Origin of the sequence: Pseudomonas sp. TMW 2.1634, assembly GCF_001703595.1 — a bacterium.
Classification (GTDB): Bacteria; Pseudomonadota; Gammaproteobacteria; order Pseudomonadales; family Pseudomonadaceae; genus Aquipseudomonas; species Aquipseudomonas fragi.
This window is the reverse complement of the sequence record NZ_CP016849.1, coordinates 4,787,602-4,902,944: the sequence shown is the minus strand read 5'-3', so window position 1 is coordinate 4,902,944 and position 115,343 is coordinate 4,787,602. Positions and strand designations below refer to the sequence as shown.

Here is a 115,343-nt window from a genome sequence, read left to right as displayed (position 1 = left end):
TAAAGGTCCGAAACTCAGTCCAAGGGCGGCACAGGCAGCCCGCGCTTGGCATAGAAGGCGTCGACAAAGGTGGCCAATGTACCCTGTTGAATAGCCTCGCGCAAACCAGCCATGAGCACCTGATAGTGGCGCAAATTATGGATGGTATTGAGCATGCTACCCAGCATTTCGCCGCACTTGTCCAGGTGATGCAGATAAGCGCGGGAGAAGTTCTGGCAGGTGTAGCAATCGCAGGTCGGATCCAGCGGCGAATCATCATGGCGATGGAACGCGTTGCGGATCTTGATCACACCCGTGTCGATAAACAGATGCCCATTGCGGGCATTGCGGGTTGGCATCACGCAATCGAACATGTCCACACCGCGGCGCACACCCTCAACGAGATCTTCCGGCTTGCCAACCCCCATAAGGTAACGAGGTTTGTCAGCAGGCATCATCGCCGGCAGGTAATCCAGCACCTTGATCATTTCGTGCTTGGGCTCGCCCACCGACAAACCGCCGATGGCCAGGCCATCAAAGCCGATCTTGTTCAGGCCTTCGAGGGAGCGCTCGCGCAGGTTCTGGTGCATACCGCCCTGAACGATACCGAACAGTGCCGCCGTGTTGTCGCCGTGGGCATTCTTGGAGCGTTGCGCCCAGCGCAACGACAGCTCCATGGACACACGGGCGGTGTCTTCATCGGCAGGATAAGGGGTGCATTCGTCGAAAATCATCACCACATCAGAGCCCAGGTCGCGCTGGACCTGCATCGACTCTTCCGGGCCCATGAACACCTTGGCGCCATCGACCGGCGAGGCGAAGGTCACGCCCTCTTCTTTAATCTTGCGCATGGCGCCCAGGCTGAACACCTGGAAACCGCCGGAGTCGGTGAGGATCGGGCCTTGCCACTTCATGAAGTCGTGCAGGTCGCCGTGCTTCTTGATCACTTCGGTGCCCGGGCGCAGCCACAGGTGGAAGGTGTTGCCCAGGATCATCTGCGCGCCGATGGCTTCGATATCACGCGGCAGCATGCCCTTGACCGTACCGTAGGTACCGACCGGCATGAACGCAGGGGTTTCAACCACACCACGGGGGAAGGTCAGGCGACCGCGACGAGCCTTGCCATCAGTGGCCAGCAGCTCGAAGGACATACGACAGTTGCTCATGCTTGATCCTCTGGGGCCGGGGCAGGAGCCGTCGGCGCAGGATTGCGGGTGATGAACATTGCATCACCGTAACTAAAGAAGCGGTACCCATGCTCAACCGCAGCCTTGTAGGCCGCCATGGTTTCGGGATAACCGGCGAACGCCGAAACCAGCATCAGCAGCGTGGATTCCGGCAGATGGAAATTGGTCACCAGCGCGTCGACCACATGAAACGGTCGACCGGGGAAGATAAAGATATCGGTATCGCCACTGAACGGCTTGAGCACGCCATCGCGCGCCGCGCTCTCCAGCGAACGCACGCTGGTGGTGCCCACGGCGATCACCCGCCCGCCTCGGGCACGGCACGCGGCCACGGCATCGACCACATCCTGGCCCACTTCCAGCCATTCGGTGTGCATGTGGTGATCTTCAAGACGCTCGACCCGCACTGGCTGGAACGTACCCGCGCCCACATGCAGGGTCACGAATGCGGTCTCGACGCCCTTGGCGGCAATGGCCTGCATCAGCGGCTCATCGAAGTGCAGCCCGGCGGTCGGTGCCGCCACGGCGCCCAGGCGCTGGGCGTAGACCGTCTGATAGCGCTCGCGGTCCGAACCTTCGTCCGGGCGATCAATATAAGGAGGCAGCGGCATATGCCCGACACGGTCGAGCAGCGGCAACACCTCTTCGGCAAAGCCCAGCTCGAATAACGCATCGTGACGTGCCAGCATCTGGGCTTCGCCACCGCCATCAATCAGGATCTTCGAACCCGGTTTTGGCGACTTGCTGGAGCGCACATGGGCCAGCACACGGTGACTGTCGAGCACCCGCTCAACCAGAATTTCCAGCTTGCCGCCCGAGGCCTTCTGGCCAAACAGACGGGCTGGAATCACCCGGGTATTGTTAAACACCATCAAGTCGCCTGGACGCAAATGTTCAAGCAAATCAGTAAATTGACGATGTGCCAGTACGCCGCTCTCCCCGTCCAGGGTCAGCAGGCGACTGTTGCGGCGCTCCGCCAAAGGATGGCGTGCGATGAGTGAATCAGGGAGCTCGAAAGTAAAGTCAGCAACGCGCATGATAGGTTTCGTCTAGCAGGGCCGGGGAGTTTAACGGACTTGGCAAAAATAGACCAATAAGTTGTTGACCGACCTAAACCTCATCTCTATACTTCGCCGCCATTGAGCCCTGATGGCGGAATTGGTAGACGCGGCGGATTCAAAATCCGTTTTCGAAAGAAGTGGGAGTTCGATTCTCCCTCGGGGCACCAGCACAATGAAGAAAGGCCTTGATTATCAAGGCCTTTTTTTTCGCCTGGCGTAATCTTGGCGTAATGACACGGCAGCGCCCTGCAGCATTGGGCCATGCAGATACACCTGCTGCTGGCGACGAATGCGCGCTCACAGCACGAAGGCGCGGCACACTGGCCGCCACCCCCTATAGGACTCAGATCCTAAAATCTGTGGGGTGCCGAAAAATTAGTAATATTGGTAATACGCCTCCGAAAAAACCGCCACAGCCCTTCCAAATCAAGGCTTTCAGCAATTCCGGAAAAGGCGATATTGAAGCGATACATTGGCGATATTGTTACCTTTCTAAATAGCTATATTTACATTCTTTAAAACCCAATGAATCCGGGGGTTTGGGGAAAATATTACGTTTTATATCGCTTGATATTACTTCGCCATGTAATACCGGAAAGCCACGGAAATCGTGGCCTGCAGAGCAGTTCGATGGGTCGTATAGCCAATATCGCTGTTTTCAGAATTACCCCCCTCGCTCTGAGAACAAATCTCATCAAAACCCTGTTTTTAACGCCTCCAAAAATGGCACGCGAATGCAGCAGCGCATGTGCAGCCCCGTGAAAACTGGTTTCACCCCAGATATCGGCTGTAGGCCACGGCTGGCCTGATGCACGCCGCGTAGCGTCCTGCCCGGATTGATTGCTTTACACCGGTACTTTCTGATCGATCACGATTTTGAAAATGCACCGAAACACCCGTTTTCGCATTTTTCGCCCAATGAACCCGGGGGTGTCAGCCTTTGGCCGTTTTCACCTGGTCGGCGCGTCGCTGTGCAACCGCGCTGCATTTCCTTGCAAAACCTTTCACAAAATGAAAAGGCCGATCACCTGCAGAGGCCCAAGGGCGGGGCGGGCTGCAGCCGTGTTCGCACTACCCGGCGAATTGCACAAAAAAATCACGCAAAGCCCGTCGGCGGGAGGGGGATAAGTGCTTTTTCAGATGATTTTTTCTTATCGCCGCGACTTTCAGCGGGCGCATTTCGTCTGGAGAGCTGGCACAGCACGATCCAATACATTACTGTTCATCCATACAGTTATCTTAGAGCAGATGATTATGGATATGCACAAAATCGAACGGACAGCTGCAATCGCCACCTGGAAGGTCTTGCTACACGACAGCGAAGCTTTGCTCGAGAACCCTGGCGCTCAGCACAAAACTCTGCGGAGGACTGCTCAATCACTGCACAGGTCCCTTATTATTGACCATGACGACCTTTGCGACATGTTGGAGCTTGCTGATGGGGCACTGGCATATGCCGTAGAAAGGCACCTTGATCCGGTTCATCTGGAGATGGGCAGCATTCACGACTGAGAACTAAAGGACTAAGGTGATGAATCTGCGCACGCTGGAAATGCCCCCATGCACACGCACAGCGGTTCTTAAGCTGCTAATAGCTATCGAAACCACAGAATCAGATCAGGCATTAAACATGGCGGGACAGCGAGCGGAAGGGTTCGTATTCGGTCTGGAGACCGCTGGGGCATTCAAGCCCGCTGCAATCGAGGCGCTGTATGTGGGCTTTGAGACTGCGTGTCGCACCCATCAGGGAAAGCTAGACACGCTACACGTAGACATTTGAACCAAGATAGGGAGCATGAGGCATTCGGAGGTTTTACTAGCCCTTGATAAATTTCTTAACCATTTGAAGCTTTTTAATTTCTTTATCTACACTGGTTACATTGGTAGTAATAAACTGCAAAAAGCTATCCCAGTCCCTATGTTTAAATGGGTTCTGGAGGAGAAATAAAATGATATGAGTCACGAACGAGAGAAGACTCTGATTCTTCAAACCGATATGGAACGGTTTTTTTCCACCATGCACATTTGAATGCCGAGCCAGTCTTAATGACTCCAAAATATTTTTTTGAAGCTCACGATCTTCAAAGAAGAAGCAGGCTCTTTTAAGCAGCAAATCCGTATCATCAGTTCCCGTCGCTCTTTCCATGGTAGCCCAAAGCATCATAAAACGTTGGGCTGGGTCATAGCTATCCGTTGCAGAAATAAAAAGTTTTAGTATTTCGGTTATTCGGACACTGAAAGGACACAAGCGTAATTGTTTCAGAAGAATGTCTACCGTGTGTTCGGCCAACTCTGGATTCAATATGTTAAGCAACGCAGGCTGTCTATATTGAGGTTCATACCATAGCCCGTCGTTAACTACCTCTCCCGAGGGCTTGTGAAGAGTATGCAATGGGCCAAGCTGGAGAATGCTTGCGGTTGGGTGTCTTTGTTCCTCATATTGAGAGAAAAGATTTCTGCTTCTGCTTGTATTTAGTTGAAAAAGTGCACGATACACATTAAGTACATCCATCCCCATGTTATAGGCCGTTTTCTTGTCGGGTGCATTTATCTTCACAGTAACAAAAGTAAAGTCAACTTCTGATCCAAATTTCAATCGCTGATGCTGTTCTATTATTTTCTTTCGTTGGGCATTATACTTAACCGGCACCACTGGACTAAAAGATATGGTAGAGCCATTGATATTTCTGCGTTTAAGCGTCTGTAGGGCAGGCAAATTAACAGATGTGACAAGGACATATTCTTCACGCACCCTCAACAGCCTCGCACACTTCCCTCCTAGGGTAACGGTGATATCTTGCACACGCCTTATACCGTCCCGCTTAAAAAGTTCCAATACAGAATTGACAAGCGCGTCAAAAACCACCTCATCCTCAATTTGATACGTGTGTTTCAAATTGACGTAGAGAGCATCAAATAATATAGCTGCACCCCCGTCGTAAGACACAGCTCCATTCTCAAGGACATTTAAATGAGTCCTCAAAACATCTACGATTTGCGTTGCTACGGTGTCATTCCTGAACTTCAAACCCGATCCCTCGATTACGATTATTTGAGCGTGACGGCCCCCAGTTTCGATGCAAGCAACCCGGCCTGAGCGGAATCAGCCACAAAATTTGAGGCGGTAGTAGGCACAGGCGTAGGTCCGTGGGTATGGGCGGCTATTTCGCTGGCGATCTGCTGGACTAGATCGAGAGTGTCGCACAGCACTTGGAAAATGTTCACGCCTTCCGAACCGACATGGTTTTTTGGCGCAACCAACTGCTGACTGGCCCCGGCGACGCTTTTACGCAGGCCGGCAATCTTTTCTTGCATGTCTCCACCCACGGCAGCGTTGTGAGTTTTGCTGACGACCAGGTTGTAATCGCGCCCGGTCGCTTGGTGCATGTCGTCGACGGCGGCGAGTGTGGCGGTACCGGCTGAATTCAGCTTGAGCGCGCCCAGGGCGTTGATCCGCTTGATGCCCCCTACGTCCTCGGTGGAATGGTTCTCTACGTCCTGGACGTGGCTCTGGTATTTCTCGCTGTTGCCCAGAGCTTCCACCTCGCGTTCCAGGGAATGGTCGCGAATCTTGCCGTCTGTGAGGCGCAGCCAGTTGCCGTCCGCGTCGACGCGCTGCTGCACGGCGTCACTGTGCTGCCACACCTGGTCACCCTTCGGCACCTTGGGCAGGCTCAGGCCGTGCGGCAGGATCGTTTGGATATAGGGTTTGCTGGGCGAGCCATACGCAAAGCACACCACCACCTGGGTGCCTTCCTGTGGAAACGCAAACATGCCCATCTCTTCGCCACCTGAGGGCAACGGCAGCGGCACACCAGTGAGCCGTGGCACGGCGGGATCTGCTTCACCGTCCTGGCCAAGTACTTCGATGTCGACCGCATAGCGCGGGCGGAAGTCGTCGCACATGGATGCGCCGGCGGGAGCGTCAGCCACCCCAACTACGCGGGCGAATCGCGGCAAGTGATAACCGCCGGTAAGTTCAGGATAAAGGCGTTCTACGCTGCGCTTGATTGCGTCGTCCATCGGATGGCCATCTGTGTGCCGGCAAGCGTGACACTGGTGATCCGCTCGCCCTGGTTGATTGATGCGCCTGGTCGCAACCCGGGAAGGGCTGCAACCATCGCGCTTTGGTTGCCCTGATAGCCGTCAAACAGGCTGACCGGCAGTTGCAGAGCTGAGCGAGCGCCAAAGAAGCTGTCCGCCCAAGAACCCACGAACACTTCCCCGTCACCCTGCTGCTGCCAGATAAAGTCGGGGATCCCGAACACGGTGCCCATGCTGTCCATCGCCTGATATCCCGCCGCCAGGCTGTAGAAAAAAGGGGCTTTTACCTTGGTGTACGGCTGGTCCGGAACACGGAAGCGCAGCCCAGTTTTGCTGCTGATATCGGTCAGCACAGCGCGCAGATCCACATGGCGCAAGTTCATTGGCATGGACTTGGCCAACACGGCAGCGACCTCTCTGCAGAACACAATCTGCTCGACGCCATTAGCCGCGGTGCATCGCTCGACGTAGCCAATGAAGTGCCGCTGCAGCGCGGATTCGTTGTAGCCGATGTCCAGAGTGACCAAGCCGCTCACCTGGGCCCCGGCTTGAATGGTGAACGTCGCACGCCCTGGGCTTTTGAGGTCCAGGCGCACGTCGTCATTCACCAGGGCAACCACCACGCCGCCAATCGTCAGCACCTTGTGAAGTTTCATGCTCATGGCGTCGGCCCCAGGTAGGTGTCAACTTTCTTGAGCAAACTCTCAAAGCCGGTCAGCTCCTGCGGCGCTGTGCCCGATCCATTACCGGCGCCGGCGACCCCGTCACCAGGTGCGGATTGCGACGTGACCGGGTTTCCGGCGCGACGGCTTTCGACCTTCTCCGGGTTCGACAGCTTCTCGGACAGGGTGAACTGGACGATCCATTGATTCAGGGTGTCGTCTTCGCGGGCGCTCACACCGTCGGTGAATTCAACCTGGCGAATGCCGAAGGCCTCGGCGGTATCGTTGACGATCCGGTAGGTTGTGCGCTGCCCGCCGCCCTGGGTGCTCTCAGCCAGACGCATCAGCGTGCGCAGGTTGGTCATGTCCTTGTAGGGCACATTTAGCGCTACGGTCAGCGTCTTGGGCTTGAAGCCCTTATGCGATTTCTCGGTACCGCTGGTTTGTCCCGACATGTCGTCGCTATCGATCTTCAGGTTTGCGGTCACTTTCATGCGCTTGCCAATGATCTGTTCACCGTTGAGCATCAGTGTCATAGGCCCACCAGTTCACGAACAAAGCTCAGGCCCTGCAGGGATCCCACCAGCATCACACCGGACGACAGCACCCATTCATGGCCTGGTGCGTCGTCGCCCTCGAGCAGCTGGGCGCGCAGCTCGCTGGCATCACCTGGGCCCAGCAACCGCGACTGCATGCTGGTGTCGGGTGTGCCGCCGGCCAGCAGCTCTTTCAGCTCGTTCAATTTCGAATCCTGCCCCACGGCCTGTTCGGCTTTGCGCTGGACCAGCTCGGCCAGGTCATCGAGCGGCGAACTATCGGCGGCGTAGCTCTCCAAACGGGCCAACTGGCCGTTGATCGAGGCCCTGGCCTCTTTGAGCACGGTGCAACGCTCAAGCGGGAGAGCCGCCCAAGGCGGAAGCGCTCCTACAGTCGGTAGTTCCCATTTCGACGTGTCCAGCTCGAACAGATGCTGGGCACGTCGCTCGGCCTTCTGCAGCTCGGCAATAGGCATCAGGGCGTTAAATTTCGACAGCACACCGGCCATCTGGTCGAAGCGCGTGCCCAGGAACAGAATCACCAGGGCATATTGCTCACCGGTCGGGTGCGCCGGATCCGCGCTGTCCTCGAGCTTGTCAGCCAGTCGTTGCACCAGGTTCGGCGCTGACAGAAATCGCTGGTAACCGGTCCCCTGCCCTACGCCGCTCTGAAATGGTGTCACCACAAAGCATTTGGGGATCTCGCCAAACTGGCCGTCCAGGGCGGCACGACCGCTGGCCACCACGCCTTTGACCGCTTCGCCAATCAGACTCAGGTCAGTAGTGACCTGCTCTGCCAGAGTGGCCAGACGACCGTAGGCGCTGTCGAGCTGGGCCGTAGCCATATCCTTGGCCGCGTCCATTTGGTCCATCCAGGCGGTGGCCTCGGTTGGCCACTGCATGGTCACCGGGGTCCAGTTCATTCAGTCGCCTGCTCGGTACCCATGACTTCGCCAAACGCTATCTGGTACGCCTCATTGAACTGCACTTCGATGTCGATAGCGGTGATATCAATCATCGTCACGGCGGCGTTGATCGCTGTCACGACAAGGCTCTCACCCGCATAGCAGCCCCGGACGTGTGCCGCCATAGCCTTGGCGATAGGCTCCATGTCTGTGAGGGTGAAGACCCTCCATTCGTTCGCAGCTTTCCAGTTAGTATCGGGGATCAGGCCGTCCTTCAACGCTCCATAGTTGTTGTAGAACTCGGACCTGCTTACCCGGTCAGTGAGAATTTTTAGACCGTCATCCATTGTCAGACCTGCCGTTTCCACCTGGTAACGGATAGCAGCCAAGGTTTGGAGCATTTCAGGCTTATTGAGCCCCACCACAATGGCGTCGGCCTCTTCTTCATCAGCTGCGATGAACAGTGCCCGATACGGCATTGAAAGATGCGTGACCAGAGCCCCGTCAGCGGAGAAACTTTCTAATTGGTACATGGCAGACCTCAGGCAATTTTCCAGAAAGCGTTCAAATAACCGGCGGATGCGCCGCCGAAGGCATAGGCAATACCGTCAATCACGTCAAATACGAAGCCATAGCGGCTCACCGCACCTGAGGGCAGCGTCTCCCATGTATCGAGTGCAGGGTCATATTTGAAGAGTTGATTGGTATAAACGCTGCTTGAGTAGCCACCGTGGGCATAAACGAGGCCGTCAATCGTCAACAGCGAGCGACCGTAAAACAGACTCAGCTCCGATGTCGTCGCCTTGGTGGTCCAGGTGTTGGTTTCAGAGTCGTAACAATAGAAAGCCTGGCCGGCCCATACATAGGCTTTCTTACCAACTACTGTCGCTGATCCGTTATAGAGGCTCGTCGGCGCGGCTTGCAGCGCTTTCCAGGTGTTGGTAGCAGGTGTGTACTTGTAAGCATCTTTCGTAAAACCGCCGCCAAAAACGTACATCTCCCCGCCGATATTGACCGCTAGTTGACCAGAGAGAACACCTTTAGGGATCGGTGCCAGCGCTTTAACAACCTCACCCACTGGGTTATACGACCACAGGGCATCAGTTTCACCACTGCCGCCAGAGGATGAAGATCCGCCGAGAAAATAAATCAGCCCGCCAATTGCCACGGCTGAGTGCCCCTGCAGCGCTCGACTGAGCGTCATCTGCTTCCATGTCGCCGAAACGGGTGAAAACTCCCAAGTGTCAGCACGCATTGAGCCGCTGATGCTGTCATAGCGTCCACCCTGAACGTAGAGCTTGCCGTTGATCACAGCTCCTGCAGCGGCCAGGCGAGTGGCAGGACCGGTTGGCAGTTGAGTGAACGTACCCTTTAAAGAGCGACCTGTTGTGAAGGCGATCGGCACGGACCATTCTGTTTCTCCAAGCGTCTGGCCACGATATTTGACCCGTGCATACAGCTTGGTGGCTTCCGGCAATCGGCTGGTGGGTTGAAAACCGAGCAGGTTGGCACTGACCCAACCACTGTCCTGGACAATCCCTGTGCCGTCCGCTGCAGTCGAAATCATGAATCGGCTTGCAACGTGGGTGTCATTTCCACCGTAAACGCTGAATGCGTCACTCTTAAAAGCCGCGCCGGTACTTACGGCAACCTGACCGTCTGTTGGAGCCACGATCGCGGGTTTGCGTATGTAAGAGCTGACAGTGTTGAACGCTACGACCTGCGGGTTAGCGGAGGTAAGTGTCGCACCGTTATGGAAAGCTCTCGCGTAGTAGCGTTTACCAGCCTGCATCAGCACGTCGTAGCTGCTCAGCTGGATGCTCTCCAGCTCGCTGGTACTGGTCTTGTCGAAAACAAGTGCAGTGAATGCTTCATCGGTCGCTACTTGATAGCGCGTTGAAACGTGGCGGTCGTACCCGACTGGATACACTTGAAATGGTGTGGTCTTGATCGTCAGATCCAGGATGACATCCGTTGCCCCGGCGATCGGGCTGGTGATCTTCGGTGAGACGATCGACGCCGAGCCAATCGCTACGCTGAACACTGATTCGGCCCCGTCTCTGATGACCTTCAAAGTGGTCAGCCCGCTTGCAGCGCCTGAGGCAATGGCGAGTGTGACCGTATCCGCAGCAATCGTTGCGGTGCCTACGGTGGCAGCGACGGTATAGGCACTAAAGCGATTGAAGTCAGTGATTTTGAAGGTGTTGGAGCTGCCAGGGTAGACCAGGACAGGCCCGTCAAGGCTCACCGATACGGGCGCTGCTACGTCGTCCAGATCTGCTTTGTTATCCAGTTCGACCTGAAGCTGCTCGATCCGTGAATTGATAGCAGTGAAATCCGCAGTGAAATCGAACTGCCAGCTGCTGGCCGGCACATTGATCCCGGTCAGACTCTGCGCACCGTCGTACTCCAGGATAATGTTGCGAGTCAGGTTGTTGCCTGCCTGCAGCGGCGGAATCTCCTTACGTTTCTGCTGACGCGGGACGTAGGCCGCGATCACCAGGACGTCTTCGGCAGACACCAGGCCGATCCAGTTAAAGTCAAAGTCACCGATATCGCTGCCCAGCATCAGGCTGTACACGACCTTATTGGTGGCCAGGTAACCTTCACGCGTCACCGGCACGCTGTGAACGATGTTTGCCGCAACCGGCACACCCGCTGCACGGTCCACCGGCAAAGTGGTATCCAAGCCAGGCACGTTCGCCAGGATGAACTTGGACACCAGCAGCGCTTCGCGCTTGCTCTGTTTCTGCGAAATGAGGCTTTCGCCGGCCAGGGTAATACTTGCACCCATTGGGGATTCCTTAGCGGGTAACCAGGGTGAGCTGGTCGTGGTTGAATTCGGTGGTGTTCAGCGAAACGCTGACGGTGTGGGTGTCGTCGAAGCGAGCCGAGACCGACAGCGAGTCGTTGCCGAACTCCTGGGTGGTCAGGCGCAGTTGCACGGTGTTGAAGTCGTCGAAGCGAGCGGTCAGGGACATCTGGTCGTTGCTGACGTCATAGACGCCAATCACCAACGTTACCCGCGAGGTGCCCACCAGCTCGTAACGGCGGCAGGTCCGGCCATACTGGTAAACGATCATGTCCAGCAGCACGGGGTTTTCGGACAGTTGCTCGTCGGTCAGCAGCAGCTGGACGATGTCCCAGTCACGGTCCGGCTGACGCTCCAGGATCTGCACGGTACCGATGCCAAGGCGCTGAAAAATTCGCTGAAAACCCACGACTGATCCCGCGTCGACCGCGTTGACGAAGGCGTATTTCACGCGCAAGCGGTACAGCGCTTCGGACTCACCACGAAAGCGCGTGATATCGCGCTGCCAGGCGAGCAGATCCAGAATGGTCAGATGGCAGGTCTCGGCATCCATCTGCAGCAGCGGCCAGCGCAGCCAGCCTTCGACCGACTCCCACCACGCTTGGGCGGTGGCCTTGAGCTTGGTGGCCTCTTCGCCGTCCAGCCAGAACGGCAGTTCGAGTTTGATCATGCGAACACCACCGCAAGCGAACGCAGACGGGGAATGGCCAGCGCCGAAATAATGTCGTCGTTGCCGAACTTCATCGACTCGATGCTGGGGAACTGTTCGTGTAGCTCTTCAACCAAACGGCTGAACGAAAAACGCGACTGTGGCCAGGTCAACGTCGGGGCGTAATCGCTGCCGGTGCTTTCGCGGAATGCTGCCCGGATAAACAAAGCGATATCGGCTTTCAGCGTGGCGCGCTGCGCCTCGGTCAGATTGGCGACCGGCCAGACCTGCAGGCTGACGTCGTGCTGGGTCTCGGGCATCACCAGGACCAACATGGAATCCCCGTGGCCGTGGTTCCCCTCGTCCATGATCTTGGCGTTGATCTGCTGCAGATAGGTATCCGCCGGCGCATCCGCTTCGAACAACACGTAAGCGTTAGCGCTGCCCGGGCCGCGTGGCGCCCCGTGTTCGAAATACACGCCATTGGCCGATACACCAGGGAACGCGGCGATCAGGGCGCGGTACACCGCATCGGTGTGCCACTGGTTGACCGCGCTGAACTGATTGCGCGCACGCAGGCGCAGATCGTCGTCCAACTCTGCATCGGAACCCGGGGTGGCCAGCCAGCCGTCAAGGTTCACCACCTGGACAACGCCCGGTACCGGGACCGGCAACACGGCGTAGTAACCCGGAGCAAGATTGAAACCGCTGCCGGCATCGATGGCGATCACGGGGATCGATACCTGTGACGCGCCTTCGATAAAGCTGCCCACCGCCGTGGTGACCAGCTCGTACACGTTGCCGTTGATCGAGGCCGATTGCACACGGGTGCCGATCGGGATCTCGAACGAACCCACGGTCGTGGCCCTGCTGAACAACAGCGAGCCGATCGCCTTGGTCGGGGCTTTGCGCTCGACGTTCACCGCCCAGGCCAGCATGTCCAACCAGGTGCTGGTGGCCGTCTTCAAAAAGAAGTTCGGCAGCACCGTGCCGGTGACGAAGGTCAGGATCCACAGCACCGGCTTGGTGACCAGGGCAGTGATCACCCGCCAGAACGGCGAATACGCACTGGTGTTCGCCAGCTTGCTGCCTTGGGCAACCACTTCGGCTTCCCACGCCGCTTTCAACGCCGCTTCTGTAGTCGGAATGCCAGCGTCAGCAAGGGCCTGCTTAAAGTCCACAGTCACAGGGTCACCTCCAGATTGCCGAACTGCAGCGTGGTGGCCGTGACCAGGTACTGCCCGGCAGCCAGCTCGGTGATCTTCGCGGTGCCCGGTACCAGGCGCACGTCGTTTTCCACCAGCAACTCCAGCTGCTGGATGCAGTCACGCTGTTTCAGGCGGTTGCGCTCAGCCACCAGCGTCACCAGCAGACCGCTTTCGCGGATCATGTGGCCGATGTCCTGGGCAATGCAGGCACGATCCTCGACCGGCAGGGGCTGACGCGACAGATCCAAGGCCAAGTCGTTTTCAGTGATCAGCAGATCGATGTACTCGCTCATCCGCTCACCGCCATGCTCATCATGTTTTCTATTTCGAGCGGGGTCATTGGCTTGGCCGTGTTGATGTTGATGTTTTCCACGTGCGTGCCCTTGTTCTGGGTCTGACTGTTGGTGGTGTTCTGGATGCTGCGCAGCAACCCACCCTGGGGCACCGCTGCTGGACGTGTCGGGGAAATGCTCGCGGTGGTGGCGGTCATCTTCTTGCGGGCCTGATCGGCCTGCTCATTCGCCGCTGGGGCCATGACCAGCGACGGCGCTACGGTCATCGATGAGCGCGCCGCGAGCGGGAGTCTCGCGGTTTGTAGTGCTCGATCCACGGCAGGCGTGCTCGGAACAGCGACTTGAACTTTTGGTGCGGCCAGCGTGGCCGGAATCTGCGCCTGTACACCTGGTGCAGCCAGCGTCGCCGGGATCTGCGTTTGCAGACCTGGGATTTCTGGCGCTTTGGGCATTTCGCCAAACGCTGCATCGATCTGCACGCCGGGGATCTTGTTCAGCATCTCGATCAGGCCGCTGATGGCGTCCCGGAAAATCGACACAATGCCGTCCCACGCCGAGCTGGCCAGGCCAGTCCAGCCGCCGATGGTGCCGAACCAATCCGACAGTGCCTGCAGCTGTCCAGCGATCCACTGGAACGCCGCCGTGTTCATTAGCGCACCGGTCCATTCGTCCCAGTAGATGATCGCAGCAGCAACCACCACGCCCAGGGCAATGATGCCGGCGACGATCAGCAGCACCGGGTTGGCCAACATGGCGGCGTTAACCAGCCAGATCGCGCCCTGCCAGAGCAACATGCCGACCTTCACCAACCCCATCCACGTGTACAGGGCAACCAGGCCGACCACGAATGCGGCGACCATCACGGTGTGGAACAGGAACATCGCGATGCTGCGAAAACCCGTCCAGGTCAGGACTTTCCAGATGGTGACCATGGACAGCCAGACCATTTTGCTCATACCCACAACCAGGGTCATGGCAGCCATGGCCGCAATCAGACCGAACACCACCAATACGGTGATACCGATAACCCGGGTCAGATTCGGAAATAGCTGGGTCCAGCGCATTAGGGTGGTGGCGATACCCACCAGTTTGTCCATCAGCGGGGCCAGCATCGGAATGAGCGCCTGACCAAAGGCGATACGCAGTGCCTGGACCGCCGCGCCGAACTGCTGCCACGGATCCACCATGGCCTTGGCCATCTTCTCGGCGTTCTCCAGCCCGCGCACTTTGCCCAACTGGTCCAGACCGTTTTTAAAACGGTCGGTGTCCTTGGCCAGGGCGGTGATCACCCGCGCCCCTTCCCCGCCAAACGCCTCGGTCAGTTTTGTGCCGGCAGCCGCGCTGTTCAGATCACCGAACTTGCCCTCCAGCTTGCTCAGGATGTCCGCCATCGGCATCAGCTGGCCGTTTTGGTCAGTGAATTTCATCTTGAGCTTTTCGGATGCCGCGCCGATGTTCTCGAAAAACGACTTGTAGAGCCCGCCGGCATCACCGCCTTCCATGGTGCTGCTCAACGTGCCGATCACCGCGAACTGCTCCGCGATATCGACACCCGCCGTATTGGCGATCTGGCCCACTTCCTTGAAGGCATCCTTGAGCTGAGCGCCGTCCGTGCGGAATAACTGCGCCGCCAAAGCCGTCTGGCCGCCCAGCTTCTCGACCCACTGGGCCTTGCCCATTTTGTCAGCGGAGGTTTTGAACAGGTTGTACATGGTGCCCACGTAGGCACCCATGGTCTCGGCGTCGGATTTGGTGGCCTTGGCCAACAGGTTGCTGGTGTTGGTAAAGGTGGCCAGCTGGTCACCGGTCAGCCCCTTGATCGCGCCTGAAATGCTGTACGCAGAGGCCACAAAGTCCCGGGCGTTCGCCGCGTAGTTCACGGAAAACTCCAGGGATTTTTTGTTTAGGGCCGACAGGGCATCTTCGGCCACGCCCAACGAGCGGACTTCGCCCAGGGCGCGATTCATTTCCAGCGCCGGTTCTAGTGATTCGGTGATGGCCACACCCGCACCCACCATGCCAGCCAGGCCCGCACCCATCTTCATGATGTTCTGCTGGCCCTGGGTGGCGAGGTCGGTAAAGCTGGTTTTCACCTTGCCCAGGGGCGCGCTGACCTTGTCAGTCAGACTGAGGATGAATGCCAAGCGGGCGCTGCGGTCAGCCATGGGTTAGAACCTTAAAGTGCTTGAGCGATGCCGTTGGCGACTGCTATTTCCATGCGCCGCCAGTGTTCGTCCTCCAGCCACTTGGCCACCCCCATGTTTTCAATGGTGGGTTCGGTACCAGGTAGCCAGCGGTGGGTCAGGGCCAACAATTGGCCCAGCCCGTCTTCGGTCAGGCGCTCTGCGTGGTCGAGGACTTTTTTACGATCACGTCGATGTCAGGCGAGTACTCCTCGAGCAGCGCGCCGGCCAGCTCCATCACCGTCACCGGGTTAACCAGGAATGGCTTCAGAGCGGCCTTTTCTTCCTGCTTGACGGTGGTCATCAGCAAGTTGTTGGCCGGGGCCACTTTGTTGGTGTTGGTGGTGCTGTTGAAGTACTTGGTCACGTCCTGAGGCGTCAGGTGGAAGGTGAATTCCAGATCAGCAAATTCCAGGGTGATGTCGCGGTTCACGTCGGTCATGGTTCGTTTCCGTTGGGATTGGGTGTCAAAAAATTGGGGTTAGGGTTTCGCCGGCGGTCGCTGAACCACCGTGCGGATGTAGTCCTGCAGGCCGAGCACCATCTGCCGGGTTAGGGCGAGCTGGTTTCGGAGGGTGAAATAATCCGATCGAGCGTCTGCTGCGAGTTCGGCGGGTCCAGCATCAGCCATGCTGCCGGTGCTGGTGGCGCCAGGTACTGCGGTGGCGGTGGAGCAGCGGGCTTTAACGAGCAGCCGCTGACGGCCATCGTCAACAGCACGCTGCAGAGACTTGTTGTGATCGAGCGCATCGTTCAGTTCCAGGGTGTTTTTGAGGTCGTTGGCCTCGCGGGCAGCGAGCATTTCGCGGGAGATCCGCGCCGCCTCGAGCAGGCCATCGCGCTCGGTCGTGACGGAGCCCAGCTCACGCACGGCGGCATCACGCTTGCCCAGGGCGTTGTCACGTTGGTCGGCCACGTCGTCGAAGAGGACGTAGGCCATTAGGCTGATCAGCAGCAGGAACAGGGCAAGACGCGGCAGTGAGATGGTCATTTCAGGCACAGCTCCATTTCAGCGATCCGGCGGTTATGCAGCCCCTGAACGAACTGCTTGCGACCGTTGGGCAAAGTCACGTAGGCCCAGACCGGCGACCCGTCCGGCGCATAGGCCAGTGCCCTGCAGCCTTCAGCGATGCGACCTGCGTTGATCAGGCCCACGGCTCGACTGGCGCACGTGCTCGGCGTCCCAACGTTGTGGCCATGGCTGCTCAGCGCATCGAAGGTGTTCTGCCCGATCGCCTGATTCGTCAGGCAATCCGCCAGGGCAAGCTGTCCTTTTGAAACCACCAGGCTTTCCACCTCGGCGCAGCGAGCGTCGGACCAGTAGTCACCCACCACAACCGGCACCGGGCTGGTGTAACGGGTGATTCCCATGCATACCGTCGGCAGGCCTCGGGCCAATTGATCCGCGTAGACAACGTTCTGGCCGGTGCCTTCCCACTTGCCCAGAAACGCGGTGAAAGTGCTGCTGACCAGCAGCAGCGCGCCAACTGCGATCTTGTTACGCAGGCTCATCCCTTCACCTTCCAATCGCGCAACATCTGGCGGTACTTGGGGACCAGGAGCAGGATCTGCAGCACCATGTAGAAGGCAGTTAGCATGTAGGCGACCGCCGACCAGTCGACAGCGCCGGTCACGCCGGTGGCGGCTACGCCGATTGCGGGTGATGCCTTTGCCAACGCAATGGCGGTGTCCTGCGCGGCCTGGCTCGTGCTCATCGCTGACCCCCTCGTTCAAAAATGGACTGGCACGGGACGCAACGGGTCATGCCGCCGAGCGCTTGCCGCGCCGCCGGAATCGCGTTTCCACAGTCCTCGCAATGGGTACGGCTTGGCCCGGACGGGCGCGCACTGGCGAGCTGAGCCGCGATAGCCTGGTCACGCTGGCGTTGCTCCAGCGCCTGAGCGCGATCGAACGGGCAAACCATCAGGTAAGGCCCTCGATTTCAGCTGCGGCCAGGTACGGCACGCCGTTGATTTTGATGAAGTCCGGGCTTGTGACGTCGAACGGCACCTTGTGCTTGTTCTTCTCGCCGCCTTTCTGGTCGACGCTGAGCAGGCTGGAGATCCGGACCTTGCAGCCGAACGCTTCAACGCGCAGCTCTTCTTCGCCGGCCTTAGCGAAAAACACGATGTCGAACGGCTCCAGCTCGCGAAAACTGCCGGCTGTCTTGGCCTGTTCGATCAGCAGGTTGAAGTTGGTAGTGTCCAGCTCCAGTTCGCCTGCAGCCGCCACATCGCCGTCGACGTGGCCGTTAGGCACGCCCTTGGTCTGCGCCACGGTGGAGTTGTCGGTGATGTCCAGGGTGCCGGTCTCGACGTGAACGAGCAGATCGCCCAGGTTCACGTCGAAGTTCTTGCCGCCAATCTTTGCAGCCATGCGGGTTTACTCCGTTTCAGTGGTCGAAAGGTCCAGCGCGATGTTCGCGGTCAGGTCTTTCGGGCAGTTGAGGGGCTTGAGCTTGATGTAGGCCTCTACGGCCGTTTTGCTCTTCCAGGTCAGGACGATGTCGCCGTCCTTGGGCTGCTCGATCTCGCCCGGGAACACCTGGCCAGCGAACTTTGTGGACTTGGCCATGGCACGCAGCGGGGCCATCAGCGCACTGATGTTCACTGCCATGCTGTTGGCCGAGTTGTTCAAGCGGCGATCAGCAACACGGCGAATCAGCAAAGGCCGTACAGCGCGGGCGGCCTTGTCGGTGATACGCAGGTATTCAATGACCTTGAAGTCGCTGTCGGGGCTGTCGAGCATGTTGCCGTCGCCGAAGAACACGCCCGGGTAACCGACATAGGTCTGGGTGACGGTGAAGCGCGCAGCGTCCAGCGTTGAACGGGTGGCCGACTGCAATGGCACGCCTTCGGAGTCGACTGGGGTAGCGCCAAGGCCAAGCACCGCACCGGTGGCCACACGCATTGGGCTGTCCGCAACACTCACAGAGGCGTCGGCCAAGCGACCGGCCAACACGCCCTGGTCATTGCCATGCATGAGCTGCACACACATGACTCGAGGCGCGGCGAGATCGAGCACCAGAGCTTTCTGAGCCAGCGCGTATTGCGCCCAGGTCTGAGTCGCGGCATCGATGCCAACCGAGGCAGCGATGAAGAACGCCCGGCAGGCATAGGTATTCAGGACCAGCACCGCCGCGTCGTTCATTGCGGAGAGTTCAGCAGCAGCTGTCACCGGCGTGGTGACCACGACTGCTTCAAACTCATAACCGGTTTGCAGGGCCTTGGTCAGAGCCAGTTGCCAGGTGCTGTCGGAGGCCAGTGGCGCAGCAAGACAGGCCCAGCTGTCGCCTCCATTGGCGCGAGCAGCCAGGATCTGGGTTTTCAACTCGCTGGCAGCGGTGCCCAGCTCGACGTCCAGGTCACTGTCAGTGTTGAGCGGGAGCAGACCGCCGGCGTTCTTGGCAGCTGGGCCAATGAACAAGAAGTAACGCTCGACCCCGCTCACGACGCCTTGGCCGAGATTGAGGTTACGAACTTTAACTGAACCGAGTGCCATAAAAGCAGTGCCTCGTTAACGGGGTGAATTAAGGATTTGTTGCAGCACCAGGTTCACCAGCGAGCTGGTTTCTGACTCGGTGCCGGGGCCGAGGAACTGGCGTTTTGGCAGGGTGATGTCCCAGCTTTGCGCACCAGATGACTCGGTTTGTTCGTCGTCCAGGATGCGGATCAGCAGACCCGCCTTGGCGTAGTTCACGTGCTCTTTGATCCACGCCACAGATGGGCGGGTAAGTGTTTTTTTGCCCTTCTGGCGGGTCTTGAACCCGAGGCGGCGCAGGCGCTTGGCCTGCTTTTCGGTAGCGGCCAGGCCTTCGGGAATCTTGTTCCACTGGCGCATCTGGGCTGCGGTGCGGCGCTCGGACACACCGTTATGCTGCTGCGATGCAACCCAGCGGGTCAGCGCGTTGCGCCAGCCCAGCTCGGCTTCGTTGGCACTGATACGGGTGACGTCGAGCAGCTTGCCCAACCCCGCTTCCATCTTCTTCTTGCCCTTGCTCGAGCCTTTGCGAGCAGCGAACGGCGTGCCGTCCAGGTTCTTTTGGTCGCGGATCCGCTGGCGGCTCATGCTGCGCACGCGCTTGGTCACGTTGTTGAGCAGACGCCGACGCAGTTGTGGGGGCAGCTCCAGCAGGGCCAGTTGCTCTTCAGCACCCAGAAGGCCGCGCACGTCGAGATCGAAGGTGCTACGCGCCATCGCCGGTCACCTCGCCTGATTCCGCGATCCACAGTTCGAACGGGATAAATGACCAGGTCTTTTTGAACGCGGTGATTTCTCCGGCAGGATCCTCGGCCAGGTACTGGGGTTCGGTGAACTGCAGCTTGATGTCCACGTCAGCCAGGTCGTCATCGAGCATGGTGATGTCGAACACAGCACCAGGCAGTCCGTCGCGGTCCTGATCGTTGTTCTCCAACCAACTGCCCACCAGGGCCATAAGTCGCCCTGGGTGATCAGCGAAACGCTCCAACACGATCGTGGCGCTGTAGTTCATATCGCCCATGTGCATGCCTTCGACGTCGTCTTTCCAGATCAACTCCAGCTGCACCTGGTCCGTCCAACTGTCGAGCTGTTCGGTGGCCACCAGTTGGCGTTCGATGAGGTAGGCCGTCAAAGCCTGCAGCTTGATCACAGCAGCGCTACCGAGATGCGGCCACGCCCCTGCAGCAGGCGCACAGCGTCCTGACTGAAGGCAAGGAAGGTTTCCGATCGTTCAGGCAGTTCCTTTGCGGTGTTCTCGGCGCTTTCGCGGCGGGTCACCGTTGCGAACTGGGTCAGCAGACTGGCCTTAGCACGTGCATAGACCGCACGTTTGTAGAGTATGGCCTTGTGGGCATAGGCCCACTCAGCGGGGGTAGATACACCTGCAGCGGCCTCTAAGTTCGATACATCAGCGGCCAACAGCTTGGTTTTGACGGCCGCCAAGTCGGTATTGACCTCGATCATGGCCATGGTCAAATCAGCGGCCAGCATCTCTCCCAGGTATTCCGCCGGCAGGCGGTACCCCTTCTGGAACTCCGCCACGGAGAAGTTCGGCCAAAAGCCGTCGTTCTCGATGATCTGTTCCACAAAGGTGGTGGGTTTACCTGAAAAGCTCATTGCTGGGCGCTCGAATAGGGGCGAGGAAACTGTTTCAGTGGGTCAAGGCCACAAGTGGCTGGCTCACATCCACAGTTTCTCGCCGGGGGGGGGTAGTCGGTTATTCGGTTGGTGGTTCTTCTGCAGCGGCCAGCTCTGCCTTTTTCAAGGCTTTGCGAGCAGCGTCGAGCCGAGTCCCTACGCCGATTTCGGGGTAAAGCTCGATGGCCCGTTCAAAGTGGGAAATGGCTTGCGCCCATTCCTCGAGATCGATGGAGATGATCCCCAGCAACTTGTGATAGCGAGCCGGGATGCGCTCAAACAGCTGCCATTCGCCGTCGACCAGGTGCAGTAGGTCCGAGACGTAGGGTTCCGGGGTGCGACCGGCTTTGTATTCAGCCTCGGCCCAGTCGATTACCTCGTCAGCGACGAAGGTCTGCACGTTTCGCTTGAAGCGCTCAGGCAGTTCCTGCTCCTGCACCATGGCCACCTGGGCGAGTTGCAGGCCTTGGGTGAACTGCTGGGTGTCGAACAGCCAGACCAGGACTTGCATCATTACCGGGTTCGGAAAAATCAATTTCGAATCAAGGTAACGCTGCACGTAGTCCAGGTATTTGGGCAGCAGCTCTTCACGCTTGAGCTGCTGACGCAGTTCGCGGCTATCGATCCCGCTGATTCGCTCCAGATCCTTGGCGATGGAAACTTCCATCAGCTTCAAATGCTTGAGACCGTTAGCGGTGCTGTCGAGCGCGGTGGATGGGCTGTATACCGGAGCCGGTGCCCCGGCCGTTGGGCCGAGCAGTTGTACGCGCCGCTTGTGTGCCAGGGCATGACTCATCAGGCTTTCAGCTCCACGTTTTCGGCAGCTGCGAACTTGCCCAGTTGCTCGATCACGTAACCTTCGTTACGACCGTTGTAGTCCTCGACGCGCGAACGCTTCGGGTTCTCCAACAGGTGACGACGCCAGCTGCTGTCCTGGAAGTAGATGGACAGGTTGTCCCAGCTGGTGACGACCACGGCATTGGCGGGGAAGAACGGGATGATGAAGGACGGCAGACCGCCATAGGTCGCGATGACCTGGGCACCTTCGATGCGTTCTTTTTCGGTCGGGGTGCCAGCCTGATTGGCGTACAGCTTGCCCTTGTCGTAGGCCATCAGATCGCTGCCGATGATTGCGATCAGGTCACCGGCATCGCGGAACACGGGATCGATCATCTGCTTGACGTCATGCACCAGGGCGTCGAGGTTGACGTAATCGCCACCTACGCCAAGGGTAATTTTGCCGGACTCTGCGACCACTTCCTGCAGCACTTGGGCAGACATCTGTTCGCGGGCGATCTGCAACCAGCCTTTGTTGACGTCCTGCAGCAGCGGGTGCGTGGCCAAGTCGGTCTGAGGCGCAGCGGATACGCCATTCCAGCCCACCATGATGCGATCGAGCGCAATCTGACGCTGTACGGCAGCGGCATAGCGTTCGGCAAAATCGGGGAACTTGGCCCAGCTGTCGATCGTTGCGAAGCGCAACGCCACGTCAGATTCGGTGTGGAACAGCTCATAATCCAAGCCGTCCAGATCCAACAGATCCTTGGCTTCGCGATCGGTGGTTTTGGTGTTGGTACGGCTGGATACCGGGCCATTGGTGCCGATCATGACCTTCTGGCCTTTGATCTCAGTCACCGGAACGATGTTGATCCGACCGAGGAAGTCGGAACGCTCGGTGATCTTGTCGTTCAGCTCTTGAGCAATGCTCGGCTCAACAGCGAATTGCTGGGTGGTGTCCGGCACGCTGTAAGCCATGCCGATCGCCGCGACCAGCAGGCTGTACTGCAGGCGTGCATGGGTGGTTAGAGAACTCATCAGAGCACCCGCTTTTTGGTGGGGTCGACCACGCCGTTGACTGGCGGGATGACGCGGCCTTGTGGAGTGTTCAACAGAGCGCTGAACTGTTGCTCGATGCGGGCCAAGCCAGCGGCGAGTGCTGCGTTGCCTTCAACACCTTTGCGGCGGAACTCACGGTCCTGCTCGACGGTGGTGACGATGTCATCGACGGCGGTTTGCACGTCAGCGATCGGCTCAGGCTTTGGTTCTGGCGCGTCCACAGCGACCGGTTCGATCACTGCTTGAATGCCGGCACAAATCACCAGCAATTGCGCCAGCAGGGCCTTTAGCGCCGTGGCTGTAGCTTCATCCATTGGGGTTTTGCTCTCGGTTGGGGGTGTCGGGGTGGGTTCGTCCGGGATCTCTTCAAGACCGAAGCGTTTGAACAGGCCGGTGAACATGCTGAAAAGCTTGGAAAGGTCGCCCATAGGTTCTTCCTGGCGGAGCGAGCCAAGTTGCACAGAGCTGGCGTAATAGGCTTTGTAGCTAGACTTCTTGGAGAAATACAGCTCCTGGGTGCCAACGCTGGCTGGCTCGTCTGTAACGCCCATGCCAGTCAAATAAGCCTTACCGTTGCCACGAAAGTTGGGCGTAATCTCAATGCTGGAAAACAGCTTTTGGCCCTGATCATTGAGGAACAGCAGACGGTCGTTTGGCTTGAGCTGCGCTTCCAAAGCGATTTCGCCGGGCTCAAGATCATCGGCTTCCTCAACCAAGCGCACGGCGTAAACCGTGCCGTAGGAGCCAGGCTCACGTTCGTGGTCACACCAGATAACAGCGGTGTAGAAAGACGGCTTGTAGGTCTCAGCGATATCGCGCAGTGCCTGGGGAAGGATCTCGCGGCCATCGGCGGTCGCGCCGCTGGTGGCGACACGTTTCCAGAACGAAACAAGGGAACGGGGCATATGCGTTAACTGCGCTCAATCGGTGAGTTGAGCCGCCAAGATATGGAGCAATCCCCCCTCCAACAATTGATTCACTTTTGCGTTGGTCCTATTTTCGCGATATAGGACGAACACGGATTTTAACCCCGCGTTTCCTGCGTTTTCGCCGCATAGACTGCGGCCATGCCATACGCCCCCGAACTTAAAGAAGCCGCAAAACGCCTCTATTTACGCCGCTGTAAGCCGCGTGAAATTCAGGCGCAGTTATCCCTGCCCAACATTCGGATCATTTACTACTGGATCCGTCAGGGTGAATGGGACGACATGTTGTCGGACGAAGAACCGCTGACGGCTGTCAGTCGGCGGATCACCCTCATCCTGGATAAACAGACCACCCTGACCAAAGGTGATCTGGACGAACTGGACCGCCTGACCACTGTCCGCGAGCGCTTAGCCAAGCAGTGCGCCAAACCCGCGCCAATGCCTGCCAATGATCCGAGCGAGGACGGTGGCCAGCGTCGGGATGACAAGCGCGGCGAGCGCCGGGATAAAGGCAACCGGGACGACAAGGGCGGGAAGAAGAAACAGAAAGCGCCAAAGAACGACGTCAGTGAATTGACCGAAGTCGACTTCCTGGACAAGTTCATCAGCAAAATGTACGGCTACCAGAAAGAACTGTACGCCGCGAAGATCAATCCGCTGACAGCGCGGATCCGCAACATCCTGAAAAGCCGCCAGGTGGGTCTGACCTACTACTTCGCCGGCGAAGCGTTCATGGATGCGGTATTGACCGGTGATAACCAAATCTTTCTGTCAGCCAGCCGCGCCCAGTCCGAGATCTTCCGCAGCTACATCATCTCGTTTGCCCAGGAGTGGTTCGGCCTGGAGCTGAGCGGCAACCCAATCGTGCTCAGCAAAGACGGCAAGCCGTGGGCCGAGCTGCGCTTCCTCAGCACCAACAGCAGCACCGCCCAGGGGCACCATGGCCACGTTTATGTGGACGAGTACTTCTGGATCCGCGATTTCGAGAAGCTCAACACCGTGGCCAGCGCCATGGCGACCCACAAAAAATGGCGCAAAACCTACTTTTCCACGCCCAGCGCCGTATCGCACCAGGCGTATCCGCATTGGACCGGCGAGAAGTTCCGCAACAGCAAGAAGAAAACCGCCAAAGAGCCGTGGCCAAGCGACAAACAGGTCGCCGCCGGCGCGCTTTGTCCAGATGGCCAATGGCGCAAGGTCATCACCATCCTGGACGCGATCGCCGGTGGCTGCGATCTGTTCGACCTCGAGCAGCTGCGCCTGGAGTACGACGACGACCGGTTTGAACAGCTGTTCATGTGCAAATTCATCGACAGCACCCAGAGCGTGTTTTCCCTGGGTGATCTGGAGCGCTGCTACTCGGACTTGGCGCTGTGGACCGACTACGAGCCAGACGACCCGCGCCCATTCGGCAACAGCCCGGTGTGGATCGGTTACGACCCCAGCCGAACCCGGGACGATGCTACATGTGTGGTCATCGCGCCGCCGCTCGAGCCCGGTGGCAAGTTCCGGATCCTCGAGAAACACAGCTGGCGTGGGCAGTCGTTCAAGTACCAGGCCGAGCAGGTCAAGTTGCTCACCGAGCGTTTCAACGTCCAGCACATCGGTATCGACACCACCGGTATCGGCTACGGCGTGTACGACCTGGTGCGCGATTTTTACCCGCGTGCGACGTCGATCCATTACAGCCTGGAAACCAAAAATGCCCTGGTGCTCAAGGCCCAGGACACCATCGTTGGCAGTCGCATCGAGTGGGATGCAGGTTGGAACGATATCGCCCAGGCGTTCCTGACAATCAAGCGCGGCGCTACGAACAGCGGGCAGATCACCTACAGCGCATCGCGCACCGACGCCACCGGCCACGCCGATATCGCGTGGGCAATCATGCACGCGCTGGCTAACGAACCCCTCAACACCAACAAGCAGCGGCGCAGCCGCTACGCACTCAGTGGATCAGCAAACAATGGCTCGTCACACAGCAAACCAGCAGCTAGACCAGGCACAAAGGCCAATGCGGGCCTTTTCATTCGGTGCGCCAGAACAGGTGCTCAGCGAGAACATCGGGCAGTACCTGGGCGTGTTCGCCAGTCACGACGGTCGGCTGTACACGCCGCCGGTGTCGCGCCAAGGCCTGGCCAAGCTGCTACGGGCCAACGCGCACCACGGGGCTATTCCGGGGTTCAAGCGCAATCTGCTGCTGCGTGAATTCCTCCCGTCGCTGGGCATGTCTACGCGGACGATGAGCAGCGCGGGTCTGGACTACATGGTGTTCGGAGAGGCGTACCTGTACCGCAGACGCAATGCATTCGGCCAGGTGCTCGAGATGGACCACCTGCCGGCGATCAACATGCGGGTCAAGCGAGATGGCGGCTTTGTGATGCTGCAGCCAGAAGGCAAGGAGATCGAATTCCACCGCGACGAGGTGGAGCACATCTTCAATTACGACGTGGAACAAAACATCTACGGCGTGCCGGATTATCTGGGCGGTATGCAGGCTCTGCTGCTCAATGAGGCCGCCACCCTCTTCCGCCGCCGCTACTACAGCAACGGCGCGCACGCCGGCTACATCTTCTACACCAACGACCCGAACCTGACCGAGGAAGACGAGGACGAGCTGAAAGCTCAGATCACCGCCAGCAAGGGCGTGGGCAACTTTCGATCGATGTTCGTCAACATCCCGAATGGCGCGGAAAAGGCGATTCAGATCATTCCGGTCGGGGATTTTCAGGCGAAGGACGAGCTGGAGAAGGTCAAGAACATCACCCGCAACGACGTGATCGCCGCCTGGCGCATGAACCCGGCTCTAGCCGGCATCATCCCGGAAAACAGCGCTGGCTTTGGCGATATCGAAAAGATCGATCGGGTTTACACGAGCAACGAAATTCGCCCGATCTGTCAACTTTTCGACCAGGTGAACGATACCTTGCGGCAGGACAGGCGGATTGCCTGGAGAGATACACCAGCGGCAGTGGAAAACACTACATTAGGTGTCTAGAGCAGGAAATGCCACTACACAATGTGGCAAAATGGTGGCAATTGGCTGGCCCTGGGGAGGGACGCAATGAGGATCACATGTAAGTGCGGGCATAAGGGGCGGATTGCTTCAAGGGATCAGCTTTCGAATGACTTCGCCAAGTTGTACTGCCAGTGCCTGGACGCAACGTGTGGGCACACGTGGGTGGCAAACCTGACGTTTTCGCACACGCTCAGCCCGTCGGCCCAAGCCATGGACCGGCTCATTTTCGACAGTCTCAAGAATTTGTCACGGGCGAAACAGCGGGAGCTGTTCGATCAGCTGGGCGCAGCGTGATAGCGCGGGAACGCCAGCCACAGGGGCCAGCGCCTGATGCAACGTAAGGACAAGCGAGGTGGTTAGGTGATTGCTTTGTCGATGCCAGGGCAGTCAGGAGTTTCCAACAATATTTCCGACATGCGCCTTACATATCTCTGATCTTCCACAGACATGCGTCGGTAGTGCTTGATCAACCGTAGCTCCAACGCGCTAAGCGCCTGCCAATCAAATTCACGAGATTCGTTGTAACTGCCTTCAAATTTAGCTCGATCCAACATGCGTACGGCTCCATAGGTGCATGAATGAATCGACGTTATCGGGCGAAAAACGTATTGGCAGAGAGAGGAATACAGCTAGTGCTAACAATTCGTTACAACCTAGTTCAAACCGCGAGATTCCATTGCGGCCATCGCCGAAAGCATTCGACGAATCAATTTTTGGTCGTCCTCGGGAATATTTCGATATTGATCGATTATTTGGGCTTCCACTGGACTGAGATCACTGACCTGTTTTTGGCCGGTAAGGACGAAGACGGTGTCGATGCCAAGACTCGCAACCGCCGCAAGGTAAGCGGTATCGGGGTTTCGAGCCCCCCGTTCATAGCTGCCCTGGGTGTTCCGATTCACCCCGCCGGCCTGTGCCAAGTCCTCCTGACTCAGACCTAACCTAAGGCGCTCATCACGCAAGCGGTCACCTGCAGAACGTCCGTCTTCTGAATTGGATGCACAATTTTTCAAGCTATCCCTCTGTACAAGATCAAATTAGCGTGCATAATCACCACCTATGAACACGAAACAACTCATATCAACAGGAGTGAACGCACTATGCACGCGCCAGTTACACCGGAGCAAGCCCGCGCTGCGCTTGATCGTCAGGGGATGAGCATCGCGGAATTCAGCCGCATTCATAGCTTGAACAAAAATTTGGTTAGCGACCTTTTGAACGGTCGCCGAAAAGGTCGCCGGGGGGAGGCACATCGAGCCGCCGTATTGCTGGGTATCAAAGACGGCGTGATTGCACAGTAATGGCACGATCTCTCAGGGAAAAGCAGAACATGAAAAGCCCAGTTCTAAAGACACGCCGTGAAGTCGTCAGCGCAATCATCTGCAGCTACCCAGGCGGTCGCGAGTGCGCTGCAGCTCGCATCGGTTTGGCGCTGAAAAAGTTTGATAACCACGCCTACGAAAACAACAACAGCAGGCCCCTGACAGACGCCCAGCTGTACCAGCTCGAGCAGGAAGCAGGCACACAGCATTTCCCGCACTACGTGGCGTCGATGTATGGCGGCTTGTTCGTAGCGGTACCGGATCCCGAAACGAATGACACGGTGGAAATGTACTCACTGTCGGTCCAGGTCGCTGCAAAGCGTGGCTGCGTCGACCAAGAGATTGCCAAGGCTTTAGCCGATGGCTGCATCACCGAAGCCGAGGCTGAACACATCCTCAATGCTCACAACCTTCACATGGCGGCACGCCATGCCGAAGTGCTGGCAGCCATTGACCTCTACCGCGCCAAATCAGGGCCAGCCCAATGAACAATGCGCCGGCAGTACAGGAATATCAGGACGTGCTCAAAGCCGCCGCCCTTGCCTTTCTTGAGCGTCACCATTGCGAACACCTGGGCAACGACCAGCAGCTTATTGCTCGAACCGTTCGCCACCTGGTCGCCGACTACGATGTGCTGACGCAGATGGCTGAAAAGATGGTTCACCTGGCCTACAGCGACATGAACGCAATCCGCGATCGCCAGCGCCTCGACATCCACAACAGCACCGCCACCCACTCGGTGATTGTTGACCCTACCACCGGCAATGCCTGGGCAATCCCGGTCAGCCTGATCTATGAACGCATCATCAACGCACCGGATAACGGGCGTTACCGCTTAGCCAACTCGTAACACCAACCCAACAAATTGCCTGCCCCACACCCCGTGGGTTTGGGTGAGCTGCGCCCGAATTCGAGGTTTTACGATGGGAAACGCCGTAATTGTCACCGCCCAACTGCCACCGGCAGAGGCTGAAGCCTTGCTGGCAGCCCTACGTGAACAGTACCGACTGAACCTCAACGAGTACTGGTATGCCGACCAATTCCGCCTGGTGGCGGACGGTCTGCGCCACGGCGCAATCATCGCCCACGTCCCGGTAATGGCAGCGCAAAAACGCCTGATGGCAGCCCTGTCCCACAGCCTTAACGCAGTGAAGCAATCATGAGAGACGATCTACGTCACGACGTCCTGCAGCGCATCGAATCCGACTTCGGCCTCAAACACCGTCCCGGCACCGATTACATGCGCGGCGGCACCTGCCCCAAATGCAATAAAAGGGAGCTGTACACCCGCTTTGAGAAACCTTGGCAGCTGAACTGTGGACGCCAGGAAAAATGCGGCCACACCGTACACGTCAAGGAAATCTACGCCGACCTTTTCGAAGACTGGAGCAAGCGCGTTCCAGCTACCGAAAACGCGCCTTCGGCTACAGCACGGGCCTATCTGGAGTTTTCCCGCGGCTTCGATATTTCACTGATCGGTAACTGGTTTACCCAGGACACGTACTACTCGAGCCAGCACAACGCTGGCAGCGCGACCGTTCGTTTTGCCCTGGAGAAAGGTGGGTATTGGGAACGGCTGATCGACAAGCCTGCACGCTTCGGCAAGATGAAAGCCCGGTTTATGCCAGGCGAGAGCTATAAGGGCGTCTGGTGGTGTCCGCCGAACGTCGACCTGGCCACCGTCAAAGAGCTATGGATTGTTGAAGGCATTTTTGATGCGATCGCCTTAGGGCACCATGACATTGCCGCCGTCTCTGCGATGTCCTCCAACGCATTCCCATCTGACTCTCTTAAAGCACTGGCAGAAGCGCGCCAGGGCAGTCTGCCGAAGCTGGTATGGGCGCTGGATAACGAACCCGGTGCGCACGCTTACACAAAGCGCTGGGTGCGCATGGCTCGCGAGCTGGGCTTTACTTGCGAAGCGGCGCAGATCCCCCAGCGCGATAACAGGAAGGTCGACTGGAACGATCTCCATCAGCGTTGGCAGTTCCTGGACGAAGGCGAGAAGCGTGCTGTTCAGGTCGATAAAGACATCACCACTGCCCGCCACTTCGGTGCTCTGCTGATCGCAGAAAACGCGACCGAAAAAGCCTTGGTCATGTTCGATTGGAAGCGCCGTAGCGAATTCCACCTGGAGTTCGGCAACCGCCTCTATTGGTTCAGGCTCGACCTGGACAAATACAACAAGGCAATCCAGGAGCTGGAAGAAAGCGAGCACCACGACGATCAGCAGTTGAACAACAAACAGATGCGGGCGAAGGCCATGCAACAGTGCGGCGCACTGCAGCGGATCGCCACCTGCAATCCGAAAGCCCTGTACTACCAGGAAAACAAGCTAACCGACGAGGCTTGGTATTACTTCCGGATCACGTTTGCTCACGATGCCGCGCCGATCAAGAACACCTTTACCAGCTCGCAGATCTCCTCCTCTGCCGAGTTCAAGAAGCGCCTGCTGGGCATCGCCCCAGGCGGGATGTTCACCGGGACCACGCAGCAGCTAGACGCCTTCATTGAAGAGCAAACAGATGCGCTCAAAACCGTGCAGACCATCGACTTCACCGGCTACACCAAAGAGCACGGCGCGTATGTCTATGGCGACGTAGCGGTCCGCGACGGCAAGGTGTTCAAGCTCAATGAAGAAGACTTCTTCGACATGGAGCGGTTGAGCATCAAGACGCTCAGCCAGTCGGTGATCCTCAACCTGAATACCGATCTCGAGAAATTCGATACCGAATGGCTCGACATCATTTGGGAATGTTTCGGCCCTAAAGGGCTGGTCGCGCTCGCCTTCTGGTTCGGTTCCCTGTTCGCAGAACAGATCCGCCAGTACCAGAAAAGCTACCCCTTTGCCGAAATCATCGGTGAACCCGGCGCGGGTAAATCCACCCTGATCGAATTCCTGTGGAAGCTGTGCGGCCGTATCGATTACGAGGGCTTCGACCCAACCAAGGGCACGCCAGTTGCTCGAGCACGGAACTTCGCCCAGGTCGGCAACCTGCCTGTGGTGCTGATCGAGTCGGAGCGGGAAAAGACCGACGGCAGCCAGACCAAGCAGTACGACTGGGACGAACTCAAGACTGCCTACAACGGCCGCAGCGTTCGCTCCACCGGCGTGAAGAACAACGGCAACGACACACGTGAACCACCGTTCCGTGGTGCCGTGGTGATCGGTCAGAACCATGCGGTGAATGCGTCCGAACCCATCCTGCAGCGCTTGGTGCACATCGCTATGACCAAGGATGGCCAGACCCCACAGACAAAGCTGTTGGTGGAAAAGCTGGAGCGTATGCCGGTCGACCGCGTCAGCGGATTCCTGGTCAAGGCCACGATGAAAGAAAGCAGCGTGATGCAGACCGTTCGCGAACAGGTGCCGATCTACGAACAGCAGCTGCTGGCCCTACCTGAAATTCGTACCGTCCGGATCGCCAAGAATCACGCCCAGTTGCACGCGCTGGACGACGCCCTGGTGCACGTCGTGCCGCTGAACAAACAGCAGATCAGAGCCGCCCATGCGGAGATCCAGAGCATGGCCAAGGAACGCCAGCTGGCGATCAACGCCGATCACCCGATCGTCGTCGAATTTTGGGAGCTGTACGAGTACCTGAACAGCACCGCTGGTGGCCTCAATCACTCCCGTAACGAAGGCCTGATTGCGGTGAACCTGAACGACTTCGCGAAGGAAGCGGCAGAGAAACGCCAGAAGGTGCCGGACCTGACAGAGCTGAAACGCCACCTGAAAACCAGCAAGTGCCCCAAGTTCATCGAAACCAACCGGAACGTGTGTTCGGCGTGGGACGTCGACGCGGCCAACAAAGCTAAAACCGTGCGGTGCTGGATTTTCCAAGCAGCCTGATCAACACCAACGAGGAAACGTCGATGCAAATTCAAGTAATCAGCGGTACCCCGGTTGAAGAGGCCTACATGACCGGTGTGGTGTTCGCAGGCCTCACCGAAACCCGCGATGGCTTTCCGGTGGTCCACGCGCATGCCTATGCGGTTTCCGGTCTGCTTGGGATTTTGGAGGTCCGCGCCGCTCGAGGTGAGCGGGAGATTCTGGTGATGGGGTGCAGCCGTGACCAGATTCAAGCGGTTTTGGAATGGCAGTCAGAGACCGAGGAGGTCGCTGATCTGGAGAGCCTGGTGCTTCACCTGGTGCGCTCAGATCCGATCGAACAGAACGCCGGTTAAAGCCGGTTAAGCAAGGGCGTCGAGGGGGTGCAACCCCTCGACACCAACCACCACCAGGAGCAACACGATGAAAGCACAACACCATAGCGGCAGCGATGTGAAGGCTACCACAACACCGGATCCACAGACCGCAGTACCGGCTCGTCGCCTCATGGCCATCAGCATCGTCGGCACTGCTTTGTTCGAATACCAGGTCAAGAAAACCCCTGATACGCGGATCCGACTCGAAACCGTTACGACCATGGCGCACCGACTAGGCGACCTGACTGCCAGCGATGCAGCGGTTGTTGCACAGCTGCTGGCCAAACCTATGCACTCCGGAGCACGAGCATGAGCACAAGCTATTTCTACAAGACCCAAGCATCTGGCCCGGTGGCGATCGTCACAGAGTTTTACTCCCGCAAAGATGCATTTCTTGCAGCCCTAGAAACACTTGGCGAGCACGTTGGCGGGAAGGTCGCCCCCATGCGCGACATCACATCCAATTATGCCGGCGGCGTGAAACTCAGCGCTGGCCAGGAGCACGACGTCCATTGGTGTCGACCTGACCACTACGGCTACAGGGTGCTGCGCGTGTCTGCGAAACCGGGAAAAGGATCCTCAAAAGAAGAGCGCACAGCAGCTCGAGCAGAGCACAAGCGACTTGTTGACCTATGGAACGAACACTGCCCGGCCAGCTTGTCGAATCATGAATACTGGCGACGCCTGGAAGTGAACACTGGAAACATTCTGTTGTGCGGCGGTGTCATGTTTGCCCACAACGGCACCGCTTTTTTCGAACTTGGGTTTCAGATCGATGAGGCCGACCACGCGGAAAAAGTCGCGGCAGGCAAACCTACATCCGGTTGGATCGACGGAGCAGTAGAGATTACCTCGAGCGAATACCAGGGCGGCTGGTCCAGCAAGCGTGATGAAAAGAAGGTGATCAATGACTAGGCCCCTTCCCGATCGCGAACGGCCCCCCATGGCCAGCCATCGCCTTGACCTACCCAATACCTGCGATATCTGCCTGTATGCACGCTCAATTCCCCGGCACCAGGCATGCAGCAAGATCCGTCAGCAGCGCAAAGCTGATGAATGGGCGGCAGTGATGGCGGAAAAAAATGCCGCTCGAGCGGCGAGGGAGCAACGGTATGCCCGGTGAGGTTCAACCAGGAACGGTTGATCTGATCAGCTCGCTGCATGAATTGATCCGACAGCTTCAGCGTCCAGCGGTAGCGCCAGAGCACGAACTGTGGACCTCACAGGACATTGCTGCCTACCTGAAGCTGTCGGGCGACACGGTAGAGCGTAGGATCGTTGTTCAGCCGAGTTTCCCCACGAGCGTCCAACCCTGCGCAACGGGTGCGAAAGCAGCGAAAAGATGGTTTGCGGCAGAGGTTATTGTTTGGTTGCGCCAACATCGTGCGAGGTTGCCCGTTGCAAGGCGAACCAGACAAACCGCGTGAATGAAAGCCTGCGAACTCCGCAGGCTTTTTTTATCCCAGCCGCTCCGCCACCTCCGATGCCGTAGCGTTGTAGTAAATCATCAAGGACTTGAGATCCTTGTGACCGGTGATACGTGCCAGGTCCAACACCTCAACCTTGCGGGCAAGCCGAGTAATGGCTTCATGCCGGGTGTCGTGAAAGGTCAGACCGTCAATCTTTAGCTCGTCTCGGATCTTGCGAAACATGGTGTCCGCTGATGCTGATTCGAGTTTGAAAAGGCGATCGCTAGCGCCCTTCCCTTCCAACAGCGGCGCTAATAATTCTCCCGCACGCTTACTCAAAGGAACATTTCGAGTGGAGCCATTTTTTGTCTTGGGCAGGTGAACGAAGCGTTCGCGCAAATTCACCCACTTCGCGGTCATACCCAAGATCTCGCCTTGCCTCATTGCAGTTTCGATAGCGAGGAGGAATGCGTACGCCAACTCTTGCAGCAAAGTCACCGGCGGCTGGCCCTCAACGTAGCCAAGCCGATTTATCAGCGCGCTAATTTCACCGGTAGCAACACGTCGTTCACGAGGCGGGCCATTGCTCGGCCTTTTGGCGTCTCGAACAGGATTGACCAGGCACGTTTTCCACTCCCGCCTAGCGATTTCAAACACGGAAGATAGAAGTGTCATCTCACGGCGCACTGTCGAGCTCTTGACCTTTTTCAGCCGCCCATCACGCCATTGAGCGACCTGCTCTGACGTGATGTTGCCAATGAGCTCTCCTACCCATTCAAGCTCCCGGTCAAACCTATCCAACCGCAGCTCTTCCCACCGCTGGCCTTCCTTGGTGGGAGAAACATCCCGTTTGTATCTGCTCAGGGCTTCCGAAACAGTCATAGACACGCTTGCGCGGGATGTCCCGCTCTGGGCCATGATTTCAGCTTCACGAGCGATTGCCCATGCAACAGCTGCCGCCTTCGTGTCGAACGTTTGGGAGTCACGCACGCACAGCTTCACCACCTCGGCCCTCCAACCACCGCTCCGTTTCCGATATGAAGCCATACACCCTCCTGGCGTAAAAATGGCGTAAAGGCTAACACGAAGAAACAGGAAATTGCCGTTAGCTGTCGTGGGTAAACATCGGCTTGGGCCAGCGTGGCCGGGCATTACCGGGTTTTGCCGCTACCTGCCGCTTACTGTCGCAGGACTCCCGTGTCCCCCTCGGGGCACCAAACATAGATTCAAGGTGCCGCTCAATGCACCTTGAACACACAAAAAAACCGGCCCTGGCGCCGGTTTTTTTGTGCCTGTCGATTACCCCCCTTATCCACCGATCAAGGCCGTCAGTGCCGCGATCACCCGATCCTGTGCCAGACCGCAAAGTGCCCCGACAAACAGCGCACTCCTCCAACTGATAGAAAAATTCAACTCCTTGCCTAACCTCGTGTGCTCGTAGATGTTGAAGAACACCAACGCGACGATCGGGCCAACGATGATTTGCCCCGTGGTTGCCGATTTTATGATCTCCTCGAACTTGTTGACGTCCCCCTCCAGTGAGCCGCGCAGTGTCGCCCCAAGTACCGCGGCCACTATGGCAACAATCGACAGGCTGAACGGCGAGGGGGTGATTTGTATATTGGTGGCCACGGAGGCCGATTTTGGTACTTTTGCTCCCCCCAACTTGTAACGAACATCAAAACCCACCTGGTATTTCCTTGGCTCCAGCAGGGCCCTGTCAAACCGCATTACATAAGTTGCCGAAAAAGAGGTTTCAGGCTCGATAAACGTGAGGTCAGAGCCCTCCCTCACGATTTCCAATAGCCTGGCCTCGACCGCCTCCAGTTGTGCAAGCTTCGCCTTGAACAAGACTCTGATGCCTTGTTGATCATGATGCGGCCCGGCAAAAGAACTATCGCTTTCATCCAGCCACGTTGAGTAGGCGCGACGCGCATCGTCTCCCGAGGCTATTGCATAGCGAAAACTGGTAATATCCCCCCTCACTTGTCTTTCAAACACCTCTCGCCGATTGGCAAAATACAGATAGGCCTTGAGCATTCCCTTGAACTTGAAGATCGACCTGTAGTTGTCAACTTGGGCGGCAATAAAGTCTTTCCTGAATGCCTGCAGCTCCAGCCATAAAAAGTCATTGAGCAATTGATTGAGTTCGGCAATCAATGCTGACTTGGTAGAGCGCCCCATCTCCGATTCGCTGTCCGACACGTCCATTAGTTGCGCACCTTTAGGCACATGGGGCTGCAGCGCCATTATCAACAGGGGTTCCGCACTGGCATTGCGCACAGTAAGCTTGTAAGCAATCTGGCTCGAATGCACATCGCCCAACTGCTCTTCCAGCATAATAACCGGGCTGTTCATCTTACATTCCGAGACGCTGAATTTAATAATATTGTTAATACTAATTTTAGCAGCAACTTACCCTCTTCCTTGACGCTGAAGGACGCCAGCCGGGCAGACTTGCAATTTCCCACTCTTGAAAAACTGTCATAACTGACAGGAGAAACAACCCGTATGCATTGGTAAAAATGCGCTTTCGTGCTGCCTGACACCCTTTTGAGTGGAATAAAAAAATATTGCCGTTTATCGCGCGCTTCACCAGCCCTGTTAACCCGCAACTAAGCCGCCTTGCTCACTCGGTCACCAGCCGCTCTAACTGGCTGCTCAGTTGCGCCTTCGCCCTTTACACAACTTCAATAAATGCGTCACTAACGCGTGTACTCACCAAATATTCTTAGAATCATTTAATCGGCTTTTTCGTGGCTTATGCCTATCCGCCAACTCGCCCCCGCCTTTTAAATATTATTGGTCAAACAGTCGACTTAAAAACCCCAACTGCTTTAAGCCCTGCAATTCAGCCATTACTCCGCCGCCTGTATCCTGCCTGCCCCGGTGCCAGTACAATCGCCGCACACCGCACGCCGCTTATGCAGTGCCCGATATAAAAGAGGAACCTGAAGATGGAATTGCCACTGGAAACAGTCGCCCTTTATGCACTCAAGCTGGCGTATGAGCGCGAAGGTTCGAGCCCGATTTTGCGCGACGACCCGGCCATGAGCGACTATCAGCGCGATGTCTTTGCCTTTGACTTGCGCAAGGGCGATATCGACGCCATCCAGGATAAAATCGAGCGCTGTGTGGCGCTGGCGCTGGACGCCCTGGGCGGCGCGCAAACGGTCATGGGCCGCGAACTGCAAAAGCTGGCCGCCGGTTTCAGCAGTGCACAGACCCCGGAACAAATGCACCCGGCGCTGCTGACGCTAAAGGATTACCTCAAGGATGTGCAGTAATCATTGCCCCTGGACGGACTCAATATAGGCCAGCAGGTTGTCGATCTTCTCCTGGTCGCTGATGCCCCAGAAGATCATCCGCGTGCCGCTCACCACTTTTTTCGGGGCCTCAATATAGGCGGCGAGTTTTTCCCGGGTCCACACCACACCCGAGTTTTTCATGGCGTCGGAGTACAGATAGCCCTCGCTGGTGCCCGCCTGGCGCCCGATCACGCCATTGAGCTGCGGGCCAAAACCATTGCGCGCGTTAACCCCGATGCTGTGGCAACCGCCACAGGTTTTAGTGAACAGCTTGCCCCCCGCTTCAGCATCCCCCGTCGCTATCGCACTGTGACTCAATAGCGAGGCACACAGGCTCAGGACCAACATGGCTGGGGACTTCATCGGCAACTCCATCAGGTAAGGGTGTTCAGGCTCAGGCGGCAATTATGCCTGCTCATCTGCAGTTGCACCTTGCTGACGGTCAAGACACGGCCTTAACCTGCAAACCCGCCTTGATCCAGAAACGTGCGTTCCTGCTCGGTGGTCTCGCGCCCCAGCACCTCATTGCGATGGGGAAAGCGCCCAAATCGCTGGATAATCTCGGCGTGTTCTTGTGCCCATACGCTGGCTTGCGGGCCAAGGCTGAGATGCAGTTGCAACGACAGTTGCTGGTCGGCAGCGTCTTCGGAATGCTCGAACGGCAAATAACAAAACAACCGCAAGTCGGCCTCAAGCGCCTTGTCCATGCCGCCATTGATCATGTGCCGGGCGTAAAAGCGCGCCAGCGAGTCGGTGGCAAACATATGTGCGGTTCCACGAAATGCATTGCGCGGGTACTGGTCCAGCAGCAACAGCAATGCCAGGGCGCCTTCCGGTTGTGCCAGCCAGTGCTCCAGCTGGCGACTGGCGGCCAGGAAATGGGCGCTGTAAAAAGTGTCGCGAAACAAGGTGTCGAAGGCTGCATCCTTGGCGAACCAATGCTTGGGCCCCGCCTGTTTCCAGAACTCGATGACCGCCTGCGGTGTTGTTTGCTCATCCATCCCGGTCGCTGCCACAGTCTCATCCTCGCGTTGTTGGCCAAGCCTCAACTGTAGGCCTGCTCCGCCAGCAGCACCACCGCAATCAGGATCATTATCGCCCCTGATACCCGACTGACGTTCTTCGCCGCCCCTGGCCTGGTGCGCAACACGGCGTGGGCACTGAAGCCGACCGCCAGATACACCAGCGCGCAGCTGACTGCATGCAGCCCGCCCAGGGCAATGATCTGTGTTGGTATCGACCAGTTCGACAGCGGGTCGGTGAACTGCGGCAAGAGCGCCAGGAACAACAGCAGTACCTTGGGATTCAGGCCGCTGACACACACCCCCTTCCACGCCCAGCGCGACCATGAATCAGATGCCTGCCCCTGCCCGGACTGGGGCGTTGCGGGATCCCTGAGCATGCACACCCCCAGCCAGAGCAAATACAGCGCTCCCGCAACGGTCAGCACGCTGAGGATCATCGGGTTACGCGCCACCAGCCCGCCCACCCCTGCAGCCACAATCACCGTTGCCAGCAAATGCCCCGAGAGCATGCCGGCCACCGCCGGGGTCACCAGCCGCCCGCGCATGCCCGCAGAAATCGCATAGGCCCAGTCTGCGCCGGGGGTGATGATAAACAAGAACGATACCGCCCAAAACGCGGCCAGGACGCTGAGAGTCAAAGGGGATTTCCTTTTTACGCTGGAATGTCGAGGAAGAATGAAGGGCCGTCAGCCCACCACCGCGATCGCCTGAAAAGGCTTCAGTCGGCAAAAGAAGAATAAGGAAATGCTGTCAGGATTATCTTTCGTTTATCCTAATAAAAAGCCATAGCCGAGGAAGGTTCTTCCACATGGACCGCATTGACAGAAATATTCTTGCGCAACTGCAAGCCGATGGCCGACTTTCGCTCACTGAACTGGCAGACAGGGTGGGCTTGAGCCTCTCCCCTTGCCATCGGCGCGTGCGGGCGCTGGAGGACTCCGGCGTGATCCTGGGCTATCGCGCCCTGCTGGCGCCGAGTGAGCTGGGGCTTAACTTTTCCGCGATGGTGTTTGTCACCCTGCGCGAAGTGACGCGCCAGGCCATTGCCGACTTTGAAGCGGCCGTGATCGAGACCTCGCAAATCGTCGACGCACAAAGGCTGTTCGGCGATCCCGACTACCTGCTGCATGTGGTCGCCGCCGACCTGCCGGCCTTCCAGCAACTCTACGACGATCGCCTGACCTCACTGCCCAACGTGCAACGCCTGACGTCCACGCTGGTGATGAAGCGGGTTATTCAGGACCGGATGCTGCCGTTGTGAGGCTTTATAAAGGCATGTGGGAGCAGGCTTGCCTGCGATGCAGACGATGCGGAGCCACGGTAAAACCGCAATGACCCAATCGCGAGCAAGCCCGCTCCCACAGGGCGAGTGCAACCCGCACATTAATCCGCCAGTGGCATCAACCCGGCTGTCAGGGCATCAAGCAAGGCGCTGACCTTGGGCAGGGCCTTGCGGCTTCTTGGCCACACCAGGTTGATCGCCAGCCCCTCGCTCGCCAGGTGCGGCAGCACCTGCACCAGTGAACCATCAGCCAGATGCTGCTTGATCAGCCAGGTGGGCAGTTGGGCGATGCCGCACCCCGCCAGCACTGTCATCACCTGCCCTTCACCATCACCCACGATGTACCTGACGGGCATCACTCGCCGCTCGACCTCTCCAGGGCGGCTGCCCGCGAAATTCCAGGGGCTGACCGTGCCGTCGGCCCGCCCATAGGCCACACACTGGTGATGCTCAAGATCGCGGTCGGTCACAGGCGTGCCGTGAATGTTCAGATAAGCCGGCGCAGCACAGAACACATGCCGCTCGCGCCCCAGAAAGCGATGCTCCAGTGCCGCAGGCCAGATATCCGGGCCACCGACCCGCACGACGATGTCCACGCCCTCTTCGACCGGATCGATAAAACGGTCGGAGAAGGAAATATGCGGCAGCAGCAAGGCATGTTCCTGCACACACTGCAAAATCACCGGTAACGCCTGCAAACGCCCGAAGGCCGCCGGCAAGTCAATGCGGATCCTGCCCTGCGGCTCGGCATTGTCGGCCTGCATGGCCAGCTCGGCCTCTTCCAGCTCGGCCAGAACCCCGGTACAGGTCCGGTAAAAAGCCGCACCCGCATCGGTCAATGCCAGGCGCCGCGTGGTGCGCTGGAACAGGCGCACCCCAAGCCTGCCTTCCAGCCGGGCAATGGCCTTGCTGATCGCCGAGGCCGTCAGGTTCAGGCGTTCAGCGGCGGCCCTGAAGCTGCCCGAGTCGGCGACACAGACAAAAACATCGATCCCTTTCAGGCGCTCGGAAGCGAACATGCACGGCCCTCATTAGTGAATTCAGTTCATCTTATTAGGTAAAAGGCATCGCAAATACGCCAGCAGTTCCCCAGTAAGCTTTTACACCAAGAATTGACTCAAGCATCAGGCGTATTTATGACTTCGCACAAACCCACCGTTTTAATCACCGGCGCCACCGGCCAGATCGGCGGCGACACCCTGCGCAACCTGCAAGCCGACCAGAGCATTACGCTGGTCGCGGCCGTGCGCTCCCCTGCCAAGGCTCAGCCCTTTGCGGCACAGGGCATCCGCACCGTGATCATGGATTTCGACCAGGAACACACCCTGGCCCCGGCGCTGGAGGGCATCGACCGCGCCCTGCTGGTCACCGGCTACACCGTGGACATGCTGCGCCAGAGCAAGGCATTTATCGACCAGGCGAAAAAATCCGGCGTGCAGCACATGGTGCATCTGGGTGCGTGCGGGCGGGACGACACCACCATCGGCCACTGGGCCTGGCACCAGTTTGTTGAGCGTTATATCGAATGGTCGGGGTTCTCGTTCACCCACTTGCGCCCGGAGTGTTTTATGCAAAACCTGCTCAGCTACGATGGCACCCGGGCAGTCATCAACGGAGTGATCGAGCAGTACACCGGCGATGCGCGGTTCAGCTGGGTCGACGGTGAAGACGTTGCCCGGGTGGCGGCGCAAGCATTGCTGCACCCGGACAGGCACGCCGGCCAGACCTATCGGCTGGGCTACGACGTGCAGTCTTATGGCGACATCGCCGCGATCATGAGCCGGGTGCTGGGCCAGCCCTTTCGTTATGACGCACAGTCACCGGACGTGTTTGTGGAGAATATGCGCGCGGCAGGTGCAGAAATGGCTTACATGAACTGTGTACATGACAACTTCACCCGCATGGCCGCACGGCAGATCCCCGGCGTGGAAGAGACGTTCGACAACTTCAGCCAGATCACCGGGCGCCAGCCGGTGCGCTGGGAAGACTTTGTAGTGAAACACCGCAAGGTGTTTGCCTATTGACTCAACCCTGTAGTCGCTGCCGCAGGCTGCGAGGGGATTAAAGCAAATTAGCAGCGTCTTCTGGATAACGGGTTGCTCCGCAACCCTTCGCAGCCTTCGGCAGCGACTACGCAGGATTGGAACTCTTCGATTGCAGTGGCCATCACCTTGCCGCTACCATTGGGAACGATTCGCACTCACATTTGGAAGCTCGACCGGTGCCCTCTCTCCCGACTCACAAGCTGGGCTTCTTTTTCAGCCACCACCACCGCTGGTTGCTGCAACATATTCAGCGTCGCTTGCGTAATCACGCAGATGCAGAGGACACCGCCGCCGATACCTTTTGCCAGATGCTGGCAGCACGGGTCGACCCGGACAGCATCGAACAACCTCGTGCCTACTTGTCCACCATCGCCCGGCGCCTGATGTTCGACCGCCATCGCCGGCGCAAGCTGGAGACCGCCTACCTGGATCGCCTGGCCTTGTTGCCCGAGGCCGTAGCGCCGTCCCCCGAGGAACAACTGCAACTGATCGAAGCACTGGTGGCCATCGACCGCGCCATCGACGGCTTGCCGATGATCGTCAAGGCCACCTTCCTCTACAGCCAGCTCGACGGCCTGAGTTATGTGGCCATCGCGCAAAAACTGGCGCTGTCGGAACGCACCGTCAGCCGTTATATGAAACAGGCCTTGCGCCAGTGCTACCTGAGCGAGGCCAGCCTGTGAGCAAACAACGTCTGGACCCCTTAAGCGAGCAGACCATCGACTGGATGGTCAAGCTGCGCGCCGGTACGCCCGATGCCGTGCTGCAAGAACGGTTCAATGCCTGGCTGGCCAAGGACCCGGCCCATGCCCAGGCCTGGGAACAATTGCACAGGCGCCTGGGCGGCTCCTTCAAGACACTGCGCACGCTGGAGCAACGCATCCCCGGCCAGGCGGATGAAGCCCGTCAGTTGCTGCTGCAACCCACTGCGTCAAGGCGTGACGCACTGCGTGCAATAACCGGCCTGGGCCTGCTCGGCGGCGGTTTGTGGCTGGGCGCCAGCACTCCGCTGGGTGACTCGCTGCTGGCGGACCTGTCCACCGGTCGCGGCCAGCGCCAGGACTTCAACCTGGCCGACGGTAGCCGCCTGAGCCTGAACGCCAGCAGCGCCGTTGACCTGCACTTCACTGCGCGGCAACGGCTGGTGATCCTGCGCCACGGCGAACTGGTGATCAAGGTGGCACCCGACCCCGAGCGCCCGTTGCGGGTGCGCAGTGCCGAAGGTGAAATCACTGCCCTGGGCACGCGGTTTCTGGTCGCCCAACAGGAGCAGGCAACCCGGCTGGTGGTGCTGCAGCACAGCGTCCAGGCCCGGTTGTTCAGCGGCCTGACCCTCGACCTGCAAGAAGGTCAGGCGGCCATGCTCTACCCGCGCAGCATCGTGCCCATGAGCGGCGACCAGCGCTATCGTGCCGACTGGCTGCGGGCCAGGCTCAACGTGCTGGATGACCCGCTGGAAGACGTGGTGGCGGCCCTGCGGCCCTATACCCGCGGCTTTGTCCGCGTGGCCCCCGAGGTGCGCGGCCTGCGGGTACAGGGCGTATACCCGCTGGACAACCCCGAGCGCGCCTTCTCGGCACTGGCCGAAACCTTGCCCATTCGTGTGGATCACTACAGCCCCTGGCTCACCGTCATTCGGGCCGCGTAAGGCCCCGGTGAAAAGTTTTTTTGATAATTGATCGCATTCGTGTCCGGTTTTCAGATCTCGGCCCACCTATCTCCTGAGACTTCCACACGATCAGGAGAATGCTGTGCTCAACCCGTGGCCCCACACCCTTAGCGTCGCCGTTGCCCTGGCAACCCTGGCCAGCCCTGCCCTGGCCCAGGACCTAAGTTTCAACCTGCCCGCCGGCCCGCTGGCCAACAGCCTGAATGCCATTGCCAGCCAGAGCGGCCGGATTGTCTCGCTGGAGCCCGTGCTGGTGCAGGGCAAGCAAGCCCCGCCGGTGATTGGCCAGATGTCCGCCGAACAGGCAATGGACACGGCCTTGCGCGGCAGCGGCCTGCAATTGCGTATCACCGGGCAGGGTAATTTCAGTGTTGAACCGGCCCCGCAAACCGGCGCGGCCCTGCAACTGGGCGTCACCAACGTCACCGAACGCAGCCTCGACGCCACTACCGAAGGCTCGGGTTCCTACACTGCGCAAGCGGTGACCATCGGCAAGGGTGCGCACACGCTCAAGGAGACCCCGCAATCGGTCACCGTCATCACCCGCAAGATGCTCGACGACCAGAACCTCAACACCATTGAACAGGTGATGGAAAAAACCCCGGGGATCACCGTCTACGACTCGCCCATGGGCGGTAAATACTTCTACTCCCGCGGCTTTCGCATGAGCGGCCAGTACCAGTACGACGGCGTACCGCTGGACATCGGCAGCAGCTATGTACAGGCCGACAGCTTCAACAGCGATATGGCGATCTATGACCGCGTCGAAGTTCTGCGCGGCGCCGCCGGGATGATGAAAGGCGCCGGCGGCACGGCGGGCGGGGTGAATTTTGTGCGCAAGCGCGGCGAAGCCACCCCGCACACACAACTGGCGCTGTCGGCCGGCACCTGGGACAACTACCGCGGGCAAGTCGATACCGGCGGCCCGCTGAACGAAGCCGGCACCCTGCGTGGCCGGGCAGTGGTGACCCAACAGACCCGCCAGTATTTTTATGACGTTGCCGCCCGCAAGGACCAGGTCTATTACGGCGCGCTGGACTTCGACCTCAGCCCCGACACCACCCTGGGGCTGGGCCTGGCCTATGAAGACGTCGACGCCACACCCTGCTGGGGCGGCCTGCCGCGTTATGCCGATGGCAGCGACCTGAAACTCAAGCGCTCCACCTGCCTGAACACCTCCTGGAACAACCAGCGCAGCAAACGCACCACCTGGTTCGCTGACCTTAAGCAGCAGATCAATGACGACTGGGCACTGAAGGTGGCCGGGGTGTATTCAAAAAATACCCAGGACATGGAATACGCCTTCCCCAGTGGTGCGGTGCCCGTGGGCGCAACCAGCAGCAACACCCTGATGCTCGGCAGCATCTATGACTACAACCAGACCGACTACGGCTTCGATGCCTATGTAGACGGTAAATTCGACGCTTTTGGCCAGCAGCACGAACTGATCGTGGGTGCCAACGCCAGCCGCTCGCACAAGGATGACTTCTACGCCGTGGCCGCGCTGGCAGATCGTCAAAATGTGTTGAACCCCAACCACAACCTGCCGCGCCCCGATGAAAGCTACTACCTGGCCAATGCCTCACGGGGCGGACCGGTGGACATCCACGTCAAGCAGTACGGCGCCTACTCCCTGGCCCGCTTGAAACTGGCCGATCCGCTGACCTTCGTGCTGGGCAGCCGGGTCAGCTGGTACTCATCGACCAATGACGCCATCTCCTACTGGCGCGGCGAAGGCACCCCGGTGTATTCCGAGGCCAAAGAGAGCGGGCAAGTCACGCCGTTTGCCGCCTTGTTGTTCGACCTCAACGACAACCTGACCACCTATGCCAGCTACACCGATATCTTCACCCCCCAGGGCGGCTATCGAACCATCAGCGGCGCGACCCTCAAGCCGCTGATCGGACAAAGCTACGAGCTGGGGATCAAGGGCGAGTGGTTCAACGGTCGGCTCAACAGCTCGTTCAACCTGTTCCGCACTGTCCAGAAAGACGCAGCCCAGACCGACCCGCTGTGCCCGGACGGTGGCTGCTCGCTGAACTCCGGCAAGGTTCGCGCCCAGGGTTTTGAAGCCGAGGTCAGCGGTGAAGTGATCGAGCGCCTGCAATTGCTGGCCGGTTACACCTATACCCAGACCAAGGTTCTGGAAGACGCCGATGCAGCCCAGGACGGGCTGGCCTACAACTCCTATGTGCCGCGCCATCTGCTGCGCGTATGGGGGGACTATGCCCTGAGCGGTGCCCTGGACCGGGTCACGATCGGCGCCGGGGTCAATGCACAAAGCAGCAACTACCGGGTTTCACCCATCAGCGGCGACGACATTACCCAAGCGGGCTATGCCATCTGGAACGGCCGGATTGGCTACCGAATCGACGACACCTGGTCGGTGGCCCTGAACGGCAACAACCTGTTCGACAAACGCTACTACGCCACCGTTGGCACCGAAGGGTTCGGCAACTTCTACGGTGAACCGCGTAACGTTGTGATGTCGCTCAAGGCTGATTTTTGAGTAATACAAATCGCGAGCAAGCCCGCTCCCACATCCTCTCCCGTGGGAGCGGGCTTGCTCGCGAGGGTAGCTGCGCAATATAACGGGTCCTACGCTTCGCAAACGCGAATAAAACACATCTGCAACAACCCCGTTAAATACGATAAACTCCCGGCCGCCAAAACGCCCTCAGGACTGCAACGGGCCTGTCTCTTGTACAAGGATTGTCATGTTCAAACGCTCATTCACCCTCGCTCTTTGCGCGCTGTTGCTCGCTGGCTGCCAGTCCGGCGGCCATGATTCCTACCGCTCGCCCAAACTCACTGCGGCACAGGAAAAGGACCAGGCGCTACAACGCGATGTGTATGAAAAGCTGATCAGCAGGGTGCTGGCCCGCGAAGGCGATCTGGCCAATACCCAGGGCCGCGACGGCAGTTTCAACCTGATGCTGACCCTCGATGACAAGAACCGCATCATTGGCTGTGGCACGCTGCCCAACAAGAAAGTGGATGCCCGGGTCTACCCCTACAACCGCAAGCTGGCCGAAGATCTGCGCTCGATCTGCTGGACAGCGGTGTTCCCCGAGCTGCCCTCGTCGCTGATCGACCCCGAGACCAAAACCGCTAGGGTCGTGGCGCCAGTTCTGGTCTACCCCTTGGTGGCGCTTTCCCCGGACACCCGCGCACGGCGTGAGGCCGCTTTGCACGACAAGGCGCAAAACGATTTTCTGTTCACCCAACTGCTCGCCCCGCTGCCCATCGACAGCATCGGCGTCGCCACGTTGATGATGATGACGGACAGCTCCGGGCAGGTGCGCGAGTGTGCCGCCAGCCTGGACCCGCATTCCTTGCGCCCGTCCGAATTCAGGCAGGACGATGCCTTGCTTGCCGGCCTGGTCCAGCGCTGCAAACAGCTGGACATGAGCACCATGCCGGGCTTTGTAGCCAATGCCCAGGGCATGACCAGCGCTTTCCATCGCGTCGAGTACACGCCCTGGAAAGCCGGGCTTGAAGCAGCGAACACATCGGACACCGAGTGATGCCATCGCGAGCAAGCCCGCTCCCACACGGCCTTCCGTGGGAGCGGGCTTGCTCGCGATAGCTCAAGCCCGCTCAATCGCAAAGTTGCTCCACGACTGGCTCATGGGCATCAATTCAAGGCTGTTGATATTGATGTGCGCCGGCTGGTTGAGAATCCAGAAGATCGTCTCGGCAATATCAGCCGGCTGAATCGCCTGGGCGCCAGCGTATACCGAGTCGTACCTGGCCTTGTCCCCGGCAAAGCGCACCAGCGAAAACTCGCTCTCGCACAGGCCCGGCTCAAGGTTGGTGACACGCACGCCAGTGCCCTGCAGGTCACAACGCAGGTTCAAGGAAAACTGCCGCACAAAGGCTTTGCTCGCGCCATACACATGGCTGCCGGGGTACGGCCAGTTGCCCGCAATCGACCCCAGGTTGACGATGCCCGCCCCGGCGCCGTGGGCGATCAACCGTGGCAGCAGCAAGCGCGTGCTGTACAGCAGGCCCTTGATATTGGTGTCGACCATAGTCTCCCAGTCATCCAGCGAGCACTCGGGGGCTGGCGTGGTGCCCAGGGCCAGCCCGGCATTGTTGATTAACCCGCGCAGGGTGCTGAACTCTGCGGGCAGTTGCTCGATGGCCTGCTCCATCGCAACGCGGTCACGTACGTCCACTACCAGCGGCAAGATTCTGGCCTGGGCACACAGTTCATCGGCCAGCGCATGCAGGCGCTCGGCCCGGCGCCCGGTGAGCACCAGCGACCAGCCAGCAGCGGCAAAACGACGGGCACAGGCTTCGCCAAAACCGGACGTGGCACCGGTGATAAAAACAGTCGGCAGCATAAACAGCTCCTTGGGATCGATCAGGACCACGCCCGGCCCAGCAGGCCAACGCCTGCCAGCACCAGCAATAGCCATTGGGTAAAACGGGCGGCCTGTTCGGCCTGAATGCGCAAGAAAAGTTGTTGCCCCAGCCATAGCCCCAGCAGTAGCGCAGGCAGCATCAGCAGCGCCTGCCAGCCGGTGCCGGAGGGGATGGCCGAAGCCGCCGCCAACCCAGTCAGCGCGGCGATATCAACGGCAAAAAAGAACATGATCAGCGTCGCCCGCAGCGCCCGGGCCCGCAGCCCGCAGTGGCTGAGCCACGCCACCACCAGCGGCCCGCCAATGCTGAAGGCGGCGATCAACGCCCCGCTGCTGCTGCCCACCAGCCAGGCACCGGCGCGCCCCTCGCCCATCGGCAGGCGAATGCGCGCCAGGCCCAGAATCGCCAGCAACCCTACCAACAGATAAACCCCCACCGTCAGCCCGCCGCTGTCGATGCCGGTCAGCAACCAGATGCCGCACGGCACCCCGCACGCTGCCGCCAGCAACAGGCGTTTGAGCAACGGGTAATGCGCCTCGCGCCAGGCACTGCGCAACAGCATCACGCTGGACGCAACCTCCAGAAACAACACCAGCGGCACCGCCTGCTGCAACGACCCGAGCATCGCCAGCCCCACCACGGCAATCGCGGCAAAACCAAAGCCGGTCAGCCCGCGCACCACCGCCGCCACCAGCACACACAGCGCGCTCAGGGTCCAACTCGCTTCAGGGGTCATACGCAGCTCCAGGTGGTCGATGACGCCACTGTAGTCAGCCACACACCCCGGCACTTAGATCCAGCGAGGGCTTTCGATGGGGCCAGAACTGGCCCCATCGAAAGCCCCATCTGGCTCTAAGGATTGCCCCGGGCCGTGACTAGTCTGCGAGCAACTGGCCGCACCGGGCCGAGCCTCAGGAGTGACACGCATGGCGACGAATCTGAACCACCAATGGATGCCTTTCACCGACAACCGCGAGTTCCAGCGCGCACCGCAGTTGTTCGTCCGCGCCGAGGGTGTGCGCTACTGGAATGCCGAAGGCCGCGAGCTGCTCGATGGCAGCTCCGGGCTGTTCTGCAGCGCCGCCGGGCATGGTCGTACCGAGATCGCCGAAGCCGTGTGCAAACAATTGCTGACCCTGGATTTCACCCCGCATTTCCAACGCGCCTCGCCGTTGTCGTTCGAGTTGGCCGAACGTTTGAGCGAACTGCTGCCCGAGGGGCTGAACAAGCTGTTTTTCACCAACTCCGGCTCCGAGTCGGTGGACAGCGCGATGAAGATTGCGCTGGCCTATCACCGCGCCCGCGGTGAAGCCCAGCGCACCCGTTTTGTGTCGCGGGAGTGGGCCTATCATGGCGTCAATTTTGGCGGCGTGGCGCTGTCGGGAATGATGCGCAACCGCCAGGCCTTCGCCAGCGGCGGCCTGCCCCATGTCAGCCATATGCGCCACACCTGGCAGGAAGACCAGCGCTACCAGTTGGGCGAACCGCAACAGGGCGCTGACCTGGCCAGCGACCTTGAACGGATCATCGCCATGCACGGCGGCGACAGCATTGCTGCCTGTTTTGTGGAGCCGATTGCCGGCTCCATCGGCGTGTATGTGCCGCCGGCGGGCTACCTCAAGCGCCTGCGTGATATCTGTGACAAACACGGCATCCTGCTAGTGTTCGATGAAGTCATCACGGGTTTTGGCCGCACCGGCCAGGCCTTTGCGGCGCAGAGTTTTGCGGTGAAGCCGGACCTCATCACCCTGGCCAAGGCCCTGACCAACGGCGCAATCCCGATGGGTGCGGTGGCGGTGGACGAAGCGGTTTACGACACCGTGATCAACGCCAGCAAAGGTGGCGGCCCGGAGTTGTTCCACGGTTATACCTACTCAGGGCACCCGGTGGCCTGTGCGGCGGCGCTGGCTTCGCTGGATATCTACCGTGACGAGGACTTGTTCGCCAAAGTCGCGCAACTGGCGCCGTATTTTCTGGAGTGCCTGAGCGGGTTGCAAGGCTTGGCGCAGGTCAGCGATTTGCGCGGTTATGGTTTACTCAGCGGGATTCAACTGACGCCAGGGGATGCGCCAGGGGCCAAGGGCGCACGGGTGCAACGAGCGCTGTATGACGCCGGGCTGCATGTGAAAACCACCGGCGACGCGATCATCTTTGCCCCGGCGCTGGTGACTGGGCGGGCCGATCTGGACGGGATGTTTGGCATATTGAAAGACACCCTGGGGCGTGAGGTTTTGTAAGCCACACTCCCTCTGTGGGAGCGGGCTTGCTCGCGAAGGTATCGCTGCGGTTTACCATGCAGACCACGTCGTCTGCATCGCAGGCAAGCCAGCTCCCACAGGTTCAGTGGTGCCCTCAGGGCATGATGCTGACCTAATTCCCCCCTCTCATATCATTCCCCCTTCCCACCTCATCCTGCCTGCATCTCCCGCCACGCCTCACCCAGCGCCATGATCCCCGGTTCAATCAACTCTTCGGCAATCGCTCCGAACCCCAGCCGGAAGCAATTGAGCGCCCGCTGCTCGCTCAGATAATGAATATCCCCCGGCTCAATCAACACACCACGCCGGGCCACCAGCCGTTGCAACACCCAGGCATCCACATCCGCCGGGCAACTGACCCACAGCGACGATCCCCCCGCCATGCCGCTGGCATTGAGTTGCGGCAAATGCTCGGCCATTGCCCGGCTGATCACCCGCCACTTGCGCGCCAGCCGATCACGCAAGCGCCGCGCATGGGCGTCGTAATGCCCCATCGACAAAAACAGCGCCAGGGTGCGCTGGTTATTCGACGGCGGATGCCGGTAGATATAACGACGCAACGCCCGCAGTTCATGGATCAGTTCGGCGTCCGCGGCAATAAACCCCAGCCGCACTCCCGGCAACAGGCTTTTGGTCAGGCTGCCCAGATAGATCACCCGCCCGCTGTCATCAAAACTCTTCAGTGCCGGATGGTTGCTGCCCAAAAAATTCTGTTCGTTTTCGTAGTCGTCTTCGATGATCAGGAAGTCCTTGTCACGGGCGCTGGCCATCAACTCCAGGCGTCGGTACAGCGGCATGGTCACGCCAGTGGGCGACTGATGGCTGGGCGTGCAAAACACCATCTCGCAGTCCGCCAGTTGCTCATTGACCACCAGCCCCTGGCGATCGATGCGCAAGGGTTTGAGCTCACAACCGCTCAGGCCGAAGATGTTGCGCGCATCCACATAACCCGGCTCTTCCAGCCCCATCACCAGCCCCGGGCGGCCCAGCAGCCGGGCCAGCATATACAGCGAATTCTGCGTGCCGATGGTGATCATCACTTCCTGCGCCGACACGCTGATGCCGCGCTTGGGCAGCACGCGCTGCACGATCTGTTCAATCAATAGCGGATCGTCGAGCATCACCTGGTCATCGACCCAACTGCGCATATGTGCGCCCGTGCTGGCGATGCGCGAACAGTCCCGCCAGCGGGCTGCGGTCTGCTCATCGGCCTCGACCTGACCGTAGATAAACGGGTAACGGTACTCACGCCAGTTACGCGGCTTGACGATGGCCCGCAGCTGCGACGAACTGCTTTGCAGGCGTGCCTCCCAGTCCGGTGCATGGTCGGGGCGCTCGAAGATTTTTTGCGTGGCGGGCTTGAGGCTGACATTGAGCTGCTGGCGCAGGTACTTCTCGTTGATAAAGTAACCGCGCCGGTCCGACGGGATCAGGTAGCCGTCCTGCACCAACTGCTCGTACACCAGCACCACGGTATTGCGCGACACCTTGAGCAGCTCGCACAGCTTGCGCGAGGACGGCATCGGTTCACTGGGCGGCATGGCCCCGTCGAGGATCGCACTGAGCAAACTCTCGCGCAGTTGCTCCTGCAAACCCCGCCCGGCTTCGAAGGGCCGAAAATAACGCTCCAACATGGTTCAAGCTCCTCGCCCGGCGCCCCGTCATGGCGCACCCGATGCGCTGCAGCCCTTGCCCCACAAGGCCTGCAACGGCCCCTGGCACCACAGCTTGCAGCAACTGGATCTAAAGCAAGCGCCGAGCCAGCGCCTAAGATCGGGCTGACAAAAAACAGACCTCCCCCCAGCTCGGAGTCTCACCATGCTCAAGCCCCTGAAAAAATGGATCAGCCGCGCGGTCTTGTTGCCGCTCACCGCCGTGGCCCTGGTGGCCAACGCCCAGGCGCAGACTGTCACCATCGGCGTGCAAAGCATGTTTGCGCCGTGGAAGGACGCCATCGCGAAACAGCAGTTCGAGAAAGCCACCGGCTGGGATATCCAGTGGCGTAACTTCGACAGCGGCGGCGACGTGATGATGGCAATGGCCTCGGGCGATGTGCAGATCGGCGTGGCCGGCAGCAGCCCGATTGCTGCCGCCGTTAGCCGCGGTGTGGACGCGCAGCTGTTCTGGATTCTCGACAACATCGCCGACGCCGAGGCGCTGGTGGTGCGCAATGGCAGCGGCATCGTCGCGCCACAGGACCTGGCCGGCAAAACCCTCGCTGTGCCCTTTGTTTCCACCACCCACTTTCACGCGTTGTTTGCCCTTGAACAGTTCGGTCTGACCGGCAAGGTCAAGGTCATCAACCTGCAACCCTCGGATATCCCGGCGGCCTGGGAACGCGGGGATATCGACGCGGCGTTTATCTGGGACCCGGCCCTGGGCCGACTCAAGCAGAGCGGCCATGTGTTGTTGACCTCGGGCCAACTGACGGATTGGGGCAAAGCCACCTTTGACGGGCTGGTGGTGGACAAGCAGTTCGCCGCCGCCAACGGCCCCGGCATGCAGGCGTTTACTCAGGTATTGCAGGACAGCACGGCAGGTTATGTCGCGGCACCCAACACCTGGACCGCCGAATCGGCGCAGGTGATCAACGTGGCCAAACAGTCCGGGGCCAAACCTGAAGAAGTGCCGCCTGTCCTGGCGCTGTACCAGTTCCCGCTGGCCCGCGAACAGGCCGGCCCGGCGTGGCTGGGCGGTGGCGCGGCCAAGGCACTGGCCGCCACTGCCGAATTTTTGAAAGCGCAAAAGAAAATCCCGGCATTGCTGCCTGACTACAGCGCGGCGATCAACCCGACGTTTGTACAGAACGCCCAATAACCCTCACCTGTGGGAGCGGGCTTGCCCGCGATGTTATCAACGCGATCGTCCAGACAGTGCGCGGCGTCAGCATCGCGGGCAAGCCCGCTCCCACAGGGCATCGAGTTAATTGACGAGGAACACGCCATGCCCCTCAGCCTTAAAATCCATGATGTGTCGGTGCTCTATCCCGGGCAGCAAAAGGGTCAGCCGGTGCGGGCCTTGTCCGGGGTCAATCTGGACATTGCCGCCGGTGATTTCGTGGTCGCGCTCGGCGCTTCCGGCTGCGGCAAGACCACCCTGCTCAACCTGATGGCCGGCTTTATCCAACCCAGCAGCGGAGTGATTACCCTTGGCGATTATCACGGTCAGGTACCCGCGCGGATCGACGGCGCCGAGCTGCGCGACCAGGTCACTGGCCCCGGTGCCGAACGCGGTGTGGTGTTTCAGAAGCACGCGCTGCTGCCGTGGCTCAACGTGATCGACAACGTGGCCTTCGGCCTCAAGTTGCGCGGCATTCCCAAGGCCGAACGCGAAGAACGCGCCCTGCATTTCTTGCAGTTGACCGGGCTGGCGGAGTTTCGCAATCACGCCACCTACCAACTGTCGGGCGGTATGCAGCAACGCGTCGGGATTGCCCGCGCCCTGACCAACGACCCCAAGATGCTGCTGCTCGACGAACCGCTGGGCGCGCTGGACGCCTTGACCCGCGAGCGCCTGCAGGAACTGATCCTGGAGATCTGGCAACGTACGCAAAAGATGATGTTCTTCATCACCCATGATGTCGAAGAGGCGCTGTTCATGGCCACCCGGCTGATCATCATGTCACCGCGCCCGGGGCGCATCACCCACGAATTTGCGGTGGATTTCGGCCAGCGCTTCCTCAAGTGCCGCGACGCCCGCGCGGTCAAATCCAGCCCCGATTTCATCGCCCTGCGCGAGCAAATCCTGAGCATCATCCACGGTGACGAGGAGGCGGCATAATGAGCCTTTTGGACGAAAAACAACGCAACGCCGTACTGCGCACCCTCAACGAACTGCGCCGCGCCGCGCCGGCAAAACCTGGCGAGCAATATGGCGCACCGGGCAATGGCTCCAGCATGGGCCTGAGTGTGGGCACCCTCATCGTCGTATTTGCCCTGTGGTACCTCGCCACCAATGGCGGCTGGATCAAGCCGCTGTTTTTGCCCTCACCCCAGGCGGTGTGGGCGCAGATCGTGGAGGTGAGCCGCGACGGATTTGCCGATTCCAGCCTGTGGACGCATATCGGCTGGAGCGCCCTGCGGGTGTTTGGCGCCTTTGCCCTGGCGGTGGTGACGGCGATTCCGGTGGGCATTCTGATGGGCGTCAACCGGGTCGCCCGTGGCGTATTCGACCCGCTGGTGGAGTTTTACCGCCCGCTGCCGCCGCTGGCGTATCTGCCGCTGGTGGTGATCTGGATGGGCATTGGCGAAGGCTCGAAAATCCTCCTGATTTACCTGGCGATGTTTGCACCACTGGCACTCAGCGCCCGGGCCGGGGTCAAGTCGGTGGCCATTGAACAGATCCACGCCGCCTATTCGATGGGCGCCAGCCGCGGGCAAGTGCTCAGGCAGGTGATCATGCCCGCCGCCCTGCCGGAAATCCTCACCGGCATGCGCATCGCCATCGGCTTTGGCTGGACCACCCTGGTGGCCGCCGAGATGGTCGCGGCGACCGCCGGGCTGGGCTTTATGGTGCTCACGGCGTCCAAGTTCATGGCCACCGACGTGGTGATCATGGGCATCCTGGTGATCGGTGCGCTGGCCCTGCTGTTCGACCTGGGCATGCGCTGGCTGGAACGCAAACTGGTGCCGTGGAAGGGCCGGGGCTAGCCGGCTGTTGTGGGAGCGGGCTTGCTCGCGATCCGGGCGCCGCGGGTTTCCCTGCTACACCGCGTCGAGACCATCGCGAGTAAGCCCGCTCCCACCCAACCCGCGCAACAAGGTCACCGTCTGCTCACGCACGATGCCCATCAGCATGGCGTAACGCTCGGGTGTCAGTACGTCCCAGCCCAGTGACTTGAGCGAGCTGGTGCGGGTCAGGTGGAACGGCAGTAACTGCCCGGTCAGGGTCATGGAGCGCAGGATGCATTCTTCATCGCTGGCATCCGGGCCCATCAGCCGCGAAATAATCCCGCTGGTGACGCCGATGATGCGCTGGCCTATACGCTGGCTGATCATTTCTTCCCCGGCGCTGGGGCCAAGCCCCGCCTGTTCGCGCGCATAGAACTTGCGCCAGCTGTTGGTGCGGTTGGACACCAGCATGAACTCGGCAATCTTGCTCTGGATGGCGCAAAAGGTGTCGATCAGTTGTTCGGTGTCCGGTCGTGTGCCCAGCTGCGCCTGGGCCGCTTCGATGGTCGGCGCCAGGTAATCCCAGATCCGCTCCACCATGTACTCGGTGCAGGCGCTGTACACCCCTTCCTTGTTCTTGAAGTAGTAATTCAGTGCTGGCGCATTGACCCCTGCCAGCTCGGCAATATCGCGGGTCGAGGCGCCCTCGTAGCCGCGCTCGCCAAACAGGTTGAGGGCCGCTTCGATAATCCGCGCACTGGTTTCATCCCCACACGTATAGCCGCCTTCGCTGGCAGGTCGGCGCCGGTGAATGGTGGTCATGGGCTTCTCCTTGATCGATGAAGCCGCGAGTGTGCCTGAATTTATATCGATTGACATAATTTTACCGATCGTAATAATTGTTACAACCGCTAACAATTGAGAACACCATGACCGCACATCAGGCGCTAGACCCATCGATCAAGGCCAGGCCCAAACGCAAGCCTGGTAAAACCCTGGCGCTGGGCGTGCTCGGCCTGGGGGCGCTGCTGGGCGCGGCTGTGTGGGGCGCGCACTGGTGGAGCACAGGGCGCTTTATCGAGAGCACCAACGATGCCTATCTGCAGGCCGACAGCCTGAGTGTCGCCGCCAAGGTCTCGGGTACGGTCAGCGAGGTGTATGTCAGCGACAACCAGACCGTGAGCGTCGGCCAGCCGCTGGTGCGGCTCGATATCCGGCCCTATCAGGCGGCCCGGGAAAAATCCGAAGCAGCCATTCGCGCCGCCGAAGCCGATATCGCCCGGGGCGAGGCGGAACTGGCCCAGCATTCGGCCTCGATTGCCCAGGTGCAGGCGCAACTGGAGGGCGAAAGCGCCAACGAGCAATACGCCGCCGCACAGGTCCAGCGGTATGCGCCACTGGCCAAAAGCGGGGCCGAAACCCGGGAGCGCATGGCAGAGCTGCGTAACGCCCTGCGTCAGGCCAGCGCCCAGCGGGCTGCCCAGGCGGCGGCGCTCAACGTTGCCCAACGTCAGTTACAGACCCAACGCGCCGCCATTGAACAGGCCCGCGCACAGCTGGCCAGTGCCCAGGCCAGCACCCGCCAAAGCAAGCTCGATGAACAGGACACCGTGGTCTACAGCACCCTGGCCGGCCGCGTCGGTAGCCGTTCGGTGCGGGTTGGCCAATACCTGCAACCCGGCACGCGACTGATGACCATCGTGCCGCTCGCCGAGGTGTACCTGACCGCCAACTTCAAGGAAACCCAGATCGAGCGTATGCACCCCGGGCAGGCCGTTGCCGTGCATATCGATGCCTGGCCGGGGGTCCAGTTTGAGGGCGTGGTCGAAAGCCTCTCCCCGGGTACCGGTTCGCAATTCGCGTTGCTGCCGTCCAACAACGCCACCGGCAACTTCACCAAGATCGTGCAGCGGGTACCGGTACGCATTCGCCTGAACGCCTCGCCTGAAACCGGCATCGAGTGGCTACCGGGGCTGTCGGCCACTGTCGACGTTGACACCCGTCGTGGCTAGCGCGGCCGCTGCATCCGCAGCGCTGCAGCCGCCCCGGGCCAATGCCAGCACCAGCGACTGGATCGTGGTGTTCGCCGGTGCCCTGGGGGCCTTGATGGCCACACTGGATATTTCAATTACCAACTCGGCCCTGCCGCAGATCCAGGGCCAGATCGGCGCATCGGGCACCGAAGGCACCTGGATTTCCACCGGCTACCTGATGGCCGAAATCGTCATGATCCCGCTGACCGCCTGGCTGACCCGGGTGTTCGGCCTGCGCAATTTTTTGATCGGCAACGCGATCCTGTTCAGCCTGTTTTCGATCCTCTGCGGCATCAGCGAAACCTTGCCGCAAATGATCATCGGCCGTCTCGGCCAGGGCTTTGCCGGGGGCGCCATGATCCCCACCGCACAAGTGCTGGTGGCGACCCGGCTGCCACGCCATCAGATGCCCATCGGCATGACGATGTTCGGTTTGATTGTGCTGCTGGGGCCGCTGCTGGGGCCGGTGCTGGGCGGCACCCTGACCGAGAACTTCAGCTGGCGCTGGTGCTTCTTCCTGAATATCCCGGTGTGTGCGCTGCTGCTGTTGATGCTTGGCCAGGGCCTGAACAAAACCCCAGGCGACTGGCAGGCGTTTATCAAGGCCGACTGGCTGGGGATCATTGGCCTCACGGTGGGCCTGAGCGCCCTGACCGTGGTGCTGGAAGAAGGCAATCGCGAACGCTGGTTCGAGTCATCGCACATCATCGGCCTGAGCCTGCTGGCGGTGGCCGGCATCGCCCTGTTGCTGGTGGCGCAGACGCTGTCGAAAACACCGATTGTGCGTCTCAGACTGCTGCTCAACCCGCGCTTTGCCAGCGTGATTGCCATCGTCTTTGTGGTGGGCTGCGGGCTGTATTGCGTGGCCTTCGTGCTGCCGCAGTTCTTGAGCAATATCGCCGGTTTCAACGCTCAGCAATCCGGCGCGGTGATGCTGATGTCAGGTTTGCCGGCGTTTTTGATGATGCCTGTGTTACCGCGCCTGATCGGTCGCGTGGATACCCGCATCATGGTCATGCTTGGCCTCGGTTGCCTGGCCAGCAGTTGCCTGTTGGCGATGGGGCTGACCGCCGACAGCGTGGGCGACAATTTCACCCGCACCCAGTTGCTGCTGGGCCTGGGCCAGGTGATGGCGATGATGCCGCTCAACCAGGCCTCCATGAGCTGCGTGCCGGCCCACGAAGCCGGCGAGGCGGCGGGCATCTACAACATGGCGCGCAACCTCGGCGGCTCGGTGGGGCTGGCGCTGCTGGGCACGTTTATCGAGCGGCGCAGCAGCTTTCATGATGCCACCCTGCGCGACGCCGTGAGCGTGCAATCGGTTGAGGCGCAAAGTCAGCTGGCTGCGTCCGCCCAGGGCTTTTTCGCCGACCACGGCGACCTCGCCCATGCCCAGCTCCAGGCCCTCAGCCAACTGGCCGGGCAGATCCAGGTGCAGGCGCAAGTGATGACCTACAGCGAAACCTTCTATGTGCTCGGCATCGCCTTGCTGCTGTGCCTGCCCCTCGCCCTCTTTCTGAAAAAACCGCCTGCCGGTACGCCCTTGAGCACAGGACACTGACCATGATCGCTTGCAAACCCTTGAGCCTGTTGTGTCCGTTGCTGCTGGTGGGCTGCACCCTGGGCCCGGACTACAACGCCGCGCCCGACAGCCACCTGCAAGGCCAGGCCTTTGCCCGTCAGGCGGCGGGCACCCGGGCGCAAACCCCGCAGGTTGCCGACTGGTGGCGCCCCCTCAATGACCCGGCCCTCGACCAACTGATCGACAGCGCACTGGGCAACAGCCCCGACCTGCAAGCGGCGGCCGCACGCCTGCGCCAGGCCCGCGCCGGGCTGGCAGAAAAACGCAGCAACCTGCTGCCCAAAAGCTCGGCCACTGCGGCAGCGCTGTACACCGGTTCGGGAGACAGCCAGACCGATGCCACCCACCTGTACCTGAGCGGTTTTGACGCCAGTTGGGAGCTGGATATTTTCGGCGCCAGCCGCCGGGCGGTCGAGGCTGCCCATGCCGAAGCTGACGCCGTGCAAGCAGACATGGCCGACGCCCATGTGCAACTGGCCGCCGAGGTGGGCCAGGCCTATATCGGCCTGCGCGACCAGCAACAACGGCTGCGCATTGCCCGCCAGTCCGAGCAGCTTGAACGCCAGTTGCTGGACTTTACCGAGCAACGACTGGCCCAGGGTACCGCCTCGGAACTGGACCGCGAACGCATCGCCACCCAGGTCGAAACCACCCGCGCCGCGTCCATCGCCCTGGAGCTTGAAGTGGTCGAATCCCTCGACGAACTGGCCCTACTCAGTGGCCTCGAACCCGGTGCCCTCGACACCCGGTTAGGCCGCGAAACGCCGCTGCCGACACTGCCCGCAACCGTCAATATCGGCGACCCGGCGCAGCTGCTGCAACAGCGCCCCGACATCCGCGCCGCAGAGCGCCGGCTGGCCTCCAGTACGGCGCAAATTGGCGAACACAAGGCTGCCGCCTTCCCCAAGGTCAGCCTGTTCGGCTCTTTGAGTTTCAGCGCCAGCGCACCGGGCCACCTGTTGCGCAAGGACAACCTCAGCGCCCTGGGGGTGCCGTACCTGCAATGGAACTGGCTGGATTTTGGCCGCGTACAGGCCCAGGTCGAGCAGGCCGAAGCCGGGCGCGACGAAGCCCTGGCCAAGTACCGTGCCAGCGTGCTCAACGCCCTGCGCGATGCCGATGTGGCGCTGGCCCGTTACGGTAACGAACGCGAGCGACGGGCCACCCTGGGCCGGGTCGAAACCAGCGCCGTACGCGCATCGGCCCTGACCGAACAACGCTACCGCGCCGGCACCAGCAGCGTGCTCGACTGGCTGGATGCCGAACGCACTCGCTACCACGCCGAACAGGACCGGGTTCACAGTGACGGCCAGTTGATCAAGGACTACATAGCCCTGCAAAAGAGTCTTGGGTTAGGGTGGCGCTCCCCGACCTGACTCCCGGATAAGCCATGCGCTCCAGCCAGCACGATTTGATGTGGCGCCAACTGCTGCCCAAAGTGCGCAAGCACGATGAGCCGTTGCAAGTGCAGCTATGCACGGCATTTGTCACGGCCATGCTCGACGGGCGCTTGCCTGGCGGTACACGGCTGCCGTCGAGCCGTGATCTGGCAATGCTGACCGGGGTGTCGCGCAACACCGCGGTACTGGTCTACGAACGGCTGGTGGCCGAAGGGTATGTGGATTCGCGGCCCCGTGACGGCTTTTTTGTGGGTGCCGCCATCACTCCCACCCAGGGCACCCGACCGCTGCCCGAGCAGCCTGCGCAACCACCTGACTGGGCCTCGCGCATGCACCTGCCGCGTAACCCGGTGGTGTTTATGGACCGCCCGCCCACCTGGCGCGAAGTCCGCTACCCGTTTATCTACGGCCAGTTCGACCCCCGGCAATTCCCGCTCACCCAGTGGCGCCAGTGCAGCCGCCAGGCGCTGGAACTGAAGGCCGTGGATCGCTGGTGGCAGGAAGGCGAAAACGTCGGCGCCAGCCAGTTGATCGACCAACTGATCCGCCGTGTGTTGCCGCGCCGCGGAATTGCTGCCACCCACGATCAAGTGCTGCTGACCCTGGGCCGCCAGCAAAGTTTTTACTTGTTGGCGCGCCTGTTTGCCCGCCCCGGCAGCGTGGTTGGCGTTGAAGAACCGGGCTTTCGCGACCCGCGCAATGCCTTTGCCCACGACGGTGCGCACATGGTGTCGCTGCCCGTTGACGAACACGGGTTGCAGATATCCCCGGCCCTGGCAACCTGCGACTACCTGTATTGCACCCCCGGTTATCAGTGCCCGACCGGCGTCACCATGAGCCTGGGCCGGCGCCAGGCTTTGCTTGAACATGCGCAGCTGCACGACCAAGTGATCTTCGAAGACGATGACGACCCCGAAACCGAATACGACGGCCGCGCCCTGCCAGCGCTCAAGGCCACCGATCCGGCACAGCGGGTGATCTACCTCAGCAGCTTGTCCAAGTTGCTGTCGCCGGGGCTGGGCATCGGCTACATCGTTGCCCCGGCGCCGGTGATCGAACAGCTGCGCCAGCTGCAACGCCTGATGATCCGCCAGATCCCGGGCAACAACCAGATCACCGCCGCGCTGTTTATCCAGCAGGGGCACTACGACCGGCTGCTGCAACAGGCCCGGGAAAAGCTGCAACTTCGGGCCGCAGCAATGGCCACGGCCTTGCGTGAAGTGCTGCCGGATGCCGATTTCGTCATGCCCAGCGGCGGTGCCACGCTGTGGCTACAACTGGCGGGCCAACACGACCTGCTGAGCTTGTATTACGCGGGGCTGGCCAAGGGCGTGCTGTTTGACCCCAGCAGTGCGTTTTGTGCCGAACCCGACACCCTGCCCCGGCCTTGCCTGCGCCTGGGGTTTGGCTCCATCGCCCAGGAACTGATCGCCCCTGGTATTCGCGAGCTGGGGCTGGTGATCAACGCCCATGCAAAACGACCTGCGGTTGTGCGCGGCTGAGCCATTTGCCCCACAACAGCGCCTGCATTGCCCTGTGGGAGCGGGCTTGCTCGCGATGCAGGCAACGCGGTGCATCTGGCCCACCGCAGTGACCCCATCGCGGGCAAGCCCGGCTCCCACAACCCCTGCGCCACATTCCCCTGTGGGAGCGGGCTTGCTCGCGATGCAGGCAGTGCGTTGCATCTGGCCCATCGCAGTGACCCCATCGCGGGCAAGCCCGGCTCCCACAACCCCGGCGCCATCTCTCACTGTGGGAGCGGGCTTGCTCGCGATGCAGGCAGTGCGGTGCATCTGGCCTACCGCAGTGACCCCATCGCGGGCAAGCCCGGCTCCCACAACCCCTGCGCCATCTCTCACTGTGGGAGCGGGCTTGCTCGCGATGCAGGCAGTGCGGTGCATCTGGCCTACCGCAGTGACCCCATCGCGGGCAAGCCCGGCTCCCACAACCCCGGCACCGCATTCCCCTGTGGGAGCGGGCTTGCTCGCGATGCAGGCAACGCGGTGCATCTGGCCCACCGCAGTGACCCCATCGCGGGCAAGCCCGGCTCCCACAACCCCGGCTCCCACACGGTAGTTGCACCACCAGCCCCTGGCCCTATCGATAGTCCCCGCTGGCCCCATTCGCTGGTCACGGATATGCAGTACTACTGCTGACCACCAAAGCACTTGGCGTCGTCCTGAAAACAAAACGTTAAGGATGGGAAACTCTCACTATGTTTTACGCAAAGTATCCGTTAGCCGTCAGCCTTGCCGCCTTCGCTTTTACCCAGCATGCGCTGGCAGCCGACACGCCCGCTGCCCCCGAATGTGCCCAGTATGAAAAGCTGCTGACCCGCGCCGAACTGGCCTTCAAGAACGTGCCTATTTGCGCGCGGATCAAGCCCGACCTGTGGGGGCTGCGCAAGGAGCTGGCCGAGCATGGCATCGGTTTTACCGCCACCTCGTACAACGGTTACACCTATGACGTGCTGGGCAACAACGCAAAAAAACAGGTGTATAACGGCCAGAACCCCAGCTACAACACCTCGCTCAACCTGTACCTGACCTACGACCTGACCCGCATCGGTTTTGCCAATGACGCGCAACTGACACTGGCGGGCAACTGGGTGGACTCGACCTACACCCCCGCCAACCCACGGGTCAAAACCGTGTCGGTGTTCGCCATCAACCAGTCCTTTTTCAATCATCAGTTGGAACTGGAATACGGCTTTATCCCCGGCGTGCGCCTGTTCTACGGCATGGCACTGGGCGGCAGCGCCTCGACCGCCGCCCTGGGCCCAAGCAGCGTGGTGCCGTTCCAGGTCGGCATGTCGGCCACCGAACCGACACCCACCGTCAACGTCATCGTGCGCGACCCGTCCCTGCGCTTCTACAACAGCACCGCCCTGACCCGCAGCGTCAGCCCCGAAGGCATCCAGAAGGACGTCGACCTCAACCCCAGCGGCCTGCGCCTCAAGGTGCCAGACGCCCGGGCCATGCTGATCAACGAGTTCGGCTACAAGCAGGCGCCCTCGGCCAACTCCAACGCCATGTGGCTGCGCGCAGGCGCCATGTACAACACCAGCCACTACACCGAATTCACCACCGGCGAGAAATCGGACAACAACTACGGCGTGTACCTGGCCGAAACCGTGCAGGTGACCAAGCCCTACGGCGATGCCCGTGGCTGGTACCTGGACAGCAAACTCGATTACTCGCCGGACTCGGTCAACGCCATCAACAAGGCCTTTCAGGTCAGCGCCTTCAATGTCGGTCCCTTTGCCAGCCGCCCGGCCGACATGGCCGCCGTGGGCCTGACCAAGAGTTACTACAGCAAGGACTTGCGTGACGTGACCAAAAGCTACGGCCTGGAAGCCGCGCCCTACACCCTGGCGGTGACGGCGTCATATGCCGCGCGCCTGATCCCCGGCGTGTACTTGATCAGCGGCCTGACCTACACCAAAAACCCGGTGTTCACGCCCATCCATTCCGACGCCCTGTTGCTGCAGGAATCGCTGAACTTCCTGTTTTAAAGCGCCAGCCCCCAGCCGTTACAACCGTCACCTGGCCCTTTGCAGCGCAGGCCCAAGTACTAATGCGAGGTCGTAAAACATGAGCGATGAACGTTATCAACTGTCCACCAATGACTACCTGGCGCTGGATGCCACAGCTATGGCCGATGCGGTCAAAACCGGCGAACTGACCGCCCGCATGCTGCTCAGCGCCGCCCAGGCGCGCTGCGATGCGGTCAACCCGCAGATCAATGCCGTAAACATGCGCCACGACGAACATGCCGACAGCGTTCTGCGCGCCCGCCACCACGCCGGTAGCGAACAACTGGGCGCACTGGCCGGCGTGCCGATGCTGCTCAAGGACCTGAACACTTACCTGAACGGCACGACCACTACCAACGGCTCACGCATGCTCGCCGGTGCGCCGCCAGCAACGCGCAACAGCACCATCGTGCAGCGCTACGAGGCCGCCGGGATGCTGATTTTCGGCAAGACCACCAGCCCCGAATACGGCCTGACCACCACCACCGAATCCTCACTGTGGGGCCAGACGCGCAACCCCTGGAACCTGGCCCACAGCGCTGGCGGCTCATCGGGTGGTGCAGCGGCAGCGGTGGCCGCCGGTATCGTGCCCGTGGCCCATGCCACCGACGGCGGCGGCTCGATCCGCATCCCGGCGTCGTATTGCGGCCTGTTTGGTCTCAAGCCCACGCGCTATCGCACCCCGCAAGGCCCGGACACCTTCGAAGGCTGGTTCGGCGCCAGCTGCGGCCATGTCGTGTCACGCAGCGTGCGCGACTCGGCCTTGCTGCTGGACGTCAGCCACGGCCATGAAAAAGGCAGCCCCTACTGGCTCGCGCCACAGGCCGGGAGTTTCAGCGAGGCGGTGCGCCGCAGCCCCGGTTCATTGCGCATCGGCGTGGTCGAGCAAGCCATGACCGGCGTGGAGCTGGACGCCGATATCCGCAGCGTTTTGCACACAACTGTTGATCTGCTGTTGGGCCTCGGACACCGGGTCGACCCCGTGACCCTGCCCGTCGACCCGCAGCAGGTCTACGGCGCTCACGGGGCCGTAGGCGCGGCTGCGCTGCTGGCCGCGGTGCGTGATCGCGAAACCGCCCTGGGCCGTACGTTGCATGACGACGAACTGGAGCCCGTCAGCCGCTATCTGGTGAACAACGCCGCATCCGCGACCGCCGAAAACCTGTACCGTGCCCGACGCAGTTTCGAGTTGATCGGCAGCCGCATGGAACACCTGTTCGACGACTATGACCTGCTGCTCAGCCCGGTCACCTCGCAGGTCACCCCCGAATTGGAAGTGGCCAGCCTGGCTCAGGATTACCCGCACTACATCCAGGGCGTCGTCGGCAGCATCGGCTACAGCGTGCTGGCCAATGTCAGCGGCCAACCGTCCATGTCGGTGCCGCTGGGCACCAGCCGCGAAGGCCTGCCCATCGGCATGATGTTCAGCGCCGGCTGGTGCCGCGAAGACCTGTTGTTCCAATTGGCCGGGCAACTCGAGCAGGCCAGCCCCTGGGCTGATCGACGCGCACCGCTGTAAGCCACGCAACCGATGAACACTGCTCGATGGGATTGAAATGATGAACACCCACATCTCTGGATTTCGCCGTCATTACACCTTGTTTGTGTTGTTCCTGATTTCGGCGGTCAGCCTGATCGATCGCCAGGTCATGGGCGTTGTGATAGAGCCGATCAAGGCCGAGTTTCACGTTTCCGACACCCAGATCGGCCTGCTGACGGGGCTGGCCTTTGCCCTGGTCTACTGCCTGTTTGCGATCCCCCTGGGGCGGTTTGCCGACCGAGGCCACCGCCGTAACCTGATCGGCTGGTGCTGCGCATTCTGGAGCGTGATGGCCATGCTCTGCGGCTTTGCCAGCAACTTCTGGACCCTGGCCTTGGCGCGTATTGGCGTGGCGGTGGGGGAATCGGGCAGCGGTGCGGCGTCGATGTCGATGATCGCCGACCTCTACCCGCCCCATCAGCGCTCCAAGGCCATCAGTGTATTTATGCTCGGAGCCCCTATCGGCGCACTGCTGGGCATGAGCCTGGGCGCCTATATCGCGTACTACCACGGCTGGCGGGAAGCCTTTATCTGGATGGCACTGCCGGGCATCGCTGCCGCGCTGTTACTGCGGTTTACGGCTGCCGAACCCTTGCGCGGCCTATGGGAAAAAGCCCGCGAGGCGCGCCCTGCCGTACCCCATGAAAGCGTGATGCAAGTGATGCGCGTGGCCTGGGAGTCGAAGACCTTTGTGCGCATTGCAATAGCCGGCGCGCTGCTGGCGTTTGCCAGTTATGCATTCAGTATCTGGAGCACGGCGTTCCTGGTGCGCAGCCACGGGCTGACGCTCAAGGATGCGGGCATCATCATGGGTCTGGCGGCGGGCCCCGGGGCCATTATCGGCTCCCTGTCCAGCGGCTGGCTGAGTGCCCATCTGGCCCGGCGCGACAGCCGCTGGCAATTGGGCGTGCCGATTGTCGGGGCATTGCTGGCGCTGCCGATGTCGATGGCCTTTGCCCTTTACCCGGCTGGCCACCCCTGGGCGCTGGGCGCGTTGCAGGTGCCGCAGGCAACGGTATTCATGTTCGGCATGTCGGTATTCGGCATGTGGTGGATGGCGCCAAGCTACACCGCCATTGCCCAGCTGGTAGTGCCTGAGCGCCGCGCAACCATGATTGCCCTCTACAACTTCGGGATCATGGCCATCGGTGCGGGTTTCGGGCCGCTGGCCGTGGGCGTGCTGAGCGACCACCTGACCCCGCTAATGGGCGTCAATGCCTTGCGCTGGTCACTGGTGATCTGCTCCGGCGGTTACCTGCTGGCGAGCGGGTTATTGTTCAGTGTGCTGCGCCCTTACGGGGTGGCGGCCGGGCTGGCCAATGTGTTGCCAGTGTTACCGGCGGGCAAGCTGCGCACGGCGTGATGTGCCGGTGGGAGCGGGTAACCCCGCTCCTGCAAGTGACTACCTGACACGAACAAACCCCGAAGTCACACCGAACACTTCAACGCCTTGGACGGTGGACTGGCCTGTGGTCACGGCTCGACGCACAACCGGGGCGTCAAGCCCGTCGCGGTGCTCTACAAACAGCGTGTCACCGTCCTTGTCTATGGCCGCATGGGGGATGATGAAACTGCTGTCGTTGCTATAGGTCACAATCGTCATATGCACACTCATGCCCAACCTGACACTCTGGAGATCATTGTCTGAAGTTGAGGTCAGCGTGACGGTGATCGGAAACCTTGCTGCAGCACCGGCATTTTCATCCTGAATGGCAAGTTGACTGATGGCGCTTATAAAACCGCCTAATGGCTGACCCGAAAAACCATCACCGGAGATGATGACTGGCTGGTTCAGGGAGAACTTGCCCACATCGGCTTCCGAGACCTGGGCTACCACTTTGAGTCCTTCCATATTGGCCAGCTTGAGCACCTGCAAGCCCTGGGTAAAAGAAGCGCCCTGTTGCAGCACCCCGGCTTCTGCTCCCGTTGCCTGCGGCGTTCCCACAGAAAGAACAACACCAGAAAACGGCGCATAGAGCGTTTTCTTTTCCAGCAATTGGCTGAGTTGCTCGTGGATAACCGAAGCATTCATGTACTCCATATCTGCAATCGTGCGGGCCTCTCCAACACCAACAGCCAGCACATTTTTGAGTTCGGCCTGAGCGGCCACCAGCTCAAGTGATTGCAGGTAGCGTTGCTGCTCCAGGGTGTCGCGCTCGTTACGGGGGACGATGCCTTTTTGATACAACGCCTCAACGTTCGAATACTCCAACTCAAGATTTTGCATGCTCAACTCGGCAACCCTGAGCGCCTGCTTCGCTCGCCTCACATCAGGGCCTGTAGCCCAGCGGCGGTAAGACTCAACGTTCTGCTGCGCCTTCAACTTGTTAGCCAGTGCATCCCTGATCTTGATTTCAAGCAACGCAGGATCAAATGACAACAAGGCCTGTCCTTTCTCGACTTGCATGCCCGGAGTCAACTCGTTGGCCAGAACAGAACCTTCAAAAGGCGCATTGATAATGACGGCGTCCATTGGTTCTATTTTTCCCACCAGACCGATTTCATGCTCCAGCTTCTGGCGGGTGACAGACACCCACGAAGATTCGTCGTCAGGTGCCTTCGGCAGGCAAAACAACAACAGCGCGACAACCACCAGGCCAACGCCAACCAGATATTTCCATCGCCCCGAGCACGCGCCAATTGTTCGCAGACATGTGCTGCCCTTAAAAGTGTTCAAGGGAAATCTCCCAGTGTTCCAACATCACCCCCAGCAGCAGGTCCAGCTGAGACCTGGCGTCCAGATATGACATCTGCGCATTCAGGTTGGAATCTTCAGCCGCCCGCAAGTCCGCTTCAAAGCTGATAATTTGAAAATTGGTGGATCGCCCGGCATTCAGCTTTTCTGTTTCAATGGCCAGCTTTCGTTTAGACAGATCAATGACGCGCTGCGAAATTTCGAGCTGGCGCCACAAAGTGTCCAAACCTCGGATCGCGTCAGTGATTCGGGTTTTCAACTCAAGCAGCGCCTGTTCCTCAAGCATTTTTTGCTGCTCAAGCAGCGTTTGAGCATGAACCTCGCCTTGCTTGCTGCTGCGATCACCAATGGGGATCTCCAGCTTCAAACCCGTGTAGCTGTCCCATGCGCGGTTGGCACCCGTGCTGCCGTGCTGTTCATTCAACTGGTTGACACCGGCCTCCAGGGACAAGTCCCAGCGAGACTTGTCCTGGGCAAGCAACAGGTTCAGAGCGGCCTGTTCACTCTGCAACAACGTCGACAGGAACTGCGGTTGATTGGCTTGAGCCAGCCTTAACGCGGTGTCCTGATCGATTTCAAGCCTGACCACCTTCAGGCTGTCACTGGCACGGATCGGCGTAGACAGGTCAAGGGCCAGCAACTTGAGCAACAGCAATCGACTGGCCTGCTGCTGGTTTTTTGCTTCTTCTACTGCCAATTCCTGTGTCGCGATGTCAGCCTCAATCTGCACAGCATCAAATTTGGCGACGCGGCCTGACGCGATCAGCAACTCGTTGACCGCCAGCAGCGAAACGGCTCGTTTATGCGCATTCGTAGCAAGGACTACCTGGTTCTGGGACTTCATCAGGGCACGATAGGCCGAGACTATTTCGTACAGGGTTTCAGAGACGCTGGACTTCACGTTCAGTTTGTTGACTTGCTCAGTCAAATGGGCGAGCCGCAAGGGCACCGAAGTCACCTCTTTACCTGCCCCCCTGAGTAAAGGCTGAATGACCGTCAGCCCCAGCCCCTCGCTGTTCAGCTCGCCCGTTTTTTTAGTGGCACTGAACCGCTGGTTCCAACCGAGTTCAACGTTGGTTCCATACTCGCCCAACAGATTCACCGCAGGCGCAATACGGGTCGTGCGACTACGGTCGGCACTGCCCCTGGCCAGCCGGTGTTCACCACTGAGTTTCAATTTGGGATTGAACATGCCTTCAGTGACATACAGATCGAACTTCTCCCTTGCACGTTGGAGTTTGAGGCTTCTGATGGTGTAGTTGCGCCGCAAGCCCAGCGACACAGCTTCATTCAACGACATATCCATTGAATGCTGGCTCAACGACGCCCCCTGTGACTCTGTGCAGCGGGAGGCACTGCCTTGAACCTGGCTGACAGCCGCAACAGTGAGGTCTGAAATCAACACCGCATAACATGCGCCACTGACCAGTGCTGAGCATTTAATAAACACGCAGTGCCTCGACGGGGGTCAACCGAGAGGCGGCCAGGGCGGGCTTCAATCCTGACAAAACCCCTACCAGTAACGTACTGCCAACCCCCAAGGGGATGGACACCATCGACAACTCGAATGTCCATTGCGAGATCACGGCATAAAGCCAGGCCAGCACTATCCCCACGCACGCTCCCGACAGGGCACCCATTGCACTCAAGGCAAGTGCCTCAATCAGGAAAAGATTGCGTATATCCTGCCCGCGCGCACCAATGGCCATGCGCAAGCCTATTTCGTTGCGCCGTTCGCAGACGTTCATATACATAACATTCATGACTGCAACGCCAGCCCCAACCAGAGTAATGACGCCCAATGCCAGCAACAGATATTCAAACGTCTTGTTCTGTCGCGCCATCGCGTCGATCATTTGTTGCGGCACTGTCATTTCCACGCGGCGTGTTTTAAATGCGTGGCTCAAGCCTTCAAATACCCGGGAAGCGCCTTCGCTACTGTCAAGCGGGGGCAGAACACGCGCCAGTACCGTGCTGACATTGCTACTTTGAGCCACACGCGCCAGGGCCGCGAACGGCATAAATACCGAGTGATCGGTCAGGACGGGGCTGATCATCGACGCCTCGGCTGGCTGCATAACACCTGCAACCCTGAATAAATAAGTGTTGATTCTCACCCACTCACCCGGCTCAACCGCAATACCGCGATCACCCAGTGACGTGGCCACCGCGTGCCCCAACACGACAACATTTTCAGCAGTGTCCAAAGCATGCAAGAAGCGCCCACGCCTTATTGGCAACTTCAGGATTGAAGTGACCGCTGGTTCAACACCTACCGCCCGCGCATCAACCGGGTGATGATTGAAAGTCAATTTGACTGAAACTTGCGCAACCGGGGAAATCACCAGGCCGGGCAGGTTCAATGAACGTATTTTCTCGACCTCTGTCGATAACAAGGAATCTTCAACACCCCGATCGTTGTTCAGACTCGCAACAAGGGTATCGACGCCCATGTCATGAAATATCCGGGTGGCCTCTTGCCCGGCGTTAAAACCGATATTAAGGATGGCGACAATCGAGGCACTGCCAATGACAATTCCCAGCAACGCCAACACCGTGCGCTTGCCCAATGTCCGAAAAGTGTCAATCGCATCCCCCACCACTTGTCTTGACCCTGCCAGACGCATCACGCTTGCAGTTCCTCAACGAGGCCGTTATGCACTACAAACTGGCGCTGCATTCTCTGAGCAACACTCATGTCGTGGGTCACAATCAATAACGTCACGCCCTGCTCTTTCTGAATCGACAACAACAGGTCCAGGATGTCGCCTGACGACTGGCTATCCAGGCTTCCTGTCGGCTCATCCGCCAAAATCAGCAAAGGCTGCCCTACCAGAGCACGGGCAATGGCCACTCGTTGTTTTTGCCCACCAGACAGCTCGGCGGGTTTATAACTGGCGCGGTGGGCCATCCCAACACGCTGCAGCTCGGACATGGCGCGTTTCAGAGAGCATGCGCGATCGAGGCCACGGTAACGAAGCGGCAAGGCAACGTTTTCAATAACATTCAAGCGCGGTATCAAATTGAAATGCTGAAAGACAAAACCCATTGTCATTTTTCGAAGTGTTGCCAGTTCATCACTCCGGGCTTTCGCAACCGGGCGCCCCATAAACACATATTCCCCGGCATCGGCAAAATCCAGCAGGCCGATAATATTCAGCAGTGTGCTTTTACCTGAGCCTGACTGACCGATAATGGCGCAGCTTTGCCCTGCGCCAACTTCAAAGGTCACCCCGGCGATAATGGAATGGGGCTGACCTTCATGACGGTAATATTTGCTGACGCCTTTCAGTGAGACACAGATCAAATCGTGCACGAAGCCATTAACTCCCACCTTGTTGCAGCACACTCTTTCTTGCTGGCAACAGTCCAGCAAGAAAGAGCCCGCCAGCAAAACAACATTACCTTATGCTCAAGACAATCTATTCAAAACCCCAGTCTTTCAGCCCAGCACTTTGGGTCTGCACCCGACTTGTCAAAAACAAACTCATATGACGTTTCCGCCTTGGCGTTGTCGATGCCCATATTGGTGCGACTCAGCCCAGGTTCGTGCCATTGGCCGTCCTGGATCTTGTTGTTTGTGGAATACACCATGTCCTTACGGTCGAACTTGGGGGCTCTGCCCGCATTCAGGACAACATGCTCCTGATGTTTAGTTGGCCGATACTCAATAAATTGAATTCGGCGGGCATATTGGATCACCGGGAAATTTTAAATAATGCAGGGTTATCCCCTCAGACTATGTAGGAAATGACTACGCACTCCACTTGCCACACAACAAATCACAAACAAAAAAAACCCCGCGCTTCTTTCGAAGGCGGGGTTTTTTCGGGTCTGGCTAAATCAATGCGCGTAAGTCAGCAACAACTCGGCAGGCGCTTTGAAATCCAGGGACATCATGACGCTCAGGGCGGTGATGGTGAAGATCGAGAACACGAACAGCTTGCGTGCCCAGACCTTGTCGTCGACGGCCTTGTAGCCCGTCCACGCCATGTACAGCCAGTACATGCCCATCGCAGCTGCCACGGCCATGTAGCTCATGCCGGCGTAACCGCCGAGGGTGAGCATCAGGGTCGCGATCAGGAACGCGAGGATGTAGAGCAGGATGTGCTTCTTGGCAACCTTGATCCCGCGCTTCACCGGCAACACCGGAATCGATGCAGCCAGGTAATCGTTGAAGCGGAAGATCGCAATGGCGTAGGAATGCGGCATCTGCCACAGGCTGAACATCACCAGCAAGGTCAAAGCGGCCATGTCAAAGCTGTTGCTCACAGCTACATAGCCGATGACCGGCGGCATCGCACCCGACAGACTGCCAATCAGCGTGCCGTGAACCGACTTGCGCTTGAAGTACAGGCTGTACAGACCGACGTAGATCACGAAGCCGATCGCGGCGAACAGCGCCGCCAGCGGGTTGGCTACGCGATACAGCAGGTAAAGGCCGGCGCCCCCCAGCAAGGTGGCGTAAACCAGTGCCACCTTGAGGGAGATCAGGCCTTGAACCAGTACGCGGTTCTTGGTGCGGTCCATCTTGATGTCAATGTCGCGGTCGATGCAGTTGTTGAACACACAACCGGACGCTACCACCAGGGAGGTGCCGATTACCGCGGCCAGGAAGAGGGCAAGATCGAAATGCCCCTTCGAGGCCAGGAAGAACCCGCCTGCCACAGAAAGCACGTTACCGAAAATGATCCCCGGTTTGGTGATTTGGATAAAGTGCTTGAAGGACATCGGGTCTTACCTCACTTCGCCATCATTTCAGTGTGGATGCTGAACATGATCCACAGGGACAAGCCCACCAGCAGCACAATTACCAGCGCAGCAAATACCAGCGCGGTGACGTTGTTGCGTTGTGCAGGCGAGCGGTCCAGGTGCAGGAAGTACACCAGGTGAACAACCACTTGCACTACGGCGAACAACAGCACGATCGCCAGGGTGGTGAATTTGGGCAGCGATGGGTACATCACCAGCCCGAACGGAATAACGGTCAGGATCACCGACAGGATGAAGCCGATCGCGTAGGACTTCACGCTGCCGTGGTTGGCGCCGTCGGAATGTGCGTTAGCCATTACAAAGTCCCCATCAGGTAAACAACGGTGAATACGCAGATCCAGACCACGTCCAGGAAGTGCCAGAACAGGCTCAGGCAGCTCAGGCGGGTCTTGTTGGTCGAGGTCAGGCCGTTTTTCTGCACCTGGTACATCATGATCGCCATCCAGATCAGACCGCTGGTCACGTGCAGACCGTGGGTACCGACCAGGGTGAAGAAGCCAGACAGGAAGCCCGAACGGCTAGGGCCGTAGCCCTCGGAGATCAACAGGTGGAACTCGTTGATTTCCATGGCGATGAAGCCTGCACCAAGCAGGAACGTCATGCCCAGCCAGAACAGCACCTGCTGTTTCTTGCCCTTGAACAACGCCAGCATGGCGAAGCCGTAGGTGATCGAACTGAACAGCAACAGGGCGGTTTCACCCAGTACATACGGCAGTTCGAAGATGTCGTGGCCCGACGGGCCACCTGCAACGTTGTTCACCAATACCGCGTATACCGCGAAGATCGACGCAAACAAGATGCAGTCGGTCATCAGGTAGAGCCAGAAACCGAATACGGTAGTCTCGCCCGAGTCGTGGTGATGGTCGTCGTGCCCATGGTCATGACCATGAGCGTGTCCAGCAGTGGTCGCTAAGTTCGACATGGTTTAAGCCTGTTCCAACTTGGTTTCAACACGAGTAGCCGGGATTGCTTTGGCGGCTACCAGACGCTTGTGCTGCTCGGCCTCGATGCGCTCGATAGTCTCTACCGGCACCATGTAGCCCTGGTCGTCACGTGCAGCGTGAGCCACGAAGACCACGACGGTGCCAACCAGACCAACGATGGCCAGCCACCAGATGTGCCAGATCATTGCAAAACCGAAGACGGTCAGCAGTGCACCCATGTACACACCCGTTGCCGTGTTGTTCGGCATGTGGATCGGCTCGTACTTGGCCGGAGCCTGGTACGCAGTACCGTTTTCCTTGGCTTCGGTGAACGGGTCGATACCGTCGACTTTTGGCAGTACAGCAAAGTTGTAGAACGGTGGTGGCGACGAAGTCGACCATTCCAGCGTGTGTGCATTCCAAGGATCGCCGAATTCGCAGGCGTTCTCTGGCTTGTTGCGGTCACGGACGCTGACATACAGCTGGATCAGCTGGCTGGCAATACCGCAAGCGATCAGGACTGCACCGAACAGGGCAACGTACAGGTAAGGCACCCACTCAGGGTTGGTGCTGGCGTTCAGACGACGGGTCATGCCCATGAAGCCCAGTGCATAGAGCGGCATGAAGGCGATGAAGAAGCCGACGATCCAGAACCAGAACGCGCGCTTGCCCCAGGTTTCGTTCAACTTGAAGCCGAACGCTTTAGGGAAGTAGAAGCTGAAGCCTGCGATGTAACCGAATACTGCGCCGCCGATGATCACGTTATGGAAGTGAGCAATAACGAACAGGCTGTTGTGCAGTACGAAGTCAGCACCCGGAATGGCCAGCAGTACGCCAGTCATGCCGCCGATGGCGAAGGTCACCATAAAGCCCAGGGTCCACAGCACCTGGCTGGTGAAACGCAGACGGCCCTGGTAGATGGTGAACAGCCAGTTGAACAGCTTCACACCCGTCGGGATGGAAATCAGCATCGTCGCCAGACCGAAGAAGGCGTTGACGCTTGCACCCGAACCCATGGTGAAGAAGTGGTGCAGCCAAACCATGAAGCCCAGCACCGAGATCGCGCCGGAGGCGTAGACCATCGAGTGGTGACCGAACAGACGCTTGCCGGTGAACGTGGAGATCACTTCGGAGAAGATACCGAACGCCGGCAGAATGAGGATGTAAACCTCAGGGTGACCCCACGCCCAGAACAGGTTGACGTACATCATTGGATTGCCACCAAGTTCATTGGTGAAAATGTGGAAATCCATGTAACGGTCAAGTGTCAGCAGCGCCAGGGTAGCGGTCAGGATCGGGAACGAAGCCACGATCAGGACGTTTGCCCAGGTGCAGGTCCAGGTGAAGATCGGCATGTCCATCAGCTTCATGCCAGGGGCACGCATCTTCAGAACAGTCGCCAGGAAGTTAACCCCGGTTAACGTCGTACCTAACCCCGATAGCTGTAGAGCCCAGATGTAGTAATCCATCCCCACGCCCGGACTGTACTGCAAGCCCGACAGCGGCGGATAAGCAACCCAACCGGTCTTGGCGAACTCGCCGACGCCCAGCGACAGGTTGACCAGCACAACGCCGGACACCAGCAGCCAGAAGCTCAGGGAGTTGAGGAACGGGTAGGCCACGTCACGGGCGCCGATCTGCAGCGGCACTGCAAGGTTCATCAGGCCGGTGAAGAATGGCATCGCCATGAAGATGATCATGATCACACCGTGAGCGGTGAAGATCTGGTCATAGTGTTCAGGTGGCAGGTAGCCAGGCGAACCCTCGGTGGCCATCGCCAACTGGGTACGCATCATGATTGCGTCGGCAAAACCGCGCAGCAGCATGATCATGGCGACGATGATGTACATCACGCCGATTTTCTTGTGGTCGACTGACGTTAGCCATTCGGTCCACAAGTAGGTCCACTTCTTGAAGTAGGTGATTGCTGCAAACAGTGCCAGACCACCCAGCGCGATCATGGCGATGGTCACCATTACGATCGGCTCGTGGAACGGGACCGCTTCCCAACTTAATTTACCAAACATCGTTTACTCCTCTGCCCCGGCAGCTGAATGCTCACTCGTGTCCGCCACGTCGTTCCCGGCCACTTCTTTCTTCTCGTGCTTCACCGGTTTGCCTGGTGTCATACCTTCGTACTTGTCGACGATTTTCTGAAACAGGTTCGGTGTGTACGAGGAGAACAGCTCAACGGGATTGTTCTGACTGGATACGGACAAGGCGGCATAAGCAGCTTCATCAAGCTGTTTAGGTGACGCTTTGACTTCACTTACCCAGGCATCGAAGTCAGCCTGAGAAGTCGCGATCGCTTTGAATTTCATGCCAGTGAAACCGGCACCGCTGTAGTTGGCAGAGATGCCTTCCATTTCAGCGTTGCGGTTGGCAATCAGGTGCAGCTTGGTCGTCATGCCGGCCATGGCGTAGATCTGACCGCCCAGGCCTGGAATGAAGAACGAGTTCATGACCGTGTCAGAGGTGATCCGGAAATTGACCGGGGTGTTGGCCGGGAACACGATCTTGTTGACGGTGGCGATACCCTGTTCCGGGTAGATGAACATCCACTTCCAGTCCATTGCCACCACTTCGATGGTAATCGGCTTGACGTCAGACTCGAGCGGACGATACGGGTCCAGCGCGTGGGTCGACTTGTAGGTGATCACGCCCAGGGCGATGATGATCAGAATTGGCACAGTCCAGATCACGACTTCGATCTTGGTGGAGTGCGACCACTTTGGTGTGTAGGTAGCGCTGGTGTTCGACGCGCGATATTTCCACGCAAATACCAGGGTCATAATGATGACCGGCACCACGACCAGAAGCATCAGCAGTGTTGCAGTGATGATCAGATTCCGCTCTTCGATCCCGACCTGCCCCACCGGATCGAGCAATGTCATGTTGCAACCTCCCAGCAACAACGTGCCGAAAAGTGGCAATAAGCCAAGGAGTCTGGGGTACCTTTTTTTAGTCATCTCACGACCTCTAAAACAGCTTGCACAATGCAGTTGGTTTTTTTCGCCAACACTTCGCCCTGCCAAGGGTTGGCTCTTTTCCGGAATTGAATGAAAGCCTGCTCTATCACCATCAGGCGAACGGGCAAATTCCGGGTTAGCAGTGATTTCTTATTCGATACGTGGTCAATGGCCTTGTCACAGACCAATTCCATTTGGTGCGGAACTTAGAAGGGTTGCCAGTACCTGGGAGTCGCATGGGACGCCTGTATTGAACAACCCAGTCGGCCTTCAACTTCCCGCTTGGGCTCAGGGATGAGCAGGCTGGACGTTCAGTGCGGGCGATTGTAGTTAGGTAGCTCTCTATAAACCACGTCTCATTCGGAAATAATTCTTCTCGGCCACGGTAACAATCCCCACCTATTATTACGCCCCGCGTTGAAACGCCCCTCAAAATCAGGGTTGTAGCACGCCACACCCCATCAATCCGAACGCCCCTTTTTAGCGCATCCCGCCTCCCCCCGATCCCGCTTAAACGCCCAAATAAAAAGGGCTTGAGCCAATTTGCATGGAGTCTCTCCAGGCACTTTTCAACCCCTCCCCCAGCGTCAAAACACCTCAGGCATGTTACACAAAGTCATACCTTTAAAAGACCGCTTGTCAGACGAAGGCACGGCCTGCGACACGCTATCCGTGACAATATGTCGCAGTGCCGCACACCCATTTTCGACGTTCGGCTCACACCCTCTTTACATTTATGCACGGGCAAAAAAACGCCCCGCGCATCCAGAAGAAGAACGAGGCCGCCTGAACACAATTTAGCCGTTGCTCAGCTCGATTTGCTCCGGTTGCGATAGATGCCCAGCGGCACCAGCACGGCGGTCAGCACAAAGGCCACCAGCGCCCACTGCGCCAGCGACAGGCCGAGTACCGGCGGGTAGGGCGTTGAGCAAAAGCCGTCGACCTGAAACCCCAAAGGGAAGATCGCCGCCAGCGGCAGGCCGTCGACAATCGGCTGCAGGGCATCAAGACCGCAGCTTACTGCCGGATTGGCGAGGATATACACGTGACGCCCGGCAGCAATGATGCCGCCAATGGCGCTCAGCACCACCAGCACTTCACATACCGTAAGGCTGCGCCGGCTCGGCATGGCCGCACCGATAAAAGCAAAAATGGCGATCAGCAACAGGGCATAGCGTTGCAGGATACACAGCGGGCACGGTGCTTCACCGAGCACGATCTGCATATAGAGTGCACCGCCAATCAGCGCCAGGCAGATCAGCCCCAGCAGGACCAGGAAGCGCTTCTCCCGACCCAGTTGCAACATGTCATTGGTCATCCCGCGTCCCTTAGCCTGTTTATGTGTAAGGCGTACAGTTTACACCCAGACCCCGGGTCTGGATGTATCTGAACGTTGCAGGAAAAGTGTCGCAGAGGGATTAATGGGGGATTAAACGATGCAACAACTTCGGCCATGCACCACCTGTGGGAGCCGGGCTTGCCCGCGATGGCATCGACATGGCCTGCCTGACAGGCCGCGTGGTCTGCATCGCGAGCAAGCCCGCTCCCACCTATCCCCGCGAATAAGCCTTAGTTCAGCTCGGCCGCCGGGCCAAAGAACTCGTAGCGGCTTTGCTGCTCCGGCACGCCCAGGGCTTTGAGGTGACGCTTGACCGCGCCCATAAAGCCTTTTGGCCCCAGGAAGTAGGCATCCAGGTCACGCTCTTGCGGCAACCATTGCGCCAGCACGTCCTCGGTTAAAAGGCCTACATGATTTGCAGATTCGCCCTGCTCGTCGTAGCAGTAAAAACGCTGCAGTTGCGGGTGCTGGGCAGCCAGTTCATCGACCCAGGTGCGGAAGGCATGCACATCGGCATTACGGGCACAGTGGATAAAATGGATCGGGCGCTTGGTCGCCAGCGCCGCTTCAAGCATCGCCAGCGTCGGGGTAATACCCACGCCACCGCTGATCAGCACCAGCGGTTTGTCGCTGTCTGTCAGGGTGAACTCGCCTGCAGGCGGGAACAGCTCCAGGGTGTCGCCCACATTCAAACGGTCATGCAGGAAGTTTGACACCACCCCACCTTTCTCGCGCTTGACGCTGATCCGGTAGCGCCCCACCTGGGCCAATGCGGACAAGGAGTAGTTGCGGCGCACTTCTTCACCATCGATCATCATTTTCAGGCCGATATACTGGCCCGGGGCGAAATCGAGAATCGGCTGCTGGTCGACCGGACGGAAGTAAAACGAGGTGATCTCTGCGCTTTCCTGAATTTTGGCAGCCAGTTTGAACTCACGCCCGCCACGCCAGCCGCCCGGCGCTGCGGCTTTTTCGTCGTAGATGGCCGCCTCGGCACCGATCAGGATATCGGCCAGCTGGTTATAGGCCGCGCCCCACGCACTGAGCACTTGCGGGGTGGCGATGTCGCTGCCCAGCACTTCCTCGATGGCCCGCAACAGGCAGCTGCCGACAATCGGGTAGTGCTCAGGGAGGATTTGCAATGCAACATGCTTGTTGATGATCCGGGCTACCAGGTCGCCCAACTGGTCGAGCTGATCGATATGCCGCGCATACATCAGCACACCGGTGGCCAGTGCGCGCGGCTGGTCGCCGCTGGCCTGGTTGGCCGGGTTGAACAAAGAGCGCACTTGCGGGTATTCCGAGAGCATCATGCGATAGAAGTGTGTGATCAGCCCTTCACCGCCGCTTTCCAGCAGTGGCACGGTGGATTTGACGATGGCACGATCCTGAGCAGTAAGCATAAGGGTGACTCCTGAGCACGTAGACTTTAACAATTACCCTTTACTTATCAGTTTCCGTGCCAACAATTTAACCCTTTAAAAACAAGCACTTAAATAATACATAGTCATTATGACTCATGCTGACATATAGTCCTAAAGACTACACGAGGTCAAAATGACTGCAAAACTGCTGCTCACCACCCTGCTGCCGCTGGTGGACGATCTGTCCCGCGACCTGCCCGAGAGCGAGCGCTATCGGCGCCTGCTGCATGCCTTGCGCACCCTGTTGCCATGTGACGCCGCAGCCCTGCTGCGACTGGACGGCGAATGGCTGGTGCCCCTGGCCGTCGACGGCTTGAGCCTGGATACTCTGGGGCGACGTTTCAAAGTCAGCGAGCACCCGCGCTTTCAGGCGTTGCTCGCCAGCCCCGGGCCAACCCGTTTCCCCAGCAACTGCGAGCTGCCTGACCCCTATGATGGCCTGGTCGACGGGCTGGCCGAGCATCTGGAAGTCCACGACTGCATGGGCTGCCCGCTGTTTGTCGATGAACGCCCCTGGGGCCTGCTGACCCTCGACGCACTGGACTCCAAACGCTTCGAACCGGTCTCGCTGGATGACCTGCAGGCCTTTGCCAGTCTGGCTGCGGCCACGGTCAATGTGGCCCAGCGGATCGAGCGACTGGCGTTGCGGGTTGAGGATGAACGACAAAAAGCCGAACTCTATCGACAGGCCAACGATTCGCCCAACAAGGAGCTGATTGGCCAGAGCAAGGTGCATAAACGCCTGCTTGAAGAAATTGCTCTGGTGGGCGGCAGTGACCTGACGGTCTTGATTACCGGCGAAACCGGGGTCGGCAAGGAGCTGGTGGCCCAGGCCATTCATGCCGCCTCGCCACGCGCGGACAAACCGCTGATCAGCCTCAACTGCGCGGCCCTGCCCGACACCTTGGTGGAGAGCGAGCTGTTCGGCCATGTGCGCGGCGCCTTTACCGGCGCCACCCAGGATCGACGCGGCAAGTTCGAGTTGGCCAATGGCGGTACGCTGTTTCTCGACGAGGTGGGCGAGCTGTCGCTGACCGTGCAGGCCAAGTTGCTGCGGGTGCTGCAAAGCGGGCAGTTACAGCGCTTGGGCTCGGACCAGGAACACCGGGTTGATGTGCGCCTGATCGCGGCCACCAACCGCGACCTGGCCGAAGAAGTGCGCAGCGGCCGTTACCGGGCCGACTTTTATCATCGCTTAAGCGTATACCCGCTCAGGGTGCCGGCCTTGCGTGAACGCGGCCGGGATGTGCTGTTGTTGAGCGGTTTTTTCCTGGAACAGAACCGCTCGCGTATGGGGCTGGGCAGCTTGCGCCTGAGCCCAGACGCCCAGGCGGCGCTGGTGCAGTATTCGTGGCCGGGCAATGTTCGCGAGCTGGAGCACCTGATTGGCCGCAGCGCCCTTAAAGCGCTGGGCAATTGCAGTACGCGGCCACGTATTTTGACCCTGACGGCGGCGGATCTGGACTTGCCGACCTCCAGCCCCGGCACGGCGGTGATCGAGCCCCAGAGCGTGCCGCAGGCCGTGGGCGACTTGCGCCAGGCCACCGAAAACTACCAGCGCCAATTGATCAGCGCCTGCCTCGAACGCCATCAGCACAACTGGGCCAGTGCGGCACGGGAGCTGGGGCTGGACCGGGCGAATCTGGGCAGAATGGCCAAGCGGCTGGGCCTGAAGTAAGCCCGCTCCCACAAATTAAAGCCCCTCCCATTCACGCCGATAACCCTGTATCGCTCCCATCACAGAAGATTTATATGTCATCGAACAATGCCCGCGCAGACTCACTGTCCCTTCTGCTCTTCACTCTGCGCAGCGGCAAGTTGTTGGCGATCAACCTGCTCAAGGTCAGCGAAATCATTCCCTGCCCGCCACTGACCAAAATGCCCGAGTCCCATCCCAACGTGAAAGGCATCGCAGTGTTGCGCGGCGCATCACTGTCGGTGATCGACCTGAGCCGCGCCATCGGCGAGCAGCCGCTGCTCGACCCCGATGGCGGCTGCCTGATCGTCACCGATGTCAGCCGTTCCAAACAGGGGCTGCATGTGCAGGCCGTGAGCAAAATCGTGCATTGCCTGAGCACCGACATTCGCCCGCCACCCTACGGCTCCGGCAAGCGCTCCTACATCACCGGCGTGACCCAGGTCGACGGCGTACTGGTGCAGGTGCTGGATATCGAAAAGGTGATCCACGGGATCGCCCCGGCAAAAGTTGAAAGCACTGGCGAAACCCTCAGCAAGGAAGAGTCAAAGCTGCTGGCCAATGCCCGCATTCTGGTGGTGGATGACAGCCAGGTAGCGCTGCAACAGTCGGTAATTACCCTGCGCAATCTGGGCCTGCACTGCCACACCGCACGCAGCGCCAAGGAAGCCATCGAGCGTTTGCTGGAGCTGCAAGGCACGCCGGATCAGATCAACGTGCTGGTATCGGATATCGAAATGTCCGAAATGGACGGCTACGCCTTTACCCGTACCGTGCGCGACACCCCGGACTTCGCCCATCTGTATGTGCTCTTGCACACCTCGCTCAACAGCGCGATGAACAGCGAAAAAGCGCGTCTGGCCGGGGCCAATGCGGTGCTGACCAAGTTCTCTTCGCCGGAGCTGACTCAGTGCCTGATCCTGGCCGCGCGCACGGTGGCCGAGCAAGGTTTCTGAGCACGATGAGCGAATACTGTCTGTTGCTGCGCAAGGACCTGCGCAAGCCATTGCCCGCCGCGCAGTGGCCAGAGGGCTTTAGCCTGGTGACACTTAGCGAGGCGTTAATGCAACCCGTGCATGCCCTGCTGTGCCAGGGTTACGCAGACGGCCGGGGCAGCGTCGAACCTTTGCACAGCTGGCAACACGACCTGCTGCATGACGCCGAGTACGACCCGCAGCTGTGTTTTGTCATCCTGCATAAAGGCCAGGTGATCGCGGTGGCTCAAGCCTGGACCAGCGCTTACCTCAAGGATCTGGTGGTACACCCGCATCATCAGGGCCAGGGACTGGGCAGCGCGCTACTGCGCCATGTGTTCGACGTGTTCCGCCAGCGCCATGAAGCCTGCGTCGACCTCAAGGTCATGGAGCACAATCACAGGGCCCGGCGCCTGTATGAGCAGCACGGCATGGCCCTGATCCGCCGCGAGGAGCTTTAGCGCCGGGTCTGCCAGAACTCCTGCGCCAGCGAGCGCAGGCTTGCAGCCAGGTCGGCCACATCCCCCGAATGGCGCTGGCTTTGCTGGCCGGCATCCACCGTCACCTCGCAGGCACTGCGAATCCCGGCGATATTGCGGTTGATGTCTTCGCTGACCACACTTTGTTCCTCGACCGCGGCGGCGATCTGAACGCTCATCTCGGTAATTTTCTGCACTTGCAGGCTGATCCCGTCCAGCGCACAACTGGCCATCTGCGTTTGGTTAACGCTGTTTTGCGCATACTCACTGCTTTGCTGCATCACCTGCACCGCCGCCTGCGCGCCTTCTTGCAGGGCACTGATCATGGCCTGGATTTCACAGGTCGATTGCTGCGTACGCTGGGCCAGGCCGCGCACTTCATCGGCCACAACGGCAAAGCCACGGCCCTGATCGCCCGCCCGTGCCGCCTCGATGGCAGCGTTGAGCGCCAGCAGATTGGTTTGCTCGGCAATACTGCGGATCACCTCCAGCACCGAGGAAATATCGCTGCTGTGGCTTTGCAGGTGATGCACCACCTCGGTGGCCCGTTCCAGCTCCGATGCCAGGTGCTGCACCGTGCTGCGGCTTTGCATCACCAGTTGGTGGCCTTCACGGGTTTCGATCTGCACCTGGTCGGCGGTTTGCGACGCCTGCTGGGCATGGGTTGCAACTTGCGCCACGCTGGCCGCCATTTCGTTGATGGCAGTGGCCACCTGGTCGGTCTCCAGTTGCTGGCTCAAGGTGCTGGCGTGGCTGCTTTGCAGGTGCTGAACCAGCTCGCCGGCGTGCCCGGCCAACCGCTGCGAGGCATCGCCGATACGCCCCACCACCGCGCCGACCTGCGCCTGCAGCATGTGCAGGGCAAACTCGATCTGGCCGAACTCATCACGGCGCCCGGTATAAATCTGCTGGCTCAAGGGGTTGTCGCCCACGTCTTTGGCGCGACGGGTCAAGGCATGCAAAGGCCGCAACATCCAGGCGATGGCGGCCGAACTCAACAGACTGCCCAGCAACCAGATCACCAGCCCGGCCCGGACGTCGACGCTGGCCAGCAACAGCGTGCCCACGGCGGTGACGGCGCCAAAGACGGCACTCACAAACAACGCCAGCTTGCCCCCCAGCCCCAGGCGCACCCCCACCGGCAGCAGCGGCTTGCGCCCGGCACGCAGGGCGGCGTAATGCGCCTCGGCAACCACGACCCGCTCGGGCGCAGGCTGGGTGCGCACGGATTGGTACTCGACGGTCTCGCCGTTTTGCATGACCGGCGTGACATAGGCGCTGACCCAGTAATGGTCGCCGTTTTTACAGCGGTTTTTCACCATGCCCATCCACGAACGCCCGGCCTTGAGGGTCTGCCACATATGGCTGAAGGCGGCGGCGGGCATGTCGGGGTGGCGCAGCAGATTGTGCGGGGAGCCCAGCAACTCGCTCAGCTCGTAGCCGCTGACCTGGATAAAGTCAGGGTTGGCGTAGGTGATGGTACTGTCGAGATCGGTGGTGGAGAGGATATTGGCGTCGGGGGCAAAATCAACGGATCGGCCGGTAATCGGTAGATTGATTTTCATGTCAGGCGCGCTCGGATTGTTAGGGAAGAGTCGGCAGGGTCGTCGACTCTAAGCGCACCTATTAAGCAAATACTGATCTGGCGCATGACTAAATGAGTTAATCAGGCCTGAACAAACACTAATGGCATATTGCCACTTTTTGGGGCATAAAATCAGCGTTTGCCCATGGTTTTACGGGTGCCATGAGGGGGAGCGTTCGGGGTTTTATCGTGACCGCCGAGGCCGCTTTTCTGGTAATACGCCTTGCCCTGGGACTTGGCCTTGGCAAACTCGGAAGGCTTGAACGGGAAGGTGAACGCAGGAATTACCGGTTTTTCCGGGGTATCGAGGTTCTCGGCGCTCACGTCATCAGGAGCGGTCGTTTGTGTAGGAGAAGTCATGAAAGCTCCGAAATACGGGAATTAAACAGGCCAAGTGGCGCAATGCCGCGCAGTATACCTGCGCGCCCTGTATGCGTTGCACTCGCTGGTCGTAAAAAATCACCCAACATTGCCCCACACCTTGTGGGAGCGAGCCCATTTCTGCGCCAGCTGTCAGTAATGTCAGTTAGCCGTCACTGTACTGACCGGGTTCACAGGCTATAACCCTTATATAAGCCCTTACTCCACGCACATGGCGTTTATCCCGCATGCCCAATAACACCAAAAAAATCTTGCTGGGCACGCTGGTGATTGCCCTGATCGGTACGGGTATCTTGTGGTTGAACCGACCTGCTCCCGAAAAATCAGGGGCAGGTGCCCCCATACCGGTACGGGTTGCCCATGTGCAGCAACAGGATGTACCGCGCTATATCAACGGGATTGGCGCCGTCCTGTCGCTGCACAGCGTAGTTATCCGCCCGCAAATCGACGGCATCCTCACTGATATTCGGGTCAAGGAAGGCCAGACGGTCAACGCGGGCGATCTGCTGGCGACACTCGATGACCGCTCGATCAAGGCCAGCCTCGATCAGGCCAGGGCCCAGCTGGGGCAGAATCAGGCACAACTGCAAGTGGCACTGGTCGACCTCAAGCGCTACCAGTTGTTAAGCGTGGACAATGGCGTGTCCAGGCAAACCCTCGATCAGCAACAAGCCCTGGTCAATCAGCTCAAGGCTTCGGCACAGGGTGACCAGGCAACCATTGCGGCCGCGCAGGTGCAGTTGTCCTATACGCAAATACAGTCTCCGGTCAGCGGGCGCGTGGGCATTCGTGCGGTGGATGCAGGCAATTTCCTGCGGGTCAGCGATGCCCAGGGGCTGTTTTCCGTGACCCAGATTGATCCCATTGCCGTGGAGTTCTCCCTGCCCCAGCAGCAATTGCCCCTGCTCCACGAACTGCTTGCGGCCAAGGAGCCGGCCCGGGTCAAGGCCTTTATCGGCAATGCCGACAACAGCGGTACACCTCTGGGCGAGGGCCGCCTGAGCCTGATCGACAATCAGGTCGCAGCGACCACCGGCACCATCAAGGCCAAAGCGCAGTTCGACAACCCCACGCAAAGCCTGTGGCCTGGCCAACTGGTCAATGTCGAGGTCCAGACCGGCCTGCAGCGCGACGCGCTGGTGGTGCCACCGCAGGTGGTGCAGCGCGGGCTGGATAATTACTTCGTCTACCGGATCAACGGCGACAAGGTCGAAACCGTCCCGGTGCAGTTGACGTTTCAGGACACCGAACTGAGCATCATCACCGGGGTGAACCCCGGCGATGCGCTGGTCAGCGATGGCCAGTCGCGGCTCAAGCCCGGCGCGCGGGTTGAAGTGCTGAGCGAGCCTGCTGCCGCCCGGGTGCAGCCATGACCCGTAGCCGCTCGCTGTCCGCCTGGTGTGTCGATCACCCGGTGGCCACCGTACTGCTGACCTTCGCCCTGGTGCTGGTGGGCTTGATTGCCTTCCCCCAGTTGCCCGTGGCGCCCTTGCCCGAAGCGGAATTCCCGACCATTCAGGTCTCGGCGCAACTGCCCGGCGCCAGCCCGGACACTATGGCCTCATCGGTGGCCACACCGCTGGAGGTGCAATTCAGCGCCATCCCCGGCATGACCCAGATGACCTCCAGCAGCGCACTGGGCTCGACCACCCTGACCCTGCAATTCACCCTCAACAAAAGCATCGATACCGCCGCCCAGGAAGTACAGGCGGCGATCAACACCGCGTCCGGCAAACTGCCCAAGGACATGCCCACCCTGCCCACCTGGAAGAAGGTCAACCCGGCCGACAGCCCGGTGCTGATCCTCAGCATCAGCTCACTGCAAATGCCCGGCACCGAGCTGAGCGATTACGTTGAAACCCTGCTGGCCCGGCAAATCAGCCAGATCGACGGCGTAGGCCTGATCAATATCACCGGCCAGCAGCGCCCGGCAATCCGCGTGCAGGCCTCGGCCGACAAACTGGCCGCCATCGGCCTGACCCTCTCCGATATCCGCCTGGCCATCCAGCAAACCAGCCTCAACCTGGCCAAGGGCGCGCTGTATGGCCCGTCGAGCATTTCCACACTTTCGACCAACGACCAGTTGTTCGACGCGGATGAATACGGCCAGTTGATCGTCTCGTACAAGGACGGCGCCCCCGTGCAGTTGCGCGACGTGGCGCGAGTCATCAACGGCTCCGAGAACGACTATGTACAGGCCTGGTCGGGCCATCAGCCGGGGCTCAACCTGGTGATTTCGCGCCAGCCGGGGGCCAATATCGTCGACACCGTGGACCGTATCCAGGCCGCCCTGCCCGGCCTGCAGGCCATGCTTCCGGCCTCGGTCGAGGTCACGGTGCTGAGCGACCGCACCAAGACCATCCGCGCCTCCCTGCATGAGGTGGAGGTCACCCTGCTGATCGCCGTACTGTTGGTGATTGCGGTGATGGCGCTGTTTTTGCGCCAGTGGTCAGCCACCCTGATCGTGTCGGCAGTGCTCGGTGTATCGCTGATCGCCAGCTTCGCGCTGATGTATGTGCTGGGCTTTAGCCTCAATAACCTGACGCTGGTGGCGATTGTGGTGGCCGTGGGGTTTGTGGTCGACGATGCCATTGTGGTGGTGGAGAACATCCACCGCCACCTGGAGGCTGGCGAAAGCATGCGCGATGCAGCGATCAAGGGCGCCAGCGAGATCGGCTTTACCGTGGTGTCCATCAGCTTCTCGCTGGTGGCGGCATTTATCCCGCTGCTGTTTATGGGCGGGGTGGTCGGGCGGCTGTTCAAGGAATTTGCCCTGACCGCGACCTCGACCATCATGATTTCGGTGCTGGTGTCACTGACCCTCGCGCCGACCCTGGCCGCGCTGTTTATGCGCTCACCGGTACACCAGCCCGATGCCAAACCGGGCTTTGGCGAGCGTCTGCTGGCCCTGTATGACAAGGGCCTGAAGCGGGCCCTGGCGCACCAGCGGCTGATGCTGGGGATTTTCGCCGTGACCCTGGGCATGGCGATTGCCGGTTATGTGCTGATCCCCAAGGGCTTCTTCCCGGTGCAGGACACCGGTTTTGTGCTTGGCACCACTGAGGCGGCATCCGACATTTCATTCCCGGACATGACGCAAAAACATCTGGCGCTGGCCGAGATCATCGGCAACGACCCGGCCGTGCAGGCGTTCTCCCATGCCGTGGGCGTGACCGGCAGTAACCAGACCATCGCCAACGGCCGCTTCTGGATTGCCCTCAAGGACCGTGGCGAGCGCGATGTGTCGGCCAGCGAGTTTATCGACCGCATCCGCCCGCAACTGGCCAAGGTGCCGGGGATCGTGCTGTACCTGCGCGCGGGCCAGGACATCAACCTCAGCTCCGGCCCCAGCCGCAGCCAGTACCAATATGTGCTCAAGAGCAACGACGGGCCGACGCTCACCACCTGGACCCAGCGCCTGACCGAAAAACTGCGCGCCAACCCGGCCTTCCGCGACCTCTCCAACGACCTGCAACTGGGCGGCAGCATCACCCATATCAGCATCGACCGTAATGCTGCAGCCCGCTTTGGTCTTACGGCCACCGATGTCGACGAGGCGCTGTACGACGCCTTCGGCCAGCGTCAGGTCAATGAGTTCCAGACCGAGACCAACCAGTACAACGTGATCCTGGAAGTCGACGCACAGCAGCGCGGCAAAGCCGAAAGCCTCAATTACTTCTACCTGCGCTCGCCGCTGACCGGGGATATGGTGCCGTTGTCGGCCGTGGCCAAGGTCGATGCGCCCATCAGCGGGCCGTTGTCCATCAGCCATGACGGCATGTTCCCGGCCGCCAACCTGTCGTTCAACCTCGCGCCCGGCGTGGCCCTGGGTGATGCGGTGCTGATGCTCAATCAGGCGAAAAACGACATCGGCATGCCGAGCACCATCAGCGGCAATTTCCAGGGCGCGGCCCAGGCCTTTCAAAGTTCGCTGGCCAGCCAGCCCTGGTTGATCCTCGCGGCGCTGGTGGCGGTGTACATCATTCTCGGTGTGCTGTACGAGAGCTTCGTGCATCCGCTGACGATCATCTCCACCCTGCCATCGGCCGGGCTCGGCGCGCTGCTGATGCTGTGGATATGTGGCCAGGACTTTTCGATCATGGCGCTGATCGGGCTGGTATTGCTGATCGGCATCGTCAAGAAAAACGGCATCCTGATGATCGACTTTGCCCTCGATGCCCAGCGCAGCCGTGGCCTGAGCCCCGAAGACGCCATCTATCAGGCGTGCCTTACGCGGTTTCGGCCGATCATCATGACCACCCTGGCGGCCCTGCTTGGCGCCCTGCCGCTGATGCTCGGCTACGGCACCGGCGCCGAACTGCGCCAGCCCCTGGGGATTGCCGTGGTCGGCGGGCTGCTGGTGAGCCAGGCGCTGACGCTGTTTACCACGCCGGTCATATACTTGTGGCTTGAGCGACTGTTCCATCGTTCCAAACCCGTCAGCTTGCTGGCGAACGATCACTGAGGCGGGTTATGCGCGTTCTGATTATTGAAGATGAAGAAAAAACCGCCGACTACCTGCACCGCGGGTTGACCGAGCAAGGCTATACGGTGGATGTGGCCCGCGATGGCATCGAGGGGCTGCACCTGGCGATGGAAAGTGATTACGCGGTGATCGTGCTCGATGTCATGCTCCCGGGGCTCGACGGCTTTGGCGTGCTGCGGGCCTTGCGCGCGCGCAAGCAAACCCCGGTGATCATGCTCACCGCCCGCGAGCGGGTCGAAGACCGCATACGCGGATTGCGTGACGGTGCCGATGACTATCTGGGCAAACCGTTTTCGTTTCTCGAACTGGTCGCCCGCCTGCAAGCCCTGACCCGTCGCAGCGGCGGCCACGAGCCGGTGCAGGTGAGCGTCGACGACCTGTGGATAGATTTGATCAGCCGCAAGGCTACCCGCGCCGGCGCCCGCCTGGACCTGACGGCCAAGGAGTTTTCATTGCTCAGCGTACTGGCGCGGCGTCAGGGCGAGATCCTGTCCAAGACCGCCATTGCCGAGATGGTCTGGGACATCAACTTCGACAGTGACGCCAACGTGGTCGAAGTGGCGATCAAGCGCTTGCGCGCCAAACTCGACGGGCCATTCGAGCACAAGCTGCTGCACACCATTCGCGGCATGGGCTATGTGCTGGAGCGGCGCAGTGTTTAAGCGACTCACGGCCTTGAACTCCATCGCCCTGCGTTTGAGTGCGATGTTCGCCCTGGTGGCGTTGCTGGTGTTTGTATTGATCGGCGGGGCGCTGTACCAGCAGGTCGACAAAAGCATCGGCCGCTTGCCTGAAGCAGAACTGGATGCGCGCTATAGCGTGCTGGAGTCGTCGCTCAATCGCTACGGCAACCCCGAGCACTGGGCCAAGATAAGCAGCAAGCTCAAGCTGCTCAGCGAGGAAGACAAACGCATCCGCTTTTGGGCCATTGGCAGCGACCCGGCCTATGAATACGGCAACCCCGACGCCGCGGTGCGCGCATTCGCCCAGGGCCCGCCGGGCGTGCGGGACTTGCGCCTGCCCGGCGAGGCTTACCCGTTCAAGGTGCTGAGCAGCGAAATACCCGCCAAGGAACAGCGCCCGGCCCTGCGCTTTCTGATTGCCATCGACACCCAGACCTTTCGCCAGACCCAGCATCACCTACTGATTGCGCTGGTCAGCCTGGCGAGCATCGGCGTGCTGCTGGCCTCCTTGCTCGGCTATTGGGTGGCGCGCATCGGTCTCAAGCCACTGGTCAAGCTGTCTGAGGCCGCGCAAAAACTGGCACCGCCGCACTTGTCCGGGCGCTTGCACCTGGCGCCCCTGGCGCCGGAGCTGGACCAACTGGTCAGCGCCTTCAACTCGACCCTGGACCGCGTGGAGCAGGCCTGGACCCGGCTGGAGTCGTTCAATGCCGACGTGGCCCATGAACTGCGCTCACCGCTGACCAACCTGATTGGCCAGACCCAGGTGGCGCTGACCCGAGGGCGTTCGGCCGAGCATTACTTTGAGGTGCTGCAATCCAACCTTGAAGAGCTGGAACGGCTGCGCAATATCATCAACGACATGCTGTTCCTGGCGAGCGCCGACCAGGGCAGCAAGGCCAGCAAACTGACCAGCGCGTCGCTGGCTGACGAAGTGGCGACGACCCTGGAATACCTGGAGTTCATTCTTGAGGATGCGCGGGTGGAAGTACGGGTCAGCGGCAATGCCCGGGTCAATATCGAGAAGGCCCACCTGCGTCGGGCGCTGATCAACCTGCTGAACAATGCCGTACAGCACACCGAAGCCGGACAAGTGATCGAGATCTTGATCGAGCAAAACGCCGGACAAGCCATGATCAGCATCAGCAATCCGGGCCAGCCGATTGCCGAAGAGCATTTGCCGCATTTGTTCGAGCGTTTCTATCGTGTAGACGCCGCCCGCCACAACAGCGGCGCCAACCACGGGCTGGGGTTGGCCATCGTCAAGGCGATTGCACAGATGCATGCAGGTGAGGTGTTTGTGCACAGCGGTGGCGGGCGCAATACGTTCGGGTTGTATTTGCCCGTTTGACCTGTCGCCCTGTAGCAGCTGCCGAGGAACGAAGGCTGCGTTCGGCGGCGAAGCCGTCGTAAAGTCAGATTCCACGTTTTTCCTGAAAAAACCGTGCATTCAGGATTTACGAGCGCTTCGCACTCGAACGCAGCCTCGTTCCTTCGGCAGCTGCTACAACGCTCTAGCCCGCCGCCCTTAGCATTTGTTACCCAAAACGCAAAAGTCCTTGTCGAAAACATGGCTTTTTCGCCCCCGCCTGGCGCTATAGATTTAACCCATCACACAGCACTTGCTCAGCAAGAAGGTCTTTGAAATGTCCAGCAGTATGGGTATGGCTAGCGTTTTCGTTTTGTCGTCTTTGTTGTTGTCGCCCCTGGCCATGGCGGAAGAATCCCCTGCCTTCGTCGCACAAAATGCGGCCCGCGCAGCCACGTTTGAACAGCACCAGGCAGAGCTGACCGCACGCCATCAAAACGACGCAAAACCTCAGCCTGAACAGGCTAAAGCCAGCGCCAGCGATGATGTCCAGGACAGCTGAACGCACACCCGCAGACTTCCCGACCCAGTCAGTCACGGCCTACACATGTGACTGATTGTTTCAAAAGCCGCTATCATAGCGGCTTTTTTTTGTTTTAAAAAAACATGCCCGGCACTGGCATGCCCTCAAACAAGAACAGAATTTGCAAAGAAAATAAAAACTGCCGCCACTCTCAAGGAGCAACAAACTGGTGAAGACATCACTCAAACTCAGTCCGTTATTCATTGCCCTGGCTGCAACGATCCCAACCTTCGCCCACGCCGATGACGACGCTACCCAAGACGGTTTTGTCGAAGGTTCCAGCCTCAAGATTCACGCCCGCAACTACTATATGAACCACGATATCCGCAGCCCCCATGCCGATGACAGCAAGGAATGGGGCCAGGGCTTTATCGGCAAGTTCGAGTCGGGCTTCACCCAGGGCACCGTCGGCTTCGGCCTGGATGCCTATGGCCTGCTCGGGCTCAAGCTCGATGGCGGCGGCGGCACCGATGGCAGCAGCATCCTGCCGGTCAGCGATGGCAACGGCAAAGCGCCCACCGCCTTTTCGTCTGCCGGTGCCGCGCTGAAAATGCGCGCCTTCGATACCGTGCTTAAAGCCGGCGACATGTTCCTCACCAACCCGGTGATCGCCGGCGGTGAAACCCGCATGCTGCCGCAGACCTTTCGCGGTGTCAGCCTGACCAACACCAGCTTCGAGGGCTGGATGTTCGAAGGCGGCCAGGTCAGTTTCGACAAGCCCTACAACCAGAGCGGCATGCGTCGCCTGACCACCACCTACGGTGACCTGGGCGACCAGACCAGCAAGCACATCACCTGGGCCGGTGCGTCCTGGAGCGGCGTGCCGGAGATCACCAGCAACCTGTACGCGGCCCAGTTGCAGGACATCTGGAACCAGTACTACTACGACTTCGACTACACCCATACGCTGAGCGAGGGCGTCACCCTCAACCCCGGCCTGCACTTCTATCACACCCAGGACACCGGCAAGGCGCTGCTGGGCGATATCGACAACAACACCTTCAGCCTGCACCTGGCCCTGGGCATCGACGGCCACAAGGTGACGGCGGTGTACCAGCGGGTCAACGGCAACACGCCCTTTGACTATATCTATCAGGGCGACAGCGTTTACCTGGACAACTCGCAGCAGTACTCGGACTTCAACGGCCCCAACGAGCGTTCCTGGAAGCTGCAATACGACTATGACTTTGCCGGCCTGGGCATCGCCGGCCTCACAGCCAGTGCGTCGTACTCACGCGGTGAGCTGGACCTGACCAAGGCGGATCCCAACAGCATCGGCTATAGCAACTGGTACAACCCCGAGGGCAAGAATGCCCATCACTGGGAACGTGACCTGGGGCTCAAATACGTGATTCAGGAAGGCAAGGCCAAGGACCTGGCAGTGACCCTGCGCTGGGCCACCAACCGCGGCAACACCGCGTACCAGAGCGTGGATAACGATGTTGATGAGTACCGGGTAATCGTCGACTATCCTATTGATGTGTTCTAATCCATGACCAAAGGGCCAGCTTTTAAGCTGGCCTTTTTATATGATTGCATTCATTTTATGGGGCCGCACCCAGGGCGACAGCGAGCATGGCCATCAAGCATATCTTGCGCAATAACGTGCTCACCCTACGCCTGCTGATCGGCGCTACAACCGTTTCAATCATTGTTATTTTGAGCATCGTCAGCTTCCTGCTGGTGCGCGAACACCGCACTGCCGAACTGGCCGCCATCCGCACCTCACTCAATATCGTGCAACTGGTCGGGCGAGACGTTCAAAACACCGTCAACCTCTACGATTCGGCACTGAATACACTGATCGACGTATCAAAGCGCAGCGACCTGAGCAGTGTCTCCCAGCCGCTGCAACACATGCTGTTGTTCGACAAAGCCGAACAGACCCCGGCCAATGGCGGTTTTTACCTGCTCAATGACCAGGGCGACCTGGTGGCCGATTCCCGCACACTAGCCCCCCCAAAGTGAACTTCAGCCACTGGCCAAGTTTTGTGGAACACCGTGACTCCACCAGCGACAACCTGTTTATTTCCCACCCTTTTGATTCGGCCGAAAACCAGGGCGCGTGCTGCATCAGCTTCAGCCGGCGGATCTCCGGCCCTGATGGCAGGTTTCTCGGCGTGGCGGTGGCGCAGATGAAGCTGGACTATTTCAAGACCCTGTTCCAGCGATTGGTCCTGGAACCCCACGGCTTTATCCGGCTGATCAGCACCGATGGCACACCACTGACCCAGCACCCCGAACCCGACGCTGCCGACGCGCACACCAACCTGAGCAACAACCCCGTGTTTATCCGCTTCCTGCAGGAACACAGGGGCAGTTTTATCGCCCTCTCCAGCATTGATGGCGAAGAGCGGCTCTACAATTTCTCCGAGGTCGGGGACCTGCCGCTGATTGTGGTGGTCTCACTGGCCACTGACGATGTATTCAGCGCCTGGAGGCGCAACGCCATTTTGGTGGGTATCGGTACGCTGTTGTTATGTGGCGCCCTGCTGATGCTCACCTGGTTGCTGGGCCGTGAATTGCAATTGCGCCAACGCGCCGAGCGCCAGCTCGAGGCGCTGGCAACCACCGACCCGCTGACCGGGCTGGCCAACCGACGCAAGCTGGACCAGACCCTGGAACAGGAATGGCGACGGGCACAGCGCTCAGGCAAACCGCTGTCGCTGATCATGTTTGACATTGACCACTTCAAGAACTTCAACGACACCTATGGTCATCAGGACGGGGACGAGGCCCTGAAGCGTGTGGCGCGGACAATCCGGCACTGCATGCACCGCTCCACCGATCTGGCGGCCCGTTACGGTGGCGAAGAGTTTGCCGTTGTGCTGACCGATACCGATGCCAGTGGCGCGTACAACCTGGCGCAAAGTATTCGCCAGGCAGTCGAGCAACTGGAACCGTTGACGCCCTCCCATCGCCGGCTCACCACCAGCATGGGGGTCAGTACTCGCCAGGTGAAACCTGGCGACCAGCTTGCAGGCTTGATCAACAGCGCCGATCAGGCCCTGTATCAAGCCAAGAAGGCCGGGCGCAATTGCGTCATCAGTGCCCCAGAGTTGTCCTGAGTGAGTATCCGCCTTGAATGAAAGGCCCGTTGTGCATGGTGTTTTCTTCAGAGGGTCAAGCCATTAAATATCATCTGCGCACACCGGTTATCACCCGCCGCATGCTGGTCTGGGCCAGCGCCTTGTCGGTGGTCACGATCCTGAGCATCGTCGGCTACCTGCTGGTCAGGGAGTATCGCAATACCGAAGATGATGCGGCGCGCTCTGCGTTGAATATCGTGCAGCTGATCAGCCGTGACATCCGCAATACCCTGTCCACCTATGATTCAGCGCTCAACAGCCTGGTCAGCCTGGTGCAAAGCCAGGCGCTGGCCTCGCTTTCGCCGCAGACGCAACAGCCCCTGCTGTTCGACAGAGCCGCCGAGGCGCCGTCCAATGCCGGCTTTTTTGTGCTGGATGCCGAAGGCAAGGTAATTGCCGGCTCACGCCCGGTCGTCCCCCTGCTCGACAACGCCCGCCAGCAGTCCTGGTTCAAGGTTCACCTCAAGGCGCAAAGCGAAGGCATCTTTATCAGCCGCCCCCTGCCTGCCAGCGACACCCCCAATGACTGGACCCTGGTACTCAGCCGCAGGATCACTGCCCCCGACGGCAAGTTTGGCGGCGTCGCCGTGGCCCTGATGAAGCTGAGTTACTTTCACAACCTGTTTCGCGGCCTGGACCTGGGGCCTACCGGCAATATCAGCCTGGTCAGCACCGAAGGCATCATGCTGATCCAGTACCCGGCCACCACCATGTTCTATACCGGCCAGGGCCTGGGGCACACGCCGATCTTCCTGCGCTTTTTAACCGAGCGCTACGGCAGCTTTACTGCCGTATCCGGCATCTATCACCTGCAGCGCCTCTACAACTTTGCCCAGGTCAGCGAGCTGCCGCTGCTGGTGGTGGTGGCCTTGTCCACCGAGCATATTTTCAGCAACTGGCGGCACACCGCCCTGCTGATCGGCAGCGCAACCCTGCTGCTGTGCCTGGGCTTGCTGTGGCTGACCTGGCTGCTGGTGCGCGAACTGCGCCTGCGCCAGCGCGCTGAAGGCGAACTCGCCGCCCTGGCCGCCACCGACCCGCTGACCGGGCTGGCCAACCGACGCATGCTGGACAAGACCCTGGATCTGGAATGGCGCCGCGCACAGCGCTCGGGGGCGCCACTGTCACTGATCATGATTGATATCGACCACTTCAAGGCCTTCAATGACAACTACGGCCACCAGGCCGGGGATGAAGCCCTGCGCCAGGTAGCACAGACCATCAAGGCCAATGTGCGCCGCCCCGCAGACCTGGCGGCGCGCTATGGCGGTGAAGAGTTTGCAGTGGTGCTGACCGAAACCGACGCGGCGGGCACGCGCCTGCTGGCCGAAAAAATTCGCGCCGCGGTCGAGCAGATGGAACCCGCCAACCCCGACACCCCGAAACTGACCATCAGCCTGGGTGCCTGCACCCGCTACGCCAAACCCGGTGACGATCAGGAGCAACTGCTCAGAACCGCCGACAAGGCGCTCTACCAGGCGAAAAAACGCGGGCGCAACCGGGTCATGGACATCAATGAAACCGGGGTCAATGCCCTGATACCCAAACCCGCGCCATAAAAAAAGGCCACCCGAGGGTGGCCTTCAAAAACTAGAGAAAGAAGTTTTACTTAAACTGCCGCAACCGGACGCATGTACGAAATCGGTGCAGTGCTGGCATCTTCAAAGGTCACGACTTCCCATGCATCAGTCTCTTCAAGCAGCTTGCGAATCAGCTGGTTGTTCAGAGCATGGCCAGACTTGAAGCCCTTGAATTCACCGATCAGGCTATTGCCCAACAGGTAAAGGTCGCCAATTGCGTCGAGGATCTTGTGCTTCACGAATTCGTCTTCATAGCGAAGGCCGTCTTCGTTCAGTACACCATCCGCGTCCACCACGATGGCGTTTTCAACGCTACCGCCGAGTGCGAGGTTGTGCTTGCGCAGGTACTCGATATCACTCATGAAACCAAAGGTGCGTGCGCGGCTGACTTCTTTTACAAACGAAGTGCTGGAAAAATCCACGGTTGCACTTTGGGTGCGGTTACGGAAAACCGGGTGATCGAAATCGATCTCGAAGCTCACCTTGAACCCTTCGAAAGGGACGAAAGTGGCGCGCTTGTCGCCATCTTCCACTGTCACTTCACGCAGGATGCGGATGAACTTCTTCGGCGCGTCCTGTTCTTCCAGGCCGGCAGATTGAATCAAGAACACGAAAGGTCCGGCGCTACCGTCCATAATCGGGACTTCAGACGCGGAGAGTTCGACGTAGGCGTTATCGATCCCCAGGCCAGCCATGGCCGAGAGCAGGTGCTCTACCGTGTCTACTTTTACGTCGCCGTTGACCAACGTGGTCGACATCGTTGTCTCGCCGACGTTTTCCGCGCGCGCAGGGATCTGCACAACAGGGTCAAGGTCTGCACGACAAAACACGATGCCGGTGTCCACAGGCGCAGGCTTGAGGGTCAGGTAGACCTTCTCACCGGAGTGCAGGCCGACACCTGTGGCACGGATAATATTTTTCAGGGTGCGTTGTTTAATCATGGCATTGGCCGCTTCAGCGCAAATTGCGAACTGGTATCAACAAAGGCTGGCGATAATAGCAGACCGAGCCTTTGCTGAACACCAATCACCTTAATCCCCCTGATTGATTTCATTAATCAGCCTGACGACGCAGGAAAGCCGGGATGTCCAGGTAATCCAGATCGTCTTGCGGGTTGAGCTTGGCAGCGGTTGTCGCGCCTTGCTGGGCCTGATTACGCATCACAGTCGGGCGGTCCAGATCACGGTAGTTGACCACCGGTTGTTCCTGACGCTCGGTACGCGCTTCCTGACGAACAGGGGCGCTGTGTGCCGAAGAAGCTGCGTAGGACGCTTGCAGGGTGTTGTCGACAACCTTGACCGGCTTCTCGATTTTTGCACCCAGACCTGTAGCAACCACGGTGACATGCAGCTCGTCGCGCATGTCCGGGTCGATAACAGTACCGACCTTGACCATCGCGTGCTCCGAAGCGAAGGCTTCGATGATGCTGCCCACGTCGGAGTACTCACCCAGGGACAGGTCAGGGCCGGCGGTGATGTTCACCAGGATGCCGCGAGCGCCTTCCAGGTTCACGTCTTCGAGCAACGGGTTGCGGATGGCCGCTTCGGTCGCTTCGCGAGCACGGTTCGGACCGCTGGCGCAGCCAGTGCCCATCATCGCCATACCCATTTCGCTCATCACGGTACGCACGTCGGCAAAGTCGACGTTGATCATACCCGGACGCTTGATGATGTCGGAGATACCGCGAACGGCACCGGCCAGTACGTCATCGGCCTTGGCGAACGCAGACAGCAGGCTCGCGTCTTTGCCCAGGATGGTGAGCAGTTTTTCGTTCGGAATCGTGATCAACGAATCGACGCTTTCGGACAGCAGACGAATACCTTCGTCGGCGATCTGCATGCGCTTGCGACCTTCGAACGGGAACGGACGGGTCACCACCGCAACGGTGAGGATGCCCATTTCCTTGGCCACTTCAGCAATGATCGGCGCAGCACCGGTACCGGTACCACCGCCCATGCCCGTGGTGATGAACACCATGTTGGTGCCCTGCAACACTTCAGCGATGCGCTCGCGGTCTTCCAGGGCAGCCTGACGACCGACCTCAGGGTTCGCGCCGGCACCCAGGCCCTTGGTCACGCCAGTGCCCAGTTGCAGGATGGTCCGCGCACCAATGCTTTTGAGCGCTTGTGCATCAGTGTTGGCGCAGATGAATTCCACGCCTTCGATGTTGCTCTTAACCATGTGGTTAACAGCATTGCCACCGCCACCACCAACACCGATAACTTTAATTACCGGGCTTTGCGGGATGTTGTCTACGAGTTCGAACATGGTCCCTCTCCTTTCAGTTCTCTAGTTTTTTTCGCCTACTTCTACTGCTTTGAATCTGTTTACAGCTCAAGCTTTAAAAGTTGCCCTGCACCCAGCGCTTGAGGCGCTCAAGCACAGGGGCTTTTTGTTCGTCACTGCTGTAGTTGTCGCGGTTGCTGATACCCGATATGGAGATACCGTCTGACTGCTTTTGCAGCCCGTACAGCAACAAGCCCACAGCGGTGGAGTAAATCGGATTGCGCACAACGTCGGTCAAGCCCTTGAAGCTGTGCGGCACGCCCAGACGCACCGGCATGTGGAAGATCTCTTCGGCCAGTTCGACCGCGCCTTCCATCTTTGAAGTACCACCGGTCAACACGATGCCCGCCGGGATCAGGTCTTCGTAACCGCTGCGACGCAGCTCGGCCTGAATCAGGGTGAACAGCTCGTCGTAACGCGGCTCGACCACTTCGGCCAGGGCCTGACGGGACAGTTCACGCGGTGGACGATCGCCCACGCTTGGCACCTTGATGGTTTCGCCGGCACCGGCCAGTTTGGCCAGGGCACAGGCGTAACGAATCTTGATTTCTTCGGCATACTGGGTGGGTGTACGCAGCGCCATCGCGATGTCGTTGGTCACCTGGTCACCCGCGATCGGGATCACCGCCGTGTGGCGGATCGCGCCTTCGGTGAAGATCGCGATGTCGGTGGTACCGCCGCCGATATCCACCAGGCACACGCCCAGTTCTTTTTCGTCATCGGTCAGCACCGAGTAGGCCGACGCCAGTTGCTCAAGGATGATGTCATCCACCTCGAGGCCACAGCGGCGTACGCACTTCTCGATGTTCTGGGCGGCATTCACGGCGCAGGTCACAACGTGGACCTTGGCTTCCAGACGCACGCCCGACATGCCCAGTGGCTCTCGCACGCCTTCCTGGTTGTCGATCACATAGTCCTGGGCCAGGGTGTGCAGCACACGCTGGTCAGCCGGGATCGCAACAGCCTGAGCCGCGTCGAGCACGCGCTCAAGGTCGGCGGTGCTGACTTCACGATCACGAATCGCCACGATGCCGTGGGAATTCAGGCTGCGGATGTGGTTGCCGGCCACGCCGACAAACGCCGAGTGAATCCGGCAACCGGCCATCAGCTGCGCTTCTTCGATAGCGCGCTGGATCGATTGCACGGTGGACTCGATGTTCACCACCACGCCTTTCTTCAGGCCCCGGGACGGATGCGTGCCAATACCGACGATTTCGATCGTACCGTCTTCACCGACCTCGCCCACCAGCGCCACCACTTTGGAGGTGCCGATATCGAGACCGACGATCATTTTTCCGCTTTGCACGTTTGCCATGGGTCCTGCCTCTTCTTAATTCTTCGCGACAGCGGGTTGGGCTATCGTGGGTGCCACAGGTTCCCGCCAGCCGACGGCCAATCCGTTGGCATAACGCAAATCGATGCGCGCTATGTTTGTAATCTGTTCTTTCAGCGTTTTTTCATAGATGGCTATGAAGCGACGCATTTTTTCTACCAGGTGATCGCGCCCCAACAGCAGCTCGATCCCAGGCCCTGCACTGCCGGCTCCGGTGGTCAGGAACCAGCTGCCGCGCTCACGCAATTCCAGCCGGACGATGGAAAAGCCCATCGGACGCAGCATCTGGCTCAACACCTGATACTGCTGCATCACCTGCTGCTGGGCCCGCTGGGGGCCAAACAGCTGTGGTAAATGTTCATAGTTGGCCAGCTCACGCGGGGTGAACGCCTGGCCCTGGTTGTTGAGCAGGGCTTCATCACCCCACCGCGCCACCGGCAGTTGCTCCTCAAGGCGGATCACCACCTGATCGGGCCACACACGGCGTACTTCGGCGTGGGCGATCCAGGGCATCTGCTCAAGCTCGGTGCGCATGCCGGCCAGGTCCACCGTGAAGAAGCTCGCCCCCACATACGGAGCAATACGCTGTTGCACGGCTTGCTGGCTGATATAGGTCAAGTCACCCTGCACATTGACATTGGTGATCGGCCGATCCGCATACGGCATCAAACGCTGCGCACCTTCGTAGGTGCCATACCCCAATGCCACCAACAGCACCGGCCAGAACAGGGCTTTCAAAAAGCCGAAATTGGCTTTTGGCAAACGCACCGACATCGGTTCTTTCGCCACCATCCGGCTGGCGCCACGCGGCACCGGCTTGCGGCCGGGAGCTGGTGGTTGATGACGAAGCGATGCACCTTGCATGGACTTAACCCCGCGCCTCTAGACTTGCCGCCAGAATCGACAGCACCAGCTGTTGGAAATCCAGACCCGCCGCCTTGGCCGCCATCGGCACCAGGCTGTGATCGGTCATGCCCGGCGCGGTGTTGACTTCCAGCAGCCAGAACTGGCCTGCGGTGTCCTGCATCACGTCCAGACGGCCCCAACCGGCAATGCCGATCGCCTCGCAGGCTTTCGCCGTGAGGTCCATGAGCTCTTGTTCCTTGGCACTGTCGAGGCCGCACGGGATCCGATACTGGGTATCGTTGGCCACGTACTTGGCGTCGTAGTCGTAAAAGCTGTGGGGCGTGCCCAGGGCAATCGGCGGCAATACCTGGTCACGCAGGGTGGCGATGGTGAACTCGGGACCGGTGATCCACTGCTCAACCAACACTTGCGAGTCGTACTTGCTGGCATCGGCCCACGCGACGATCAACTCGTCCACGTTACTCACTTTGGCCATACCGATACTTGAACCTTCATGAGCCGGTTTGACGATCAAAGGGAAGCTCAGTTCCTTGGCCGCAGAAATACAATCGGCTTCGCTGCTCAGCACTGCGTGACGTGGCGTTGGAATACCCAGGCTGTGCCACACCTGTTTGGTGCGCAACTTGTCCATCGCCAGCGCCGAAGCGAGGATGCCGCTGCCGGTGTAAGGAATGCCCAGGCATTCCAGCAGGCCTTGCATGCTGCCGTCTTCGCCGCCACGGCCGTGCAGGATGATAAATGCACGGTCGATTTTTTCGCTGGTGATGCGGGTGATGAAGTCATCACCCACGTCGATGCCGAACGCATCCACACCGGCGCTTTGCAGCGCGCCCAGCACGGCGTTGCCCGACTTCAGCGAGACTTCACGCTCAGCGCTTTTGCCGCCGAACAGCACGGCCACGCGGCCAAAATCGGCAGGGGCAATGGTCGAGAACAGATTGGCGTAGGCAGCAGTCATTTCAACGTTCCTTCACTGGTAGCGGCAACAGCGCCAGCGAACAGCGGGCTCTTGATAAGTTGTGGTGCCAGACGGCCGATATCGCCCGCCCCTTGGCACAACAGAATGTCGCCAGCACGCAGCAGCGGCTTGACGATCGGCGCCAGCTCAACGCCGCGCTCGATGTAGATCGGGTCCAACTGACCGCGCTGGCGGATGCTGTGGCACAGCTGGCGGCTGTCGGCACCCGGGATTGGCTCTTCGCCAGCCGGGTAGACTTCCATCAACAGCAGGACGTTGGCGTCGGCCAACACCTGGACGAAATCGTCGTACAGGTCACGAGTACGGCTGAAACGGTGCGGCTGGTACACCATCACCAGGCGGCGCTCAGGCCAGCCACCGCGCACGGCCTTGATCACGGCCGCGACTTCGGTCGGGTGGTGACCGTAGTCGTCGACCAGCATCACGCTGCCGCCCTCAACGGGCAGCTCGCCATAAACCTGGAAGCGTCGGCCCACACCCTCAAAGCCCGACAGGCCCTGAACGATGGCTTCATCACTGATGCCTTCATCGGAAGCAATGCAGATGGTGGCCAGGGCATTGAGCACGTTGTGGTTGCCCGGCATGTTGACCGATACATCCAGCGGCTCGCGATCCGGGCGCAACACGGTGAAGAAGGTTTGCATGCCCTGCTGGCGCACATTGATTGCACGCACGTCAGCGTTTTCGCTGAAGCCGTAGGTCACGGTGGGGCGCTTGACCAGCGGCAGGATTTCACGCACCACCGGGTCATCCAGGCACAGCACGGCCAGACCGTAGAACGGCAGGTTGTGCAGGAACTCGACAAAGGTCTTCTTCAGTTTGTTGAAGTCGCCTTCGTAGGTCGCCATATGGTCGGCATCGATATTGGTGACCACCGCAACCATCGGCTGCAGGTGCAGGAAGCTGGCATCGCTCTCATCTGCTTCGGCAATCAGGTAGCGGCTGGTGCCCAGCTGTGCATTGGTGCCTGCTGCATTCAGCCGGCCACCGATCACGAACGTCGGGTCCAGGCCACCAGCGGCGAACACCGAAGCCAACAGGCTGGTGGTGGTGGTTTTGCCGTGGGTGCCGGCAACGGCGATGCCGTGGCGGTAGCGCATCAGCTCGGCCAGCATCTCGGCGCGTGGCACCACTGGAATACGACGTTCCAGGGCATTGGCCACTTCGGGGTTGGAGGTGTTCACTGCGCTCGACACCACCAGTACATCGGCGTTGGCGGCGTTCTCGGCACGGTGGCCGATAAAGATGTGCGCACCGAACGATTCAAGGCGCTCGGTCACCGGCGATGCATTCAGGTCCGAACCTGACACTTCATAGCCCAGGTTGAGCAACACCTCGGCGATACCGCACATGCCCACGCCGCCGATACCGACGAAGTGGATGCGACGGATACGGCGCATTTCCGGTTGTGGCATAGCTTTTTGATTCTCAACCATTGGCCACCTCCAGGCAGATATCTACAACGTTGCGGGTCGCATCGGGTTTGGCCAGGCGGCGGGCATTGGCCGCCATGCTGTTGAGTCGTTCCGGTTGCATCAAAACCTCTGTCAGGCGTGCAGCCAGTTCGGCTGCGCCAGTTGTCGCTTGTGGCATCAGGAAGGCGGCGCCCTCGCGTGCCAAAAAGTCGGCGTTACGGCTCTGATGGTCATCAATCGCGTGGGGCAATGGCACCAGCAGCGATGGCAGACCGGCCGCAGCCAGTTCACTGACGGTCAGCGCGCCTGCGCGACAAACCACCAGGTCGGCCCAGCCATAGGCGTGGGCCATATCCTTGATAAAAGGCTGTACGTCAGCCTCGACGCCGACCGCGGCATAGCGCTCGGCGGTGATCTGGTCATGTTGCTTGCCGGCCTGATGGAACACTTCAGGGCGAATGTCCGCCGGCACCAGGGCTAGGGCTTCAGGCAACAACTTGTTCAGCGGCTCGGCGCCCAGGCTGCCGCCCAGCACCAGCAGGCGCGCCTTGCGCCCTTCGAGCGGCGCGCGTGGCGCCAGGGTAAACAGCTCGGGGCGTACCGGGTTGCCGGTGCTGCGCAGCGTGTCCGAGGCCGCAAAAGTGCCCGGGAAGGCTTCGCACACACGGCTGGTCATCGGCACCAGCAAACGGTTGGCCGTACCGGCAACCGCGTTCTGCTCGTGAATGATCACCGGCACGCCACAGGTTTTCGCCGCCAGCCCGCCAGGCCCGGTCACGTAACCACCAAACCCGAGCACGCAGACCGGCTTGAGCTGGCGAATGATCTTGCGCGCCTGGAACAGCGCCTTGAGCAGCACGAACGGCGCTTTGAGCAACGACAGCTTGCTCTTGCCACGCAAGCCCGCCACGTTGATCAGGTGCAGTTTGAAACCGGCCGGCTCGACCAGTTCGTTCTCGATGCCTCGGGGCGTACCGAGCCAGTGCACGGTGTAGCCACGGGCTTCGAATTCGCGGGCGCAGGCCAGCGCCGGGAACACGTGGCCACCGGTGCCGCCCGCCATGATCAGCACATTAGCGCCCATGGGTCGGCTCCTCTGCGAAGTCGCTTTCTTTGAAATCGGTCTCTTCACTGCCCAGGTGGGTACGGCTCTCCCACTCGATGCGCAGCAACAAGCCCATACACACGCAGCAAATCACCAGCGAGCTGCCGCCATAACTGAGGAACGGCAGGGTCAGGCCCTTGGTGGGCAGCAAGCCGACGTTTACCCCGATATTGATCAGGAACTGGCCGATCCACAGGAACGACAGGCCGTAGGCCATATAAGCCGAGAAATACTGTTTGGCGCGTTCGGCCCACATGCCGATATACATGCCGCGTACACACACGAACACAAACAGCGCCACGGTGAGCAGCGAACCGACCACACCCAGCTCTTCGGCCAGTACCGAGAACACGAAGTCGGTGTGCGCTTCAGGCAGGTAGAACTGCTTCTGTACGCTGTTGCCCAGGCCGACACCAAACCACTCGCCGCGACCGAAGGCGATCAGGGCCTGGGTCAACTGGTAGCCGGAGCCGAACTGGTCGGACCAGGGGTCGGTAAAGGTGATCAGACGGGCCATCCGGTACGGTTGTGCCTGAACCAGCACAAACACCGCGCCCACTGCCAGCGCCACCATCAGGGCGAAGCGGAACAGGCCCACACCGCCGAGGAACAACATGGCAGCCGCAGCGCCCATCATTACTACGGTGGCACCGAAGTCGGGTTCCATCAGCAGCAGGCCGGCCATCGGCAGCAGCACGATAAATGGCTTGAAAAAGCCCATCCAGCTTTCGCGCACTTCCTTTTGCTGGCGTACCAGATACCCCGCGAGGTAGATCACCACAAAGACCTTGGCGATTTCTGAAGGCTGCACGTTGAAGAAGCTGAAACCGATCCAGCGCATCGAGCCGTTTACCTCACGGCCAATGCCCGGGATCAGTACCGCCACCAGCAAGCCGAATGCACCGATCAGCAACATGAAGCCCATGCGTTGCCAGGTCGCGATCGGCACCATCATGGTCATGATGCACGCGCCCAGGCCGAGGACGATGTAAAACAGGTGGCGGATCATGTGGTACAGGGTGTTGCCCGACTGCAGCGCGGCAACTTCGGACGATGCCGAGGTGATCATTACCAGGCCCAGGCCGAGCAAGGCCAGGCAACCGGCCAGCAACGGGAAGTCGAGGTCGATGCCACGGCCTGTCACCAGCGGCGAGGGATAAGGCTTGAGGATGCCGAACATCATGCCAGCACCTCCACGGCGCGGGCGAACAACTGGCCGCGCTCTTCGTAGTTCTTGAACATGTCAAAACTGGCGCAGGCCGGCGACAGCAACACCGCATCACCCGGTTGGGCCAGGGTGCGGCTTTGCGCGATGGCTTCGTCCAGCGATGCAACGCGCACTTGCGGCACGGTGTCGCCCAGGGCGTCGGCGATCAGGCCGGCGTCACGGCCCATCAGCACCACGGCGCGGCAGTACTTGGCCACGGAATCATGCAGGCCGCTGAAATCGGCGCCCTTGCCGTCACCGCCGGCGATCAGCACCAGCTTGCCGTCCATGTCCATGCCCAGCCCTTCGATAGCGGCCAGCGCGGCACCGACGTTGGTGGCTTTTGAATCGTTGTAGTAGCTCACGCCGTCAAGCTCGCGCACCCACTGGCAGCGGTGCTCAAGGCCAGTGAAATTGCGCAGGCTGGCAAGCATGGCGTCGAATGGCAGACCCACCGCATGCCCCAGCGCCAGCGCCGCCAGGGCATTGGCCTGGTTGTGGGCGCCACGCACCTTCAGCTCGCGCACAGGCATCAGGTTCTGGAATTCAAAGGCGAGGTATTTCTCGCCGTTTTCTTCGCGCAGGCCAAAGGCCTTGAAGTCCGGCGCGCTCAGGCCGAAGGTCCAGCACGGCTGACCTTCGCTCATCAGCGGACGGGTCAGGGCATCCTGGCGGTTAACCACCACCTGGCGGGCGCCACGGAAAATCCGGTGCTTGGCCAGGTGATACGCAGGCAGGCCGCTGTAGCGGTCCATGTGGTCTTCGCTGACGTTGAGCACGGTGGCCACTTCAGCGCCCAGCTGGTTGGTGGTCTCCAGCTGGAAGCTCGACAGCTCCATGACGTACAGCTCGATCTCATCGCTGAGCAGGTCCAGCGCCGGCGTGCCGAGGTTGCCACCGACGGCCACGCGCTTGCCGGCTGCCGCGGCCATTTCGCCGACCAGGGTAGTCACGGTGCTTTTGGCATTGGAACCGCTGATTGCCACGATGGGTGCTTTCGCGTTACGCGCGAACAGGTCGATGTCGCCCGACAGCTTCACGCCACGCGCCGCTGCGGCTTGTAGGGCCGGTGTCGCCAGGGCCAGGCCGGGGCTCACGTAAAGCTCGTCGGCGCGGCACAGGAAGTCGACATCCAGCTCGCCACAACGCACTTCCACTTGCGGGTAGTCACGGCGCAGCGTGGCCAGCTCCGGCGGGTTTTCCCGCGTGTCTGCCACGGCAAACGACACGCCCCGCTGCGCCAGGAAGCGCACCAGGGACATGCCGCTCTTGCCGAGGCCGACAACGATGCGGAAGTGGTCAGAAGCGATCAGAGACACAGGTTCTACCTCAGCTTCAGTGTGGCAAGGCCAACCAGCACGAGGATCACGGTGATAATCCAGAAACGGACAATCACGCGCGGCTCAGGCCAGCCCTTGAGTTCAAAGTGGTGGTGAATCGGCGCCATGCGGAACACCCGCTTGCCGGTCAACTTGAAAGACGCTACCTGGATCACCACGGACAGGGTTTCCATCACGAACACACCGCCCATGATGAACAGCACGATTTCCTGACGCACGATCACGGCGATGGTGCCCAGGGCTGCGCCCAGCGCCAGTGCGCCGACGTCACCCATAAACACTTGTGCGGGGTAGGTGTTGAACCACAAAAAGCCGAGGCCGGCGCCAATCAATGCGCCGCAGAACACGATCAACTCACCCGCGCCCGGGACATACGGGATCAGCAGGTAATCAGCAAATTTCACGTTGCCCGACAGGTAGCAGAAGATCCCCAGCGCGCCGCCCACCATTACAGTGGGCATGATCGCCAGGCCGTCGAGGCCGTCAGTCAGGTTGACCGCGTTGCTCGAACCCACGATCACAAAGTAGGTGAGTACCACAAAGCCGATACCCAGCGGGATGCTGGCATCCTTGAGGATGGGCAGGATCAGGGTGGTTTCCACCGCGCTTGGCGCCGTGACGTACAAGAAGATCGCTGCACCCAGGCCGAAGACCGACTGCCAGAAATACTTCCAGCGGCTCGGCAGGCCACGGGAGTTTTTCTCGATGACCTTGCGGTAGTCGTCAACCCAGCCGATAGCGCCGAACAGCAGGGTCACGATCAGCACGACCCACACATAACGGTTGCTCAGGTCAGCCCACAACAGCGTGCTGATGGCGATGGCCGACAGAATCAGCGCGCCGCCCATGGTCGGGGTGCCGGATTTGGACAGGTGCGATTGCGGGCCGTCATTACGTACCGACTGGCCGATCTGACGGTTTTGCAGGGTGCGGATCATCCACGGCCCCAGGCACAGCGACAAGGTCAACGCGGTCAGCACCCCGAGAATCCCGCGCAGGGACAGGTACTGGAAGACCGCGAAGCCTTTGTAGAACTGTTGCAGATACTCCGCTAGCAGCAGCAGCATTAATGTTTCTCCCCGCTGGAACCGCACAGAGCCGCAACGACGTTTTCCATCGCAGCGCTACGCGAGCCCTTGATCAAAATAGTGGTGTTTGTTTCGTGCTCAGCGCGAAGCGCCTTGATCAGGTCAGCCTGATTGGCGAAGTGACGAGCCTGGTGTCCAAAAGCAGTGACGGCATGAGCCATCATGGGTCCCACCGCATAGAGCGCTGAAACTTTGTCGGCGGCATAAGCGCCTACTTCACGATGTCCTTGCTCCGCCCACTCACCCAGTTCGCCAATATCTCCGAGCACCAGGACGGTGCGGCCGGAAAAGGCGGCGAGTATATCAACGGCAGCACACATTGAGGTGGGGTTTGCGTTGTAAGTGTCATCAATAATTCGCAGGCCGCTTGCGGTCACTTGCGCAACGGCACGGCCCTTGACCGGCAACACCGCTTCAAGGCCGGTTTTGATGCCAAACAGCGACACGCCCAGGGCATGAGCAGCGGCCGCGGCGGCCAGTGCATTGGCCACGTTATGGGTGCCCAGCAAGTTAAGTTGTACCCGCTCGCTACCCAACGGGCTGTGCAAGGTGAAGCCCGGGCAGCCGCGAGCGTCACGGCTCAGGTCGCTGGCATAAAAGTCGGCTTGAGGGTTGCTCAGGGCAAAGCTCAGCACCTTGCGCCCCGCAGCCCGGTTGTTCCAGATGGCGAATGCCTTGTCATCCAGGTTCAGGACAGCGATGCCGTCGGCCTTCAGCCCTTCGATAATTTCGCCTTTGGCCTCGACAATTTTGTCCGGGCCACCGAACTCGCCCACATGGGCAGTGCCGGCATTGTTGAGCACGGCCACATGGGGCTGGGTCATGGCCACGGTATAGGCAATTTCGCCGACCCGCGAAGCACCCAGCTCAATGACCGCAGCCGTATGCTCGGCGGTCAGTTCGAGCAGCGTCAATGGCACGCCCAGATCGTTGTTCAGGTTGCCTTTGGTCGCCAGCACCGGGCCACGGGTGCGCAGGATGCAGGCGAGCATTTCTTTAACCGTGGTCTTGCCGCTGGAACCGGTGATGGCTGCGACCGGCTTGTCGTAGCCGGCACGATTGAGCGCACCCAGGCGCCCCAGTGCCTCGCGGGTATCCGCAACCACCAGCTGTGGCAGCGTTGATTCCGGCACTTCGCGCTCGACCAGGGCCGCAACGGCGCCCTTGGCGGCCACTTCATTCAGATAATCGTGACCGTCGAAGCGCGGCCCGGTCAGTGCGATAAACAGCTGACCCTTGGTGATCGCCCGGCTGTCGATGCTGACGCCATTGAACCGGCAGTCGGCCTCGACCACACGCCCTTGCAGGGCTGCGGCCACTTCACTTAGCAACAGAGGCTTAAGCATGGGCGGCCTCCCAGGCGTTCAGGGCTTTTTCGGCTTCGACCAGATCAGAGAAATCATGGCGCTCGCCATTGATTTCCTGATAGTCCTCGTGACCTTTACCGGCCAGCACAATCACGTCATCGGCGCTGGAACCGGCGATCAGTTGAGCAATGGCATCACCACGGCCCGCAACAAACGTGACGTCCTGCGGCGCGACAAAACCTTCACGGATGTCATCGAAAATTTGCCCCGGTGCTTCGCTGCGCGGGTTGTCATCAGTGACCAGCACACCGTCAGCCAAACGCTCGACCACTTGCGCCATCAGCGGGCGCTTGCCGCGATCGCGGTCGCCGCCGCAGCCGAACAGGCACAGCAACTGACCTTTGGCATGCGGGCGCAGGGCCAGCAGTACTTTTTCCAGGGCATCCGGGGTGTGGGCGTAGTCGACCACCACCAGCGGTTTGTCGCCGCCGCCCAAACGCTGCATGCGCCCGACCGGACCTTCCAGCTTGGGCAGCACTTTGAGAATTTCATCCAGCGGGTAGTCCAGCCCCAGCAAGGCGCCAACGGCAGCCAATACGTTGCTCAGGTTGAAACGCCCCAGCAGGGAGCTGCGCAACAAATGCTCGCCTTGCGCCGTGACCACAGTGGCGCGCACGCCGTCGTCGTCAAAGGTCGCATCACGGCAGTACAGGGTCGCGCTGGCGTCTTCAAGGCTGTAGCTGATCAGGCGCGAATCGTGCTTTTCGCCGGCCAGCTGACGACCGAATTCATCATCAAGGTTGAGCACGCGGCAACGCAGGTCCGGCCAGGCAAACAGCTTGGCCTTGGCGGCGGCGTAAGCCTCCATCGTGCCGTGGTAGTCCAGATGATCGCGGGACAGGTTGGTCAGCACGGCAACGTCGAATGCCAGGGCACTGACACGGCCCTGATGCAAACCGTGGGAGGAAACCTCCATCGCCACCGCTTTGGCCCCGGCCTTTTTCAGGTCGGCCAGCATGGCTTGTACGGCAATCGGGTCCGGCGTGGTGTGACGACCGCTTTGCAGCGCGCCATAGAACCCGGTGCCCAGGGTGCCAACGATGCCGCAGTGCTGACCCAGCAGGTCGAGCGCCTGGGCCACCAGTTGGGTAACGCTGGTTTTGCCGTTGGTGCCAGTGACCCCCACCAGATTCAAATGACGGCTGGGCTCACCATAAAAGCGCCCGGCGATATCTGACAGCTGCGCCGCCAGGCCTTTGACCGGAATCAGCGGCACGGCAGAGATGGGCAGCACATCAGCGCCGTCCACTTCATACGCCACGGCAGCCGCACCGCGCTTGAGCGCATCGGCAATATGTTCACGACCATCGAGCTTGCCGCCGGGCACCGCAAGGAACAAATCACCTGCGCGTACAGTGCGGCTGTCGAGGCTCAGTTCACGAATCAGCAGATCGTGACCGGCGTGCGGAAAAATCTTGTTCAGGCTCAGGGACATTAGCCGCGCCCTCCTTTGGCTGCTGCAGCGGCTGCCGCTGCTTGTTGCTCCGCTGCCGTTGGCAGGTTATCCGGGATCACGTTCATCAAACGCAGGGTGCCGGACATGACTTTGCTAAATACCGGCGCCGATACCAGACCACCGAAGTAGCCCGCCTTGCTCGGCTCATCAATGACCACGACGATCGCGTAGCGCGGGTCGCTCATGGGGCCAAAGCCGGCAAACAGCGAACGGTAGGAGTTCACTGCGTAGCCTTTGACGCCGCCGGAAGAGGTTTTACGCGCCGTACCCGACTTGCCGCCGACGTGATACGCCGGCACCTTGGCACGCCATACACCCCGCGGGTTTTCAATGACTTCCTGGAGCATGCTCTGGACCGTTTTGGCAACTTGCTCAGGCATCACTTGAGCGGCCTGAACCGGTTTGTCCTTGTCCGTCTTGAGCAGGGTCAGCGGTGCCAGCTTGCCGTTGTTGGCCAGGGCCGAGAAGGCGTGGACCAACTGGATAGCGGTTACGGAAACGCCATAGCCATAAGACAGGGTCGCGGTTTCCGCCTTGCGCCATTCACGGTAGTTGGGCAGATTGCCCACACGCTCGCCCGGGAAGCCCAGGCCGGTGTCCTGGCCCAGGCCCATCTTGGCCATCTGGCGGAAAATCGCTTCGCCACCGATATCGAAGGCCACCTTGCTCATGCCCACGTTACTGGAGTTGATCAGGATGCCGGTCAGGTCGAGGACCGGACCTTCGGTGCGCGATACGTCACGAATGGTGTACTTGCCCAGCTGCAAGGTGCCCGGGTAGACCTCGACCTTGTCGGTAGGCTTCCAGCGCCCGGTTTCCAGGGCCGCACTCATGGAGATCGGCTTGACCGTGGAACCCGGCTCGAACACGTCGATCATGGCGCGGTTGCGCATCATCGCCGGTTGCAGGTTGCGACGGTTGTTGGGGTTATAGGTGGGCTGGTTGACCATCGCCAGAATCTCGCCGGTCTTCACATCCATGATCACCAGGCTGCCGGCCTTGGCGCCGTTCTCGACCAGCGCATTGCGCAACTCGCGGTTGGCCAGGTATTGCAGGCGCAGGTCAATCGATAACGCCAAGGTCTTCCCTGCCTTGGCGTTTTTGGTCACTTGCACGTCTTTGATCAGACGCCCGCGTCGGTCCTTGATGACCTGTCGCTTGCCCGGAACACCGGCCAGCCACTCGTCATAGGCCAGTTCGACGCCTTCACGACCCTTGTCGTCGATATCGGTGAAGCCAACCATGTGCGCGGTCACTTCGCCCGCCGGGTAGAAACGACGGAACTCTTCAATGCCATATACGCCCGGCACCTTGAGGTCGAGCACAACCTGGCCCTGCTCAGGGGTCAGGCCCCGGACCAGGTAGATAAACTCTTTATTGGCTTGCTGCTCCAGGCGCGCAGTGAGCACCTTGGGGTCTTGCCCAAGCGCGTGCGCCAATGCAGGCCAACGGTCTTTGGCAACCTGCATTTCCTTGGCATTGGCCCACAGGGTGGTTACCGGCGTACTCACGGCCAATGGCTCGCCATTACGGTCGGTAATCAGGCCTCGGTGAGCAGGGATAGGGATATGCCGCAAGCTGCGCGCATCGCCCTGGCCCTTGAGGAAGTCATGGTCGATCACTTGCAGATAAACGATCTGGCACGCGATTGCGCCTACCAGCAGTGCCAGCAAGGCCAGCACCACACGAAAACGCCACGGATAGAGCGCGCCTTCGAGTTTGATCATGGCGCCACCATTCGAACTTCTGCTGCGCCCGGAATGCGCATTTTCAGTTGTTCGCTCGCCAGGGTTTCGATACGGCTATGGGCAGTCCAGGTGCTCTGTTCGAGAATCAACCGGCCCCATTCGGCCTGCGCCTTGTCACGCACGCTCAGTTCCCCGTACAGGGTGTTGAGCAACTGGCGATTCCAGTGGGCGCTGTAGGACACGCCCACAGCCGAAACCAGCACGCCAATAAACAACAGCAGCATGAAAAAACTTCCGCCGGGAAGTGGTTTGGCGAAGAGCTTGTTCAACGAAGCTTCTCCGCGACGCGCATGACAGCGCTGCGCGAGCGCGGATTGGCTTTGAGTTCGGCTTCAGACGCGGTCTGTGCCTTGCCATGAATCTTGATTTTCGGAACAAAGGCAACGTGCTGCACGGGCAAGCCGCGTGGCAGGTTGTCAGGTTCGCCCTTGACCAGTTTGCGCATGAACAGTTTGACGATGCGGTCTTCCAGCGAGTGGAAGCTGATCACGACCAGGCGGCCGCCGATCGCCAGGGACTCAAGGGCAGCTTCAAGACCCGCCTCAAGATCACCCAGTTCGTTGTTCACATGAATGCGCAGGCCCTGGAAAGTACGGGTTGCCGGGTGCTTGCCCTTTTCCCAGGCCGGGTTGGCCACTTTCAGGACTTCTGCCAGATCGCCAGTGCGCTCGAACGGCTTGATGTCGCGACGCTCGACAACCGCGCGCGCCATGCGCCCGGAGAAACGCTCTTCGCCGTATTCCTTGAACACGCGGGCGATTTCTTCCTGGGACGCCGTATTGACGAACTCGGCCGCACTGATGCCGCGGTCCGGGTCCATGCGCATGTCCAGGGGGCCGTCGTTCATAAAGCTGAAGCCACGTTCCGGGTCGTCCAGCTGGGGCGAAGACACGCCCAGGTCGAGCAGCACGCCATCGACCTTGCCAGCCAGGCCGCGCTCGGCAATTTCGGATCCCATCTCGGCAAAACTGCGCTGCACAATGACAAAGCGGCCGTCTTCGGCCGCCAGCGCTTGCCCGGTGGCAATCGCTTGTGGATCTTTATCAAACCCGAGCAGACGCCCCTCAGGGCCGAGCTTCTGGAGTATCAGGCGGCTATGTCCGCCGCGACCGAAGGTGCCATCCAGATAGCATCCATCAGGGCGTACGGCGAGAGCCTCTACGGCTTCGTCGAGCAGTACGGTGATGTGGTTGAAGCCGCTATCTATAGTCACAGAATTAAATCACGCAGTTCGTCAGGCATCGCGCCCGGTTGTTGAATGGCTGCAAGGTCGGCGGCAGAAACCGCTTCCCAGGCATCCTCGTCCCACAGTTGAAACTTGTTCAGCTGGCCCACCAGCATTGCGCGCTTGTCCAGTCGGGCATATTCACGCAAGCGGGGCGGTACCAGAAAACGACCACTGCCATCGAGTTCAAGGTCGACGGCGTTACCAATCAACAGACGTTGCAAACGGCGGTTTTCTTCACGCAATGAAGGCAACGCCCGAAGTTTGGTTTCAATCAGTTCCCACTCATCCAGCGGGTACACACATAAGCAGGGATCGACCGCATCAATGGTCACGATCAGTTGCCCGGCGCTCCTCGAAATCAGCTCGTCACGGTACCGGCTCGGCATTGCGAGTCGGCCCTTGGCATCGAGACTGATTGCGTTGGCTCCGCGAAACACTGGTCGCATCTCCAAATATTAGCGTTTTACGTCTAAAAAACCCACTTCATGCCACTTTTCGCCACTTATGCACACTATAGGAATGCGCCCACACCACCGTCAAGGAGCGGCCTACAGGAAAACCCTTACATAACGGAGATTTAGGAGGGGAAACAGACGTGGAGCAGTAAGCGGAGGGATTTTTTGACCAGCGACGCGCCGCAAATTCAAAGCTCTAGACTTCAAACTTAAAGTAGTTTGTTAAGAGTAAGAACTTTTCGGCATTACGTCGGGAAATATTCTGACAATGAATAGCGGGGGATAAAGCGACTTCGAGTAAAGCAATCTGCCTGCAGGGCAAGCAGAAGAGAAAAAGGTGGAGAGTCGATCTGTAAGCCGGGTTCTGTCGTGAACAGTCATTCGTCTACGATGGCCATCACTGGACATCTTTAGCAACCTACCCGGTCCCAGCGCGGGCCACGCCTTGGGACCCTATTTGGTCTTGCTCCAAGTGGGGTTTACCTAGCCACGAACTGTTGCCAGTCGTGCGGTGCGCTCTTACCGCACCTTTTCACCCTTACCGGCGCCGAAGCGCTTAGGCGGTTATTTTCTGTGGCACTTTCCGTAGGCTCACGCCTCCCAGGCATTACCTGGCACTTCGCCCTATGGAGCCCGGACTTTCCTCCCCCCCCTAATTTTCATAGAGGGCAGCGACTGTCCAATCGACTCTCCGGCGCGAAGATTAACTGTACAGAGCGTATAGAACAAGCGTTAAACGCCGCAAGGCAGGTTGATTTGCCTGAGTTGCGGCCTTTAGTCACGGGGGCAGCCCTGCAAAGATATCAAAAAGCCATCACTTGATATCAATCGTTACTCTGCTTTCTGCTTTTCAAGTGCAACTTGGTACAAGACGTTCTTGCGCTCACCGGTTATTTCAGCGGCAAGTGCAGCTGCACGCTTGAGTGGCATCTCTTTAAGCAACAAATCGAGAATACGCATCGCTTCACTGCTGACCGCCTCTTCTGTTTCAGGCGCAGTCCAGCCGGCAACCAGAACCACGCACTCGCCGCGCTGCTGGTTACTGTCATTTTCAACAAAAGCGCGCAACTCGGACAAAGGCAAGCCCTTGAGCGTTTCGAACGTTTTGGTCAGCTCTCGCGCCAGCAATGCCGGACGCTCAGGCCCAAATACCAGTTCAAGATCTTGCAGGCACTCAAGAATGCGGTGCGGCGCCTCGTAAAAAATCAGCGTGCGCGGCTCTTCTTTAAGTAACTGCAGGCGCGAACGACGCCCGACGGCCTTGGCCGGCAGGAACCCCTCGAAGATAAAGCGATCCGAAGGCAGGCCCGCAGCCGACAAGGCGGCGATCAAGGCACAGGCACCCGGCACGGGCACAACCTTGACCCCGGCCGCCCGGGCCTGGCGCACAAGGTGATAACCCGGATCGGAAATCAGCGGCGTACCGGCATCCGAGATCAACGCCACATCTTCACCCGCCAGCAAACGCTGGATGAAACGGCTGCCCTCATCCCGCTCGTTGTGCTCGTGACAGGCGCCCAGCGGCGTGGAAATACCAAAGTGCTGCATCAAGCGCAGGGAGTGGCGCGTGTCTTCGGCCGCAATCAGCGACACGTCACGCAATACCTTGAGCGCACGCGCACTGATGTCGTCCAGGTTACCGATGGGCGTGGCCACCACATAAAGTGAGCCAAGAACGGAATTCAAATCACCTGGAGCAGTCAAAACGCACACCTCATAAGAGTTAAAGGCGCCATTGTAGCGCGTAGAGCCCTCATGAACGCACCCACCCTGCAGGCCGCAAAACGCCAAGCGGGTAAACTTTTACTGCCACAACGTACAGAACGCATCTAAATTCAGGCTTTATTGCCGCTAACATCGCGCCCCGGCCAGTGCTTGGGTACACTTCCCAACTCATTTGATCGAGTATCAGGAACACTACATGATCGCTTGCCTGCGGCTGTTCACTGCCCTCTGCCTTGCTGCCCTGTTGGCGGCTTGCGCCAGCTCGCCCTCGTCCAGCCTTGGCGAACTTCCACGGACCCCGGATGCCAGCCTCGAGCAACTGCTCCAGCAGGCCGCCGAGAGCACCAATCCGGAAAAAGCCGCCCTGCTCCGCCTGTCGGCAGCCGATCTTGCCCAGCGCCAGCAAAACAATGCTCGCGCCGCGCAGATCCTGGCCATGGTCCCGCTGGACTCGCTCAAGCCCGCGCAACAGGTCTTTGCCAACACCCTGGCAGCCGAGCTGGCGATGAGCCGCAATGACCCCAAGGCCGCAGTCGCAGCCCTGAACCATCCAAGCACAGCGATCCTGGGCGAGCTGCCAGTGGACCTGCAAGTGCGCACCCGCACTGTCCACGCCCGCGCCCTGGAGGCTGACGGCCAGGCCCTGGCCGCCGCCCGCGAACGCGCAGCGCTGAGCCCGAACCTGACCGGCGAAGCCGCCACCAGCAACAACGATGCTATCTGGGCACTCGTGGCCAGCCTGCCGGTCGAGCAACTGCACAGC

Annotated in this window: 111 protein-coding genes, 1 tRNA gene, 1 other RNA gene and 1 pseudogene (1 of these 114 running past the window's edge); 45 read left to right on the top strand and 69 right to left on the bottom strand. The window is 59.8% G+C overall.

Annotation, left to right across the window (positions count from 1 at the left end):
• Positions 1–14 precede the first annotated feature (14 nt).
• Together tgt and queA are read right to left on the bottom strand one after the other, a co-directional pair.
• Positions 15–1,130: a tRNA guanosine(34) transglycosylase Tgt gene (tgt, locus tag BFC21_RS23355; protein WP_083369874.1), complete on the bottom strand. Its 1,116-nt coding sequence runs from the start codon at positions 1,128–1,130 to the stop codon at positions 15–17.
• A gap of 11 nt (positions 1,131–1,141) precedes the next feature.
• Entirely contained in the window at positions 1,142–2,203 is a 1,062-nt protein-coding gene (gene queA / locus BFC21_RS23350) for a tRNA preQ1(34) S-adenosylmethionine ribosyltransferase-isomerase QueA (RefSeq protein ID WP_086795915.1), read from the bottom strand.
• Between the two features lie 106 nt (positions 2,204–2,309).
• On the opposite strand from queA, the gene BFC21_RS23345 reads away from it, so the two are divergent.
• Together BFC21_RS23345 and BFC21_RS23340 are read left to right on the top strand one after the other, a co-directional pair.
• A tRNA-Leu gene (locus BFC21_RS23345) sits at positions 2,310–2,394 on the top strand.
• Between the two features lie 961 nt (positions 2,395–3,355).
• Positions 3,356–3,739, top strand: a complete 384-nt coding sequence (locus tag BFC21_RS23340) for a hypothetical protein (RefSeq protein ID WP_256557597.1) — start codon at positions 3,356–3,358, stop codon at positions 3,737–3,739.
• Positions 3,740–4,043: 304 nt separating this feature from the next.
• On the opposite strand, the gene BFC21_RS23330 is transcribed toward BFC21_RS23340, so the two are convergent.
• The 25 genes and pseudogenes from BFC21_RS23330 to BFC21_RS23210 all read right to left on the bottom strand — a co-directional run bounded on the left by BFC21_RS23330 (position 4,044) and on the right by BFC21_RS23210 (position 23,378).
• A complete protein-coding gene (locus tag BFC21_RS23330; protein WP_120266556.1) occupies positions 4,044–5,255 on the bottom strand; it encodes a hypothetical protein in 1,212 nt (403 codons plus the stop codon).
• A gap of 20 nt (positions 5,256–5,275) precedes the next feature.
• Positions 5,276–6,250, bottom strand: coding sequence for a phage baseplate assembly protein V (locus BFC21_RS23325; RefSeq protein WP_120266555.1), 975 nt, complete (start codon positions 6,248–6,250; stop codon positions 5,276–5,278).
• Positions 6,223–6,933, bottom strand: a complete 711-nt coding sequence (locus tag BFC21_RS23320) for a hypothetical protein (protein WP_120266554.1) — start codon at positions 6,931–6,933, stop codon at positions 6,223–6,225. The genes BFC21_RS23325 and BFC21_RS23320 overlap by 28 nt, the downstream gene beginning before the upstream one ends.
• Positions 6,930–7,469 carry a DNA-binding protein gene (locus tag BFC21_RS23315; protein WP_120266553.1) on the bottom strand — a complete coding sequence of 180 codons (540 nt, stop codon included), beginning with the start codon at positions 7,467–7,469 and terminating at the stop codon, positions 6,930–6,932. The genes BFC21_RS23320 and BFC21_RS23315 overlap by 4 nt, the downstream gene beginning before the upstream one ends.
• Complete coding sequence (locus BFC21_RS23310) at positions 7,466–8,392, bottom strand: hypothetical protein (protein WP_120266552.1); 927 nt, start codon at positions 8,390–8,392, stop codon at positions 7,466–7,468. The genes BFC21_RS23315 and BFC21_RS23310 overlap by 4 nt, the downstream gene beginning before the upstream one ends.
• Positions 8,389–8,907 carry a DUF4376 domain-containing protein gene (locus tag BFC21_RS23305; protein ID WP_120266551.1) on the bottom strand — a complete coding sequence of 173 codons (519 nt, stop codon included), beginning with the start codon at positions 8,905–8,907 and terminating at the stop codon, positions 8,389–8,391. The genes BFC21_RS23310 and BFC21_RS23305 overlap by 4 nt, the downstream gene beginning before the upstream one ends.
• An 8-nt stretch (positions 8,908–8,915) precedes the next feature.
• Complete coding sequence (locus BFC21_RS23300) at positions 8,916–11,168, bottom strand: phage tail protein (RefSeq protein ID WP_120266550.1); 2,253 nt, start codon at positions 11,166–11,168, stop codon at positions 8,916–8,918.
• A 172-nt stretch (positions 11,169–11,340) separates the two neighbouring features.
• Positions 11,341–11,856 (bottom strand): annotated as a pseudogene (locus tag BFC21_RS23295) (phage tail protein); the annotation flags it as partial.
• Positions 11,853–13,022: a baseplate J/gp47 family protein gene (locus BFC21_RS23290; protein WP_120266548.1), complete on the bottom strand. Its 1,170-nt coding sequence runs from the start codon at positions 13,020–13,022 to the stop codon at positions 11,853–11,855. The gene BFC21_RS23290 and the pseudogene BFC21_RS23295, both read right to left, overlap by 4 nt.
• Positions 13,019–13,336 (bottom strand): DUF2590 family protein, encoded by a 318-nt coding sequence (locus BFC21_RS23285; protein ID WP_120266547.1) that lies wholly within the window; start codon positions 13,334–13,336, stop codon positions 13,019–13,021. Before BFC21_RS23285 ends, BFC21_RS23290 begins: the two co-directional genes overlap by 4 nt.
• The gene (locus BFC21_RS23280) at positions 13,333–15,501 is read right to left on the bottom strand and encodes a phage tail tape measure protein (RefSeq protein ID WP_120266546.1); all 2,169 of its coding nucleotides are present in this window, start codon (positions 15,499–15,501) and stop codon (positions 13,333–13,335) included. Before BFC21_RS23280 ends, BFC21_RS23285 begins: the two co-directional genes overlap by 4 nt.
• Positions 15,502–15,512: 11 nt before the next feature.
• Positions 15,513–15,650 (bottom strand): hypothetical protein, encoded by a 138-nt coding sequence (locus BFC21_RS27640; RefSeq protein ID WP_371914925.1) that lies wholly within the window; start codon positions 15,648–15,650, stop codon positions 15,513–15,515.
• 20 nt (positions 15,651–15,670) lie between these two features.
• On the bottom strand, positions 15,671–15,961 hold the full coding sequence (locus BFC21_RS23275) for a putative phage tail assembly chaperone (protein ID WP_120266545.1): 291 nt from the start codon (positions 15,959–15,961) through the stop codon (positions 15,671–15,673).
• 39 nt (positions 15,962–16,000) lie between these two features.
• Positions 16,001–16,510, bottom strand: coding sequence for a lysis system i-spanin subunit Rz (locus BFC21_RS23270; RefSeq protein WP_120266544.1), 510 nt, complete (start codon positions 16,508–16,510; stop codon positions 16,001–16,003).
• Positions 16,507–17,031: a lysozyme gene (locus BFC21_RS23265; RefSeq protein WP_120266543.1), complete on the bottom strand. Its 525-nt coding sequence runs from the start codon at positions 17,029–17,031 to the stop codon at positions 16,507–16,509. Before BFC21_RS23265 ends, BFC21_RS23270 begins: the two co-directional genes overlap by 4 nt.
• Positions 17,028–17,234, bottom strand: coding sequence for a hypothetical protein (locus tag BFC21_RS23260; RefSeq protein ID WP_120266542.1), 207 nt, complete (start codon positions 17,232–17,234; stop codon positions 17,028–17,030). The genes BFC21_RS23265 and BFC21_RS23260 overlap by 4 nt, the downstream gene beginning before the upstream one ends.
• Positions 17,231–17,443 carry a TraR/DksA family transcriptional regulator gene (locus BFC21_RS23255; protein ID WP_120266541.1) on the bottom strand — a complete coding sequence of 71 codons (213 nt, stop codon included), beginning with the start codon at positions 17,441–17,443 and terminating at the stop codon, positions 17,231–17,233. The genes BFC21_RS23260 and BFC21_RS23255 overlap by 4 nt, the downstream gene beginning before the upstream one ends.
• The gene (locus tag BFC21_RS23250) at positions 17,443–17,895 is read right to left on the bottom strand and encodes a phage protein (RefSeq protein ID WP_120266540.1); all 453 of its coding nucleotides are present in this window, start codon (positions 17,893–17,895) and stop codon (positions 17,443–17,445) included. The genes BFC21_RS23255 and BFC21_RS23250 overlap by 1 nt, the downstream gene beginning before the upstream one ends.
• A gap of 6 nt (positions 17,896–17,901) precedes the next feature.
• Positions 17,902–19,020 carry a DUF2586 domain-containing protein gene (locus BFC21_RS23245; protein ID WP_120266539.1) on the bottom strand — a complete coding sequence of 373 codons (1,119 nt, stop codon included), beginning with the start codon at positions 19,018–19,020 and terminating at the stop codon, positions 17,902–17,904.
• Between the two features lie 15 nt (positions 19,021–19,035).
• On the bottom strand, positions 19,036–19,716 hold the full coding sequence (locus BFC21_RS23240) for a phage virion morphogenesis protein (RefSeq protein WP_120266538.1): 681 nt from the start codon (positions 19,714–19,716) through the stop codon (positions 19,036–19,038).
• A complete protein-coding gene (locus BFC21_RS23235; protein ID WP_120266537.1) occupies positions 19,706–20,149 on the bottom strand; it encodes a phage tail protein in 444 nt (147 codons plus the stop codon). Before BFC21_RS23235 ends, BFC21_RS23240 begins: the two co-directional genes overlap by 11 nt.
• Complete coding sequence (locus BFC21_RS23230) at positions 20,146–20,616, bottom strand: head completion/stabilization protein (RefSeq protein ID WP_120266536.1); 471 nt, start codon at positions 20,614–20,616, stop codon at positions 20,146–20,148. Before BFC21_RS23230 ends, BFC21_RS23235 begins: the two co-directional genes overlap by 4 nt.
• 100 nt (positions 20,617–20,716) lie before the next feature.
• Positions 20,717–21,433 carry a phage terminase small subunit gene (gene gpM, locus BFC21_RS23220; protein ID WP_120266534.1) on the bottom strand — a complete coding sequence of 239 codons (717 nt, stop codon included), beginning with the start codon at positions 21,431–21,433 and terminating at the stop codon, positions 20,717–20,719.
• Positions 21,433–22,452, bottom strand: coding sequence for a phage major capsid protein, P2 family (locus BFC21_RS23215; RefSeq protein WP_120266533.1), 1,020 nt, complete (start codon positions 22,450–22,452; stop codon positions 21,433–21,435). Before BFC21_RS23215 ends, gpM begins: the two co-directional genes overlap by 1 nt.
• Positions 22,452–23,378 carry a GPO family capsid scaffolding protein gene (locus tag BFC21_RS23210; RefSeq protein WP_120266532.1) on the bottom strand — a complete coding sequence of 309 codons (927 nt, stop codon included), beginning with the start codon at positions 23,376–23,378 and terminating at the stop codon, positions 22,452–22,454. The genes BFC21_RS23215 and BFC21_RS23210 overlap by 1 nt, the downstream gene beginning before the upstream one ends.
• A 162-nt stretch (positions 23,379–23,540) precedes the next feature.
• Between BFC21_RS23210 and BFC21_RS23205 the strand changes: the two genes are divergently transcribed.
• The 3 genes from BFC21_RS23205 to BFC21_RS23195 all read left to right on the top strand — a co-directional run bounded on the left by BFC21_RS23205 (position 23,541) and on the right by BFC21_RS23195 (position 26,709).
• Entirely contained in the window at positions 23,541–25,604 is a 2,064-nt protein-coding gene (locus tag BFC21_RS23205) for a terminase large subunit domain-containing protein (protein WP_120266531.1), read from the top strand.
• A complete protein-coding gene (locus tag BFC21_RS23200) occupies positions 25,516–26,394 on the top strand; it encodes a phage portal protein (RefSeq protein ID WP_162939371.1) in 879 nt (292 codons plus the stop codon). The genes BFC21_RS23205 and BFC21_RS23200 overlap by 89 nt, the downstream gene beginning before the upstream one ends.
• Before the next feature lie 66 nt (positions 26,395–26,460).
• Positions 26,461–26,709: an ogr/Delta-like zinc finger family protein gene (locus BFC21_RS23195; protein ID WP_120266745.1), complete on the top strand. Its 249-nt coding sequence runs from the start codon at positions 26,461–26,463 to the stop codon at positions 26,707–26,709.
• Between the two features lie 359 nt (positions 26,710–27,068).
• Here the strand turns inward: BFC21_RS23195 and BFC21_RS23185 are convergent, their stop codons facing one another.
• Entirely contained in the window at positions 27,069–27,377 is a 309-nt protein-coding gene (locus BFC21_RS23185; protein ID WP_120266528.1) for a helix-turn-helix domain-containing protein, read from the bottom strand.
• A gap of 138 nt (positions 27,378–27,515) precedes the next feature.
• Here BFC21_RS23185 and BFC21_RS23180 point away from each other — a divergent pair, with 138 nt between their 5' ends.
• The 8 genes from BFC21_RS23180 (at position 27,516) to BFC21_RS23145 (ending at position 32,861) form a co-directional block, all read left to right on the top strand.
• Positions 27,516–27,716 (top strand): DNA-binding protein, encoded by a 201-nt coding sequence (locus BFC21_RS23180; protein ID WP_120266527.1) that lies wholly within the window; start codon positions 27,516–27,518, stop codon positions 27,714–27,716.
• 29 nt (positions 27,717–27,745) lie between these two features.
• On the top strand, positions 27,746–28,225 hold the full coding sequence (locus BFC21_RS23175; RefSeq protein ID WP_305881729.1) for a YmfL family putative regulatory protein: 480 nt from the start codon (positions 27,746–27,748) through the stop codon (positions 28,223–28,225).
• Positions 28,222–28,587 (top strand): hypothetical protein, encoded by a 366-nt coding sequence (locus BFC21_RS23170; RefSeq protein ID WP_120266525.1) that lies wholly within the window; start codon positions 28,222–28,224, stop codon positions 28,585–28,587. Before BFC21_RS23175 ends, BFC21_RS23170 begins: the two co-directional genes overlap by 4 nt.
• A gap of 73 nt (positions 28,588–28,660) precedes the next feature.
• A complete protein-coding gene (locus BFC21_RS23165; RefSeq protein ID WP_120266524.1) occupies positions 28,661–28,900 on the top strand; it encodes a hypothetical protein in 240 nt (79 codons plus the stop codon).
• Complete coding sequence (locus BFC21_RS23160; protein WP_120266523.1) at positions 28,897–31,590, top strand: toprim domain-containing protein; 2,694 nt, start codon at positions 28,897–28,899, stop codon at positions 31,588–31,590. Before BFC21_RS23165 ends, BFC21_RS23160 begins: the two co-directional genes overlap by 4 nt.
• Positions 31,591–31,613: 23 nt before the next feature.
• Positions 31,614–31,925 carry a hypothetical protein gene (locus BFC21_RS23155; protein WP_120266744.1) on the top strand — a complete coding sequence of 104 codons (312 nt, stop codon included), beginning with the start codon at positions 31,614–31,616 and terminating at the stop codon, positions 31,923–31,925.
• A gap of 67 nt (positions 31,926–31,992) precedes the next feature.
• Positions 31,993–32,259, top strand: coding sequence for a hypothetical protein (locus BFC21_RS23150; RefSeq protein WP_120266522.1), 267 nt, complete (start codon positions 31,993–31,995; stop codon positions 32,257–32,259).
• Entirely contained in the window at positions 32,256–32,861 is a 606-nt protein-coding gene (locus BFC21_RS23145; protein WP_120266521.1) for a hypothetical protein, read from the top strand. The genes BFC21_RS23150 and BFC21_RS23145 overlap by 4 nt, the downstream gene beginning before the upstream one ends.
• Positions 32,862–33,403: 542 nt before the next feature.
• Here BFC21_RS23145 and BFC21_RS23130 read toward each other — a convergent pair.
• Positions 33,404–34,402, bottom strand: coding sequence for a site-specific integrase (locus BFC21_RS23130; RefSeq protein WP_120266518.1), 999 nt, complete (start codon positions 34,400–34,402; stop codon positions 33,404–33,406).
• A 261-nt stretch (positions 34,403–34,663) separates the two neighbouring features.
• Positions 34,664–35,713 carry a hypothetical protein gene (locus BFC21_RS23125; protein WP_095005007.1) on the bottom strand — a complete coding sequence of 350 codons (1,050 nt, stop codon included), beginning with the start codon at positions 35,711–35,713 and terminating at the stop codon, positions 34,664–34,666.
• Positions 35,714–36,312: 599 nt separating this feature from the next.
• Between BFC21_RS23125 and BFC21_RS23120 the strand changes: the two genes are divergently transcribed.
• A complete protein-coding gene (locus BFC21_RS23120; RefSeq protein WP_095005008.1) occupies positions 36,313–36,642 on the top strand; it encodes a hypothetical protein in 330 nt (109 codons plus the stop codon).
• On the opposite strand, the gene BFC21_RS23115 is transcribed toward BFC21_RS23120, so the two are convergent.
• The 3 genes from BFC21_RS23115 to BFC21_RS23105 all read right to left on the bottom strand — a co-directional run bounded on the left by BFC21_RS23115 (position 36,643) and on the right by BFC21_RS23105 (position 38,326).
• Entirely contained in the window at positions 36,643–37,026 is a 384-nt protein-coding gene (locus tag BFC21_RS23115; protein WP_120266517.1) for a cytochrome c family protein, read from the bottom strand.
• Positions 37,027–37,118: 92 nt separating this feature from the next.
• Positions 37,119–37,664, bottom strand: coding sequence for a DUF924 family protein (locus BFC21_RS23110; protein ID WP_162939408.1), 546 nt, complete (start codon positions 37,662–37,664; stop codon positions 37,119–37,121).
• Between the two features lie 44 nt (positions 37,665–37,708).
• Positions 37,709–38,326, bottom strand: a complete 618-nt coding sequence (locus tag BFC21_RS23105) for a LysE family translocator (protein ID WP_088379049.1) — start codon at positions 38,324–38,326, stop codon at positions 37,709–37,711.
• 170 nt (positions 38,327–38,496) lie between these two features.
• Between BFC21_RS23105 and BFC21_RS23100 the strand changes: the two genes are divergently transcribed.
• A complete protein-coding gene (locus BFC21_RS23100; protein WP_088379048.1) occupies positions 38,497–38,949 on the top strand; it encodes an Lrp/AsnC family transcriptional regulator in 453 nt (150 codons plus the stop codon).
• Between the two features lie 122 nt (positions 38,950–39,071).
• Here the strand turns inward: BFC21_RS23100 and BFC21_RS23095 are convergent, their stop codons facing one another.
• Positions 39,072–39,989: a LysR family transcriptional regulator gene (locus tag BFC21_RS23095; protein WP_088379047.1), complete on the bottom strand. Its 918-nt coding sequence runs from the start codon at positions 39,987–39,989 to the stop codon at positions 39,072–39,074.
• A gap of 117 nt (positions 39,990–40,106) precedes the next feature.
• Here BFC21_RS23095 and BFC21_RS23090 point away from each other — a divergent pair, with 117 nt between their 5' ends.
• From BFC21_RS23090 to BFC21_RS23070, 5 genes are all read left to right on the top strand, one after another.
• Entirely contained in the window at positions 40,107–40,994 is an 888-nt protein-coding gene (locus BFC21_RS23090; protein ID WP_088379046.1) for an SDR family oxidoreductase, read from the top strand.
• A gap of 197 nt (positions 40,995–41,191) precedes the next feature.
• A complete protein-coding gene (locus BFC21_RS23085) occupies positions 41,192–41,698 on the top strand; it encodes a sigma-70 family RNA polymerase sigma factor (RefSeq protein WP_088379045.1) in 507 nt (168 codons plus the stop codon).
• Positions 41,695–42,663 (top strand): FecR domain-containing protein, encoded by a 969-nt coding sequence (locus BFC21_RS23080; RefSeq protein ID WP_120266516.1) that lies wholly within the window; start codon positions 41,695–41,697, stop codon positions 42,661–42,663. Before BFC21_RS23085 ends, BFC21_RS23080 begins: the two co-directional genes overlap by 4 nt.
• Before the next feature lie 103 nt (positions 42,664–42,766).
• Positions 42,767–45,193, top strand: coding sequence for a TonB-dependent receptor (locus BFC21_RS23075; RefSeq protein WP_088379043.1), 2,427 nt, complete (start codon positions 42,767–42,769; stop codon positions 45,191–45,193).
• A 208-nt stretch (positions 45,194–45,401) separates the two neighbouring features.
• On the top strand, positions 45,402–46,211 hold the full coding sequence (locus BFC21_RS23070; protein WP_120266515.1) for a hypothetical protein: 810 nt from the start codon (positions 45,402–45,404) through the stop codon (positions 46,209–46,211).
• 63 nt (positions 46,212–46,274) lie between these two features.
• Here BFC21_RS23070 and BFC21_RS23065 read toward each other — a convergent pair whose 3' ends face one another.
• On the bottom strand, positions 46,275–47,033 hold the full coding sequence (locus BFC21_RS23065) for an SDR family oxidoreductase (protein WP_088379041.1): 759 nt from the start codon (positions 47,031–47,033) through the stop codon (positions 46,275–46,277).
• Positions 47,034–47,053: 20 nt separating this feature from the next.
• Positions 47,054–47,791 (bottom strand): sulfite exporter TauE/SafE family protein, encoded by a 738-nt coding sequence (locus BFC21_RS23060; protein ID WP_088379040.1) that lies wholly within the window; start codon positions 47,789–47,791, stop codon positions 47,054–47,056.
• Between the two features lie 190 nt (positions 47,792–47,981).
• Here BFC21_RS23060 and BFC21_RS23055 point away from each other — a divergent pair, with 190 nt between their 5' ends.
• The gene (locus BFC21_RS23055) at positions 47,982–49,292 is read left to right on the top strand and encodes an aminotransferase class III-fold pyridoxal phosphate-dependent enzyme (RefSeq protein ID WP_120266514.1); all 1,311 of its coding nucleotides are present in this window, start codon (positions 47,982–47,984) and stop codon (positions 49,290–49,292) included.
• A gap of 170 nt (positions 49,293–49,462) precedes the next feature.
• On the opposite strand, the gene BFC21_RS23050 is transcribed toward BFC21_RS23055, so the two are convergent.
• A complete protein-coding gene (locus BFC21_RS23050) occupies positions 49,463–50,947 on the bottom strand; it encodes a PLP-dependent aminotransferase family protein (RefSeq protein ID WP_088379038.1) in 1,485 nt (494 codons plus the stop codon).
• 184 nt (positions 50,948–51,131) lie between these two features.
• Here BFC21_RS23050 and tauA point away from each other — a divergent pair, with 184 nt between their 5' ends.
• The 3 genes from tauA (at position 51,132) to BFC21_RS23035 (ending at position 53,962) form a co-directional block, all read left to right on the top strand.
• On the top strand, positions 51,132–52,130 hold the full coding sequence (gene tauA / locus BFC21_RS23045) for a taurine ABC transporter substrate-binding protein (protein ID WP_095005019.1): 999 nt from the start codon (positions 51,132–51,134) through the stop codon (positions 52,128–52,130).
• Positions 52,131–52,256: 126 nt separating this feature from the next.
• Positions 52,257–53,093: a taurine ABC transporter ATP-binding protein gene (locus BFC21_RS23040; RefSeq protein ID WP_016779573.1), complete on the top strand. Its 837-nt coding sequence runs from the start codon at positions 52,257–52,259 to the stop codon at positions 53,091–53,093.
• The gene (locus tag BFC21_RS23035; protein ID WP_088379036.1) at positions 53,093–53,962 is read left to right on the top strand and encodes an ABC transporter permease subunit; all 870 of its coding nucleotides are present in this window, start codon (positions 53,093–53,095) and stop codon (positions 53,960–53,962) included. Before BFC21_RS23040 ends, BFC21_RS23035 begins: the two co-directional genes overlap by 1 nt.
• Before the next feature lie 54 nt (positions 53,963–54,016).
• Here the strand turns inward: BFC21_RS23035 and BFC21_RS23030 are convergent, their stop codons facing one another.
• Positions 54,017–54,745: a CerR family C-terminal domain-containing protein gene (locus BFC21_RS23030; RefSeq protein ID WP_088379035.1), complete on the bottom strand. Its 729-nt coding sequence runs from the start codon at positions 54,743–54,745 to the stop codon at positions 54,017–54,019.
• Positions 54,746–54,852: 107 nt separating this feature from the next.
• Between BFC21_RS23030 and BFC21_RS23025 the strand changes: the two genes are divergently transcribed.
• From BFC21_RS23025 to BFC21_RS22995, 8 genes are all read left to right on the top strand, one after another.
• Entirely contained in the window at positions 54,853–55,935 is a 1,083-nt protein-coding gene (locus BFC21_RS23025; protein ID WP_095005023.1) for an HlyD family secretion protein, read from the top strand.
• Positions 55,928–57,517, top strand: coding sequence for a DHA2 family efflux MFS transporter permease subunit (locus tag BFC21_RS23020; protein ID WP_088379033.1), 1,590 nt, complete (start codon positions 55,928–55,930; stop codon positions 57,515–57,517). Before BFC21_RS23025 ends, BFC21_RS23020 begins: the two co-directional genes overlap by 8 nt.
• A gap of 2 nt (positions 57,518–57,519) precedes the next feature.
• Positions 57,520–58,914 (top strand): efflux transporter outer membrane subunit, encoded by a 1,395-nt coding sequence (locus BFC21_RS23015; protein WP_120266513.1) that lies wholly within the window; start codon positions 57,520–57,522, stop codon positions 58,912–58,914.
• 14 nt (positions 58,915–58,928) lie between these two features.
• Entirely contained in the window at positions 58,929–60,440 is a 1,512-nt protein-coding gene (locus BFC21_RS23010; RefSeq protein ID WP_095005026.1) for a PLP-dependent aminotransferase family protein, read from the top strand.
• Positions 60,441–60,509: 69 nt separating this feature from the next.
• Entirely contained in the window at positions 60,510–61,094 is a 585-nt protein-coding gene (locus tag BFC21_RS27340) for a hypothetical protein (protein ID WP_162939370.1), read from the top strand.
• Positions 61,095–61,153: 59 nt separating this feature from the next.
• Complete coding sequence (locus tag BFC21_RS23005; protein ID WP_088379030.1) at positions 61,154–62,452, top strand: carbohydrate porin; 1,299 nt, start codon at positions 61,154–61,156, stop codon at positions 62,450–62,452.
• A gap of 79 nt (positions 62,453–62,531) precedes the next feature.
• Entirely contained in the window at positions 62,532–63,992 is a 1,461-nt protein-coding gene (locus BFC21_RS23000; RefSeq protein ID WP_120266512.1) for an amidase, read from the top strand.
• Positions 63,993–64,032: 40 nt separating this feature from the next.
• Entirely contained in the window at positions 64,033–65,376 is a 1,344-nt protein-coding gene (locus BFC21_RS22995; RefSeq protein WP_088379028.1) for an MFS transporter, read from the top strand.
• A 39-nt stretch (positions 65,377–65,415) separates the two neighbouring features.
• On the opposite strand, the gene BFC21_RS22990 is transcribed toward BFC21_RS22995, so the two are convergent.
• The 11 genes from BFC21_RS22990 to hmpA form a co-directional block, all read right to left on the bottom strand.
• Positions 65,416–66,690, bottom strand: a complete 1,275-nt coding sequence (locus BFC21_RS22990) for an efflux RND transporter periplasmic adaptor subunit (protein WP_232462695.1) — start codon at positions 66,688–66,690, stop codon at positions 65,416–65,418.
• Positions 66,677–68,014, bottom strand: a complete 1,338-nt coding sequence (locus BFC21_RS22985) for a TolC family protein (protein WP_088379026.1) — start codon at positions 68,012–68,014, stop codon at positions 66,677–66,679. The genes BFC21_RS22990 and BFC21_RS22985 overlap by 14 nt, the downstream gene beginning before the upstream one ends.
• A 133-nt stretch (positions 68,015–68,147) precedes the next feature.
• Positions 68,148–69,335, bottom strand: coding sequence for an ABC transporter permease (locus tag BFC21_RS22980; RefSeq protein WP_088379025.1), 1,188 nt, complete (start codon positions 69,333–69,335; stop codon positions 68,148–68,150).
• On the bottom strand, positions 69,335–70,024 hold the full coding sequence (locus tag BFC21_RS22975; protein WP_162939369.1) for an ABC transporter ATP-binding protein: 690 nt from the start codon (positions 70,022–70,024) through the stop codon (positions 69,335–69,337). The genes BFC21_RS22980 and BFC21_RS22975 overlap by 1 nt, the downstream gene beginning before the upstream one ends.
• A gap of 527 nt (positions 70,025–70,551) precedes the next feature.
• Complete coding sequence (gene cyoE, locus BFC21_RS22970; protein WP_016779557.1) at positions 70,552–71,439, bottom strand: heme o synthase; 888 nt, start codon at positions 71,437–71,439, stop codon at positions 70,552–70,554.
• A gap of 11 nt (positions 71,440–71,450) precedes the next feature.
• Positions 71,451–71,777 carry a cytochrome o ubiquinol oxidase subunit IV gene (cyoD, locus tag BFC21_RS22965; protein WP_016779556.1) on the bottom strand — a complete coding sequence of 109 codons (327 nt, stop codon included), beginning with the start codon at positions 71,775–71,777 and terminating at the stop codon, positions 71,451–71,453.
• Positions 71,777–72,403, bottom strand: coding sequence for a cytochrome o ubiquinol oxidase subunit III (locus BFC21_RS22960; RefSeq protein WP_029611250.1), 627 nt, complete (start codon positions 72,401–72,403; stop codon positions 71,777–71,779). Before BFC21_RS22960 ends, cyoD begins: the two co-directional genes overlap by 1 nt.
• A 3-nt stretch (positions 72,404–72,406) precedes the next feature.
• Positions 72,407–74,431 (bottom strand): cytochrome o ubiquinol oxidase subunit I, encoded by a 2,025-nt coding sequence (cyoB, locus tag BFC21_RS22955; protein WP_095005034.1) that lies wholly within the window; start codon positions 74,429–74,431, stop codon positions 72,407–72,409.
• A gap of 3 nt (positions 74,432–74,434) precedes the next feature.
• The gene (gene cyoA / locus BFC21_RS22950; protein WP_029611249.1) at positions 74,435–75,373 is read right to left on the bottom strand and encodes a ubiquinol oxidase subunit II; all 939 of its coding nucleotides are present in this window, start codon (positions 75,371–75,373) and stop codon (positions 74,435–74,437) included.
• Positions 75,374–76,181: 808 nt separating this feature from the next.
• Positions 76,182–76,691, bottom strand: coding sequence for a disulfide bond formation protein B (locus tag BFC21_RS22940; RefSeq protein ID WP_016779551.1), 510 nt, complete (start codon positions 76,689–76,691; stop codon positions 76,182–76,184).
• A 251-nt stretch (positions 76,692–76,942) separates the two neighbouring features.
• Complete coding sequence (gene hmpA / locus BFC21_RS22935; protein ID WP_088379022.1) at positions 76,943–78,115, bottom strand: NO-inducible flavohemoprotein; 1,173 nt, start codon at positions 78,113–78,115, stop codon at positions 76,943–76,945.
• A 154-nt stretch (positions 78,116–78,269) separates the two neighbouring features.
• On the opposite strand from hmpA, the gene norR reads away from it, so the two are divergent.
• The 3 genes from norR to BFC21_RS22920 all read left to right on the top strand — a co-directional run bounded on the left by norR (position 78,270) and on the right by BFC21_RS22920 (position 81,267).
• A complete protein-coding gene (gene norR, locus BFC21_RS22930; protein ID WP_088379021.1) occupies positions 78,270–79,814 on the top strand; it encodes a nitric oxide reductase transcriptional regulator NorR in 1,545 nt (514 codons plus the stop codon).
• Positions 79,815–79,888: 74 nt separating this feature from the next.
• A complete protein-coding gene (locus BFC21_RS22925; RefSeq protein WP_029611248.1) occupies positions 79,889–80,788 on the top strand; it encodes a chemotaxis protein in 900 nt (299 codons plus the stop codon).
• Between the two features lie 5 nt (positions 80,789–80,793).
• Positions 80,794–81,267, top strand: coding sequence for a GNAT family N-acetyltransferase (locus BFC21_RS22920; RefSeq protein ID WP_088379020.1), 474 nt, complete (start codon positions 80,794–80,796; stop codon positions 81,265–81,267).
• Here the strand turns inward: BFC21_RS22920 and BFC21_RS22915 are convergent.
• Together BFC21_RS22915 and BFC21_RS22910 are read right to left on the bottom strand one after the other, a co-directional pair.
• Positions 81,264–82,850: a PAS domain-containing methyl-accepting chemotaxis protein gene (locus BFC21_RS22915; RefSeq protein ID WP_088379019.1), complete on the bottom strand. Its 1,587-nt coding sequence runs from the start codon at positions 82,848–82,850 to the stop codon at positions 81,264–81,266. The two genes, BFC21_RS22920 and BFC21_RS22915, sit on opposite strands and share 4 nt — an antisense overlap.
• 152 nt (positions 82,851–83,002) lie before the next feature.
• Positions 83,003–83,230: a hypothetical protein gene (locus BFC21_RS22910; protein ID WP_088379018.1), complete on the bottom strand. Its 228-nt coding sequence runs from the start codon at positions 83,228–83,230 to the stop codon at positions 83,003–83,005.
• Positions 83,231–83,478: 248 nt separating this feature from the next.
• Here BFC21_RS22910 and BFC21_RS22905 point away from each other — a divergent pair, with 248 nt between their 5' ends.
• The 9 genes from BFC21_RS22905 to BFC21_RS22870 all read left to right on the top strand — a co-directional run bounded on the left by BFC21_RS22905 (position 83,479) and on the right by BFC21_RS22870 (position 94,960).
• Complete coding sequence (locus tag BFC21_RS22905; RefSeq protein ID WP_120266511.1) at positions 83,479–84,624, top strand: efflux RND transporter periplasmic adaptor subunit; 1,146 nt, start codon at positions 83,479–83,481, stop codon at positions 84,622–84,624.
• On the top strand, positions 84,621–87,716 hold the full coding sequence (locus BFC21_RS22900; protein WP_120266510.1) for a multidrug efflux RND transporter permease subunit: 3,096 nt from the start codon (positions 84,621–84,623) through the stop codon (positions 87,714–87,716). Before BFC21_RS22905 ends, BFC21_RS22900 begins: the two co-directional genes overlap by 4 nt.
• A gap of 8 nt (positions 87,717–87,724) precedes the next feature.
• Positions 87,725–88,399, top strand: a complete 675-nt coding sequence (locus BFC21_RS22895; RefSeq protein WP_088379015.1) for a heavy metal response regulator transcription factor — start codon at positions 87,725–87,727, stop codon at positions 88,397–88,399.
• Positions 88,374–89,771: a heavy metal sensor histidine kinase gene (locus BFC21_RS22890; protein ID WP_120266509.1), complete on the top strand. Its 1,398-nt coding sequence runs from the start codon at positions 88,374–88,376 to the stop codon at positions 89,769–89,771. The genes BFC21_RS22895 and BFC21_RS22890 overlap by 26 nt, the downstream gene beginning before the upstream one ends.
• 295 nt (positions 89,772–90,066) lie before the next feature.
• The gene (locus BFC21_RS22885) at positions 90,067–90,291 is read left to right on the top strand and encodes a hypothetical protein (protein WP_088379013.1); all 225 of its coding nucleotides are present in this window, start codon (positions 90,067–90,069) and stop codon (positions 90,289–90,291) included.
• Positions 90,292–90,481: 190 nt separating this feature from the next.
• A complete protein-coding gene (locus BFC21_RS22880) occupies positions 90,482–91,801 on the top strand; it encodes an OprD family porin (protein WP_088379012.1) in 1,320 nt (439 codons plus the stop codon).
• 86 nt (positions 91,802–91,887) lie between these two features.
• The gene (locus BFC21_RS27875; RefSeq protein ID WP_371914924.1) at positions 91,888–92,280 is read left to right on the top strand and encodes a hypothetical protein; all 393 of its coding nucleotides are present in this window, start codon (positions 91,888–91,890) and stop codon (positions 92,278–92,280) included.
• A gap of 23 nt (positions 92,281–92,303) precedes the next feature.
• Positions 92,304–93,380: a diguanylate cyclase gene (locus BFC21_RS22875; RefSeq protein ID WP_371914923.1), complete on the top strand. Its 1,077-nt coding sequence runs from the start codon at positions 92,304–92,306 to the stop codon at positions 93,378–93,380.
• A gap of 101 nt (positions 93,381–93,481) precedes the next feature.
• Positions 93,482–94,960 (top strand): diguanylate cyclase, encoded by a 1,479-nt coding sequence (locus tag BFC21_RS22870; RefSeq protein WP_088379581.1) that lies wholly within the window; start codon positions 93,482–93,484, stop codon positions 94,958–94,960.
• Between the two features lie 50 nt (positions 94,961–95,010).
• On the opposite strand, the gene lpxC is transcribed toward BFC21_RS22870, so the two are convergent.
• The 18 genes from lpxC to rsmI all read right to left on the bottom strand — a co-directional run bounded on the left by lpxC (position 95,011) and on the right by rsmI (position 114,541).
• Positions 95,011–95,922 (bottom strand): UDP-3-O-acyl-N-acetylglucosamine deacetylase, encoded by a 912-nt coding sequence (gene lpxC, locus BFC21_RS22865; protein WP_016779535.1) that lies wholly within the window; start codon positions 95,920–95,922, stop codon positions 95,011–95,013.
• 112 nt (positions 95,923–96,034) lie between these two features.
• Positions 96,035–97,249: a cell division protein FtsZ gene (gene ftsZ / locus BFC21_RS22860; RefSeq protein ID WP_016779534.1), complete on the bottom strand. Its 1,215-nt coding sequence runs from the start codon at positions 97,247–97,249 to the stop codon at positions 96,035–96,037.
• A gap of 73 nt (positions 97,250–97,322) precedes the next feature.
• Positions 97,323–98,582 carry a cell division protein FtsA gene (gene ftsA, locus BFC21_RS22855; protein WP_016779533.1) on the bottom strand — a complete coding sequence of 420 codons (1,260 nt, stop codon included), beginning with the start codon at positions 98,580–98,582 and terminating at the stop codon, positions 97,323–97,325.
• 15 nt (positions 98,583–98,597) lie between these two features.
• A complete protein-coding gene (locus BFC21_RS22850) occupies positions 98,598–99,464 on the bottom strand; it encodes a cell division protein FtsQ/DivIB (RefSeq protein WP_029611245.1) in 867 nt (288 codons plus the stop codon).
• A 4-nt stretch (positions 99,465–99,468) separates the two neighbouring features.
• On the bottom strand, positions 99,469–100,425 hold the full coding sequence (locus tag BFC21_RS22845; RefSeq protein ID WP_088379010.1) for a D-alanine--D-alanine ligase: 957 nt from the start codon (positions 100,423–100,425) through the stop codon (positions 99,469–99,471).
• A complete protein-coding gene (gene murC, locus BFC21_RS22840; protein WP_088379009.1) occupies positions 100,422–101,882 on the bottom strand; it encodes a UDP-N-acetylmuramate--L-alanine ligase in 1,461 nt (486 codons plus the stop codon). Before murC ends, BFC21_RS22845 begins: the two co-directional genes overlap by 4 nt.
• The gene (murG, locus tag BFC21_RS22835) at positions 101,875–102,945 is read right to left on the bottom strand and encodes an undecaprenyldiphospho-muramoylpentapeptide beta-N-acetylglucosaminyltransferase (RefSeq protein ID WP_088379008.1); all 1,071 of its coding nucleotides are present in this window, start codon (positions 102,943–102,945) and stop codon (positions 101,875–101,877) included. The genes murC and murG overlap by 8 nt, the downstream gene beginning before the upstream one ends.
• Complete coding sequence (gene ftsW / locus BFC21_RS22830) at positions 102,935–104,149, bottom strand: putative lipid II flippase FtsW (protein ID WP_088379007.1); 1,215 nt, start codon at positions 104,147–104,149, stop codon at positions 102,935–102,937. The genes murG and ftsW overlap by 11 nt, the downstream gene beginning before the upstream one ends.
• Positions 104,146–105,492, bottom strand: coding sequence for a UDP-N-acetylmuramoyl-L-alanine--D-glutamate ligase (gene murD, locus BFC21_RS22825; protein ID WP_120266508.1), 1,347 nt, complete (start codon positions 105,490–105,492; stop codon positions 104,146–104,148). The genes ftsW and murD overlap by 4 nt, the downstream gene beginning before the upstream one ends.
• A gap of 5 nt (positions 105,493–105,497) precedes the next feature.
• Positions 105,498–106,580 (bottom strand): phospho-N-acetylmuramoyl-pentapeptide-transferase, encoded by a 1,083-nt coding sequence (gene mraY, locus BFC21_RS22820; RefSeq protein ID WP_083369779.1) that lies wholly within the window; start codon positions 106,578–106,580, stop codon positions 105,498–105,500.
• Positions 106,580–107,947 carry a UDP-N-acetylmuramoyl-tripeptide--D-alanyl-D-alanine ligase gene (gene murF / locus BFC21_RS22815; RefSeq protein WP_088379005.1) on the bottom strand — a complete coding sequence of 456 codons (1,368 nt, stop codon included), beginning with the start codon at positions 107,945–107,947 and terminating at the stop codon, positions 106,580–106,582. Before murF ends, mraY begins: the two co-directional genes overlap by 1 nt.
• Positions 107,940–109,403: a UDP-N-acetylmuramoyl-L-alanyl-D-glutamate--2,6-diaminopimelate ligase gene (locus BFC21_RS22810; RefSeq protein ID WP_088379004.1), complete on the bottom strand. Its 1,464-nt coding sequence runs from the start codon at positions 109,401–109,403 to the stop codon at positions 107,940–107,942. The genes murF and BFC21_RS22810 overlap by 8 nt, the downstream gene beginning before the upstream one ends.
• Entirely contained in the window at positions 109,403–111,151 is a 1,749-nt protein-coding gene (locus tag BFC21_RS22805; RefSeq protein ID WP_088379003.1) for a penicillin-binding protein 2, read from the bottom strand. The genes BFC21_RS22810 and BFC21_RS22805 overlap by 1 nt, the downstream gene beginning before the upstream one ends.
• On the bottom strand, positions 111,148–111,441 hold the full coding sequence (gene ftsL, locus BFC21_RS22800; RefSeq protein ID WP_019823808.1) for a cell division protein FtsL: 294 nt from the start codon (positions 111,439–111,441) through the stop codon (positions 111,148–111,150). Before ftsL ends, BFC21_RS22805 begins: the two co-directional genes overlap by 4 nt.
• A complete protein-coding gene (rsmH, locus tag BFC21_RS22795) occupies positions 111,438–112,385 on the bottom strand; it encodes a 16S rRNA (cytosine(1402)-N(4))-methyltransferase RsmH (protein ID WP_016779522.1) in 948 nt (315 codons plus the stop codon). The genes ftsL and rsmH overlap by 4 nt, the downstream gene beginning before the upstream one ends.
• Complete coding sequence (mraZ, locus tag BFC21_RS22790; protein ID WP_016779521.1) at positions 112,382–112,837, bottom strand: division/cell wall cluster transcriptional repressor MraZ; 456 nt, start codon at positions 112,835–112,837, stop codon at positions 112,382–112,384. Before mraZ ends, rsmH begins: the two co-directional genes overlap by 4 nt.
• Positions 112,838–113,192: 355 nt before the next feature.
• An RNA gene (gene rnpB, locus BFC21_RS22785) (RNase P RNA component class A) lies at positions 113,193–113,546 on the bottom strand.
• A 140-nt stretch (positions 113,547–113,686) separates the two neighbouring features.
• On the bottom strand, positions 113,687–114,541 hold the full coding sequence (gene rsmI / locus BFC21_RS22780; RefSeq protein WP_037000951.1) for a 16S rRNA (cytidine(1402)-2'-O)-methyltransferase: 855 nt from the start codon (positions 114,539–114,541) through the stop codon (positions 113,687–113,689).
• Between the two features lie 235 nt (positions 114,542–114,776).
• Between rsmI and BFC21_RS22775 the strand changes: the two genes are divergently transcribed.
• Positions 114,777–115,343: the 5' end (the start) of a penicillin-binding protein activator gene (locus tag BFC21_RS22775; protein ID WP_088379002.1), read on the top strand. 1,206 nt of this gene lie beyond the right edge of the window; 567 of the gene's 1,773 nt are visible here — the first part of the coding sequence; its start codon is at positions 114,777–114,779; its stop codon lies beyond the right edge, outside the window.

Bases quoted from the DNA above. Each gene is read 5' to 3' on its own strand.
- tgt (WP_083369874.1), bottom strand. From the start codon at position 1,130: ATGTCCTTCGAGCTGCTGGCCACTGATGGCAAGGCTCGTCGCGGTCGC.
- queA (WP_086795915.1), bottom strand. From the start codon at position 2,203: ATGCGCGTTGCTGACTTTACTTTCGAGCTCCCTGATTCACTCATCGCA.
- BFC21_RS23325 (WP_120266555.1), bottom strand. From the start codon at position 6,250: ATGGACGACGCAATCAAGCGCAGCGTAGAACGCCTTTATCCTGAACTT.
- BFC21_RS23320 (WP_120266554.1), bottom strand. From the start codon at position 6,933: ATGAGCATGAAACTTCACAAGGTGCTGACGATTGGCGGCGTGGTGGTT.
- BFC21_RS23315 (WP_120266553.1), bottom strand. From the start codon at position 7,469: ATGACACTGATGCTCAACGGTGAACAGATCATTGGCAAGCGCATGAAA.
- BFC21_RS23310 (WP_120266552.1), bottom strand. From the start codon at position 8,392: ATGAACTGGACCCCGGTGACCATGCAGTGGCCAACCGAGGCCACCGCC.
- BFC21_RS23305 (WP_120266551.1), bottom strand. From the start codon at position 8,907: ATGTACCAATTAGAAAGTTTCTCCGCTGACGGGGCTCTGGTCACGCAT.
- BFC21_RS23300 (WP_120266550.1), bottom strand. From the start codon at position 11,168: ATGGGTGCAAGTATTACCCTGGCCGGCGAAAGCCTCATTTCGCAGAAA.
- BFC21_RS23285 (WP_120266547.1), bottom strand. From the start codon at position 13,336: ATGAGCGAGTACATCGATCTGCTGATCACTGAAAACGACTTGGCCTTG.
- BFC21_RS23280 (WP_120266546.1), bottom strand. From the start codon at position 15,501: ATGGCTGACCGCAGCGCCCGCTTGGCATTCATCCTCAGTCTGACTGAC.
- BFC21_RS23275 (WP_120266545.1), bottom strand. From the start codon at position 15,961: ATGACCGACGTGAACCGCGACATCACCCTGGAATTTGCTGATCTGGAA.
- BFC21_RS23270 (WP_120266544.1), bottom strand. From the start codon at position 16,510: ATGACCATCTCACTGCCGCGTCTTGCCCTGTTCCTGCTGCTGATCAGC.
- BFC21_RS23265 (WP_120266543.1), bottom strand. From the start codon at position 17,031: ATGAGCCTGCGTAACAAGATCGCAGTTGGCGCGCTGCTGCTGGTCAGC.
- BFC21_RS23260 (WP_120266542.1), bottom strand. From the start codon at position 17,234: ATGAGCACGAGCCAGGCCGCGCAGGACACCGCCATTGCGTTGGCAAAG.
- BFC21_RS23255 (WP_120266541.1), bottom strand. From the start codon at position 17,443: ATGGTTTGCCCGTTCGATCGCGCTCAGGCGCTGGAGCAACGCCAGCGT.
- BFC21_RS23250 (WP_120266540.1), bottom strand. From the start codon at position 17,895: ATGGCTGCAAAGATTGGCGGCAAGAACTTCGACGTGAACCTGGGCGAT.
- BFC21_RS23245 (WP_120266539.1), bottom strand. From the start codon at position 19,020: ATGGCACTCGGTTCAGTTAAAGTTCGTAACCTCAATCTCGGCCAAGGC.
- BFC21_RS23240 (WP_120266538.1), bottom strand. From the start codon at position 19,716: ATGGCGCGTAGCACCTTCGATCTCGACGTGCGCGGCCTTCTGGGTGCT.
- BFC21_RS23230 (WP_120266536.1), bottom strand. From the start codon at position 20,616: ATGAGCTTTTCAGGTAAACCCACCACCTTTGTGGAACAGATCATCGAG.
- gpM (WP_120266534.1), bottom strand. From the start codon at position 21,433: ATGAGTCATGCCCTGGCACACAAGCGGCGCGTACAACTGCTCGGCCCA.
- BFC21_RS23215 (WP_120266533.1), bottom strand. From the start codon at position 22,452: ATGAGTTCTCTAACCACCCATGCACGCCTGCAGTACAGCCTGCTGGTC.
- BFC21_RS23210 (WP_120266532.1), bottom strand. From the start codon at position 23,378: ATGCCCCGTTCCCTTGTTTCGTTCTGGAAACGTGTCGCCACCAGCGGC.
- BFC21_RS23205 (WP_120266531.1), top strand. From the start codon at position 23,541: ATGCCATACGCCCCCGAACTTAAAGAAGCCGCAAAACGCCTCTATTTA.
- BFC21_RS23195 (WP_120266745.1), top strand. From the start codon at position 26,461: ATGAGGATCACATGTAAGTGCGGGCATAAGGGGCGGATTGCTTCAAGG.
- BFC21_RS23180 (WP_120266527.1), top strand. From the start codon at position 27,516: ATGCACGCGCCAGTTACACCGGAGCAAGCCCGCGCTGCGCTTGATCGT.
- BFC21_RS23175 (WP_305881729.1), top strand. From the start codon at position 27,746: ATGAAAAGCCCAGTTCTAAAGACACGCCGTGAAGTCGTCAGCGCAATC.
- BFC21_RS23170 (WP_120266525.1), top strand. From the start codon at position 28,222: ATGAACAATGCGCCGGCAGTACAGGAATATCAGGACGTGCTCAAAGCC.
- BFC21_RS23165 (WP_120266524.1), top strand. From the start codon at position 28,661: ATGGGAAACGCCGTAATTGTCACCGCCCAACTGCCACCGGCAGAGGCT.
- BFC21_RS23160 (WP_120266523.1), top strand. From the start codon at position 28,897: ATGAGAGACGATCTACGTCACGACGTCCTGCAGCGCATCGAATCCGAC.
- BFC21_RS23155 (WP_120266744.1), top strand. From the start codon at position 31,614: ATGCAAATTCAAGTAATCAGCGGTACCCCGGTTGAAGAGGCCTACATG.
- BFC21_RS23150 (WP_120266522.1), top strand. From the start codon at position 31,993: ATGAAAGCACAACACCATAGCGGCAGCGATGTGAAGGCTACCACAACA.
- BFC21_RS23145 (WP_120266521.1), top strand. From the start codon at position 32,256: ATGAGCACAAGCTATTTCTACAAGACCCAAGCATCTGGCCCGGTGGCG.
- BFC21_RS23130 (WP_120266518.1), bottom strand. From the start codon at position 34,402: ATGGCTTCATATCGGAAACGGAGCGGTGGTTGGAGGGCCGAGGTGGTG.
- BFC21_RS23125 (WP_095005007.1), bottom strand. From the start codon at position 35,713: ATGAACAGCCCGGTTATTATGCTGGAAGAGCAGTTGGGCGATGTGCAT.
- BFC21_RS23120 (WP_095005008.1), top strand. From the start codon at position 36,313: ATGGAATTGCCACTGGAAACAGTCGCCCTTTATGCACTCAAGCTGGCG.
- BFC21_RS23115 (WP_120266517.1), bottom strand. From the start codon at position 37,026: ATGAAGTCCCCAGCCATGTTGGTCCTGAGCCTGTGTGCCTCGCTATTG.
- BFC21_RS23110 (WP_162939408.1), bottom strand. From the start codon at position 37,664: ATGGATGAGCAAACAACACCGCAGGCGGTCATCGAGTTCTGGAAACAG.
- BFC21_RS23100 (WP_088379048.1), top strand. From the start codon at position 38,497: ATGGACCGCATTGACAGAAATATTCTTGCGCAACTGCAAGCCGATGGC.
- BFC21_RS23095 (WP_088379047.1), bottom strand. From the start codon at position 39,989: ATGTTCGCTTCCGAGCGCCTGAAAGGGATCGATGTTTTTGTCTGTGTC.
- BFC21_RS23090 (WP_088379046.1), top strand. From the start codon at position 40,107: ATGACTTCGCACAAACCCACCGTTTTAATCACCGGCGCCACCGGCCAG.
- BFC21_RS23070 (WP_120266515.1), top strand. From the start codon at position 45,402: ATGTTCAAACGCTCATTCACCCTCGCTCTTTGCGCGCTGTTGCTCGCT.
- BFC21_RS23065 (WP_088379041.1), bottom strand. From the start codon at position 47,033: ATGCTGCCGACTGTTTTTATCACCGGTGCCACGTCCGGTTTTGGCGAA.
- BFC21_RS23060 (WP_088379040.1), bottom strand. From the start codon at position 47,791: ATGACCCCTGAAGCGAGTTGGACCCTGAGCGCGCTGTGTGTGCTGGTG.
- BFC21_RS23055 (WP_120266514.1), top strand. From the start codon at position 47,982: ATGGCGACGAATCTGAACCACCAATGGATGCCTTTCACCGACAACCGC.
- BFC21_RS23050 (WP_088379038.1), bottom strand. From the start codon at position 50,947: ATGTTGGAGCGTTATTTTCGGCCCTTCGAAGCCGGGCGGGGTTTGCAG.
- tauA (WP_095005019.1), top strand. From the start codon at position 51,132: ATGCTCAAGCCCCTGAAAAAATGGATCAGCCGCGCGGTCTTGTTGCCG.
- BFC21_RS23040 (WP_016779573.1), top strand. From the start codon at position 52,257: ATGCCCCTCAGCCTTAAAATCCATGATGTGTCGGTGCTCTATCCCGGG.
- BFC21_RS23035 (WP_088379036.1), top strand. From the start codon at position 53,093: ATGAGCCTTTTGGACGAAAAACAACGCAACGCCGTACTGCGCACCCTC.
- BFC21_RS23030 (WP_088379035.1), bottom strand. From the start codon at position 54,745: ATGACCACCATTCACCGGCGCCGACCTGCCAGCGAAGGCGGCTATACG.
- BFC21_RS23025 (WP_095005023.1), top strand. From the start codon at position 54,853: ATGACCGCACATCAGGCGCTAGACCCATCGATCAAGGCCAGGCCCAAA.
- BFC21_RS23015 (WP_120266513.1), top strand. From the start codon at position 57,520: ATGATCGCTTGCAAACCCTTGAGCCTGTTGTGTCCGTTGCTGCTGGTG.
- BFC21_RS23010 (WP_095005026.1), top strand. From the start codon at position 58,929: ATGCGCTCCAGCCAGCACGATTTGATGTGGCGCCAACTGCTGCCCAAA.
- BFC21_RS23005 (WP_088379030.1), top strand. From the start codon at position 61,154: ATGTTTTACGCAAAGTATCCGTTAGCCGTCAGCCTTGCCGCCTTCGCT.
- BFC21_RS23000 (WP_120266512.1), top strand. From the start codon at position 62,532: ATGAGCGATGAACGTTATCAACTGTCCACCAATGACTACCTGGCGCTG.
- BFC21_RS22995 (WP_088379028.1), top strand. From the start codon at position 64,033: ATGAACACCCACATCTCTGGATTTCGCCGTCATTACACCTTGTTTGTG.
- BFC21_RS22985 (WP_088379026.1), bottom strand. From the start codon at position 68,014: ATGGATATGTCGTTGAATGAAGCTGTGTCGCTGGGCTTGCGGCGCAAC.
- BFC21_RS22980 (WP_088379025.1), bottom strand. From the start codon at position 69,335: ATGCGTCTGGCAGGGTCAAGACAAGTGGTGGGGGATGCGATTGACACT.
- cyoE (WP_016779557.1), bottom strand. From the start codon at position 71,439: ATGTCCTTCAAGCACTTTATCCAAATCACCAAACCGGGGATCATTTTC.
- cyoD (WP_016779556.1), bottom strand. From the start codon at position 71,777: ATGGCTAACGCACATTCCGACGGCGCCAACCACGGCAGCGTGAAGTCC.
- BFC21_RS22960 (WP_029611250.1), bottom strand. From the start codon at position 72,403: ATGTCGAACTTAGCGACCACTGCTGGACACGCTCATGGTCATGACCAT.
- cyoB (WP_095005034.1), bottom strand. From the start codon at position 74,431: ATGTTTGGTAAATTAAGTTGGGAAGCGGTCCCGTTCCACGAGCCGATC.
- cyoA (WP_029611249.1), bottom strand. From the start codon at position 75,373: ATGACTAAAAAAAGGTACCCCAGACTCCTTGGCTTATTGCCACTTTTC.
- BFC21_RS22940 (WP_016779551.1), bottom strand. From the start codon at position 76,691: ATGACCAATGACATGTTGCAACTGGGTCGGGAGAAGCGCTTCCTGGTC.
- hmpA (WP_088379022.1), bottom strand. From the start codon at position 78,115: ATGCTTACTGCTCAGGATCGTGCCATCGTCAAATCCACCGTGCCACTG.
- norR (WP_088379021.1), top strand. From the start codon at position 78,270: ATGACTGCAAAACTGCTGCTCACCACCCTGCTGCCGCTGGTGGACGAT.
- BFC21_RS22925 (WP_029611248.1), top strand. From the start codon at position 79,889: ATGTCATCGAACAATGCCCGCGCAGACTCACTGTCCCTTCTGCTCTTC.
- BFC21_RS22920 (WP_088379020.1), top strand. From the start codon at position 80,794: ATGAGCGAATACTGTCTGTTGCTGCGCAAGGACCTGCGCAAGCCATTG.
- BFC21_RS22915 (WP_088379019.1), bottom strand. From the start codon at position 82,850: ATGAAAATCAATCTACCGATTACCGGCCGATCCGTTGATTTTGCCCCC.
- BFC21_RS22910 (WP_088379018.1), bottom strand. From the start codon at position 83,230: ATGACTTCTCCTACACAAACGACCGCTCCTGATGACGTGAGCGCCGAG.
- BFC21_RS22905 (WP_120266511.1), top strand. From the start codon at position 83,479: ATGCCCAATAACACCAAAAAAATCTTGCTGGGCACGCTGGTGATTGCC.
- BFC21_RS22900 (WP_120266510.1), top strand. From the start codon at position 84,621: ATGACCCGTAGCCGCTCGCTGTCCGCCTGGTGTGTCGATCACCCGGTG.
- BFC21_RS22895 (WP_088379015.1), top strand. From the start codon at position 87,725: ATGCGCGTTCTGATTATTGAAGATGAAGAAAAAACCGCCGACTACCTG.
- BFC21_RS22890 (WP_120266509.1), top strand. From the start codon at position 88,374: ATGTGCTGGAGCGGCGCAGTGTTTAAGCGACTCACGGCCTTGAACTCC.
- BFC21_RS22885 (WP_088379013.1), top strand. From the start codon at position 90,067: ATGTCCAGCAGTATGGGTATGGCTAGCGTTTTCGTTTTGTCGTCTTTG.
- BFC21_RS27875 (WP_371914924.1), top strand. From the start codon at position 91,888: ATGGCCATCAAGCATATCTTGCGCAATAACGTGCTCACCCTACGCCTG.
- BFC21_RS22870 (WP_088379581.1), top strand. From the start codon at position 93,482: ATGCTGGTCTGGGCCAGCGCCTTGTCGGTGGTCACGATCCTGAGCATC.
- lpxC (WP_016779535.1), bottom strand. From the start codon at position 95,922: ATGATTAAACAACGCACCCTGAAAAATATTATCCGTGCCACAGGTGTC.
- ftsZ (WP_016779534.1), bottom strand. From the start codon at position 97,249: ATGTTCGAACTCGTAGACAACATCCCGCAAAGCCCGGTAATTAAAGTT.
- ftsA (WP_016779533.1), bottom strand. From the start codon at position 98,582: ATGGCAAACGTGCAAAGCGGAAAAATGATCGTCGGTCTCGATATCGGC.
- BFC21_RS22850 (WP_029611245.1), bottom strand. From the start codon at position 99,464: ATGCAAGGTGCATCGCTTCGTCATCAACCACCAGCTCCCGGCCGCAAG.
- BFC21_RS22845 (WP_088379010.1), bottom strand. From the start codon at position 100,425: ATGACTGCTGCCTACGCCAATCTGTTCTCGACCATTGCCCCTGCCGAT.
- murC (WP_088379009.1), bottom strand. From the start codon at position 101,882: ATGGTTGAGAATCAAAAAGCTATGCCACAACCGGAAATGCGCCGTATC.
- murG (WP_088379008.1), bottom strand. From the start codon at position 102,945: ATGGGCGCTAATGTGCTGATCATGGCGGGCGGCACCGGTGGCCACGTG.
- ftsW (WP_088379007.1), bottom strand. From the start codon at position 104,149: ATGATGTTCGGCATCCTCAAGCCTTATCCCTCGCCGCTGGTGACAGGC.
- mraY (WP_083369779.1), bottom strand. From the start codon at position 106,580: ATGCTGCTGCTGCTAGCGGAGTATCTGCAACAGTTCTACAAAGGCTTC.
- murF (WP_088379005.1), bottom strand. From the start codon at position 107,947: ATGCTTAAGCCTCTGTTGCTAAGTGAAGTGGCCGCAGCCCTGCAAGGG.
- BFC21_RS22810 (WP_088379004.1), bottom strand. From the start codon at position 109,403: ATGTCCCTGAGCCTGAACAAGATTTTTCCGCACGCCGGTCACGATCTG.
- BFC21_RS22805 (WP_088379003.1), bottom strand. From the start codon at position 111,151: ATGATCAAACTCGAAGGCGCGCTCTATCCGTGGCGTTTTCGTGTGGTG.